The organism is Gammaproteobacteria bacterium (assembly GCA_037388465.1).
Classification (GTDB): domain Bacteria; phylum Pseudomonadota; class Gammaproteobacteria; order SpSt-1174; family SpSt-1174; genus JARRKE01.
Genome location: JARRKE010000001.1, coordinates 1 through 88,135, shown reverse-complemented (window position 1 = coordinate 88,135; position 88,135 = coordinate 1). Strand labels below are relative to the sequence as shown.

76 protein-coding genes and 3 tRNA genes are annotated in these 88,135 nt (G+C 61.8%); 28 read left to right on the top strand and 51 right to left on the bottom strand.

What is annotated here, in order from left to right; genetic code table 11:
* The 9 genes from lysS to P8Y64_00355 form a co-directional block, all read right to left on the bottom strand.
* A partial coding sequence (gene lysS, locus P8Y64_00395; GenBank protein ID MEJ2058934.1) for a lysine--tRNA ligase occupies positions 1-1,026 on the bottom strand: 1,026 nt, incomplete at its 3' end.
* A 48-nt stretch (positions 1,027-1,074) separates the two neighbouring features.
* A protein-coding gene (gene prfB / locus P8Y64_00390) for a peptide chain release factor 2 (GenBank protein MEJ2058933.1) occupies positions 1,075-2,170 on the bottom strand; the annotation gives its coding sequence in 2 pieces (ribosomal slippage) (positions 1,075-2,097 and positions 2,099-2,170; 1,095 coding nt in all).
* A 46-nt stretch (positions 2,171-2,216) separates the two neighbouring features.
* On the bottom strand, positions 2,217-3,950 hold the full coding sequence (recJ, locus tag P8Y64_00385; protein MEJ2058932.1) for a single-stranded-DNA-specific exonuclease RecJ: 1,734 nt from the start codon (positions 3,948-3,950) through the stop codon (positions 2,217-2,219).
* Positions 3,947-4,957, bottom strand: coding sequence for a hypothetical protein (locus tag P8Y64_00380; protein ID MEJ2058931.1), 1,011 nt, complete (start codon positions 4,955-4,957; stop codon positions 3,947-3,949). The genes recJ and P8Y64_00380 overlap by 4 nt, the downstream gene beginning before the upstream one ends.
* A gap of 149 nt (positions 4,958-5,106) precedes the next feature.
* Entirely contained in the window at positions 5,107-6,045 is a 939-nt protein-coding gene (locus P8Y64_00375; protein MEJ2058930.1) for an RNA polymerase sigma factor FliA, read from the bottom strand.
* An 11-nt stretch (positions 6,046-6,056) separates the two neighbouring features.
* Positions 6,057-7,136: a sigma 54-interacting transcriptional regulator gene (locus P8Y64_00370; protein MEJ2058929.1), complete on the bottom strand. Its 1,080-nt coding sequence runs from the start codon at positions 7,134-7,136 to the stop codon at positions 6,057-6,059.
* A 23-nt stretch (positions 7,137-7,159) separates the two neighbouring features.
* A complete protein-coding gene (locus tag P8Y64_00365) occupies positions 7,160-8,167 on the bottom strand; it encodes an acyl-homoserine-lactone synthase (GenBank protein ID MEJ2058928.1) in 1,008 nt (335 codons plus the stop codon).
* A gap of 152 nt (positions 8,168-8,319) precedes the next feature.
* Complete coding sequence (locus P8Y64_00360) at positions 8,320-8,985, bottom strand: acyl-homoserine-lactone synthase (GenBank protein ID MEJ2058927.1); 666 nt, start codon at positions 8,983-8,985, stop codon at positions 8,320-8,322.
* A gap of 155 nt (positions 8,986-9,140) precedes the next feature.
* Positions 9,141-9,890, bottom strand: a complete 750-nt coding sequence (locus P8Y64_00355; GenBank protein MEJ2058926.1) for a LuxR family transcriptional regulator — start codon at positions 9,888-9,890, stop codon at positions 9,141-9,143.
* Positions 9,891-10,545: 655 nt separating this feature from the next.
* Between P8Y64_00355 and folE2 the strand changes: the two genes are divergently transcribed.
* Positions 10,546-11,337 (top strand): GTP cyclohydrolase FolE2, encoded by a 792-nt coding sequence (folE2, locus tag P8Y64_00350; protein MEJ2058925.1) that lies wholly within the window; start codon positions 10,546-10,548, stop codon positions 11,335-11,337.
* A gap of 267 nt (positions 11,338-11,604) precedes the next feature.
* On the opposite strand, the gene folP is transcribed toward folE2, so the two are convergent.
* Entirely contained in the window at positions 11,605-12,447 is an 843-nt protein-coding gene (folP, locus tag P8Y64_00345; protein ID MEJ2058924.1) for a dihydropteroate synthase, read from the bottom strand.
* Positions 12,448-12,454: 7 nt separating this feature from the next.
* The gene (locus P8Y64_00340) at positions 12,455-13,960 is read right to left on the bottom strand and encodes an aminotransferase class V-fold PLP-dependent enzyme (protein MEJ2058923.1); all 1,506 of its coding nucleotides are present in this window, start codon (positions 13,958-13,960) and stop codon (positions 12,455-12,457) included.
* Between the two features lie 378 nt (positions 13,961-14,338).
* Here P8Y64_00340 and P8Y64_00335 point away from each other — a divergent pair, with 378 nt between their 5' ends.
* From P8Y64_00335 to P8Y64_00310, 6 genes are all read left to right on the top strand, one after another.
* Positions 14,339-16,294: a sigma-54-dependent Fis family transcriptional regulator gene (locus P8Y64_00335; protein ID MEJ2058922.1), complete on the top strand. Its 1,956-nt coding sequence runs from the start codon at positions 14,339-14,341 to the stop codon at positions 16,292-16,294.
* Between the two features lie 119 nt (positions 16,295-16,413).
* Positions 16,414-16,917 carry a 6-carboxytetrahydropterin synthase gene (locus P8Y64_00330; protein MEJ2058921.1) on the top strand — a complete coding sequence of 168 codons (504 nt, stop codon included), beginning with the start codon at positions 16,414-16,416 and terminating at the stop codon, positions 16,915-16,917.
* A complete protein-coding gene (locus P8Y64_00325) occupies positions 16,907-17,467 on the top strand; it encodes a flavoprotein (GenBank protein MEJ2058920.1) in 561 nt (186 codons plus the stop codon). The genes P8Y64_00330 and P8Y64_00325 overlap by 11 nt, the downstream gene beginning before the upstream one ends.
* A complete protein-coding gene (locus tag P8Y64_00320; protein ID MEJ2058919.1) occupies positions 17,443-18,846 on the top strand; it encodes a DUF6513 domain-containing protein in 1,404 nt (467 codons plus the stop codon). The genes P8Y64_00325 and P8Y64_00320 overlap by 25 nt, the downstream gene beginning before the upstream one ends.
* A complete protein-coding gene (locus tag P8Y64_00315) occupies positions 18,843-19,415 on the top strand; it encodes a DUF447 family protein (GenBank protein MEJ2058918.1) in 573 nt (190 codons plus the stop codon). The genes P8Y64_00320 and P8Y64_00315 overlap by 4 nt, the downstream gene beginning before the upstream one ends.
* The gene (locus tag P8Y64_00310) at positions 19,412-20,131 is read left to right on the top strand and encodes a (5-formylfuran-3-yl)methyl phosphate synthase (protein MEJ2058917.1); all 720 of its coding nucleotides are present in this window, start codon (positions 19,412-19,414) and stop codon (positions 20,129-20,131) included. The genes P8Y64_00315 and P8Y64_00310 overlap by 4 nt, the downstream gene beginning before the upstream one ends.
* Positions 20,132-20,175: 44 nt before the next feature.
* Here P8Y64_00310 and P8Y64_00305 read toward each other — a convergent pair whose 3' ends face one another.
* From P8Y64_00305 to P8Y64_00290, 4 genes are read right to left on the bottom strand one after another with little or no spacing between them, the layout of a single operon-like run.
* A complete protein-coding gene (locus P8Y64_00305; GenBank protein ID MEJ2058916.1) occupies positions 20,176-20,817 on the bottom strand; it encodes a hypothetical protein in 642 nt (213 codons plus the stop codon).
* Positions 20,804-22,201, bottom strand: coding sequence for an aminodeoxychorismate synthase component I (gene pabB / locus P8Y64_00300; protein MEJ2058915.1), 1,398 nt, complete (start codon positions 22,199-22,201; stop codon positions 20,804-20,806). Before pabB ends, P8Y64_00305 begins: the two co-directional genes overlap by 14 nt.
* Positions 22,198-23,250 carry a hydantoinase/oxoprolinase family protein gene (locus P8Y64_00295; protein ID MEJ2058914.1) on the bottom strand — a complete coding sequence of 351 codons (1,053 nt, stop codon included), beginning with the start codon at positions 23,248-23,250 and terminating at the stop codon, positions 22,198-22,200. Before P8Y64_00295 ends, pabB begins: the two co-directional genes overlap by 4 nt.
* Positions 23,240-24,244 (bottom strand): ATP-grasp domain-containing protein, encoded by a 1,005-nt coding sequence (locus P8Y64_00290; protein MEJ2058913.1) that lies wholly within the window; start codon positions 24,242-24,244, stop codon positions 23,240-23,242. The genes P8Y64_00295 and P8Y64_00290 overlap by 11 nt, the downstream gene beginning before the upstream one ends.
* Between P8Y64_00290 and P8Y64_00285 the strand changes: the two genes are divergently transcribed.
* Complete coding sequence (locus tag P8Y64_00285; protein ID MEJ2058912.1) at positions 24,221-24,958, top strand: HisA/HisF-related TIM barrel protein; 738 nt, start codon at positions 24,221-24,223, stop codon at positions 24,956-24,958. The genes P8Y64_00290 and P8Y64_00285 overlap by 24 nt on opposite strands.
* Here P8Y64_00285 and P8Y64_00280 read toward each other — a convergent pair.
* The 8 genes from P8Y64_00280 to P8Y64_00245 form a co-directional block, all read right to left on the bottom strand.
* A complete protein-coding gene (locus tag P8Y64_00280) occupies positions 24,949-26,181 on the bottom strand; it encodes a 6-carboxytetrahydropterin synthase (protein ID MEJ2058911.1) in 1,233 nt (410 codons plus the stop codon). The two genes, P8Y64_00285 and P8Y64_00280, sit on opposite strands and share 10 nt — an antisense overlap.
* An 82-nt stretch (positions 26,182-26,263) precedes the next feature.
* On the bottom strand, positions 26,264-26,773 hold the full coding sequence (gene fae, locus P8Y64_00275) for a formaldehyde-activating enzyme (protein ID MEJ2058910.1): 510 nt from the start codon (positions 26,771-26,773) through the stop codon (positions 26,264-26,266).
* 23 nt (positions 26,774-26,796) lie between these two features.
* Positions 26,797-27,711, bottom strand: a complete 915-nt coding sequence (locus P8Y64_00270) for a triphosphoribosyl-dephospho-CoA synthase (protein MEJ2058909.1) — start codon at positions 27,709-27,711, stop codon at positions 26,797-26,799.
* Positions 27,708-28,622 (bottom strand): RimK family alpha-L-glutamate ligase, encoded by a 915-nt coding sequence (locus P8Y64_00265; protein ID MEJ2058908.1) that lies wholly within the window; start codon positions 28,620-28,622, stop codon positions 27,708-27,710. Before P8Y64_00265 ends, P8Y64_00270 begins: the two co-directional genes overlap by 4 nt.
* A complete protein-coding gene (mch, locus tag P8Y64_00260) occupies positions 28,619-29,614 on the bottom strand; it encodes a methenyltetrahydromethanopterin cyclohydrolase (GenBank protein MEJ2058907.1) in 996 nt (331 codons plus the stop codon). The genes P8Y64_00265 and mch overlap by 4 nt, the downstream gene beginning before the upstream one ends.
* 8 nt (positions 29,615-29,622) lie before the next feature.
* Positions 29,623-30,783 carry an ATP-grasp domain-containing protein gene (locus P8Y64_00255; GenBank protein MEJ2058906.1) on the bottom strand — a complete coding sequence of 387 codons (1,161 nt, stop codon included), beginning with the start codon at positions 30,781-30,783 and terminating at the stop codon, positions 29,623-29,625.
* Positions 30,773-31,672: a methylenetetrahydromethanopterin dehydrogenase gene (locus tag P8Y64_00250; GenBank protein MEJ2058905.1), complete on the bottom strand. Its 900-nt coding sequence runs from the start codon at positions 31,670-31,672 to the stop codon at positions 30,773-30,775. Before P8Y64_00250 ends, P8Y64_00255 begins: the two co-directional genes overlap by 11 nt.
* A 28-nt stretch (positions 31,673-31,700) precedes the next feature.
* Entirely contained in the window at positions 31,701-32,723 is a 1,023-nt protein-coding gene (locus P8Y64_00245) for a GHMP kinase (protein ID MEJ2058904.1), read from the bottom strand.
* A gap of 271 nt (positions 32,724-32,994) precedes the next feature.
* Here P8Y64_00245 and P8Y64_00240 point away from each other — a divergent pair, with 271 nt between their 5' ends.
* From P8Y64_00240 to P8Y64_00220, 5 genes are all read left to right on the top strand, one after another.
* Entirely contained in the window at positions 32,995-34,302 is a 1,308-nt protein-coding gene (locus P8Y64_00240) for a formylmethanofuran dehydrogenase subunit B (GenBank protein ID MEJ2058903.1), read from the top strand.
* Complete coding sequence (locus tag P8Y64_00235; GenBank protein ID MEJ2058902.1) at positions 34,296-35,963, top strand: formylmethanofuran dehydrogenase subunit A; 1,668 nt, start codon at positions 34,296-34,298, stop codon at positions 35,961-35,963. Before P8Y64_00240 ends, P8Y64_00235 begins: the two co-directional genes overlap by 7 nt.
* On the top strand, positions 35,960-36,853 hold the full coding sequence (fhcD, locus tag P8Y64_00230; GenBank protein MEJ2058901.1) for a formylmethanofuran--tetrahydromethanopterin N-formyltransferase: 894 nt from the start codon (positions 35,960-35,962) through the stop codon (positions 36,851-36,853). Before P8Y64_00235 ends, fhcD begins: the two co-directional genes overlap by 4 nt.
* The gene (locus tag P8Y64_00225) at positions 36,850-37,665 is read left to right on the top strand and encodes a formylmethanofuran dehydrogenase subunit C (GenBank protein MEJ2058900.1); all 816 of its coding nucleotides are present in this window, start codon (positions 36,850-36,852) and stop codon (positions 37,663-37,665) included. The genes fhcD and P8Y64_00225 overlap by 4 nt, the downstream gene beginning before the upstream one ends.
* 118 nt (positions 37,666-37,783) lie before the next feature.
* A complete protein-coding gene (locus P8Y64_00220) occupies positions 37,784-39,892 on the top strand; it encodes a TonB-dependent receptor (protein ID MEJ2058899.1) in 2,109 nt (702 codons plus the stop codon).
* Between the two features lie 104 nt (positions 39,893-39,996).
* Here P8Y64_00220 and P8Y64_00215 read toward each other — a convergent pair whose 3' ends face one another.
* The 3 genes from P8Y64_00215 to P8Y64_00205 form a co-directional block, all read right to left on the bottom strand.
* Positions 39,997-40,281: a TonB family protein gene (locus tag P8Y64_00215; protein MEJ2058898.1), complete on the bottom strand. Its 285-nt coding sequence runs from the start codon at positions 40,279-40,281 to the stop codon at positions 39,997-39,999.
* A 415-nt stretch (positions 40,282-40,696) separates the two neighbouring features.
* Complete coding sequence (locus tag P8Y64_00210) at positions 40,697-41,107, bottom strand: biopolymer transporter ExbD (GenBank protein ID MEJ2058897.1); 411 nt, start codon at positions 41,105-41,107, stop codon at positions 40,697-40,699.
* Positions 41,108-41,788, bottom strand: coding sequence for a MotA/TolQ/ExbB proton channel family protein (locus P8Y64_00205; protein ID MEJ2058896.1), 681 nt, complete (start codon positions 41,786-41,788; stop codon positions 41,108-41,110). It lies immediately after the preceding gene.
* Positions 41,789-42,337: 549 nt separating this feature from the next.
* Between P8Y64_00205 and P8Y64_00200 the strand changes: the two genes are divergently transcribed.
* On the top strand, positions 42,338-42,646 hold the full coding sequence (locus tag P8Y64_00200) for an EthD family reductase (GenBank protein MEJ2058895.1): 309 nt from the start codon (positions 42,338-42,340) through the stop codon (positions 42,644-42,646).
* A 26-nt stretch (positions 42,647-42,672) separates the two neighbouring features.
* On the opposite strand, the gene P8Y64_00195 is transcribed toward P8Y64_00200, so the two are convergent.
* The 5 genes from P8Y64_00195 to P8Y64_00175 all read right to left on the bottom strand — a co-directional run bounded on the left by P8Y64_00195 (position 42,673) and on the right by P8Y64_00175 (position 50,411).
* Positions 42,673-44,907 carry a TonB-dependent receptor gene (locus P8Y64_00195; GenBank protein MEJ2058894.1) on the bottom strand — a complete coding sequence of 745 codons (2,235 nt, stop codon included), beginning with the start codon at positions 44,905-44,907 and terminating at the stop codon, positions 42,673-42,675.
* Between the two features lie 132 nt (positions 44,908-45,039).
* Positions 45,040-46,308 carry a porin gene (locus tag P8Y64_00190; GenBank protein ID MEJ2058893.1) on the bottom strand — a complete coding sequence of 423 codons (1,269 nt, stop codon included), beginning with the start codon at positions 46,306-46,308 and terminating at the stop codon, positions 45,040-45,042.
* Between the two features lie 455 nt (positions 46,309-46,763).
* Positions 46,764-47,465 carry a c-type cytochrome gene (locus P8Y64_00185; protein MEJ2058892.1) on the bottom strand — a complete coding sequence of 234 codons (702 nt, stop codon included), beginning with the start codon at positions 47,463-47,465 and terminating at the stop codon, positions 46,764-46,766.
* Positions 47,466-47,679: 214 nt separating this feature from the next.
* Positions 47,680-48,537, bottom strand: a complete 858-nt coding sequence (locus tag P8Y64_00180; protein MEJ2058891.1) for a quinoprotein dehydrogenase-associated putative ABC transporter substrate-binding protein — start codon at positions 48,535-48,537, stop codon at positions 47,680-47,682.
* Between the two features lie 80 nt (positions 48,538-48,617).
* Positions 48,618-50,411, bottom strand: coding sequence for a methanol/ethanol family PQQ-dependent dehydrogenase (locus P8Y64_00175; protein ID MEJ2058890.1), 1,794 nt, complete (start codon positions 50,409-50,411; stop codon positions 48,618-48,620).
* 1,147 nt (positions 50,412-51,558) lie between these two features.
* Between P8Y64_00175 and P8Y64_00170 the strand changes: the two genes are divergently transcribed.
* Both P8Y64_00170 and fdhF read left to right on the top strand, forming a co-directional pair.
* On the top strand, positions 51,559-53,232 hold the full coding sequence (locus P8Y64_00170) for an NAD(P)H-dependent oxidoreductase subunit E (GenBank protein ID MEJ2058889.1): 1,674 nt from the start codon (positions 51,559-51,561) through the stop codon (positions 53,230-53,232).
* Positions 53,232-56,018, top strand: coding sequence for a formate dehydrogenase subunit alpha (gene fdhF / locus P8Y64_00165; protein MEJ2058888.1), 2,787 nt, complete (start codon positions 53,232-53,234; stop codon positions 56,016-56,018). Before P8Y64_00170 ends, fdhF begins: the two co-directional genes overlap by 1 nt.
* A gap of 187 nt (positions 56,019-56,205) precedes the next feature.
* Here the strand turns inward: fdhF and P8Y64_00160 are convergent.
* The 10 genes from P8Y64_00160 to P8Y64_00115 form a co-directional block, all read right to left on the bottom strand.
* Positions 56,206-56,282: transfer RNA gene (locus tag P8Y64_00160), tRNA-Pro, on the bottom strand.
* Between the two features lie 47 nt (positions 56,283-56,329).
* Positions 56,330-56,686: a MerR family transcriptional regulator gene (locus tag P8Y64_00155; GenBank protein ID MEJ2058887.1), complete on the bottom strand. Its 357-nt coding sequence runs from the start codon at positions 56,684-56,686 to the stop codon at positions 56,330-56,332.
* On the bottom strand, positions 56,664-56,966 hold the full coding sequence (gene ihfA / locus P8Y64_00150) for an integration host factor subunit alpha (protein MEJ2058886.1): 303 nt from the start codon (positions 56,964-56,966) through the stop codon (positions 56,664-56,666). Before ihfA ends, P8Y64_00155 begins: the two co-directional genes overlap by 23 nt.
* A gap of 3 nt (positions 56,967-56,969) precedes the next feature.
* Positions 56,970-59,351, bottom strand: coding sequence for a phenylalanine--tRNA ligase subunit beta (pheT, locus tag P8Y64_00145; protein ID MEJ2058885.1), 2,382 nt, complete (start codon positions 59,349-59,351; stop codon positions 56,970-56,972).
* 54 nt (positions 59,352-59,405) lie between these two features.
* A complete protein-coding gene (gene pheS, locus P8Y64_00140) occupies positions 59,406-60,422 on the bottom strand; it encodes a phenylalanine--tRNA ligase subunit alpha (GenBank protein MEJ2058884.1) in 1,017 nt (338 codons plus the stop codon).
* A gap of 117 nt (positions 60,423-60,539) precedes the next feature.
* The gene (gene rplT, locus P8Y64_00135) at positions 60,540-60,899 is read right to left on the bottom strand and encodes a 50S ribosomal protein L20 (protein ID MEJ2058883.1); all 360 of its coding nucleotides are present in this window, start codon (positions 60,897-60,899) and stop codon (positions 60,540-60,542) included.
* Positions 60,900-60,911: 12 nt separating this feature from the next.
* Positions 60,912-61,109 (bottom strand): 50S ribosomal protein L35, encoded by a 198-nt coding sequence (rpmI, locus tag P8Y64_00130; protein MEJ2058882.1) that lies wholly within the window; start codon positions 61,107-61,109, stop codon positions 60,912-60,914.
* Between the two features lie 66 nt (positions 61,110-61,175).
* Positions 61,176-61,694, bottom strand: coding sequence for a translation initiation factor IF-3 (infC, locus tag P8Y64_00125; GenBank protein MEJ2058881.1), 519 nt, complete (start codon positions 61,692-61,694; stop codon positions 61,176-61,178).
* A gap of 3 nt (positions 61,695-61,697) precedes the next feature.
* Positions 61,698-63,629 carry a threonine--tRNA ligase gene (thrS, locus tag P8Y64_00120; GenBank protein MEJ2058880.1) on the bottom strand — a complete coding sequence of 644 codons (1,932 nt, stop codon included), beginning with the start codon at positions 63,627-63,629 and terminating at the stop codon, positions 61,698-61,700.
* A 142-nt stretch (positions 63,630-63,771) separates the two neighbouring features.
* The gene (locus P8Y64_00115) at positions 63,772-64,569 is read right to left on the bottom strand and encodes an IclR family transcriptional regulator (protein ID MEJ2058879.1); all 798 of its coding nucleotides are present in this window, start codon (positions 64,567-64,569) and stop codon (positions 63,772-63,774) included.
* A 147-nt stretch (positions 64,570-64,716) separates the two neighbouring features.
* Here P8Y64_00115 and P8Y64_00110 point away from each other — a divergent pair, with 147 nt between their 5' ends.
* The 10 genes from P8Y64_00110 to P8Y64_00065 all read left to right on the top strand — a co-directional run bounded on the left by P8Y64_00110 (position 64,717) and on the right by P8Y64_00065 (position 79,120).
* The gene (locus tag P8Y64_00110) at positions 64,717-66,945 is read left to right on the top strand and encodes a phosphoketolase (protein MEJ2058878.1); all 2,229 of its coding nucleotides are present in this window, start codon (positions 64,717-64,719) and stop codon (positions 66,943-66,945) included.
* A 66-nt stretch (positions 66,946-67,011) separates the two neighbouring features.
* Complete coding sequence (locus tag P8Y64_00105; GenBank protein MEJ2058877.1) at positions 67,012-68,358, top strand: four-carbon acid sugar kinase family protein; 1,347 nt, start codon at positions 67,012-67,014, stop codon at positions 68,356-68,358.
* Positions 68,359-68,528: 170 nt separating this feature from the next.
* Positions 68,529-70,127, top strand: a complete 1,599-nt coding sequence (gene aceB / locus P8Y64_00100; protein MEJ2058876.1) for a malate synthase A — start codon at positions 68,529-68,531, stop codon at positions 70,125-70,127.
* A 109-nt stretch (positions 70,128-70,236) separates the two neighbouring features.
* A complete protein-coding gene (locus P8Y64_00095) occupies positions 70,237-70,992 on the top strand; it encodes a (Fe-S)-binding protein (GenBank protein MEJ2058875.1) in 756 nt (251 codons plus the stop codon).
* Positions 70,989-72,419: a LutB/LldF family L-lactate oxidation iron-sulfur protein gene (locus P8Y64_00090; GenBank protein MEJ2058874.1), complete on the top strand. Its 1,431-nt coding sequence runs from the start codon at positions 70,989-70,991 to the stop codon at positions 72,417-72,419. Before P8Y64_00095 ends, P8Y64_00090 begins: the two co-directional genes overlap by 4 nt.
* Complete coding sequence (locus P8Y64_00085) at positions 72,416-73,048, top strand: LUD domain-containing protein (protein MEJ2058873.1); 633 nt, start codon at positions 72,416-72,418, stop codon at positions 73,046-73,048. Before P8Y64_00090 ends, P8Y64_00085 begins: the two co-directional genes overlap by 4 nt.
* 203 nt (positions 73,049-73,251) lie before the next feature.
* On the top strand, positions 73,252-74,409 hold the full coding sequence (gene dctP, locus P8Y64_00080) for a TRAP transporter substrate-binding protein DctP (protein MEJ2058872.1): 1,158 nt from the start codon (positions 73,252-73,254) through the stop codon (positions 74,407-74,409).
* A gap of 89 nt (positions 74,410-74,498) precedes the next feature.
* Complete coding sequence (locus P8Y64_00075; protein MEJ2058871.1) at positions 74,499-76,727, top strand: TRAP transporter large permease subunit; 2,229 nt, start codon at positions 74,499-74,501, stop codon at positions 76,725-76,727.
* A 25-nt stretch (positions 76,728-76,752) separates the two neighbouring features.
* Positions 76,753-77,649: a 2-hydroxy-3-oxopropionate reductase gene (locus tag P8Y64_00070; GenBank protein MEJ2058870.1), complete on the top strand. Its 897-nt coding sequence runs from the start codon at positions 76,753-76,755 to the stop codon at positions 77,647-77,649.
* Between the two features lie 106 nt (positions 77,650-77,755).
* The gene (locus P8Y64_00065; protein ID MEJ2058869.1) at positions 77,756-79,120 is read left to right on the top strand and encodes a Glu/Leu/Phe/Val dehydrogenase; all 1,365 of its coding nucleotides are present in this window, start codon (positions 77,756-77,758) and stop codon (positions 79,118-79,120) included.
* Between the two features lie 71 nt (positions 79,121-79,191).
* On the opposite strand, the gene P8Y64_00060 is transcribed toward P8Y64_00065, so the two are convergent.
* Both P8Y64_00060 and uvrB read right to left on the bottom strand, forming a co-directional pair.
* Positions 79,192-79,268: transfer RNA gene (locus P8Y64_00060), tRNA-Val, on the bottom strand.
* Between the two features lie 79 nt (positions 79,269-79,347).
* Positions 79,348-81,381, bottom strand: coding sequence for an excinuclease ABC subunit UvrB (uvrB, locus tag P8Y64_00055; GenBank protein MEJ2058868.1), 2,034 nt, complete (start codon positions 81,379-81,381; stop codon positions 79,348-79,350).
* 86 nt (positions 81,382-81,467) lie between these two features.
* Here uvrB and P8Y64_00050 point away from each other — a divergent pair, with 86 nt between their 5' ends.
* Positions 81,468-82,655 carry a pyridoxal phosphate-dependent aminotransferase gene (locus tag P8Y64_00050; GenBank protein MEJ2058867.1) on the top strand — a complete coding sequence of 396 codons (1,188 nt, stop codon included), beginning with the start codon at positions 81,468-81,470 and terminating at the stop codon, positions 82,653-82,655.
* A gap of 47 nt (positions 82,656-82,702) precedes the next feature.
* Positions 82,703-82,778, top strand: a tRNA-Asn gene (locus P8Y64_00045).
* Positions 82,779-82,937: 159 nt separating this feature from the next.
* Here the strand turns inward: P8Y64_00045 and P8Y64_00040 are convergent.
* The 8 genes from P8Y64_00040 to P8Y64_00005 form a co-directional block, all read right to left on the bottom strand.
* Positions 82,938-83,162, bottom strand: a complete 225-nt coding sequence (locus tag P8Y64_00040) for a hypothetical protein (protein ID MEJ2058866.1) — start codon at positions 83,160-83,162, stop codon at positions 82,938-82,940.
* A 220-nt stretch (positions 83,163-83,382) separates the two neighbouring features.
* Complete coding sequence (galU, locus tag P8Y64_00035) at positions 83,383-84,255, bottom strand: UTP--glucose-1-phosphate uridylyltransferase GalU (protein ID MEJ2058865.1); 873 nt, start codon at positions 84,253-84,255, stop codon at positions 83,383-83,385.
* A 63-nt stretch (positions 84,256-84,318) separates the two neighbouring features.
* Entirely contained in the window at positions 84,319-84,597 is a 279-nt protein-coding gene (locus P8Y64_00030; protein MEJ2058864.1) for a helix-hairpin-helix domain-containing protein, read from the bottom strand.
* Between the two features lie 90 nt (positions 84,598-84,687).
* Positions 84,688-85,392, bottom strand: a complete 705-nt coding sequence (gene pyrF / locus P8Y64_00025; protein MEJ2058863.1) for an orotidine-5'-phosphate decarboxylase — start codon at positions 85,390-85,392, stop codon at positions 84,688-84,690.
* A gap of 5 nt (positions 85,393-85,397) precedes the next feature.
* Entirely contained in the window at positions 85,398-86,621 is a 1,224-nt protein-coding gene (gene lapB, locus P8Y64_00020) for a lipopolysaccharide assembly protein LapB (GenBank protein ID MEJ2058862.1), read from the bottom strand.
* Positions 86,621-86,914 carry a lipopolysaccharide assembly protein LapA domain-containing protein gene (locus P8Y64_00015; GenBank protein ID MEJ2058861.1) on the bottom strand — a complete coding sequence of 98 codons (294 nt, stop codon included), beginning with the start codon at positions 86,912-86,914 and terminating at the stop codon, positions 86,621-86,623. Before P8Y64_00015 ends, lapB begins: the two co-directional genes overlap by 1 nt.
* A gap of 47 nt (positions 86,915-86,961) precedes the next feature.
* On the bottom strand, positions 86,962-87,267 hold the full coding sequence (locus tag P8Y64_00010; protein MEJ2058860.1) for an integration host factor subunit beta: 306 nt from the start codon (positions 87,265-87,267) through the stop codon (positions 86,962-86,964).
* A gap of 88 nt (positions 87,268-87,355) precedes the next feature.
* Positions 87,356-88,135 (bottom strand): S1 RNA-binding domain-containing protein (locus P8Y64_00005; GenBank protein ID MEJ2058859.1); only part of this gene is annotated, 780 nt, incomplete at its 5' end.

Below are 88,135 nucleotides of genomic sequence, written 5' to 3'. Positions count from 1 at the left end.
GAGCGTGTCGATATCGCTGACACTGAGGTCCGGATTGAAATGCAGGATCGAATCCCGCACGCTCATGCGCGCGAACGGCTTGCCGAAGTCGTAGGTTTCACCCTGATACGGCACCTGCGCCGCCCCGAGCAGTTCTTCCGCCAAGCCGCGCAGCATGTCTTCGGTGCGGTCCATCAGGGTCTCGTAGGTGGCGTAGGCCTCGTAGAATTCGAGCATGGTGAACTCGGGGTTGTGCCGTGTGGACAGCCCCTCGTTGCGGAAATTGCGATTGATCTCGAACACGCGCTCGAAACCGCCGACCACCAGCCGCTTGAGATACAGCTCCGGCGCGATGCGCAGAAACAGCTGCATATCCAGCGCATTGTGATGCGTGGTGAAGGGGCGCGCCGTGGCGCCGCCGGGAATGGCCTGCATCATCGGCGTCTCCACTTCCAGGAAGTCGCGCTGCTCCAGGAACCGGCGGATGTAATTGATGATGCGCGTGCGCATGCGGAAGGTGTCCCGCACCGGCTCGTTCATGATCAGGTCGAGATAACGCTGGCGATAACGGCTTTCCTGATCGGTCAGGCCGTGGAATTTCTCGGGCAGCGGCCGCACCGACTTGGTCAGCAGGCGCAGGCTGTCGACCTTCACCGACAGCTCCCCGGTCTTGGTCTTGAACAGCACGCCTTCGGCACCGAGGATGTCGCCCAGGTCCCAGGTCTTGAAATCGGTATAGGCACCTTCCGGCAAGGCGTCGCGCTGGATGAACAGCTGGATGCGCCCGGACATGTCCAGGATCTGCGCAAAGCTCGCCTTGCCCATGATGCGCTTGGCCATCATGCGGCCGGCTACCGACACCCGCAGCCCGCGCGCCTCCAGGGTCTCGTTGTCCAGCTCCCCGTATTCGGCGTGCAGCTCGCCGGCCATGCAATCGCGGCGAAAATCATTGGGGAACGCCACGCCGGCCTCGCGCAGGCGCTTCAGCTTGTCGCGCCGCTGGGCGATGAGTTTGTGCTCGTCTAGCTGCTGTTCGGTGTCGCTCATTATTCAGTGATATCAGATGCGTTGCGGTGAATGAAGCACCAAGCCGGCTCAGAGGCCGGCCTTGAGGCTGGCCTCGATGAACATGTCCAGATCGCCGTCCAGCACGGCCTGGGGATTGCCGGTCTCGACATTGGTGCGCAGATCCTTGATGCGCGACTGGTCCAGCACATAGGAACGGATCTGGCTGCCCCAGCCGATGTCGGATTTGCTGTCCTCCAGCGCCTGCGATTCGGCATTGCGCTTCTGGATCTCCAGCTCGTAGAGCTTGGCCTTGAGCTGTTTCATCGCCGTGGCCTTGTTCTTGTGCTGCGAGCGGTCATTCTGACACTGCACCACGATACCCGACGGCATGTGCGTGATACGCACGGCGGATTCGGTACGGTTGACGTGCTGACCGCCGGCGCCGCTGGCACGGTAGACATCGATGCGCAGGTCGGCGGGATTGATATCCACCTCGACGTCGTCATCGACCTCGGGCGATACGAACACCGCCGCAAACGAGGTGTGGCGCCGCCCGCCGGAGTCGAAGGGCGACTTGCGCACCAGGCGGTGCACCCCAATCTCGGTGCGCAGCCAGCCGAAGGCGTACTCGCCGTCCACCTTGACCGTGGCGCTCTTGATGCCGGCCACCTCGCCCGGCGAGACCTCGATCAGTTCGGTGGTGAAGCCGCGCTTCTCCGCCCAGCGCAGATACATGCGCAGCAGCATCTCGGCCCAGTCCTGGGCCTCGGTGCCGCCCGAACCGGCCTGGATGTCCAGGAAGGCGTTCTTGTCGTCCATCTCGCCGGAGAACATACGCCGGAACTCCAGCGACTCGACGCGGCGCGCAAAGTCCGCCACGTCGGATTCGACCGAGGCGATGGTGTCCGCATCCTCTTCCGCCTCCGCCATTTCCAGCAATTCGCGGGCGTCCTGCAGACCGGCGGTCAGGGTCTCCAGGCCGGTGACGACCTCTTCGAGCCGCGCGCGGTTGCGGCCCAGTTCCTGGGCCCGCTCGGGGTCGTTCCAGACGTCCGGATCTTCGAGTTCGCGGGTGATTTCTTCCAGTGCTTCGACCTTGGCGTCGAAGTCAAAGATACCCCCTCAGGGCTTGAACGCGCCCTTGAAGGTCATCGATTTCGGTGTAAACGGGATTGAGTTCCATGCTTTTGACCGCGAAAAAGCGGCAATGATACAACAACCGACGGCGGTTATTGTACGTGCTCCACGATCAGTTGCAGGCGCCGCACGCCTTGATACTCGTTCACGTCCAGGCGGTAGGCGACATGGACGGTGGCGCGATCCTCCGGCCAGTCCTCGGGATGGAAACCGAAAGCGATAGCATCGACCGTCGGCCCGCCCGCCAGGGCGCGCAGCACCAGCTTGAGATGGCGTTCGCCCACCACCCGGCGCTGCACGATCTCGAACTCGCCGTCGAACAGCGGTTCCGGGAACCCCTGCCCCCAGGGGCCCGAGGCGCGCAGGGCCTCGCCCAGCTCCAGGGTGAAATCCCCTGACGCCAGTTCGCCGTCGCTTTCGATGCGCCCTTCCAGATCATCGGGATCGACCAGCCCCGTTACCGTCTCCTCGAAGGCGGCACGAAACGCCGCCAGCCGATCGGCCGGGAGGCTCAATCCGGCCGCCATGGCATGGCCACCGAACTTGTCGATCAGGCCGGGGTGTCTGGCCGCCACCTCGTCGAGGGCGTCCCGAATATGCAGGCCGGGAATGGAACGGGCCGAACCCTTGAGCATGCCCGGTCCGGCCTCGGCGAAGGCGATGACCGGCCGGTGGACGCGCTCCTTAATGCGCGCGGCCAGAATACCGATCACCCCCTGATGCCAGTCCGAGTCGTACAGCGTCAGCGCAGCGGGTGGGTGCTCGGTATCCAGCGAGGCCATCAGCCCCTCGAGGCTCTCGAGCGCCTGCGCCTGCATCGTCGCCTCGATCTCGCGCCGCTCGCGGTTGAGTACATCGAGGCGTTCGGCCAGCCGGCGCGCCTCGCCGGCATCCTCCGTCAGCAGGCATTCGATGCCCAATGACATGTCTTCCAGTCGACCCGCCGCATTCAGACGAGGACCGACCGCAAAACCCAGGTCGCCGGCCGTGACGCGTTCCGGCCGCCTGCCCGCCACCTCGAGCAAGGCGCGAATCCCGGGCACGCAGGCACCCGCCCGGATGCGGCGCAGCCCCTGCTCGACCAGGATGCGGTTGTTGTAGTCCAGCGGCACCACGTCCGCCACGGTGCCGAGCGCCACCAGATCGAGATAGGTCGCCAGGTTCGGACATTGGATACCGCGTGATTCGAACCAGCCGCCCGCCTGCAGCCGGCTGCGCAGGGAGGACAGGACGTAAAAGATCACCCCCACGCCCGCCAGATGCTTGCTGGGAAATTCGTCACCGGGCAGGTTGGGGTTCACGATGGCGTCGGCCGCCGGCAGGCGGGCGCCCGGCAGATGGTGGTCGGTCACCAGGACGGAAATGCCGCGCTGGCGGGCCGTTTCCACGCCCTGCTCGCTCGAGATGCCGTTGTCGACCGTCACGATCAGGTCGGGCCGGCGCTCGGCGGCCACCTCGACGATTTCCGGCGTCAGACCGTAGCCGTATTCGAAACGGTTCGGCACCAGGTAATCGACGTCGGCCGCGCCCATGGCGCGCAGCGCCCGCACCGCCAGCGCCGTGCTGGTGGCACCGTCGGCGTCGAAATCCCCCACGATCAGGATGCGCCCGCCCTGGCGGACCTGCGTCTCCAGCAAGGCCGCGGCCTGGTCCAGCCCGCCCAGCCGCTCGCTGTGGGCGAGCCGCCCCAGACTGTAATCGAACTCGTCCGGGCCGGCGCCCCGACTCGCATAAAGCCGCGCCACCACCGGCAGCAGATCCGGCGACTGTACGGCCGGTTTCACTGCCGGGCGGCGCAGAATGCTGCGTTTGGCGCGTAGACTCATGCCTCGCCTCCGACCAGGCGTGCCCACGGCGGCGGGCTCCCCCATCCGCGCCAGAATGGCTGACGGCTGAGTTCCAGGTCGGGACCGTCCAGGGTATGCAACACGGCGGCAGCGAAACGCTTGGTCTTCAGGGCGTCCAGCAACGGCGCCAGCCAATCGCGTTCCAGGATCTCGGCGCCTGCCTGCCAGGCATGCAAATCGTCCTCCGCGGCGGCCGGCGCCAGCAACGGCAGCGTGACCAACGGCGTCGCTCCTGTCTCCGACTGATCCAGCAGATCGTCCAGCGTTTCCGGTTCGTCCAGACCGCGGATGCCGGCCTGTTCCGCCAACGCCTTGACCAGCACGTCGTCGCTGAACACCTCGGACACGCCCGGATCGATGCGTTCCGGCAGTCGCCCGCAACCCCATAGCCACAGGCTGTTGATCTCGGGCGCGCCTCGCATACGCCGCGCCGAGTTCACCTCCGACTGATGAAACAGCATCTGTATTTCGGTCAGGATTCCCCCCCAGTAGCGGGCGCGCGGACCGTGCGGCATCTGTGGGCGCACGTCCTCCCCCCACAGCCTCGATGGTGGCAGCGTATCCAGCTGCTCTTCATTCGGCAGACAGAGAATCCACCGGGAAGGTGCAGGAGCCTGCAGCACCAGCTTTTCATCCTGGAAATGGGCATTGAACTCGGCGACCAGTCGATCGGCCTCGTCCTGGCGGATTCCCAGGGTGTCCCCCGGGTGCAGATAAAGGCGGTCGATATCCGCCTGCAGATGAACGGGATCGGCGCACAAGGCCTGTCTCTCGCCCGGTTCGAGCCCGTAGTGTTTGCTCAACAAGGCACCCGCCGGGAGCGATTCCAGGCCGAACAGGCCTGCCGCCGCTTCTTCCAGGCTGCCTGCCAGCGGTTCACGGTGTTTTGCCAGCCAGATCGTGCGTGCGAGTACGGGAAGTGCCGGGAAATTCTCGTAATCCCGCGTCCACTCGGGCAACCGCTTCCACAAGCCCGGGATGACCATATGCAAAATCGGGATTTGTCGATTGGAACGTGTCACGGCGCCACACTATCGCGGTTGGGGCGTGGAGTGTATAGCCCGTACCTGGCGGTGTCAGCCGAGCGGCGATCGTGTCGACCCGAAGGGTATCGAATACAGGCAGGTCCGCGCCTTCAGTCGGCCAGCCAGTCAGTAAGACATGCCCGCAGGCGGCTCAGGATCTGCGCGTGAATCTGGCACACCCGTGACTCGCTCACCCCCAGGTGCTCGCCGATCTGCCGCAACGTATATTCGCGATCGTAATACCAGTGCATCAGTAGTTGTTCACGAGACGAAAGGCTGTCCAGGGCGCCCGCCAGGGCGGCCTCGAACGAGGCCTTTTGATGGACGGAAGGCGGTTGGCGCTCGAGCAGATCAGGCCGGTCGAACGCTTCAAACGCATCGTCATGTGGATTCCAGTCCAGACTGAACAGGCGTACCGACAGGATATCCCGCAAATGTCGGTGATACGCTTCGAGCGGCACGCCCAGCGAATCGGCGATCTCCGTGTCGGATGCCCGTCGTCCCTTGCGGCCCTCCACGGACTGGGTCGCTTGTGCGATCACACGCGCCTGACGGTGTACGGAGCGCGGCGTCCAGTCTCCCTGGCGCAAATCATCCAGTATGGCGCCACGAATACGGATCGCTGCATAGGTATCGAAACGCGCCCCCTGGCCGGGGTCATGCAGGCGGACCGCTTCGATCAAGCCCAACATTCCGGCCTGAATCAGATCATCGAACTGCACACAGGCAGGCAGTTTTTCCTTTACCTGTCTGGCAATCCGCAGAACCAATGGCGCATAACACAGCACAACGCCATTCAACGCCCCGCCTTCGCTTTGCGCGGTCTGCGGAGTCGGAATCGGTTTCGAGTTATCAACGACGTACGAGGAAGGAAACGCCGACACTGCACATTTGACGGCATCGGAATCCTGCTGGTGCTGTGTACCCGACGCCGGAGCGGCATAAACCCCGGATACCTCGCAAAGGCTTTGCGAGATTATCGAAGGGGCCCGCCCCGCCATCTGTCCATACATGGTGCTCACGTCCCTTGCCAAACCGGATGTATTCACGATCACTCAGGTCACACAGCCTGAGTACGTTCTCTCCTCAATCCGGCGGCCTGATCTCCATAACGGCGAAGCTTTTCAACCAGCGTGGTCCGACGCAGCTTGAGCAGGCGGGCGGCCTCGGACACGGTGCCGCCGGTTTCTTCCAGGGCCTGGGTAATCAATCGCAGCTCAACAGAAGCGAGATGACGCTTCAGGTCGATCCCCTGCATCGGAAGCGCCAAGTGGTCAACCCACTGCTCCGGAGGCAACTGCATGTCCGGGAGTTGCGACAACTTTGCAGCCTCACGGCGGGATCGCTTCTGAAATTTCACGGGAAGCAGCGGAACATCGACTTCCTCACCGGGATACAGTGTCTCGAGACGTTCGACCAGGGATATCAGCTCGGGAATGTTTCCGGGCCAGGAATAGCGTTTGAGTGCCTCCAGCGCCGCCGGTGTAAGACTGAACGGAAGCGCCGATTTGTCATGTTGGCGGGCAAGCAGATTATCAATGATCGGTTCGATATCCTCGGGACGCTCACGCAAGGGATGGAGGTGGAAGATCAGCACACTGAGTCGATAATAAAGGTCCTCGCGAAACTCGCCCGTTACAACCAGATCCTCGATTCGCATACTGGATGCACCGATGATGCGAAAATCGGGGTATTCCTCATGAGCGCTGACAATATGATGGCTATGGTAATCCCTCATCACGCGCTGCAACCGCACCTGAACATATGGCGTGGCGTTGCCGATCTCATCCAGAAACAGCGTACCTTTCTGAGCGACATGTGTACGCCCCGGAGATAACGTTGCTCCGACATAACTGGAGTCCGCACTGCCAAAGATTTCCTGCTCCAACGATTCATCCGGCATGGCCGCACAATTCAGGGGGACGAACCGATACCCCGAGCGCGCGGAATCGCGGTGGATACAGCGGGCCATAGCCTCTTTTCCAGTACCGCGCTCACCCGTAAGCAGCACGCTTGCATCCGATAATGCCGCCTGCGTGACGAAGCGCCGAGCCTGTTGGGCATGGCTGCTAACACCGACCAACTCGATAGGCAAAAAAGCCTTGTCGTGTTGGGTTATCTCTCTGACAAATTGAATCATGTCGTTCGATACTCAGAACTCGATCAGTCACGCCTGCAGGTGGCTCGATATTCGAGAATCACTTCGCCATCCGTGAGATCTGCAAGGATTTCCTGCCGGCGCTGATTGTTGGCGCCCACACCGGTTGCGGTCTCACCACTCTGTTCAAAAACCGCCATATCCATCGAACCACCCGCTTCCTGGTGGTTTTTGCCGTCATTTTTAATTCGCGACCAGTAATCGCGAAGCCGGGCAATTTCCGACTTGTCGATGAAGACCCAGTCGAAGTCCTCTGTCCTGGAAAGCAGAAAATCAGCGGCGCTGTCCGCATCACAGGTTTTGATGGAGGCAGCGGGCATATCCTTGAACATGGTCTTCTTGAGTGGATTAGCTGCCAAACGGCTGATCACCAGCAAATTCATTTTCGGGCTTGTTTGATTTATTTTTTCCATGTTGCAATCCTCCTGGATAGCCTCACTACCTTGTGCGTGCAACCAGATCCGGCAGGCATACAGCGGCTCCTGCTGTGCATCCTTCGCAACACCTTCACCCAATACCTGAACGCTCAGATTTTCCAGCCCTCTCAGGAATTCCAACGTATCGACACCCATAACGGCGACAAAGTATTCGACACGATGTCTTTGCGAAAACTCGCACAGGGACTGGATCAGGTGACTGCAGACTTCCGAAGAGGAAGCCTGGGGATGTTCCTCTGGAATATCCGGCTCAACCGCAAAGCGGCTTATCTCCCATACCGCCGAGCTGCTGGGTATCGAACAGCCCTGTAGCAGATACGAAAATTCGTTTTTAAGCATATTGGGGCCATCGGTGCGCATCAGGCGCAATGTTCCCAACACCTTGCCGTCGTTATCCCGCGCCAGCAGGTAGACGGGATTGAATTCGTCAAAGTTGTCTTTTCCCAGACTCTGGGCGGACTCCTGTTCCCAGCCTAATCGCTTGTTAAAAATGCGATGCCGGAAGGAAAAGAGATCCGAGAGCAGGTTCCTTCTGCTCCCGGAAAATGCGGGGTAGATGATATCCGTTATCATCATTGAATCCCCTGTTTGACTTCCCTGTCAGACACAGAAGCAACACGCTGATATGTATCCCTGGCAGTGAGCTGCAGCTGCGGTCCTTGGTGGGCAGAATCCTTCTGCACCGGGGGAGTGAGGGTCATGAGGTCCATCTTTCTATTTCACCCTCTTTATGCGACTTCCCTGTCAGACACAGGAGCAACACGCTGATACATTTCCCTGGCAGTGAGCTGTACCTGTGGTCCATAAACTGCGTGATAAAACTGATCGTTAATGTCAACCCAGAGCACGACGGAGAGCACGTCGCCGATGCGCTGCGCCTTGCCTGTACCAAAACGCGATACCGGCATGCCAAGCCTGCGCAGCAACCGCTCCAGCCCCACGCTGGTCACGAAGATGTAGCGTTGGATGCCACGCTCCCTGGCGACGTCGTAGGCGGTACGAAACAGGCCCATGGTGATGGGGCACAGATTCACACGTCCCCGTCCCGTTCCGACCTGTTCGGACGGCAGCACGGCCAGTCGACTGATTTCCCACACGGAAGGATCATGCGGGGCATCGACGCCGTTGAGCATGAAGCCGAAAGTGTCCGACACCATCATCGGCCCCGTGCTGGGCAGTACCCTCATGCAACCGCAGACCCCACGCGTTTCCGACTCGGCCACCAGGTAAAGCGGATCGAGCGCGTCGTAATCGTCGCGCTCCATCTCATCCTGAGTATCCACTTCCCACGAAAGCTTGTCGGCGAAGACCCGCTTGCGAAATCTGAGCATGGCGCTGACGGTGTCATTGCCGATCTCGTTCTTGGACATTTGCCCTGCATGGATCAAATTCATGCTAAGTCCCCGCGTCTCGTAAACCGTGGGTTGAGTAAACAAGATCGAGGCGGGTTCCGATAACTGTCAGAAGTTACAGGTCGGATGTTTGGGCACAAAAAAACCCGCGGATGCGGGTTCATGATTCGAACGGACGTGAAACTGCCGGCTACGGCTCAGAACTGGGGGGTAATCAACCCTTGTGAAATCGCCCGGGCAATGGCGTGTTGGCGTGAAGACACACCCAGTTTATGGGTGACGTTCTGCAAATGGAAGATGACGGTGCGTTCGCTGATCCGCAGTATCTGACTGATTTCCCAAGTGGTTTTACCCTCCGAGGCCCAAAGCAGACACTCCCGCTCCCGCATCGTCAGCATGTTATCGGGAGCGGACAGAGCCCGCGCCTCGGATACCCGCATAACCGCTTCGTGCAGGAATCCGGACATCAGGTACATCCCCGCCATATGGGTTTCGATGTCACGCAGCATCGACACGCCGCCCCGGGACGAACTGAAGCTGATGACCGCAAACTCACCCTGGCTGCTATGCACCGGGATTCCCAGTCCGCTGCGCAATCCGACATCCCAGGCCTCGGACATCATCTGCAGTGCCTTGCCTGGCATCTCCTGTGATTTTGCGGGCGGCGCACCACCCCATGGCAAGGGCGTGTTGGCGCCGGCGCAATGATTCACAATGGGATCGACGGCGATGTACTCGGCCTCGCGGTACCGGGACCACCACTCCTCGGGAAAGCCTGAAATGAAGATCAGGGCCGGCTTGACCAGGGACGTCGGAACGCGCGCACCGTATACGAAATGCTCGAAGCCCGCATCGAGCGCCAGCCGGCTGCAGATATGGTGAATATCCTCAGCGGTTTGCGCCTGTTGCAGTGCCTGGATTTCGTCCCAATACGGTTTTACGACCATCGATAGGAATTCTCATTCGGCGGTCTTCGCCCTCAGCCCCCCGGGAAGCCCTCAGTAAGACCCTGCCCCGATTACGGAAATCTGACCAGGATTCTAACGTTTATATAGAACCCTTGTTACACAACTCAAGTTACTTGAGTCACCGGGTGAAATCCACCCCTTGCCGTCACAGATTTTAATTCGTCGCCACAGTTAGGGAACAAATCCCATATAAAGCATTAAAAATGCATAGTAACATCTTATTTTTAAAGTAATTTAACCTCGATCCCTCTGGAGCATGACGGCATTACCACGACAGGGCTCTGGCGCTGCCCAGCCTCTCGAGCCCCTCACATTAAAGGGCTGAAAAAAACTTACTAAAACAACCATGGTCTATTGAGAATGACTCTTATCTGCGTCTCGCTGGATGCCGGGGGACATGCCCCCGCGTTACCGCAAGCGATCCAGCGCATAGAGCGGGCTAAAAAGAGCCATCAGATAATGCGCCGCACGAATTGTCGAAACTGGCAGGGTACTTGCTACTCGATAAAGTGAAGACGGGGATATTTGTCACCAAGCCGCAATCCCCCGCTCTCCGACGCGGCCCAGGATCCGGGGTTCAGTTTCCCGGATTCTCTACAACGCGCCGCTGCGGCCTACACAAAAGAGAGTTTTCATGACCATGATTGACGTACAGAACAGCACCGATACTCGCCGCATTCCAATCGACAAGGTAGGCATCAAAGATATTCGCTATCCGGTGCGAATCATGGACCGTGACGGCGGCGAGCAGCACACCGTCGCGCGCCTCAGCATGTACGTAAACCTGCCTCACGAGTTCAAGGGGACGCATATGTCCCGGTTCGTGGAGATCCTCAACCAGCACCATGGCGAGATGTCCGTTCCCAACTTTCGCGCCATGCTGCCTGACATGACCGGCCTGCTCGGCGCCGAAGCAGGACACATAGAGATGTCCTTCGACTATTTCATGCAAAAGGCGGCGCCGGTGACCGGCGTAACCAGTATGCTGGACTACCAGGTCACGTTCATAGGTGAACTCACCGAAAACAGCAGCGCCATCACGGTGAAGGTGATGGTCCCGGTTACCAGTTTGTGCCCCTGCTCCAAGGAAATCTCCCGCTACGGCGCCCATAATCAGCGCTCACACGTCACGGTCAGCGCCCGAATAAACGATTTTCTGTGGATAGAGGAACTGATCGAGGTAATCGAACAAGAAGCCTCCTGCGAATTGTTCGGCCTCCTCAAACGGGCTGACGAAAAATACGTAACCGAACGCGCCTACGACAATCCCAAATTCGTGGAGGACGTGGTTCGCGACGTGGCCCGACGCCTCGACGACGATCCCCGTATCGCCGCATACCTGGTGGAAGCGGAAAACTTCGAATCCATTCACAACCACTCGGCCTATGCGCTGATCGAGAAAGACAAAGAAGCCGAAGCCGCCTGATCCTGCCGGCAACCGGCAACGACCCTGTCACGCGGGCGCCACATCATGGCACCTGCATCCGAGCACTATGTTGACCAAAAAGAGCACCCGCCACGCCGCAGGCCAATAGATACGGGCCTTTGGCGGATTGGCGTGGATATTGCGGTTCATAACAACGGGTAGCGCAGGCGTCTCCACCGCCGCTCAGGCGGGTCGCGAGGCGCCCACGACACCTCCTCCGTCAAGTTTGTGCCGCCTCCGGGGCGGCACTTTTTTCACTTATAGTGCTCAGGCCTGCATGCCGGTATGGTCCTCCGCATGCTTGATCGCCCAGGCGACCTCCGCCGCCTGCCGATTCTCCGCAACGTCATGGACGCGGAACAGCGAGACGCCCGCCATGACGCCCAATGCCGTCGTCGCACAGGTAGCCGGCATCAACGCCTCAGGACGGCTTTCGGCGCTTATGGCGCCCATGAAGCGCTTCCGGCTCGCACCAAGCAAGACGGCATAACCAAGACCGGCCACCCGGTCCAGGGCCGCGAGCAGACTGAGGTTATGACGTTTACGCTTGCCGAAGCCGATACCCGGATCGATGACGATACGATCTGCCGGTACGCCCCGGGCTTCTGCCATACGGGCACGTTCGGCGAGAAAGGTCGTCACCTCGGTGACCACATCGTCATAAGCCGGCGCCTGCTGCATGGTCTCCGGCGTGCCCTGCATATGCATGAGCACCAGGAATACACCGGCCTGTGCGGCCAGATCCAGCAGGCGCGGATCGTCCCGACCCGCCGAAACATCATTGATTATCGTGGCTCCGGCCTCGACAGCTGGAGCGGCCACCCCGGCCAGCGTGGTATCGATACTGATTTCGACCTCCGCGGGAAGTTCAGCGCGCAGGGTGCGTATTACCGGCAGGACACGACGGCATTGTTCCGATGCGTCGACAGGACTTGCACCCGGACGGGTCGATTCGCCGCCCACGTCGATAATGTCCGCCCCCTCCTCCACCATGCGGTGGCCACGAGCGAGAGCGGAACCGAGGTCCATGAAGTCCCCACCGTCCGAAAAACTGTCGGGGGTCACGTTGAGGATGCCCATGATTTTAGGTTTGTCATTCAGCCGCATCATGCAAACCTCAGTCGCTGACAGTCGAACCGGCAGTAGGTATCGGCGGCAGCCCCACGCTGCCGCCGCGTACGTCCGCGAGCGTCTGTACCAAAGTCATGACATCCTGCTCCGAGGTGTCATACCCACTGATACAGGCGCGCACCACCGGCCGGCCGCGGGTCCGCACGGGGCACACCCAGGCCTGCCCCGAGGCGACAACGTCGTGCGCTATCTTCTTTATATGCTCGAGACTCGCCTGGGACGTACCGCTCACGTCATCAAAGCATACGACCGGTAGCACGGTGCGATTGCGCAGTGTCCAACCCGTCTTTTTCAATTGCCGACGCAGCAGATCGCCGTACGCCAATTGCCGGCGCATGGTCTGCTGATAGCCTTCCCTGCCGGCGACCAGCAGCGATAGAAACACCTTCAGCCCCGTAAAGCGCCTCGACCATCGCAGCGACTTGGCGTACGGCTCAGCGCCCGCATCACCATCGGGCTCCGGCAGATAGGGAGTATCAACCGAGAACAGATCTTCGAGCAGGCCGACATGGCGGGTCAGGAAGGCACCCGCCCCCAGCGGGACCGATAACCATTTATGCGGATCGAAGGTGATCGAGTCGGCGCGCGCCAGACCTTCGAACAGCGGCGCAAGCTCCGGTAGCCACGCAGCGGCCCCACCCCAGGCAGCGTCCACATGCAACCAGAGCCCTTCTCTCTCGGCCAGTTCCGCCAAGGTCGCAATAGGATCCACAACGCCGGCCGCGGTCGTACCGGCAGTCGCCACGACCATCACCGGCTCCCATCCGTCGCCCCGATCCTGCGCGATGCGCCGTTCCAGAGCCATGATGTCGATGCGACCACCCGTATCGGTGTCAATCTCGCGTATCGAACGATCCCCCAGGCCGCAGGCACGGGCGGCCTTGCGGAACGAACCGTGAGCCTCAGCAGACAAGTAGATTGCCGGACGCCTGGAAAGCGCCCATGCCCCATCCTGCACAAAAGCCGGGAAACGGTGGGCCAGCGCCGCCAGCACCGCCGTGTGATTGGCCTCGGCACCGCCGCTTGTCATGGTGCCGTCCACGGACTGCGAGTCGTAACCGAACCATGCACCCAGCGTGCGCAGCACGTGCGTCTCGACCTCCACCGCAAAGGGACTGTGGTGTCGGGAGCCTGCCTGGGGATTGAATGCCGCCACCAGCGTTTCAGCCATCACTCCCATCGTGGTGGGTCGGGGCATGAACAGCCCGAAGTGGCGCGGGTGCGCGGCATGGACCTGACAATTCAGCAAGCCATGCACGGCGAGCTCCAGCGCCTGCTGCGAATCCATCGGCTGCAGCAAGTCGCAGCCCTGCACCAGAGCGGCCACATCCGCGTCCGCGGGGATTGATGAGACCGGAGCATCGGGCAGCGAACCCAAGTAATCCTCCAGCACATCGATTACGCGCTGCCACAGAATCCTGCGTTCGCCATGATCCAATCCCAGTGACCCGGCATCGGGCGTCGCAGGCCTAAAACCTCTTGCATCGTCCACTGATTCGCTCCGTCGTTTTTGTCTACCCTCTATGCATATTCGGGACCAGATCGACGGGGAACCTTTGACACATAGCACGTTCTAAGCTAGATATGCAGTGCTAGAATAACGATCGGCAAACGATCGCCTATACATGCGTCAATTACAGCTACATGTGACACAGTGTCACGATTACGATACAGGGCGCAACGAGGAGGAGTGAGAAGAATCTCGGTTGTCTACCCGAACCGAGGTGAAAACACTTTGTTGCCCGCCGTTTTTATACCGAACACACTCCTCCCTGCTCGTCGTGCCAATGACCGGACTGATTTGGCCTGAATATTGCCAAGAATGTTCGGCGCCCTGCCGCCAATGCGCCATCCACTGCGGGGTCAGGTCATGCCTAATCCGGAACTTGTCAGCCATATTGAAAAAATACAGTCCGCGGTCTCCCAAAACGGGGGCATACACAACGTCGAACCCTATATTTCCGAATCGTGGCGTCGCTGCCTGGTCGAACACCAGCTGGACCCGAGCAAACGGCGTCAAGCGGAGATCATCGAACGCAGCCAGCTGAAGGAACGTCGCCAGCAACTCGAACGACTGCTGTCGATCGCCACCACCGAAATGACCAACCTGTATCAACAGGTGGCGGGATCCGGCTACGCCATATTGCTGACCGACGCGGACGGCGTCGTGCTCAACTATGTGGGTGATGCGGAATTCAACGATCAGGCCAGCGACAGCGGCCTGATGAACGGCGCCATATGGAGCGAACAGGCCCAGGGCACCAACGGTATGGGCACCTGCCTGATCGAAGGCAAACCGGTCATCGTCCATCAAGACGAACATTTCTTCGCCAAGAACACCACCCTCACCTGCTCCGCGGCGCCCATATGCGACCCGGACGGCAACCTGATCGCGGTACTCGATGCATCAAGCGCTTCCCGCATGGCGCAGCAACACACGATGGCGCTGGTAAACATGTCCGCGCAACTGATCGAAAACTGCGTATTCAGTTGCGCTTATCGCGATCAATACATCGCCCGTTTTCACAGCCGGGCGGAATTCGTCAACACGCTCGGAGAAGGCGCCTTGTCCTTCGACGGAGCCGGACGCATCCTGGGCGCCAACCGCAGCGCCCTTTTCCAGCTCGGACTGAACTCACGGGACGATATTACCGGTAAGCAGATCTCGGAGATCTTCGATATCCCGCTGGCCACCTTGATGGATCAGGCAATGCGTCAGCCGTTTCACCCCATGCCGTTGCATTACACACCGGACGGCAAGCGGTTCTTCGCCATGCTGCAGCGCCCCGAACGGGACAAAGGCAGTACGCGCGCCAGTAAATCGACGATATGTCACGAACCGCCCGAGGTCGAGACCGCCAATTTCCATCTGGAACAACTGGAGTTCGGCGACCCGCGCATCGCCAACGCCATCCGGCGGGCCAAGAAACTGGTCGGACGGGAAATCCCGCTGCTCCTGTCCGGCCCGACCGGAACCGGCAAGGGGCTTTTTGCCAAAGCGTTGCACATGTACAGCAATCGCGCCGACAAACCCTTCGTGCCGGTAAACTGCGCCGCCATTCCGGAAACCCTGATCGAAAGCGAGCTGTTCGGTTACAAACCTGGGGCGTTCACCGGTGCAAACCGCCAGGGCAGCCGGGGCAAGATCGTGCTGGCCAACGGCGGCACGTTGTTCCTGGACGAGATCGGCGATATGCCGCTCGCCTTGCAGGCACGCCTGCTGCGTGTTCTGGAGGACAAGGAAGTGGTCCCGCTGGGCGCCGAATCACCCATCAAGGTGGACATCAATGTCATCAGCGCCACCCACCGCGATCTCAAGGAGCTCATTCAGCTTGGCGAGTTCCGTGAAGACCTGTATTACCGGCTGCACGGCATGGCCCTGTCGCTGCCCCCGTTGCGTGACCGTGCCGACAAACAACATCTCATCGAACACATCCTGAAACGGGAGCAGAACGGCAGGCAGGACATTCAGATCGATCCCGATGCGATGCTGCTGCTGATGCAGTACAGCTGGCCGGGCAACGTGCGTGAGCTGCGCTATACCCTGCGTACCATGATCGCCCTCTGCTCCAACAACCGCATTACCGCCTCCGACCTGCCCGAAGATCTCCGCCTGCACAACTCGGTGGCCGTGGTATCCAGTGGGCAAACCGAGGCGATCAAGGAACAGTTGCGCAATCCGCTCACCACGGCCGAATACACCGTGCTGCTGCAGGAACTGGAATCCATGCGCTGGAACATCGCCAAGGTGGCGCGCAAATTCAACGTCAGTCGCAATACCCTGTATCGCAAGATGAAGCGTTTCGGAATTACACCGCCGCGTTAATACAGTCCCGAAACTGACGTTCTGCCTGCAGCGTGCCGGACTGTATCCGCACGCAGAACTGGTATGGCTCTTGCAATGTGGATTAACAAGACCGTCAGTCCACAGGAGCCGTAAAAATCATGTCCGAGCCGAAATTCGCCGTCAGCATCGACCCGGGCCGGCTGCACTTCAACGCCGCGCATTTCATCACCTTCAACAACACCTGCGAAAACCTCCACGGACACAATTTTCATGCCCGCATCGAAGCTTTCGGCAAAAACAACCAGGACGGATATGTGCTGGATTTCGTTCAGGTCACCGAACTGGCTGCGAAAATCTGCGCGTCACTGAACGACAAGGTACTGCTTCCCGGACAGAGTAATGTCGTATCGGTCAAACGCGAAGACGACCGGATCCACGTCGAGTCCTACGGACAGCGCTTTACCCTGCCGCTGGGCAATTGTGCGGTATTGCCGGTAAACAACACCACGGCGGAGCAACTCGCCGGCTACATTTGCGAACAACTTCTGAACGACCTGCAGGCCGACGGCGGCCTGGCCGGCGTTACGACCCTGAAGGTCGCCGTCGAGGAAGCCGACCGCCAGTGGGGAATCTGTCAGCGTGAGGTAGGCGATGTACGCTGATCGCAACCGTGCACGATTCGCCTGGGGCATCACCGGCTCCGGGCATTACCTGGAAGAATCGCTGGCGCTGGCCGCCGAACTGGACGCCGTGGATCTGTTCTGCAGCAAGGCGGGTGGCGAGGTTCTGCAAATGTACGGCCACAGCCTGAGCGACCTGCGCAAACGCATGCGCGTGTATACCGACAACACCGCCAGCTCGCCACCCGTCGGCGAGTTCTATCACGGCCAGTACCACACCCTGGTGGTGGCGCCGGCGACCTCCAACACGGTGGCCAAATGCGTCTGGGGCCTGTCGGACACGCTGGTCACCAACATCTTCGCGCAGGCAGGCAAGTGCCGCATCCCGATCATCGTTTTTGCCTGCGACAGCAAACCGGTCATGCGCACCGATGCGCCCGAAGGACCTGTGATGGTGTATCCGCGTCATATCGATCTGGAGAACACCGAAAGGCTGTGTGGTTTTGAACACACCCAGGTTGTCACCACGCTGGAACAGCTTCAGGCCGCACTCAAGGAACGTACCCAATGGCTGAACACCTGCTGTTCCTGACGGGCAAGCTGGCCGAACGCAATCTGCACCGGGTGCTGGAACAAATGCAGCCCACGGCGTTCAGTTATACGGTGCGGCAAATGGGTGTCAGCGTCGCCGCCCTGATGACCACCGACATGATAGGACGGAGGCTCACAGACACCGGCGGAGCGGACCGCATCGTGATTCCGGGACGCTGCCGTGGTGATCTTGCCGCCTTGACACACCAGCTTGGCGTGCCGGTAGAACGGGGACCGGACGATCTCAAGGATCTGCCGCAGTATTTCGGCCTGCAGGCGACGCCACCCGATCTCAGTCGCTACGACGTGAGGATCTTTGCCGAGATCGTCGATGCGCCGCGCATGAACGTCGACGCCATTCTGTCTCAGGCCGCCGCCTACCGCGCCGCCGGCGCGGACGTGATCGACGTGGGCGGGCTGCCCGATACGCCCTTTCCGCATCTGGAAGAGACGGTAAAACGCCTGCACGCTGACGGTTACCAGGTCAGTGTCGATTCCATGAATACGGACGAGTTGCGACGCGGTGCACGTGCCGGTGCCGACTACCTGTTCAGCCTTACCGAGGACACGCTGGATATCGCCGAGGAAAACCCGACCCTGGTCCCGATACTGGTTCCCCGCAACCATGGCGACCTGGATTCTCTCGAACGCGCCATGGCCGCTCTCGATGCAGCCGACCGACGTTATCTGGTGGATCCGATTCTCGATCCGATCAATTTCGGTTTTACCGACGCACTGACGCGGTATCACACCCTGCGCGACCGGCATCCGCATGCGGAACTGCTGATGGGCATCGGCAACGTCACCGAATTGACCGATGCGGACACCGCCGGTATCAACGCCATGCTGCTGGGCATCGCCATGGAGCTGAGGATCACCAATATACTGACCACCCAGGTCAGTCCCCACGCCCGGCGTGCCGTGGCGGAAGCCGATCTCGCCCGGCGCGTGATGTACGCCGCCCGTGAATCGCACAGCCTGCCGAAGGGCATCGACACCGGCCTGCTGGCACTGCACGAACGGTCACCGTTCCCCTATGACGAGAACGAAATCGCTGAACTGGCAGGCCAGGTCCGCGATCCCAGTTTTCGTATCCAGGTCAGCGACAGCGGCATTCATGTGTACAACCGGGACGGCCTGCGCACGGCCACCGACCCGTTCGATTTCTACCCATCTCTCGGCGTGGACAGTGACGGCAGCCACGCCTTTTACCTGGGCGTCGAACTGGCGCGCGCCGAGATCGCCTGGTCCCTGGGCAAACGTTACGTGCAGGACCAGCCGCTGGACTGGGGTTGCGCCGTCGCCGGCAATGCACCGGCAGCGGGCGACCGGTCCGATACCCCCTTCGATACCGGCATCAGCACGGAGAGCGGAACATGATCAACGAAACCATTCTTACCACGCGCTCGGCCGACGGCCGCATCCATATCGCGCCGATGGGCGTGCACGATCACCGGCAAGGTCTGGTGATCGCGCCGTTCCGGCCTTCCACCACCCTGGACAATCTATTGCAAACGGGATTTGCCGCGATCAACTGCACCGACGATGTACGCGTCTTCGCCGGTTGTCTGACCGGACGACGGGACTGGCCCACGGTAGCGACCGAACAGATACCCGGCGCCCGGCTGGCCGACGCCCTGTCGCACAGGGAGGTAGTGCTGGATCGCATCGAGGACGATGAAGTCCGTCCGCAGCTGATCTGCCGGATCGCGCACGAAGCAAACCACCGCCCCTTCCGCGGCTTCAACCGCGCCCAGTCGGCGGTCATCGAGGCGGCCATCCTGGTGAGCCGCCTGCGCATGCTGCCCTGGGAAAAAGTGCAGCAGGAACTGACCTACCTGACCATCGCGATCGACAAGACCGCCGGCGACAGGGAACGTGAAGCCTGGTCCTGGCTGATGGAACGCATCGACACCTTCCGCCGCGAGCACCGTGAGGCATGCGCGTGACCGCCTTGCTGGCCAGCGTCAACAATCTCCACGAGGCCGTCATCGCACTCGAGGCGGGCGTCGACATCATCGACCTGAAAGAACCGGCCAACGGTGCGCTCGGCGCCGTTGCCGACCCCTTGATACGCCGCATCGCCGGCAACATACGCGGTCGCGTACCGCTCAGCGCCACCACCGGCGATCTCCCCCTGGAGGCGGAACGCATCGCGCTTGCCGTCGAACAAAAGGCCGCTACGGGCGTGGACTACGTCAAGGTGGGACTGCCCGAAGGCGGCGACTTGGCCGGAACGCTGCTACGACTGCACCGGATCGCCACACAGGGCGTCAGGCTGGTGGGCGTGTTGTTCGCCGACCAGGGCATCGACATCGGGGTATTGCCGAAGCTGTCGGCCGCCGGCTTCGCCGGCGCCATGCTCGACACCGCCGGCAAGAAGGCCGGCGGCCTGCGCCGGCATGCCGATGATCAGGTGTTGAATGCATTCGTCCGACGCTGCCGCAGCCTGGGGCTGCTGAGCGGGCTGGCCGGTTCGCTGGATACGGCGGACATTGCCCCGCTGCTGAAACTGAGTCCCGACCTGCTCGGTTTTCGCGGCGCCCTGTGTCGCAGCGGTCTGCGGACCGCGGCGCTGGACCCGCAGGCCCTGGCCGCAATACGCGCCCGCATTCCCCGAGGCGAACCGGCAGCCGATCAGGCGCCCATCCAGGCGATGCGCTGACGCCAGTCCGACACGGTCAGCACGGTTCAACAGCCGGTTAGGGCTTACGAGACCGTTTCCGCCATCGGATGCGCCATATCGCCGACCAGGCGCACGCCCGGATCGCATTCGGCACGCAGGGCCCGCACCAGCCGCCCGCTATCGTCAGGGCCACACAGCCAGCTGGCAAATCGGTCGTCGTCGACAAACGCCTCAAAGGCGCCGTCCACCACGCCCAGCGTCTGCATCGCCCTGTATGAAACCGAATCGCCCGCAGGACGTACGGACTTGACCAGTACCAGACGGGTCGCACCCAGCTTGCGGGCCAGCCAGGCGGACAGGCTGTCCGAGGTAACCGCCCAGCTCGCCGGCAGGGACTGTTCGGCCAGCACCATGCGGGCCGGCAGCCATATGCAGGCCTCATCCCGACCGTCGGTCTCGAACTGGTCAAGAGAGCTTGCCGTCTTCAACTGCGGGCACATGGCCTGCAGCATGAGACCGTACTGCTCCATCGCCAGCACGGCCATGCGATGGGCCGCCAGTTCATTGAAACACCAGCGGGACTGCGCTGCGCGCACCTCGTCGGCAAACGGACCGCCGCCCGGCACGATGACCACACGGCCCGCACCGTACTGCGCGAGTGCGTCCAGCCATGCCGGCAACCGGGCGTCATGGGCCAGGCTGCCGCCCAGTTTAATAACCCACATGTCCGACTCCCCGGCGTTGCGAATCGCCGCCTCCCAACAGGGCCAGCAGCGCGGCGCCCTTGTCGAAGGTCTCCTGATATTCCGCCTCCAGCTCGGAATCGGCGACGATGCCGCCCCCCGCCCAGAAACGCGCCGTACCGGCGGAATGCACCAGGGTGCGAATGGCGATATTGGTATCCATGGCGCCGTCGAAACCGACGTAGCCGACGGCACCGCAATACACGCCGCGCCGATGCGGTTCGAGTTCCTCGATAATCTGCATGGCACGCAGCTTCGGCGCCCCGGTAATCGAACCGCCGGGGAAGCAGGCTCGCAGCAGGTCGACGGCATGCTGCCGCCCCGCCAGCCTGCCGGTGACGGTGCTGACCAGGTGATGCACGGTCGCGAAGCTTTCCAGATCGAACAGTTTGGGTACCCGTACCGAACCCGGTGTACAGCACTTGCCGATATCGTTGCGCAGCAGATCCACGATCATCAGATTCTCGGCCCGGTCCTTGGTACTGGCGCACAAGGCCTGTGCCAGGGCCCGGTCCTCCACTGGATCATCGCTGCGCCCGCGCGTGCCCTTGATGGGTTTGGTGGTCACGATGCCGTCACGGACCTGCAAAAACCGCTCCGGCGAAGCGCTCAATACCTGCGCGGCCGGCGTGTTCAGATAGGCGGCGAAAGGTGCCGGATTGGTGCGGCGCAGACGCCGGTATCCTTCCCAGGGGTCGCCCCGCACAGGTGCACAGAAACGCTGCGCGAGATTCACCTGATAGCAGTCGCCCTCGCGAATGTAATGTTTGATGCGCCGGAAGGCATGCCCGTAGTCCTCGAACGACATGTTCGAACGCACCGGGCTGACGACCTGAAACGATGCACGGCCTGTCGATGCCGTCAAGCGGGTCAGAAAGTCTTCGTACAGGCGCACCGAATGCGGATCGCGGTTCTGGGACACCACATAGCTGCGCCGTGCCTGATGATCCACCACCACGGCCCAGTCGTAGATGCCCACGGCCATCTGCGGCATGTGTTCCGCATCGATGCCTGTCTCGGGAAGACGCTCGATGCGGCGCGCCAGGTCGTAACCGAAATAGCCGATGGCGCCGCCGCAGAACGGCAGCCCGGCAACACTTGGCGCTTTCGCCCCGAGCTGCTCGCGCAACAGCGTGAAGGGGTCTTCGGGCGACAGGATGGAGCCGGCATGGGAGCGGATTTCCGTGACCGCGCCGCGTGTCGTCAATGTGGCAACCGGGTCGCAGGCCAGTATGTCGTAGCGCCCCTGGTCCGTATGCGGCCGCCCGCTGTCCAGGAAGACGGCCCAGGGGCGGTCAGCGATGGCATCGAACAGCTCACTGCTGTCCGGACGATAAGGCAATTCCAGCAGGGTGGGCAGGCTCATGCCGCCGCCTCCAGCTGGGCCAGGCAGGCCACCGCAACGGCCGGTGCGCAATCGGCGGCATCCTCGCGGCCTGCGATACGCTCGGCATCAATCAGGGTACAAAAATCCACATACGGACGCCGCAAGCGCGTGGCGAGCGTGCGCACCAAAAATCGCCCGACGCCCGCCCCCACCAGCGGCGCGCCGGCCGGCAACGCCGTGTTCGCAAGCACCTTTTCGCAGGCATCCTGAAAACGCTGCAATTGGCATTCGGCGAGATAGGCCGCCGTCGCCAGCCAGGGTTCGAGCCGGTTGCCCTCCAGGTCGCAGCCGACCATGCGCGCCAGACGCCTTGCGCTGGCCAGCGATGTCTTGTCACCGCGATCGGCGCTCGGCAGCTTGTCGGCATGCTCGGTGAGACGGCTCAACAATCTGTAAACATCGGCCGCGGTGGCGAAATGCTCCGCCATCAGCGGTACCCATGCACCGTCAACCGGCACCCGCCGGGCCATGGCCATCACCGGTGTACGTACCACGCCGGCATACACCAGCTCACCGTTGATCAGCCGTTCGTGATCGCTAAATCCCGCGGCCTGCACCTGGTTATCGTAAAACGGCACGATATCCGTCGTGGTGCTCCCCACGTCCACCAGCAGGCCCGCATCGAGACGCCGTGCAAGCAAGGACGCGGTAGCACACCAGTTGGCCGAGGCGACCTGATCGCTATGCCCGATCGCCTCCCGCGGCCCTAGGAAGCCGTGTCGGCCGGCGTACACCCGTAGGCGCTGCGCCGGTACGTGACGGCACATCACATCGACCAGCCGGCGCACGCCGTCTTCGCGCGTCGGGAACAGATCCACCAGCTCGCCGGTCATGGTAACGGCATGATCGAACGCCATGCCACGTGTGATATCCAGTGCCCGCAGCGCGGCATCATCGAAGTGCTGCATACCCATCCACAAGGGACAGCCCAGCTGACAGATCACGGTGATCCGACCCTGCCTGTCCGCCACGGCCACTTTCAGATGAGCGCCGCCCAGGTCCCATCCCAGCACCGGCTCAGGGCACATAATGGACCTCCAGATTCACCGTCACCGGCATGCGCCCCGCCGCAACCTCGGCAACCGGCCATTGCTTGTCATCCAGCAAGCCCAGCACCAGTTCGGCGGCATTCATCCCCAACGAATTGGTCAGTCCCACATAGGACAGGGTCAGGCGTGGATTGACTTCCAATACCAGCGGACCGTCATCCGTGAGCAGGAGATCCACGCCGACATAGCCCCACAGTCCCGGCATTGCAGCCGCGATATCCGCCGCGAGCGGCGCCGCGTACTCGCCCCAGGCAGAGGGATCATTGACCACGCAACCCAACAGACAAAACGCCTCGTTGATCACGGCCACCTGCTGGCGATTGCAGGCCAGCAGCAATGCCTGACCGTTGCTGCACAACATGCTTAGACTCACCGCTGGCCCCACCACATACGGCTGCGCCACGTACTGGACCGCCTGGTCCAGTTCGGCGAGTGTCGAGGGCAGTTCTTCGCTGCTGTAGACGATATGCGTCTCCACGCAACCCGCCCCGTCGTCCGGCTTGAGCACCCAACGGCTGTATCGCGCGGAGATATACTGGTTCGCGTCAAAGGTCGGCACCACAGGAACACCGTGCTCCGCCAGCCTGCTGGTGGTATTCAGCTTGCTCGATGCAATCCGTACCGCCGGCGGGCGGCTGTTCAGCAACACCCCGCCATTGCTCTGGATTTGTTCACTGATGCGTTCCAGCACACCGCAGGCTTCGGGCGCGATCGGCCACACGGCGTCGCTTTCCATCATGCACAGCTGCAGCACCTCATCCTTTTGCTGCAGGTCGCAGATGCTTGCGACGTCGGCAGGCAGATCGATCGCCGGCAGCCGTTCATCCCTGGTCGTCACCACTTCCACGCCGGCATCGACCAGATCGGTCACCAGCGCACGCAGCATGATGTCCCCTTCATGCGCCAGGGATGCCGGAATGGCTTGGCCCGCCAGTCCACCGCCAGTAATATGTTCGTATACAAAGACTCGCACATCTGCGCCTTGGAACTGATACCTGTCATCGATGTTATGAATGGGCATGCCGTACACGCCCAAGGTGGCAAGGCACGTTCAGACTACAGGCCCCTGCACACCCCCTTATGTCGCGACAGCGACCCCCTCGCGGTCGCCGACGCATTTCTTGCCCTGCATCCTTTTCGTACGATGTATGTCGCCGACCTCGATGCCATTACGGGCAACGGCGACAACTTTCGGATCATTCAAAACCTGCGCCACCGTCACCCCGCATTGCAGTTGTGGGTGGACGCGGGGATCCAAGATCGGGACGACTACCAGCGCCTGCAGGAAAACGAACTCGGCGTCGCGGTGATCGGCAGCGAGACACTGCGCGACACGTCTCTGTTGCAGCAAATCGGCACGCCGCTTCACGACGGCACCGTACTGTCCCTCGATTTCCGCGGGCAGACCTTCCTCGGTCCGGACGGCCTGGACACCACCCCCGGGCTGTGGCCCCGAAAACTGATCCTGATGACCCTCGCCCGGGTCGGGGGTCTGCAAGGACCGGCCATGTCGCGGGTAAAGCGCACAGTCGACCTTGCCCCGGAACACCGGATATACGCAGCCGGTGGCGTGCGCGACGCTGCCGATCTGCAACAACTGCAGGCCGCGGGTGCCAGCGGCGTGCTGCTCGCCAGCGCACTGCACAGCGGTCGTCTCGACAGCCCACATCTCGATGCCTACCGTTGATCGACCGCCCGCAGGGCGGGCGGCGACACGGGCCGGATCAGCCCGCGCAACGACGAGGTACCCAGCGTGCGGTCCGTAAAATGTCGCTGCAATGCGCTGGGACCCCGGCGCTGGAATTCGGCAAGGTCCGGTCCGCTGTAGATACACCATGACTGGGTGGTCTCGAACAACTGCAGTTCCTGCAGCCCCGGCAGATAGTCGATCAACTGCTCCCAGATGAACACGCACAACATCTCGGTACTCGAACGCCAGGCGAGTTCGGGTGCGGCATAGTTCAGCATGTGGTGATCGAAACGGTCGACAACACGCCGATTCACCACCCGTTTGAGATATCCGTAGTCGACGACGCAACCCGTCACCGGATCGATCCGATCGTGAACCTTGACGTGCAGAACATATCGCCCGCCATGGAGATTGGAACATTTCGCCGGGTGATCGGTAATGAAATGTGCGGCGTCGAAAACCAATTCCTTGACCACCGTCGCGCTGGGCGACTGGCTGGCAAAGCGCTCGGCCACGCCCGGCATGGCCGCCAGCCGATCAGCAAGCAGCTCCAGCAGACGACCGGTGTCCGCTGCGGTAAGGGTACGCAGCAAAACAGTTTGCCCGCCGCCGCTATCCAGCTCGACGAGCCTGATGTCATACTGACCGAGCAACTCATCGCACACCAATGTGCCATCCGATGGATTGTGAAGCTCCAGAAACAGATAATCGCGCTGCAGAATCGCCGCATGTGCCACGCACACGGCCAGCACATCCAGCAGGTCGGGCGGTGGCACCGGACAGCCCGGATACCCATCCGCCCGCCGCAAATTGGCACTGGGCGTCAGCAGGTGATTGCGCGCAACAATGCGGTGCGCCCCGTCGCCGTAGTCATAGTCCTGGCGAAAACAGAATCCGTATTCGCGCAGCCACGACAAATCCCACAGCAGTAGATCCAGGGTACGGACTTCACCTGCAACCACCGTGAGGTCGCCTTCCTCTGCGACCCGGCCGGCCATCCGCAATCCCTGCAACACGGCGCGTGCCTGATTGGAGGGATAACGTACCGGTACCGGGCACTCGGGCGCACACTGTGATGCCGCCACCTGATCCGGACTGACCAGATGGTCCAGAGGCAATCCGTAGCGAACGGCATACTCCTGCAGCGTCAAGCCACAGCAGACCAGCAGGTGAGCGGAATCAATCCTTTCCAGTTCTGCCTCGCATTCCATACATTTCATGGCGCACCTCCAGTCCTTCGTACGACAGCTAAGGGTGATTGCTCCGGATCATCCGGGGCAATCACCCAGCGGCTGCTACGCATTACGCATGCGCAGCGAACGGATGCGATTCAGTCTTGCGATTGATGACTTCGGTCGCCGACGGCGTTCCCGCAACTGCCCGTTTGATCGCCTGCTTTGTTGCTTCGTAATTGAAGTCCTGAATCTTCGCGTCATCCTTGGCCAACCAGTGGATAAACACGCCGACACAGATGAACAAATCATCGGCCTCGCCAGCCGGTATCGTTCCATCTTCCACACAATCGGTCACGGCCATGGCTACAGCACGCTGTGCGGGACCGAACATCTGCGTCGCCTGTTCGCCGTTCTTGATGGTCACCTTGTTGAACATCACGGTGTTCGGCTTAGCGGCCAGATTCGGCGCCACCACGGCAAGCAGGCTGGTAAAACCATCCTTGTTGTTGGTGAGCGCATTGCAAAACGCCGTTTCGGCGGCACTGCCGCGAGGACCCAAGATCAAATCAACATGAGCTATCTCGTTTCCTTCTCCCACCAGGGACTCTCCGACCATTACCTTGTTGATGACTGTCATTTTGCTACTCCTTACGGTGGTAGTTACGTGAATTGGTACCGTCTGGAGACGGTCCCTCTGCTAGGTGCGGAGCCGACCGTCGCTTGCCCGCCCATCAACTCTTCCAGGCGTACCGCAAGCAGGGTCGCAACCGTCAGATCCGCTGTAGTGCCCGGATTGATGCCTGCGTGTTTGAACTGCGCGTCCAGTTCTTCCAGATGTGGCAGAAACTGTTCGGGCGCGTCCGACCGACACATTGCACCTTCCAGGCGCGCGGCTTTAGCACTCACCTCCCTGGCCAATGCCTTGCCGTATTTGCGGGCGACGTGGGTATCGGGGGCGCGTTTCAGCAAACCCAGGAAGACCCCAACCGCCGCCCATGACTCGTCGTACCCGCGGAGACGCAAAGCGCGCATCCGCGGCACCGAATATTCGAAGATGTCCTTAAACAGACTGACGTACTGAAAAGCGATCCGGTCGCGCCTGGCTGCCGGCCACATCGCCTCCACCAGACTGCAATGCGGTTCGGCGTAAACATCGTGGCGTGCCGCCGCCCCCAGTCCCGCCGGGGACGCGAGCCGGATGGCGCGGTAAACCCATTGCGTATCGGATTCGCCCGCCTGATCGAGCACGCGCCCGAGATTCCGACGCAGATCGTTTCCGGCATCCGCCAGCATCGCCTGCATCAGCGGCGCACAAAGCAGCACGATGCCCAGGTTCGTGTTGCAGCCCACCGTTTGATGGGTATCCGCGATCGCACGGTAGATACGCAGGCCGAGCCCTGCCTCGCGGCTTGCCAGGGCGTCAGCGCTCGCCTGCGCACTCGAACGGAAATCGCTTACTGTCATGCCGTGCCCGGCGCTGAAAATGCTGACGTTGCCGGGCTTGAACGCCTGCAGTTCGACAGCGCAGGCCTCCAGATAGGCCTCGCGCACGGCTGCGCCGGAGACCGCGTTCATCCCACCACCTCCAGCGGTTTGCCACCGGCCATCTGCGCCAGGAAATCATCCGCCAATGCCTGGGCGATATCCGGGCGGCAGACGCCTTGCAGCGCCTTCCAGGCGGGAATGCTGTTGAGCTCGATCAGCCACCACCGCCCTTCGACGTCCTGCAGCAGATCCACACCGGCGTACTGCATATCCACCGCGGCCACCGCCGCTTCCGCCAGGGAAGACATGGTCTCGTCGAGCACGGCCGCCTGGCCGCGCGCACCCTGGGCGACGTTGCTGACCCACGTGTTCCCGTCCCGGCGCATCGCCGCCACGGCCTGCCCACCGATAACGAAGACGCGCCAGTCGTGCCAATGGCCTTCGCCGCTGTCGATATAACGCTGCAGGTAATACACGCCGTTGTAGTCGTCACTCCCGGGCAGGTTATCGCCCGGTTCGATGCGTGCGATGCCTTTGCCCTGGGAACCGAACAGGGGCTTGCAGATCAGCGCATGACCCGCCATATGCTCTTTACGTATGACCGCCCCGGCGGATTCTGGATCGCGCATCACCCAGGTGGGGGGTACCGGCAGGCCGGCTCGGGCGAGCAGCAGGTTGGTCACGGCCTTGTCGACACTGCGTTCGATAGCCCGGCCATCGTTGTATACGGGTACGCCGACGGCCTGCAGCGCATGAAGCACGTTCAAATGGAATATCACCTCCTCCAACGTGCCGCCGGGCACGCCGCGCACGAACACACCGTCCGGCAATCCCGATTCAAAACCGGGGATATGCACCATCGGCGACTCGGTACCCGTTTCCAGCCGGCACGCAGACAAAGAGACGAAGCGGGTGTCGCAGCCACGTGCCGCGAACGCCTTGCGCAAGCGTGCGCCGTGCCAGCCCGGATTGTCGGTGAAGATGACGATCCGCCGTTTCATGCGCCGCCTCCGAACGACTGTTCCAGCAGACGTGCATCCACATTGCCGGCCCGGAAGCTCCGGCCGCTGTCCAACGCGCTCACGTTCACCGCCGCGGGACTGAACAACATGGGATCGATCTGGAAGAAATCGTAGTCGTAGGACTTGAACACCTCCGCAAAAGGCCGGCCGTAATCCTTGGACCGGCCGGACGGGAGTGCCTGCGCCAGGGAATGCGCCGCCTCGTCGTCGCCGTGCACATAGAGCTGCACACGTCCCGCGAACAGGATGGCGTCGTTGGTGCGCCCCATGGCCTGCACGAAATCCGGCGCCGGAGGCGGCAACGGTGCGCTGCCCACGCCGTCGGCGATGCGGTCCAAGGGAAAATCCAGGGCATGCACCTTGTGCAGCGCCACCTCCAGCACACGCGCCACCACCTGCACCGTGCCGGCCAGGCTGCGTGTCGGCGTGAGGATCAATGTCAGTGCCGAAGCGGCGATCCCGCAGTCGGCGGCGATCTTGTCCACCAGCGGCAAGGGCGGCCGGCGGTCAACCTCCAGTACCAGACAGCCGGCGTCGGCCCGGTCGCGGTATTGCAGTTCCTCGAACAGGGTTTCCTTGACCGACAGCGCACGCGCCGGCCCCGAGCCCAGGGCATGAAACGCCTCCTTACCCTCGCCGTGGCTCAGACTCCACCCTGCATACTGGCTGCCGAGACAGGCGAGCACGGGCGATGCGGTATGTACCGTCACGCCCACCGGCCAGCTCTCGGTTTCGCCGTTGGACAGCCTCACGCTGCCCAATCCGCCGAGGCAGATCTCCGCGATGCGCCTGCCCGCTTCCAGCCCGCCGCGCACATCGATACCGGCATCCACCAGGGTGCAGCCGTTATCCATCTGCGCCACCGACAGGCCAAGCTGCGGCGCGTCACGCACCAGCGACTCGACCAGCGGCGCAGCCAGGGCGTTCACGCTCACCGCACCGGCGAAAGATTGCAGCGCAGCGCCTTGCATACCGCCGGTCACGGCAGCACCTCCGCCAAAAGGGAATCCATGGACGTCCAGCGGGTGAGCAGGCCGATCAGCGCCGTACAGCGTGCGGCCAGCCGGTCCGTCACGGCACGCAACCGCGTGCCGGCGGCATGGACGGTGCACACCGGTTCACCGGCGCGAATGTAACGCCGGGGCTGCGGCAGATCCCGGCACCAAAGCGGCCATTGGCGGTCCGTTCCGATGCGCATGTCGCGCTGGGCGTAAATCACGCGATAGGCACGCAGACGACGCGGCAGACAGACACGGCCCGCCGGTAGGCTGCCGGCACAGGCCCGGACATGCAGCGACACCAGCCCGACATCGGTGTCCGGATCGTAAAGCTCCAGGGTCGCGCACGGCCGGGGATTGAGTTCCAGCACCTGACAGCCCGACGCCGAAGCGATGAAATCCATGCCGTTGATGCCTTTCAATCCAAACGTGCGGACCAGTGCCGCCACGTAGCCGATGACCGTCGTCCGTTCCCGATGGTCAAGCGTCGCGTGATTGATGGCTCCGCCATAACGGTACGGCATACGCGGATTGTTCTTGTCGTTCCACAGGGAATTGAAGCCGATGATCTGCGCCCGCCGTCCGTCGGCCAGAAACAGAACGGACATGGGTTGTCCGTCCACCTCGCGTTGAAACAGACATCCCGGCGGCGGTGTTTCACCTTCCAACCAGGGATGCACGTGGGTACCGCCATCGGCACGGGGATTCTTGACCAGCCAGCCCGACATACCCGGCTGCGTGAAACACACCTGCGGATGAGGAATCTTCAATTCGTCGAGCTGAGAAAAAAATGTCTCGGGATCCTTAACGTTGCGTACAACCTGCGCATCGTTGCCCGCTATCGAGAATCCACAGTCGTTCACACGCTGCAGCAGTTCCGGCTGACTTTCGAACCCGCTGCCGTACACCACGACGCCGGGACCGGAAGCCGACCTGAGCGCAATCAGATCCCGGCCCAACGCTTCACCGTCGATACCGTGACGCGATAGGCGCAACGACAGGCAGCGCCTGGCATGGGTGCGGGTTTCCCGGTCGCCGAAAAAATCGAACACGTCGGGACGTGCACCGCCACGCGCCGCCGATGCCGCCAGCGCGCGCGCCGACGTGGATATCAGGCACAATCTTTCAGAACTAGCCCGCATATTTCGCCGCCGCCTCGTATGCCTGCGCGAATCCCAGATATTGCGGCTCGTCGGCTTCACGCATCTGGCACAACATGTCGTACTGGATCTTGTACTTCACATTGCCGACCGCGAGCGCACCTACGCCTACGGCATCGCTGATCGACCCCTGTATGGGGACACCGTCGTCCTGTACGCCGACGCCTTCGATGCCTGCCGGGGGCACGGCATTCACATCTGCGGCGACCTTCAACTGCGTCGCGCCTGCAACCAGCGCCGCCGACAGAATCTGCACACCGGCCTTGGCCGTCGAGAACACCACTTGTGTATCTCTCAGCAAGGCGCGCTTGTGGTCGTCATCGGCGCTGTTGGCGGCCTCCAGCGTTACGCCGTAACGCTCGCCGCATAAAGCCACCGCATGTTGCGCCGCATCCATACCAAGGTGACTGGCCAGCTTCACACGCGCACCCTCGCGCGCCGCGAGTACGGCCACGATGGTACCGACCGGACCGGTGCCGAATACCACCGCGTTCGCACCGGCAAGGACTTGTCGGTGAATTTGCGCCAGGTGTTTCTTCACCACGGCGACCATCGCCGCCGCTGTGGTAAAAGCACCGCTCGGATCGGCGAAAACCGAGACCTCGAACGGCGGCACCATGGCCTGGCGGGCCACTTCCAGCATATCGACGGCCAGATGCACGTCGCGTCCGCCAAGATACATGCCGGTACGCCGCGCACCCTTGGGCCCGCGCGAAAAAATCGCGTCCTGCACAAGTCCGGTCACATCCTCCAGACCGACCCCTGTATAGGGTGTTACGGCATTCCAGCCCGCGTCGTAAGCCAGATTGACGTCAAACGGACTGACGTTGACGGTAGGTGTCAGCATGTGAAGCAGATAGGGCTTCTCCATATTTGATTTGGTCCCTGAGTCGTTAATATCAGGCGGTGGAGCGGGCGTGCCGCACCACCGCCGATTCGTAATGCCAAACCCGGCTGCCGGTGTTGCGCGCACTCAATGCCAGGAACTCCAATGAGTCGTTGCCCGAAAAATGTCGCCGGGCGTCATCAATCAGCGCATGCGCACGCGCTTCACCGTCCACCAGACAAAAACCGGTGGGCCCCCAGGAACTCTGCCCCAGTCCAACGGCCCCCTCTTCGCTCAACCAATGAATTGCGTCAGCCACCTCAGGACTGGTGAAACAACCACCCTGGGCCGGTGCGAAGTAATCGCCTACCCGCGCCTGGATCTCGCTTACGCCGGCACCGAAACCATCCAGATCCGCTTCTGCAAGCGCAGGCAGGACCTGCATCAGCACCACACGACTGAGATGAGCAGCCAACGCGTCCGGAAACGGCGGCAGCGCCTCGAATGCGGCGGACTCACTGTTGCCGTGCAACCCCTGACCGCGGCGGTCCAGTACCAGCAGCACCCACCAGCTGGCGGGCACATCCATGCGGGAAATCAGTGGCGGCGGCGCATGGGAATCCGGCGAACGTCCGCCGTCCACGAGAAAACCGCCATCCTGAAAAGCACCGATACCGATACCCGAACGGGCGCCTCGCTCGGTGTAACAGGCAATATCCCGTGCGTCCGTACCAACGTCATAAAGACTGGCGAGCGCAGCACCCACCGCTAAAGACAACTGCGTGCCGGACCCGAGACCGACGTGTTCCGGAATCCCCTGCTCGATATCAAGATGAACGCCGCCGGGAAGACGCCAGGCCTGTGCCAGTCGCCGCGCGCATTCGGCCGCACGCGCGCCGCCCGGTCCCGTAGCCTGAATGGAACGGGAAGTGACGGCGCAAAGCCGTATACCCATTCCCTCAAGCGTCATACCCAGACTGCCGAAGCGACGGCCCAATCCGCCGTTGAGATCGATAAATCCCATGTGCAGGCGAGCCGGTGCTTCAACCCATACATACCCGGTTGCGGAGTCCGAATTGTGAGAAATCTTCTCCATGACAGCCTCATAGCAACTAGCATGCCATTGAGATTTTCAGCGTTGTCACGGCCACTTGCGTCAATAACGCCGGTTCACTGCCCCAGTCCTGTAACAGAGTGTCACCCGCCCACCTCAAGCGGGTGACAAGGTGAACTGCAACGGTACTGCCGATCTTTCAGATCACACGTATACGCGATCAAAAACGCGTCTGAATAAGGCTTTCAACGCGCGTGGCACGATCTCTGCTTTCCATGTGACTGCCCATCCGGGACCCACCCGGCAGAGGCATTTGTATGTCACTTTGGAGCCATTGATGTCTGTCAGTGAGAAGTCACTCACCCACGAGCACGTGCCCTGTCCTTTTTGTGGATTGCTTTGCGATGATCTGCAGATACGTATCGCCAATGGCGATATAAAGATCATTGCCGGCGGCTGTACGCGCAGCGAAAACGGATTTGCAACCACGGGAGATGATTCACCACGAATCGCCGGTGAGACCGTTACGCTGGACCTGGCCATTAATCACGCTGCGGAACTTCTGGGTAACGCACGACGACCGTTGATCGGCGGCCTGGAGACGGATGTACGCGGAATGCGTGCAGCGCTGGCACTGGCCGACCGCATCGGTGCCGCACTCGATCACACGCACGGTGAAAATCTGCAGCGCAATCTACGGGTGCTTCAGGACCGTGGCTGGATCACCACGACGTTGAGTGAAGTGCGCAACCGCGCCGATCTTATCGTCGTTCTCGGCAGCGCCCTGTTTACCAGCTTCCCGCGACTCGTCGAACGGATTTTCGCCCCGCCGACCACCATGGTGGACGACGCCCTGCAGAATCGCCGGCTGATCGTACTGGGTGGTCGCTCTGACTGGCCCGTGCCTGAAACACAGATACCGCTGGAGTACATACCGGCGCCCATGGAAAGCATGGGCGAGATCGTATCCGTACTCCGCTGCCTGATCGACGAACGGCCCATACAGGCCGCCACCGTGGCCGGGATGAACATCGATTCATTGCAGCCGCTGGCCGAACGGATACGCCAGGCTTCGTATGGCGTGATGATCTGGTCGACCGGTGCTCTCAAAGGCGATCATCCCGATCTCACGGTGCAATGCATTAGCGAATTAATCACAGACCTTAATCGCGAACAACGTTTCGCCGGCCTGCCGTTGGCCGCAGGTGACGGCGACGTTTCGGCATATCAGGCCTGCACCTGGCAAACCGGTTATCCCTTGCGCGTGGACCTTGCGAGCGGTAAGCCGGTCTACGATCCGTATCATCTTTCCACTGCCCGTGCATTGGCCGACGGCGCCGATGCGTTGCTGTGGGTTTCCAGCTTCGACACGACGCACGAACCGCCCGACACGACGGTGCCGACCGTGGTGCTGGGTCGCAACGGCATGCAGATGACCAGGGAGCCGGAAGTCTTCATTCCCGTCGGCGTTCCCGGCCTGAACCACGCGGGCACCGTATTTCGCGGCGATGCAGTGGTGTCCCTGCCCCTGCGCCAGCTGGTCGATTCATCGCTACCGGCAGCCGCCGAAGTCGTGCAGGCAATCCGCACCCGGATCGAATCACAGGAGGTCCCATGCTGATCCGACTTGCGGGCGGTACCCTGTACGATCCCGCCCACCATATCAACGGCGAGATACGCGATCTTTATGTCCGCGATGGCTACATCGTGGATCCCGAACCCGACGCGCAGGTGGACCAGACTTACGACCTGCGCGGCAAGGTGGTCATGGCGGGCGCCATCGACATTCACACCCACATCGGCGGCGGCAAGGTGAACATCGCGCGCGCCATGCTTCCCGAGGATCATGCCGCGGCGCCCGTCGCACGTTCGGCATTCACCCGCAGCGGCAGCGGCCACGCGGCACCGTCAACGCTCACCACCGGTTATCGCTACGCGCAAATGGGTTACACCGCCTGCTTCGAACCGGCGGTCCTGCCCTCCAACGCCCGTCAGGCGCATCTTGAGCTGGGCGACACGCCTATGGTGGACAAGGGCGGCTACGCGATGCTGGGCAGCGACGAACTGCTGCTGCACATGATGCAGACGGGCGCCGACCAGTCGGCCATCAACGACTACGTCGCGTGGACACTACAGGCGAGCCAGTGCCTGGGAATCAAGGTCGTCAATCCGGGCGGTATCAGCGCCTTCAAGTTCAATCAGCGCGAACTGGATCTGGATGAAGAGGCCGCGCATCACGGCATTACCCCACGCGACATCGTGCGCACCCTCACCCGCGCGGTACACGACCTGGGCATAGCCCATCCCCTGCATGTGCACGCCAGCAACCTGGGCGTGCCGGGCAATTTCACCAGCACCCTGCAAACCATGGAGGCCGCCGAAGGCCTGCCCATTCATCTCACCCACATCCAGTTCCACAGTTACGGCACAGAGGGCAAGCGCAGATTCTCCTCGTCCGCCGCCGAGATCGCCGAAGCGGTCAACCGCATGCCCAACGTCAGCATGGATGTAGGGCAAATCATGTTCGGACAGACAGTCACCGCATCCGGCGACACCATGCATCAATACGCCAATCATCGCCATGCACATCCGCACAAATGGATGTGCATGGACATCGAATGCGACGCAGGCTGCGGCGTCGTGCCGTTCCGATATCGGGACAAGAACTTCGTCAATGCGCTGCAATGGGCTATCGGGCTGGAACTTTTCCTGAGCGTCGACGACCCGTGGCGCGTGTTTCTCACCACCGATCATCCCAACGGCGCACCCTTCACCAGTTATCCGCATCTCGTGCGCCTGCTCATGGACCGCAGCTTTCGAAATGACATGCTGGAACAGATACATCCCGCCGCTGCCGCTCACAGTCGCCTGGGCAGCCTGGACCGCGAATACGATCTGTACGAAATCGCGGTCATGACGCGTGCCGGTCCCGCCCGTGTGCTGGGCCTGGAAGATCATGGTCACCTGGGTGCCGGTGCGGTGGCCGACATCACCGTCTACACCCCGGACGCCGACCGCGAGCGCATGTTCGGAACGCCCGCGTATGTCTTCAAGGACGGTGAATTGATCGTGCGCGACGGCGAACTGGAAAAGGTTGTCTGGGGTCGGACCCACACCGTCCACCCCGACTACGACCCGTCCATTTCCAAACAACTGCGCCGCTACTTCGAACGCTTTCAGACGGTGCGCATGGAAAACTTCATGATCGGTGCCGACGAGTTTTCCAACGACGGGCACGGTGAGCTGGTCGTTCATCACGGCCGCGGGAGAAACGACACGTGATCCGCAACGGCGTCGCCATCGACGATACCTTCGCCGAGGCCTTCGACATGAAGGCCACGCGCGTGGTCATCACAGCACTCAACCGCAAATGGGCCGAACAGGCCGCCCGCACCATGACCGGATTTGCCACCTCCGTTATCGGCTGTGGTATCGAAGCCGGCATCGAGCAGGCCCTGGAATCCGACCAGACGCCGGACGGGCGACCGGGCGTATCCGTCCTGATCTTCGCCATGTCGGGTGATGATCTCGCAAAACACCTGGAGCGGCGCGTCGGTCAATGCGTACTCACCGCTCCCACCAGCGCAATCTACGCCGGCATGGACGGCAAGCCGGTGAATCTGGGACGCAACCTGCGTTATTTCGGCGACGGCTATCAGATCTCGAAACAGATCGAAGGGCGGCGCTACTGGCGCGTACCGGTGATGGACGGCGAATTCCTGTGCGAAGAGACCACCGGCCGCCAGGATGCCATCGGCGGCGGCAACCTGCTGGTACTGGCCGCCGACCTGGACGGCGCACTGTATGCCTGCGAGCAGGCAGTCGCCGCCATAGGCGCCGCACCGAACGTGATCATGCCCTTTCCCGGCGGCATCGTACGCTCCGGCTCGAAGGTGGGCTCCAAGTATCCGGCCGTCCCCGCATCCACCAATGACGCCTATTGTCCGACATTGCGCGGCGTCGCCGCCAGCCGGCTGGGTCCGGACATCGGTGCGGTACTGGAAATCGTCATCAACGGCCTGACCGATGCCGACCTGCGCCAGGCCATGGCCACCGGCATCGCAACCGTGTGTGAACTCGGCGAGCGCCATGGCGTGAAACGAATCTCGGCCGGCAACTACGGCGGCCAGCTGGGACGCCATCACTATCACCTGCGGGAGCTTGTCTCATGAGCAAGGTGACCTTGACCTTGCGCGAGGCGCCCGCTCAACGGATCGACGTCAGCAGCCTGAGCCTTCCCAGGCTGATCAGCCTCAGCGCGATGCAAATCAGCGCCCTTCCCCTGCATCTGGGCAATCACACCGTTGATGTCGGCGAACTCTTCGACGTGGCCGTGACCTCGTCCGACGAACCGGTGCTGGTGGTAAACAACAGCTCCAGCCGGCTGGACGGACTCGCAGCGGGGACCGTAGAGGGCAACGTGGAGGTGTTCGGCAACGCCGGCGCCTATCTCGCCAGTGACATGACCGGCGGCCGGGTTGTGGTACGCGGCGACTGCGGCGCCTATGCGGGAACTGGGATGGCTGCGGGACAGCTGCATGTGCACGGATCGGCCGGTGACTATCTGGCGGCCGCCCTGCCCGGCCGAGCGCACGGACTGCAGGGCGGCACGATCGTGATCGACGGCGACGCCGGCACACGCGCCGCCGATCGCATGCGCCGCGGCTTGCTGCTCATCGGCGGCGATGTGGGAAACCACTGCGCCTCGCGCATGATCGCCGGTTCGGTATCGGTGCTGGGCAGGGTGGGCGGTGGTGCCGGTTTCGCCATGCGCCGCGGCACCCTGCTACTGAACGAACTTCCCGAATCCCTGCCGGCGACCTTCAACCGGACGGGCACGCATGACCTGACTTTTATAAACCTCTGGCGCAAACGCATCGCCCAGGCCGGGTACACCGAACACGCCCGTATCGGACACGACATCCAACGCTGGGTCGGTGACCGGGCCGTTGGAGGCCTGGGAGAAATATTGCTATGGCGCTGAAACCAAATCCCAAAAAACGATACGGCCAAAGCAGCACGCTTAATGCCGCAACGTGATGACGCAACACCGATCCTGACACCAACATAACGAAATGACTGACAAAGGAAGGAGATGTTCCATGACGGGCCCGACCGACAGTATGCTAGCGACGCCCTGTGCGCTAACCGTGCCTTACCGCCCCCGCCTGCTCGTGGCGCTGCTGCTGGCGGCCACCGCCGGCACCGCGACCGCAGCAGACAACACCGTGCCGCTCAGCCCCATCGTGGTTACGGCGACGCGTGTCCCTCAATCCAGCTACGACCTGCCGGTGTCGATCAGCAGCGTGAACCAGACCCAGATTCAGGAAGCACAGCCGATGGTGAACCTGTCGGAAAGCCTGGCGCGCGTTCCCGGCCTTGTCGCACAGGACCGGCAGAACTATGCCCAGGGGTTGCAGATTTCATCGCGGGGTTTCGGAGCCCGTACGCCGTTTGGCATCCGTGGTGTACGCATGATCGTCGACGGCATACCCGCCACCATGCCGGACGGCCAGGGCTATTCGGCCATTTTCGATCTCGGCTCGGCACAGCGCATCGAGGTGCTGCGTGGCCCGTTCTCGGCCCTGTACGGTAATGCCTCCGGCGGTGTGATCCAGGTCTTCACGCAGGACGGACCGCCCCGTCCCACCCTTACACCCAGCTTCTGGGTGGGCAGCTTCAACTCCTATCGCGCGGGTCTTAAATTCGGCGGCCAGGTGGGAAAACTCAATTACATGACGGACCTGTCGCACTTCAGCACCGACGGCTATCGGGATCACAGCAAGGCCAGCCGCGACCAGTTCAACGGAAAATTCCGCTACCAGGCAAGCGACAAAACCAGCGTGACCCTGCTGGTGGACACCCTGGACCAGCCTAACGTCCAGGACCCGCTCGGCCTTACGCGCAGCGAATACGAGAGTGACCCGACCCAGGCCGTACCGGTCGCCTACACCTTCAACTCGCGCAAGACGTTGCGTCACTGGCAAACCGGCGTGGTCATCAAGCACAAAATCGATGCACACAATGCCATACGCCTGCTCGGATACGGCGGCAACCGCCGCGTGCAGCAGTTCTTGCCGTTTACCGGCAGCTTCGGCCTGTCTTCCGGCGGCGTCGTGGACCTGCATCGCAGCTTCGCCGGCACCGATGCGCGCTGGACGCATCAGGGCACATTGATGCAATCGCCCTTCACCTGGGTCGCCGGGGTGAACTACGGCACCATGACCGACCTTCGCAAGGGTTACGTAAACGATTACGGCAGCATCGGCGTGCTGCGACGCGATGAAAATGATGTCGCATACAACGTCGATGAATACCTGCAGGGCGAATGGCAGTTCACCAAACGCTGGTCGGCGACCGTCGGCGTGCGCCACAGCATGGTCCACTTCGACTCCAAGGATCACTTCATCACCACCACGAATCCCAACGACAGCGGCTACGTCAGCTACTCACACACCAGTCCGGTCGTAGGCATCCTCTACAAACTGCGTCCGCGCCTGCATCTCTATGCCAACTACGGGCAAGGTTTCGAAACCCCCACGTTCTCGCAGCTGGCCTACAAACCCAGCGGTGGATCCGGCCTGAACTTCGACCTCAAGCCCTCGACCAGCCGCAACTACGAAGTGGGCATCAAGAGCTTCGCCACCCTGAATACGGAATTGAAGCTGGCCGCGTTCCACATCCATACCGTGGACGAGATCGTGGTTGCCCAGTCGGTGGGCGGCAGGACCAGTTACAAGAACGACGGCGCCACCAATCGCGATGGGGCGGAACTCAGTATCGACAGCCACCTGCGCCATCATATCGACGCCTATCTGGCCTACAGCTACCTCCACGCCCGTTTCGAGGACGGCGCCATCAAGGGAAACCAGCTACCGGGCGCGCCCGCCACCAACGTGTACGCACAACTGGGCTGGCATGATCCCAACAGCGGGTTCTATACCATGCTGGACGGCCAGCTGCGCAGCAAGGTGTACGTGAACGACCAGAACTCGGATGCGGCGGACGGCTACGGCGTCATGGACTGGGCGGCCGGTCTCAAGCAATCCCCGGCGGAGCGGGTGAGCTTCAATGAATTCGTACGCGTGAACAATTTATTGGACAAAAAGTATGTCGGCGCCGTCATCATCGCCGATCATAATCATCGCTACTTCGAACCGGCGCCGGGACGCAACTACATGATTGGCGTGACCGCACAGGCCAGCTTCTGAAAAACGCGATATAAGCAAACCGGTCGATTCTTATGCATGACACTGCATCGACAACGCATCTGCAAAGCAATCCTTGATGCCAGTGTCCTGCTTCGTTTACCGCCTTAACCGTTGAAGTGAAAGCGCAGCCAGATCCTGAATTTCAGGATCTGGCCGTTCAACGCCGCAGGTGCAGCCGGCAGGCTGGCATGACGCACCGCGTTCAGTGCGGCCTGATCGAGAATCGGCGAACCGCTCGAACGGACCACCCGCACATGGCGGGCAGCACCATCCTGATATTCGAATCCCACTTCGGTCGCCCCTTCGATGGACATGACCTGTGCAGCACGTGGATAGTGCACGGCACTTTTCACTGCGGAACGGACCGCATCCTTGAACGTGACGGTCATGCGTGCCAGGGTCTGAGGCGACGGCCTGGCCGCATGGACGGCTGGCGCCGGGGGTGCAGGCGGTGCCGGTGCGGGTTTCTGCACCGCCTTCGGCACGGGTTTGGGTGCCTTGAGGTGTTTTACCGCCGGCGGCGGATTGGAATGATGGTGCGTTATCGGTTTGGGATGATGCACCCTGTGATGAACCTTGGGATGTTGCCTGGGCGGCTCGGGGGCTGGTTTGGGTATATGGGGTGCCGCCGGCTGCAAGCGTGCCAATGTCACCGTGAACGGAACCGGCGTCGGTGCTGGTATGTGCGGTTCACGTTGCGGAACGAGGCGCAACGCCGTGACGGTGAACAGGCTTTCAATCAACAGCGCAACGGCGAAGGCCTGCGGGATGGAAAGTTCACGTGGCCGACACGGATGGTACCGGTTACCCGGCATTGTTGGCTGCACCCACGGGACGCGCAGCAATCCCGATATGCGTCATGCCCGCCTCGCGGCAGGCGTCCAGAACCCGCAACATCATTTGTACGGTGGCGTTTTTCGCACCCGCGATGGTAACGGTCGTTTTGGCCGGATCGCGGCCTTTCAGCCATTGCGCCAGCTCGGGCGGCGTCATGACCTGGCCATGAACGCGCACGCTCCCGTCAGCCAGCAAGGAAACGACCACCGAGGGTCGCGGCATGATCTTCGCCGTCTCGCTGCTCGGCAGTTGAGAACCGATGCCGCTGGCCGGAATCATCCTAAAAGTGACCATCATGAACACCACCAGCAGGAACAGCATAATGTCGATCATGGGGATGATTTCCACACGCCCCTTGCGTTCGTCGAAGTAGCGCATCTAAAAAGCCCCCCCATCGGTTCCGTTACGCAGGGACAGCGAAGCCGTCTGCGGTGCGGCGATCGGTGTTTCGGCCAGCCGGTTTTCCAGCATCAGCTTCACCGTTTCCAGGTGATGAACCACCAGACGCACGCGCTTTTGCAGTCCGTTGAAACAAACCAGACCGATGATGGCGACCACCAGGCCGGCAGCCGTGGCGATCAGCGCCTCGGCGACACCACCCGTTACCTGGGTGGGTACCGCGCTCAGGTTTCCCAGCGCCTTGAAAGAAGAGAAAATGCCGATAATGGTCCCCAGCAGGCCCAGCAGGGGACCCAGCGTAACGGCGGTATCCAGCAGCCACAGGCCACGGTCCACCTTGGGAATCTGCAGCATGAGCGCTTCATCCAGGGTCACCGACAATGAGTTGCCGGACTGCTTTCCCGCCGCAGTTTTCGCAATCTCCAGCAGAGCGCCGTAAGGGGAACGCCCGTATCGCTCCAGCAACGCATCCAGAGCGGGCGCATTGAGACTGGGCACGGCGCTCAACTGCGCGCACAGGGCGTTACCTGTACGTGCCGCCCAGGTCAGTGCCCAGCTGCGCTCGACGATCACGGTCAGCGCAATAAGCGACAGCACGCCTATCACATAAAGAATGCCGCCCGACATGCTCGCCACGTATTCCACCGTCTGCAGGGTCATCCACGCCTCCTGTAATTGAACAGGCCCGGAACAGGCTGCGTCCCTGACACCTTCCGGACAGCAATGCGACATTCGCCGACACATCCTCTGCCATCAGCAACCACGGCCACAACGGATGCATCGGTGATCTACTCACTGTTATGCAGGTGTAGGGGCAATGTTCGTGCCAAAGCACTTGGTATCCATACAGTCCCGCTGCATACGCGACAGGGGATCGTTTTGAAGGACAAGACAGCGTCGACGGCGACCGGTATACGATTCCGGATACGATTTACGGCCGTTGCCTTCACGAACACACCTCCCGGGAGTAGCACAGTGTGTCAATTCCGGGACATCGCCCACGCCAGGATCTGCAGCGGCAAATGATCCCGCCCACAGTCCGGAAACCGATTCCGACGATCCACCTCTGAGCGGCACAGTACTTGCCTTACAGGAGAGTGAAGCTCTGCACGAGCCGGGAACGTCCGCCATCACCCGCGGGCACTGACAACCTGTCCAGTGCAGGCCATCTTGTTTATCTGTCCGCACTCAACCAAGGAGCATCGATCCATGGCGACATTAATGGTTCTGTATCACACGCCCGAAGACCCGGCGGCATTCGACACACACTATGACGACGTCCACATCCCGCTGGCGAAAAACATCCCCGGTTTGCGCGCTTATGAAATCAGCGATGGCACGGTCAGCACACCCGATGGTCCCGCCCCCTATCATCTGATCGCCGAGCTGTCGTTCGACTCGGTGGATGCGATCAAGGCCGGACTGGGCTCCAAGGAAGGCGGCACTGCCGTGGCCGATCTCGCCAATTTCGCCACCGGCGGTGCAACCGTGTTGATCTACGATACGAAAGACGCGTAGATGCCGCCCCGCACGGGGGGGAGCGACTAAAGCAGCTGCGAAGAGTAGCGGACTCCGAGCCAGGCCCCGAAAGGGGCCCCCACGGAACGGAATTGCGTCGACTCCCCCCCGGCCGGATCGAAACTGCCGCCGGGGCCGGTAAAATCGTTCGCCCCCAACACACCGAGCGAATAGTACTTGGTGTCGAACAGATTGCTCACCTGCAGGAAGGCCCGCCAGCGCCGCGCCACGCGATAGCTGGCATCCAGGCCGGCCACCACGTAACCGGGCACCTTGCCATGTACATCGCGGTTGTTTTCGTCGCCGCGGGCATATTGGCCTGACTGGGCCTGGATGATGGTGCTTACGCGCAGCCGGCCCGTGAATGGATAGGAAAGACGTAGTTTGAAAACATGCGGCGGAATACCCGGCACGTGATCACCGGGCTGCACCGTGATCAGCCCGCTACCGTCGGCACTGGAGTTATCCGGACTCGCCTCGGTAAACGCCGCCTGGAAGGTGGCATCGGTGTAGGTGTACTGGGCGGTCAGCCCAAGGCGGCCGATGGCGCCGTTAATGCTCAGCTCCACGCCCTGATGGCGCGTCTCCGGTACGTTCTGGAAATAGCCTTGCAAACCGTTAAGACTGATGAACTCGATGTCGTCATGCAGATCCGTGCGGTACAGCGCCGAATGCCAACGCCATCCACCATTGAGGCGGCCGCGCGCGCCCAGTTCCCAGGTCTTTGATATCACCGGCCGCAATCCGGGGTCCGAGAGGAAATTGTTCGGCAGCGTACACGGCGCATTCGGGTCGGCGCAGGTCAACTCGACCGGCGTGGGTGTGCGCATACCCTCACTGTAGCTGACATAAGTATCCAGGCCGCGTCGTGGCGTGATATTCAATCCCACGGCCGGATTGAAACGCGAGAAATCATGCTCGCCGTTGAGCGCCGTTCCGAGCTTGTCCAGCAGGCGGACATGGGCCCAGTTGTATCGCCCGGCCAACGTCAGCGTCGTACGCTTTCCCAATCCCAGTGTGTCGTAGGCATAAAGTCCGTAATAACGATTGCGGGCCGTCAGCCGCGTTTGCAACACATATGGCGCGAAACCCACGGTTTCACGCGCGGATGTTATCTGTGTGGGTTGTTCCTTCTGATTGAAATCCGTATCGGCCAGGTCGGCGGTCCCGCCCAGCACCAGCCTGCTGCGGATGGATTTTCCACCCTGGTGAATGATCAGGCGCAATGTACCCCCATAACCGTTTTCCTTAGTGTTTGAGCGGTCGTTCAGGCCCGGGCTGTTAGCGGCGCTTACAGGCTGCAAGGAATCGAATGCATCATTGACGTTACTGTCCAGCTCGCCCGAATCCAGACGCCGGAAATACACGTTTCCGGCCAAGGCCAGTGCATCGCTAAACTGATGACGTCCGGTGGTATTGAGAAACAGCAGATGATGCGTGGCATAGTCCGGCCAGGTATAGGACTGGCGGGGTTTGTCCAGCATCGCCAGGGGTAATGTCTGGGCACCACTCAGGCGGGTGTCGGCGCTCGTGATGCTCAGGTTCAATTTGGTCCGCGCACCGCGATAGCCGACCTTTGCGAACGCCTGCGCCACGTCGCTCGGATTGTGCTCCGCCCATCCGTCGCTGTGTACACCGTTGACGGTCGCGAAATAATCGTATCGGCCGCTGCTTCCGCCGCCCTCGACCTGCAGGCCGTAACGCCCGAACGAGCCGCCAAAGACCTTCGCCGCCACGCCCGGAAAATCGGCCCCGGATTTGGTCGTCACCACCACGGAACCGCCCAGGGAATTCAGACCGAACATCGGATTCGAACCCGGCACCATGCTCACGGATTCGATGGCCGATTCGGGGATCAGATCCCAGTTCACTACATCGCCGAAGGGTTCGTTCACGCGCACGCCGTCGACGTATATCGACAGCCCCTGGGGCGTTCCAAGCACAGGTGAGGCGGTAAACCCGCGAAAACTGATGTCCGGCTGATAGGGATTGTTCTGGGCGTCATTGACCGTCACGCCATTGAGGTTGTCGCTGAGGAACTTCGAGGCGTTCAACGGTTCCTGCTTGCGGATGGCGGCTGCATTCTGAGTCTGCACACCGAACGGCAGCTGGCTTGAGTCGACACCGATTCCGGGTATGCCCGGTCGCGACGTGGTCACGTCGATAGACATTACCGAGGTACCGTTGGCAGCCATGGCCGGAACCCACAATGCCGCCAAGGCGGCGAACATGAAACATTGGGGCAGGCGCCGAATCAGCATGGTATGGCAACCGGGTTTTTCGATACCGGCAGATAGATGACGGCGCCGGCCCGATGAGAATTTGAAAAAACGAGACGGCAGCGCCCGCAGGCGCCACCGTCCAAATTGTGCCCAATGGAGCACGTACCCACCCTAAAAGAACAGGATTGCACCGGCGGCGACGGCATTATCCTTGACGCTGTCTCCCGCCTGATTCTTGGCCGTGGTATGCGAATATTCCAGCACGGTATGCAGCGACTTCGTCAGCCCATAATACAAACCCGCCACCACCGAATCGTTCTTCTTGACCAGATTCGGATTGGACGCGGCGGTTTCGTTGGAGGCCAGATCGAGCGAGCTTTCGCCGTAACTCAGGCCGAACTTGGGCTTGCCGATCTTATAGGTCGCCTGCACGTACCAGCCGTCCGAATCGCGCTTTTCGAGCTGACCGTTGACATACGCCACCCCGTCGAAACCGATGGCCGTGGTGCCGATACCGTAACCCTTGTAGTAGCTTGCGACACCGCCCAGGGTACCCGGTCCGACGCTGGCGCTGGCCTTACCGCCGACATCGAATGCGTCCGCAGCGACGGTTTCGCCGTTGGGGATCGTGCCACCTGCCGTACTCGAATCGGTGCCGTTTGCCTCGTTACGCTGCCACATGAAGTCCGTCCAGACCTTGCCGCTCACCGCCCCCTTCCAGCTGTAGGTACCCTGCAGCTGGTATCCGGGCTGGCTGATACTGCTCATCTTGGCGCTGTTGTCGTTCCCGGAGAACGGATATTGCTCGAATGGCTGGAAAATACCGCCGGCGAACTGGAATCCGCCAAACTTTGGCGACTTGTAGGATATCTGCGGAATCCAGTCGGCGTAGACGTACCCGACACCGATGCGTCCGAGCGTGGTATTGCCGCCCAGGAATGCGGCGCCGGAACCGACGCCCAGCAGGGTCATGTCGCTGAGTATCGCATCGGACTGAAACAGCCCCAGATCGCGCCCCACCTTGACGGTTCCCAATTGCGGGGTACCGAAGGTCAGGAAATTCTGCCTGACGTTGATGGCCCCGCTGCCGATCCCGCGCTTGCCGGTAATCGAGGTATTCAAACCCGGATAGAATCCGATCGTACCCGCGATGTCGATTCCTTCCTGTTTGGTCTTGACCGTGAAAACGATGGCGCTCGGCAGCAGCCCGGACTCGATCGACGTCACATTGTGGCCGTCAACGCCGGTATTGCACGCCAAACCGCCTTCCACGGATGTCGCACTATGATCGCAGGAGTTGTAATCCAGAAAACCGTTCACGTTTCCGTTCACGTCCAATTGCCATTGGTCTGCCTGCAGGCTGACCGCATCCGCCGAGGTTGCCAAACCCAAAGCGATGGCGCCCGCCAAGGCGGCGGCAACATATCTACGCTTAGTCATTTACAATAACCTCCACACTGAATGGCGGCGGCTGTCAAACGTGTATGGCCGCCGGTTATGGGGTGGAGACAAGATCCCCTTGTCCGGTACCCGGTGTACGGGCGAAAATCTCGGCCATCCTGAGCCTTAAGCCCTTTGGAACCCCATTGGGCCGCAGGATAAGCGTGATAAATTACCTGCGGCCCGACCGTCAATGGCGTTACTACTGCCTTTGTTTTCGAGCCAGGGATAGCCGTTACGTGCTAATCACCTGGCTCATATTTATGAAACGGATATGCGTGACGAAATGGGGCTGTTTGACAATCAATTCCTCGTGGCGCGGTTACGATGCATGACAGCGGACGTCCGTCATTCGGGCCGGGGAACACGAACTCAAATGCATGGTACGGTTCCCCTGACATACAGCACGTCTCGGTTACGAGACACCGGTCCTGCCGGCAAGGCATCCCCTGGCATCATTCCGGGGGACGGCCCTCGGCCACCAGCTTTACGCTGCGCGCCTTGACATACTCATAAATCGCATTGATTTCCTTCGGTGAAAAGAAACCCGCCCAGCTCGGCATGCCTTTCGCCTTACGGCCGACCATGGCGGTATCTATAAACTGTTTTTCGGTCATTCCGTTGGCCAGAGATTGCCTCAGGTCTGGCGCATACTCCCCGCCCAAAGCATCCGGGCCGTGACAGCGGAAACAGTAGGAGTTGAACAGCTCATAACCGCGGAACACGGATTTGGTCACCTTCTTGGTTCCCGGTTTGAAAACCGCAAAGGAAACGTGGACCTTCTTTCCATCCACCGTATAGGTATGGGTCTTTTTGCTGTTCGTCGACACAGCCTGGCCGGCGGTATTACCCTTCAGCGACAAAACCCAATGCACCACCGTGGTGAGCTGCTTATCGCTTAATTGGGGATGAGGCGGCATCGGGATTTTTCCCCAGGTGCCGACATGACCGTTCTTGACGGCCTTGGTCAATGTAGCCACCGCATCAGGCTTTCCGGCGAAACGCTTGGCTACCGCTTCAAACGCTGGGCCGACGACGGTATGATCCACGGCGTGACAGGAAAAGCAGTCGCTGCCGTGTGCGATACGTTCACCCTCGGGCATGGCCGCGGCGGCCGCCGGGATCATATAGCCTGGCACCAGCGCCAAGAAGATCATTACTCCTCCGTAACGACGTAATTTGGCTTGCACCGTTTTTATTTGCCGTACTCTCATCCTAGGCACCTCTTAACCTACTTTTATGGATCCTGCCGATAGATTTCGGCCGCTTGGCCCACCGGCGTGATCTCTGTAAGGATCGGAAATCACACCGGTGGGAATTACGTTGAACGACACACCTGGTCCGTTCTTAAAACTTGTCCTGTTTTCGTACTTACATCGTCCCGTCAGCGAAACTGCTTTCACCGCTCGCCGTCGGATACAGCTTGACGTTGAACGAATCCAGAACCCTCTTGATCTGGGACTTGTGGGAATTGATCACGGAATCAAGTTCATTTTTCAGGCTGTGATCCTTTGCCCTCACGCCCATGGCTATAGAAAACAGGTAACGCTCGGGCGAACCCGTGGATCGGGTATTGGGTACGCGAACGACTTTCAGATCGGGGTAATCGTGAAGGTAATAGCCGATGGCCGGCTCCCACGTAATGATGACGTCTACCTTCCCATCGCGAACCGCCTGCAACATACTTTTGGGTGACAGATTTTTGTTGTCTGCCACATGGAACTGTTTAGCCTTGAACAGGAGGCCGCGCAGCTTCAATCCGGTCTGAGGCGGCGTGTCCTCTTCATAGCCGATCTTGAGGTGCCTCAGCACCGGTGAATCCATACTCGTAATGTCGTAATGCTTGTCCTTCTTGAACACGAAGACATAGGACGACTCGTAGTATGGCTTGGTATACAACTCTTCCGGATCGCCGTATGGGATACCCATGACGACGTCGCAATGACCGGCATCCAGGTTCAAGGCCAGAAAATTGGAAAATCCGCCTTGTCCACGAAGCGATGCCCAGTGATATTCGAGCTTACGGCCCATGGCTTTTGCGACAAGTTCCGCAACATGGTTCTCGAAGCCTTGACCGGCACGATTCGAATAAGGCATGTAATCAGGGTCAGCGCATACACGTAACGGTTGCTCGGATGCAACCGCCGACTGGGCCATCATTGCCAATGGCACCAGTACAAGCAGCATAAGAAAAAGATAAGACGGCAACGTCATTGTTTTGTTTGTCATGTTAAAAAAACTCCTCCGCCGGCTTTTTTAATCGGGTCCGACACCGGCACGCCGGCGCCGGACCCGTCCACGGTTTGCTCTTAGTTCACTGCGAACACCATCAGGGTTCCACCGAGATTGGTGTATTGCGGCAGGCTCGCATTCAGGCCCACGGCACCCAATCCCGCCGTCGACTTGTGGAGGTTATTGGTCATGCCAATAGCCGCCCAGCCGCCGACACCCGTCAGCACAGCGACGTATTCCTTGCCGTCATGCATATAGGCGATGGGATTGCCGATGATCCCCGAGGGGCAATGGAACTCGTACAGAACCTTGCCGGTCTTCATATCGACCGCACGGAACCAGCCCTTCAGCGTGCCGTAGAAGGCAATGCCGCCGGCAGTGGTCAAGGCACCACCCCAATCCTGGAAGGTGTCGTGAATCTGCCATTTGGTCTTGCCGGACATCGGATCGAAGGCGATGAAGCGGCCACGATAGTTGCCGGGACCAGGATGCATGTTCACGATGGCGCCCACGAACGGGAAACCAGCCTTGTATTTCACCTTGAAGGCCTGATAGTCCATGCACAGATGGTTCAACGGGGCATACACCAGACCGGTGTTCGGATCATAGGAGATCGGCTGCTGATCCTTGTCGCCCTGTGACGACGGGCAGATACCCTTGACGTTGACGCCCGCCTTGGTCATGTACTTCTGATCGAGCTCGGGACGTCCGGTCTTCATGTTGATCCGGTAGGCCCAGTTCACCGACGGGTCGTACTTGTGCGCAGCCAGCAGCTTGCCGTTCACGCGGTCGAGCACATAGGCAAAACCGTTGCGGTCGAAGTGCACCATCGCCGGCGTTTTATGCCCGTGATAATCCACGCTGATGAGAACGCTCTCGTTCACACCGTCGTAGTCCCAACCGTCGTGCGGCGTCATCTGATAAGCCCAGGCCGCCTCACCGGTATCCGGATTACGGGCGATGATGGACATGGACCACTTGTTGTCACCGGGACGCTGACTCGGGTTCCAGGTACCCGGGTTGCCGGTACCGTAGTAAACCAGGTTCAGCTTCGGATCATAGGAATACCAGCCCCAGGTGGTGCCGCCTCCGACTTTCCATTCATCCCCTTTCCATGTCTTCAGGCTGGAATCCCGGCCCACCGGCTTTTGCGTCGCGCCGTTGATGGTCTTGTTGGGATTGAACAGCATCTTGCTATCCGGGCCGGCGCTGTAGGCTCTCCACTCCTTTTTACCCGTTTTAAGGTTGTAGGAGGTCAGATAACCGAGGACGCCGTACTCGCCGCCAGACACGCCGACAAGAACATGATCACGAATAATCAGTGGCGCACCAGTCACCGTCTGACCGAGCTTCGGATCGGCATTCCTTACCTTCCAAATCACCTTGCCGTTGGTGGCGTTCAACGCGTAGATCATGCCATCCAACGCATCGGTGATGATGGTGTTGTCCGCATAGGCCACACCACGGTTGACGACGTCACAGCAGGCTACCGGCGGTGCGTTCGGATCCTTCCTCGGTTCGAACTTCCATGCGATCTTGCCGATGTCGTTCAGGTTGACGGCGTAGACGTAGTTGGGATAGGCCGACTCGAAATACATCATGTCGCCCACCACCAGCGGCTGGCCTTCATGGCCACGCAATGCACCCGTGGACATCGTCCACGCGACGTGCATCTTCTTTACGTTTCCGGTATTGATCTGGTCCAGTTTGCTGAATCGCCAAGCAGAGTAGTTTCCACTCGGCATCACCCATTGATCCGGGTTTTGCGACGCACGTTCGAGCCCTTCGTTGGCCACTGCAGATGCAGCCATCAGCGAACCGAACAAACAAAGGCTCGTCGTCGCCAATACGACTTTCAATTTCGCATACATGATCTACTCCTCCACATATTGCCCTCTCTTCGCAGTTCGGCGTTTGTGCAGATACCAGACCAACAAGGTATTGGTCCCTGGTCAGACGCATCCCCTAATGTCTGAACACGGACCCATCTCACTACACCGAACCGTACCTTTAAGCTCACGGATCGACCCGCTTGAAACTGCAATCCATATACGTCGATCCAACCACGCTTCGTTTGCTTAACGATGGACAGAAACCGTCATCGCTCTACACCGGGTGTTTCATCCCTGATCGACAAACAACGCGATATGCACCGGGCTCACAAAGTAAAAGCACTAACTATGCCAGTGAGGAATATGCGGGAACGGCACACCCATGCCGCCGTGTGGACATCTATTGAGAAAACCTTTGCTGTAACGCAGGCGTTGGCAGCCGCAGCGAAAAGCATTGCCGGACCGAAGCTCCCGACTTCAGGTATCGGGTGCGGCAGTGGTGAAACACTCTGTAACACGGGTGGGACGGCCAGACTGAACGCCTGACTCACGTATACGGGCATCAACAATACGGGATGCGCTTTTCCTTACCCTCAACGGCAATCTTCCCGAAACCGGCGACCGGAGGACTAACCTACAAATCTGAGCCGCCACATGGCAGGAACAAACGTGCGCCGCAAACGCCACACCGGCGTCCCGTCTCTGACACACGGGCAGAAATCCGAAATGGCCGGAATCACTCTGTCCGCGAGGCTGTCAAATCCTTTTGAGTGGCACCGTTCTTGCTTTTTAAGGGCTCAGGATGGATTGCATGCTCGACGCTGCCCGACCGGACGTGCCCGGTGCAGATGCCAAGACATCCCAGGAAAATCCCGCGACCGGGAGTGAATAAATGAAAATAGGGATACAAAGGGGTGGCAATTACTAGCAAACCGCCACTTCGGCTGTTTTGCACAGCCAAGCGGGAAACTTGGCACCAGGCGGGGCGTCAAAATAACGGATCAGACTTAACCCAACAGTAACCAACAGGCATTCCTGGCGCATGCCAGCATTAACGCGACGGTTCACCACGAGAAACAATGTTGCGCACAGGTGTTGTTGCAATGCGCGTTTATCACAGGCACATCGAATTCGCACCTAGAATTCACCTATAAAGTCATCGTTTCGCCGCCAACAGGAGGTGACCATGGCAAATGTCCACCCCATGCGCCGACGACTGCGCCCCCACCCCAAAGGACGCCAGGTCGATCCGCAGGTAGCTGAAGAGGCCCGCACCCTTACCGCCGGCCTCCCCCAAGAGCGGGCATGGCTCATCGAACACCTGCATTGTATTCAGGATCATTTCGGGCATCTGCCCGGCGATCATCTCGTGGCGCTTGCCCGTGAACTGCACATGGCGCCGGTTGAAGTCTACGAGGTGGCGAGCTTCTATCACCATTTCGATGTCGTCGCGCACGGCGAGGAGGCACCGCCCGCCGTTACCGTACGCGTCTGCGATTCGGTCACCTGCGCCCTGTTCGGGGCGGAAGAACTGGCGAACACCCTGCAGCAGCGACTCGGCAGCGAGGTACGTGTGCAGCGCGTTTCCTGTGTCGGCCGTTGCGACCAGGCACCGGTCGCCGTAGTCGGCCAGAATCCGGTGACGAACGCCGGCATCGACGAGGTCACCGCCACGGTGGCCCGCAGCGAAACCGATGCGCCCATGCCCGATGCATGCGACTACCGGACCTATCGCAACAACGGCGGTTACGCACTATGCAGGGCGCTGGAGCGTGGCGAACTTTCCGCGGAAAGCGTGCTTCAGGCGATCGAAGGCGCCGGCCTGCGCGGCCTGGGTGGTGCGGGTTTTCCCACAGCACGCAAGTGGCACATCCTGCTCGACCAGCCCGCGCCGCGCATCATCGCGATCAACATCGACGAGGGAGAGCCCGGCACCTTCAAGGATCTCCACTATTTAAGCCGCGATCCCCACCGCTTTCTCGAAGGCGCCCTGATCGCCGCCCAGGTGATCGGTGCCGACGACATATACATCTATCTGCGCGACGAATACGCCGGTGCACGCCGGATGCTCGAGCACGAACTCGCCGCACTGCAGGCCGACCCACCCTGCCGCCTGCCGAACCTGTATCTGCGTCGCGGTGCCGGCGCCTACATCTGTGGCGAGGAATCGGCCATGATCGAATCCATCGAAGGAAAGCGCGGCATGCCCCGGCTACGCCCCCCGTTTGTGGCGCAAAACGGCGTATTCGGCCGACCCACGCTCGAGCACAACATGGAAACCCTGCACTGGGTGCGCGACATTGTCGAAAAAGGGGCGGAATGGTTCGCGTCGCAGGGCCGGCACGGCCGCCACGGACTGCGCAGTTACTCGGTAAGCGGCCGCATCACCGAGCCGGGGGTCAAGCTCGCGCCGGCCGGCATCACCGTGCGCGAACTCATCGACGAATACTGCGGCGGCATGCTGCCCGGCCACACCTTCTACGCCTACTTCCCCGGCGGTGCCTCGGGCGGCATCCTGCCCGCCAGCCTTGGCGACATCCCGCTGGATTTCGGCACCATGGAGGAACACGGCTGCTTTATCGGTTCGGCGGCGATCATCGTGTTATCGGACCACGATCGTGCCCGCGACGCCGCGTTCAATGCCATGCGCTTTTTCGCCCACGAATCATGCGGCAAATGCACGCCCTGCCGCGTCGGCACGGCCAAGGCGGCCGACCTGATGACCGAACCGCGCTGGGACCGCGGGCGTCTCGACGATCTCGCCCAGGTCATGGCCGATGCATCGATCTGCGGCCTCGGGCAGGCCGCACCCAATCCGCTGCGCTGCATTTTCAAATACTTTCCCGAGGAGGTGGACTGATGGCTGCCAATCCGGACACGCTTACCGAAATCGCCTTCACCCTCGACGGCCGCGAATTACGCGCCCGTCCCGATGAAACCATTCTCCAGGCCGCCCGCCGGCACGGCACCGACATTCCCCACCTGTGCTACACGGACGGCTTGCGCATCGACGGCAACTGCCGGGCCTGCATGGTGGAGATCGAAGGCGAACGCACGCTGCAACCGGCCTGCTATCGCAAACCGACCGAAGGCATGACGGTGAAATCGGCTTCGCCGCGCGCCCGCCAGGCGCAAAGCCTGGTGCTGGAACTGCTCGGCGCCGACATGCCCGACGAGACCTACAACCCGTCCAGCGAGCTTGCCTACTGGCAGCGCGAACTTTCCCTCGGCGCGCCGCGGTTCGCGCGCCGCACGGAACCCACCGCCGACCTGTCCCACCCCGGCATCGCCGTGCGCCTGGACGCCTGCATCCAGTGCACGCGCTGCCTGCGCGCCTGCCGCGAAGAGCAGAACAACGACGTCATCGGCTATGCGCATCGCGGCGCCGAGTCCGCCATTGTCTTCGATCTTGCCGACCCCATGGGCGAGTCATCCTGCGTGGGCTGCGGTGAATGCGTCCAGGCGTGCCCGACCGGCGCGCTCATGCCCGCCAATGACGTCGGGCTGGAACAGCCCGAACGCGACGTGGAAACCGTCTGCCCTTACTGCGGGGTGGGCTGCCTGGTCACCGCCCACGTCAAGGACAACCGCATCCTGTGGATGGATGGGCGCGACGGCCCATCGAATCACAACCGCCTGTGCGTCAAGGGACGTTACGGCTTCGACTACGTCCACAATCCGGCCCGCCTGACCAAGCCCTTGATTCGCCGCGAGGGCGTGCCGCGCCCCGGACCGGACGACGTCCTGGAAGCCACCCCGGAACGCCTGGCCGCCACCTTCCGCGAGGTGAGCTGGGAAGAGGCCCTGGAATACGCCGCCGCGGGTCTGCGCCGCATACACGAACAGCACGGGCCTTCCGCCCTGGCCGGTTTCGGTTCCGCCAAGGGCACCAATGAAGAGGCCTATTTGTTCCAAAAGCTGGTGCGCACCGGATTCGGTACCAACAACGTCGACCACTGCACACGCCTGTGCCACGCCTCATCGGTCGCCGCGCTGCAGGAGATGGTCGGCTCGGGCGGCGTCTCCAACCAGGTCGCCGAGGTCGCCGACACCGACGTCATCCTGGTCATCGGCGCCAATGCCGCCGAAAACCATCCGGTGGCCGCCACCTACATCAAAAACGCAGCCCGTGCCGGCGCCACGCTCATCGTCGCCGATCCGCGCCGCACCCTGCTTGCGCTGAACGCCGACCACGTCCTGCAATTCAACCCCGACACCGACGTCGCCCTGCTCAATGCCCTGCTCAACGTGATTATCGAGGAAGGCATGGTGGACGAAGCGTTCGTCGCGCGCCGCACGACCGGCTTCGATGCCCTCAAGGACCACGTCGCCCACTACACGCCGGAGCGTGTGGCGCCCATTTGTGGCATTCCCGCCGAGCGCCTGCGCGAGGTCGCACGGCTTTACGGGAGTGCGCCTGACGCGATGATCTTCTGGGGCATGGGCATCGCGCAAAGCGTGCACGGCACCGACAATGCGCGCGCGCTGATCTCGCTTGCCCTGATCACCGGCCACATCGGCCGCCGCGCCAACGGCCTGCATCCGCTGCGCGGCCAGAACAACGTGCAGGGCGCCTCGGACGTCGGGCTCATTCCGATGGTACTACCCGACTACACCCCGGTCGGCAACGCGGAAAACCGCGCCCGCTTCGAGGCCGCCTGGAACGTGACCCTGGATCCGGAGCCGGGCCTGACCGTGGTGGAAATCATGCACGCCGCCAACGAACGGAAAATCCGCGGCATGTACATCATGGGCGAAAACCCGGCCATGTCCGACCCGAACCTTCATCACGCGCGTACCGGCCTGCAGCGCCTCGAACATCTGGTGGTACAGGAGATTTTCCCCACCGAAACCGCGCTCTACGCCGACGTCGTTCTGCCCGCCTCGGCCCTGTTCGAAAAAAGCGGTACGGTGACCAACACCGACCGCCGCGTGCAGTTCCTGCGTCCCGCGCTCGAACCGCCCGGCGAAGCGCGCCAGGACCTGTGGATCGTGCAGGAGTTGGCACGCCGACTGGGATTGGACTGGCAGTACGAGGGCCCGCGCGAGGTGTTTGCCGAGCTGCGTACGGTGATGCCCTCCATCGCAGGCATCACCTGGGAACGCCTGGAAGAGAGCGATTCGGTCACCTACCCCTGCCGTCACGAGGGCGACCCCGGTGACGGGGTGGTGTTCCAGAGCGACTTTCCGACCGCTGACGGTCGCGCGCAACTCTCGCCGGCGACCTACGCCCACGGTCCCGAACTGCCCGACAACGATTATCCGCTGGTGCTCATCACCGGGCGTCAGCTCGAGCACTGGCACACCGGCGCCATGACGCGTCGCGCCACGGTACTGGACGCCATCGAACCCCTGCCCACGGTGAGCCTGCACCCGGAAAGCCTGGCGCGTTTCGGGCTGAATGCGGGCGACGCCATCACCGTGGAATCGCATCACGGCACCGTCACCGCCTATGCGCGTGCCGACGATGCACTCATGCCCGGCCAGCTGTTCCTGCCATTTGCCTACCGCGAGGCCGCCGCCAACCTGCTGACCGGCGACACGCTGGACCCCTACGGCAAGATCCCGGGTTTCAAGTTCACCGCGGCCGCGGTAAGGATACGCGCCGCCGCACCCGCGGAAACGACGCATTTGACGATGAACTGAGCAAAAGCCTGCCGTTTCGCACGCCATTCGGCACGAAACTGCGAAACAGGCCCGCAGAACATAGGAAAAAGAAAAAGGAGAGGATCAGGAACGAATCAAGATGGCAGTGAACACACTGCCATCTTGATTCAAGGGAATCGATCAGCGGGCGATGCGCCCGGATCCCGTTAATTCCGGAGGGGAAATTTGGTCGGGGCGAGAGGATTTGAACCTCCGACCACCTGAACCCCATTCAGGTGCGCTACCAGGCTGCGCTACGCCCCGAAGGCTGCGAAGAATACCCGATCAGGGCGGGTATGAAAAGCGCGCGGTCAGCGCTTGAGCAGATGCAGCAGCTCTTCCATCTCCTGGCGCAGCTGACGGATGATCTGCTGGCTTTGAGAAGCGTCTTCGCGCACCTCATCGCCGGCCAGTTTCTGCCGTGCACCACCGATGGTGTAGCCCTGCTCGTACAGCAGGCTGCGAATCTGCCGAATCAGGATAACGTCGTGGCGCTGGTAGTAACGACGGTTACCACGCCGTTTGACAGGCTTTAACGAGGGGAATTCCTGCTCCCAATAACGCAGTACGTGCGGTTTGACACCGCAAAGCTCGCTAACCTCTCCAATGGTGAAATATCGTTTGCCAGGGATGGCTGGCAGTTCGTTATTGTTCCCGGCTTCCAGCATAGGCCTCGACCCGCGCTTTTAGTTTTTGTCCAGGACGGAAGGTCACGACCCGTCGCGCTGTAATCGGTATTTCTTCACCCGTCTTGGGATTCCGCCCCGGACGCTGGTTTTTGTCCCTGAGCATGAAATTCCCAAAGCCCGACAATTTGACCTGCTCTCCCGCCTGCAGAGCATTGCGGACTTCCTCGAAAAACATCTCGACCAGCTCTTTGGCCTCACGTTTATTGAGACCGAGCTCTTCGAACAACCGCTCAGCCATATCAGCCTTGGTCAATGCCATGAACTATACCCTTAATTCGGCGCCGACGTCTGCCCCCAACCGAGAGATGAGACGCGAGACGATCGTCTCCACGTCCTCGTCACTAAGGGTGCGCGATAAGTCCTGTAAAATCAAGCTAAAAGCGAAACTTTTTCGACCATTAGGTACGCCCTCCCCTCTATATACATCAAAAACATAAAAATCCTGAAGTTCGGGAATAGATTCAGCCTGAATTGCGTCGCGCAGCTGGGCGTAGGAAACCTTCTCGTCCACCACAATCGCCAGATCGCGCCGGATAGCGGGATAACGCGAAAGTGGTGCAAAAGCAGGGACTTGGCCAACGTCAAAGGTATCGAGATCGAGCTCGAACAGGTAGATCGGGCCCGCCAGATCAAGCGCAGCCTCGATTTCCGGATGCAACGCCCCGAGACAACCGGCGCACCGACCGTCGATGCGGATCTCGGCGGCCTGGCCGGGGTGCAACGCAGGATTGTCGGTCAACGGCACGTAATCGCGTGCCGACAGGCGAGCCCGCGAGAACAGGGCCTCGAGGTCGGCCTTGAGATCGTAAAAGTCGACGTCCGCCGCAGCCTCGCCCCACTGGGTAGGATAACGCGCTCCTGAAACCAGCCCAGAAAGCGTATTTATTTGTTTTAATTCATTGGCTTGCATAACAAACCTGAGACCCGACTCGAAAATACGGACACGCGCTTGCTGGCGATTCAGGTTGCGTTGCAGGGCGCGCAGCAGGCCCGACCAGAGGGAGCTGCGCATGACGGAGAGTTCGCTGGAGATCGGGTTGGCCAGGTGGAACCTGTCCGAGTCCGGCGCCAGCAGGGCTTCGATGTCCTGATCCACGAAGCTGTAGGTGATCGCCTCCTGGTAGCCCAGGGTGACCAGCTGCTCGCGCAGGATGTCCAGGGGCAGAATCCGTTCCGGACGCCCGACAATCGCCTGGGGGCCGCCGATCGGCACCGCCGCCGGAATGGCCTCATAACCGTGGACCCGCGCCAGCTCCTCGATCAGATCCACCTCGATGGACAGGTCGAAGCGCCAGCTCGGCGGGATGACCGACCAGCCGCCCTCGGCCGGCTCGATCTCGCAGCCAAGCCCGCGCAGGATCGTCTCGACCTCCTTGCCGTCCAGCACCACGCCAAGAACTCGTTCAATACCTGAACTTCTTAGCGTAAGAGTTTGTTTTTTATCGTATTTTGATTCATAAGCCTGCTTAATGGCCGGACCCGGCGTACCGCCCGCAATCTGCAGGATCAAGGCCGTGGCCCGCTCAACCGCGATGGCCTGCAGCGCCGGATCCACGCCGCGTTCGAAGCGGTGGGAGGAATCCGTATGCAGCCCGAAGCGGCGGGCACGGCCGGCAATGGCCTCCGGAGTGAAAAAGGCGCTTTCGAGAAAGATGTCGCTCGTCTGCGCGCCCACCCCGCTGTGCTGGCCGCCCATGACTCCGGCCAGCGCCAAGGGGCCGCCGGCGTCGGCGATCACCAGACAATCCGGATTGAGCTTGAGAGTCTGGCCGTCGAGCAGGACGATCTCCTCCCCCGCCTGCGCCATCCGCACGCGGATACCTTCCTTGATCTGCGCCAGATCGAAGGCGTGCATCGGCTGGCCCAACTCGAGCATGACGTAATTGGTCACATCGACGAACGGGCCCAGGGAACGGATCCCGCAGCGACGCAGGCGCTCCTGCATCCACAGCGGCGTGACCGCCTGCGGATCGACGCCCCGGATCACCCGCCCCACGTAAACGGGACAGGCCTCGGGGGCCTGGATCTCCACCGGCAGCTCGGCCTCGCAGGCCGGCTCGACCGGTTCGATCTCGGTTTCGTTCAGCGGCCGCCCGCTCAGCAGGGCCACTTCGCGTGCCACGCCGGCAAGGCTGAGACAATCGGCGCGGTTGGGGGTGAGATCCACTTCGAGCACGGCGTCATCCAGACCCATCGCCTGGCGCAGGTCCTGCCCGACTTCGAGATCGGCGGGCAGCTCCATCAGGCCGCTGGAGGTCTCGGCAAGCCCCAGTTCGCTGGCGGAGCACAGCATGCCGCTGGACTCCACGCCGCGCAGCTTGGCCTTGCGGATGGTCATGCCGCCGGGCAGGCGGGCACCCACCTGGGCAAACGGCGCCAGCATATCGGCATGGACATTGGCCGCCCCACAGACGACCTGCAGCGGACTCCCGGTACCGGCATCGACCTGACAGACCCGCAGCTTGTCGGCATCCGGATGGGGCGCGATCTCGGTCACCCGCCCGACGACGATGCCTTCGAAGGCGGGCGCGGCCGGCTCAAGGCTATCAAGCTCCAGCCCCGCCATGCTGAGACGGTCGCCCAGTGCCTGAGGCGTCAGACCGTGCTCGACCCACTCCTTCAGCCAGGAATTCGGAAATTTCATGCTCGCTCTACCCTGCTTTATTGCCGCAGACGAGGCCCTGCCCCGTCGGCGGCTTTAGAACTGTTTCAGGAATCTCAGGTCGTTCTCGAAAAAGAGACGCAGATCGTCCACGCCGTAGCGCAGCATCGCCATGCGTTCCACGCCCAGACCGAAGGCGAAACCGGTGTAGCGTTCGCTGTCGATGTCCACGTGCGAGAACACCGCCGGATGAACCATGCCGCAACCCATGATCTCCAGCCAGCCGGTGTGACTGCACACGCGGCAGCCTTCGCCACCGCACATCACGCATTGGATGTCGACCTCGGCCGAGGGCTCGGTGAACGGGAAGTAGGAAGGACGGAAGCGGGTACGCAGGTCATCCTGCTCGAAAAAGGCGCGCAGGAACTGGCTGAGCACACCTTTCAGATCGGCGAAGCTGATGCCCTCGTCGACCATCAGTCCCTCGATCTGGTGGAACATGGGGCTGTGGGTCAGGTCCGAATCGCAGCGGTACACACGCCCCGGCGCGATAACCCGCAGCGGTGGCTGGGAATGCTCCATGACGCGCACCTGTACCGGCGAGGTGTGGGTGCGCAGCAGGCGCCCGTCCGGGAAATAGAAGGTATCGTGCATCGCACGGGCAGGATGATGCGACGGGATGTTGAGCGCCTCGAAGTTGTGGAAGTCGTCCTCGACCTCCGGCCCCTCTGCAACCTGGAAACCGATATGCGTGAACAAGGCCGAGATGCGCTGGATGGTGCGCGTGACGGGATGCAGATTGCCCGCGGACTGGCCGCGGCCCGGGAGCGTGACGTCGACGGACTCGGCGCTCAGCCGGGCGGCCAGCTTCTCCGCCTCCAGGGCGCTGCGCCGCGACTCCAGGATCTCGGCGACCTGCTGTTTGACCTGGTTGATGGCCTGCCCCGCGGCGGGCCTTTCGTCGGCCGGCAGCCGCCCCAACCCCTTGAGCAACTCGGTCAGCTTGCCCTTCTTACCCAGGTAGTGGACGCGCACCTGGTCCAACGCGGCCATATCGCCGGCTGACTCCACAGCCGACACGGCCTCCGCGCGCAGTTGCTCGATCTCGTTCAAGCTCAACGACTCCCCTAGACTCAAAAAACAAAGGGGAAAGGCCTAGGCCTTTCCCCTTGTCTGCAGTTCGACTGGTTTCGATCGTCGCTCAGGGCAACGATCGGCACGTACCGTCAATCAGTTCGCCAGGGCGGCCTTGGCCTTGTCGGCAATCTGACCGAACGCGGCGATATCGTGCACGGCGAGATCCGCGAGGATCTTGCGGTCGATCTCGATACCGCTCTTGTTCATGCCGTCGATGAGCCGGCTGTAGGACAGACCGAACTGGCGCGCAGCGGCATTGATGCGCACGATCCACAGGCCGCGGAACTGGCGCTTGCGCTGACGACGGTCACGATAGGCATACTGGCCGGCCTTGGTGACCGCCTGGTTGGCAACACGGAAGACGCGCGAGCGGGCGCCGTAATAGCCTTTCGCCTTCTTCAGAACCTTCTTATGACGAGCATGCGCCGTCACACCACGTTTTACTCTGGGCATGTCCCGTACCTCTTAGTTGTAAGGCATCATCTGGCGGACCAGCGGCACGTCGGCAGCCGCCACCTGGGCGCCCGAACGCAGCTGACGCTTCCGCTTGGAGCTCTTCTTGGTCAGGATGTGGCGCAGGTGCGACTGCTTGCACTTGTAGCCGCCGGAAGCGGTACGCTTGAAGCGCTTGGCCGCGCCACGGTTCGTCTTGATCTTGGGCATCTTGACTACCTCATTACTGCCCCGGCATCGTGGCCGAGGACGCTATCATATTGAAATCGTTAAGAATTACTTCTTCTTGGGCGACATGACCATAATCATCTGCCGCCCTTCCATCTTGGGGAACTGCTCGACGACGGCGATCTCTTCCAGGTCCTTCTCGATCCGCTTGAGCAGTTCGGCGCCCAGCTCGCGGTGCGCCATCTCCCGTCCACGAAAGCGGATGGTGATCTTGGCCTTGTCGCCGTCGCCCAGAAACCGGGTCAGGTTGCGAAGCTTGATGTTGTAGTCACCGATGTCCGTACCCGGACGAAACTTCACTTCCTTGACCTGGATCTGCTTCTGCCGTTTGCGCGCGGCCTGCTGCTTCTTGCTCTCCTCGAACTTGAACTTGCCGTAGTCCATCACCCGACAGACCGGGGGCTCAGCGTTCGGGACGATCTCGACCAGATCGAGCTCGGCCTCTTCGGCCCTTTTCAGGGCGTCGTCCAGCGAGACCACACCTACGTTTTCGCCTTCGGCATCGATCAACCGGACGTTCGAGGCGGTGATCTCGTCGTTGAGCCTGTGCGATTTCGTCGCGCTAATACGTCATTCCTCCAAAACAGAGCGGCCGCGGCTCGCGATTTCCTCGGTGAGGCGCTGGCCCAGGGCTTCTAACCCGAGACTACCCAGGTCCTCGCCGGCTCGCGTGCGCACGGCCACTGTTCGATCCTCTGCCTCGCGATCCCCGACCACCAACAGGTAGGGCACGCGTTGCAGCGTATGTTCGCGAATCTTAAAGCCTATTTTCTCATTTCTCAAGTCGGAAACGGCCCTGATCCCCTGTTTTTTCAGGAATTTCTCCACCTCGAGGGCGTATTCGGCCTGGCGATCGGTGATGTTCATCATCACGGCCTGCACCGGCGCCAGCCAGAGCGGCAGCTTGCCCTCGTGATGCTCGATCAGGATACCGATGAAACGCTCCAGCGAACCCAGGATGGCGCGATGCAGCATGACGGGCACGTGCCGCTCCCCGTCCTCGCCCACATACTGGGCATCCAGCCGGCCGGGCATGGAGAAATCGACCTGGATGGTGCCGCATTGCCAGGCACGGCCCAGGCAATCCTTGAGCACGAATTCGATCTTAGGCCCGTAAAAGGCGCCTTCCCCCAACTGCAGGTTCCAGTCCAGCCCCTTGTTGTTGAGCGCCAGCTCGAGGGCGTGCTCGGCCTTGTCCCACAGGGCATCCTCGCCCACCCGCTCGTCGGGGCGGGTGGAGAGCGCGACGACCACGTCCTCGAAGCCGAAGTCGCGGTAGACCTCGAACACCAGGTCGATGAAGGCCGAGACCTCGGACTGGATCTGATCCTCGGTACAGAAGATATGCGCATCGTCCTGGACGAAGTTGCGCACCCGCATCAGGCCGTGCAGCGTGCCGGACGGTTCGTTGCGGTGACAGGAACCGAACTCGGCCAGCCGCTGCGGCAGATCGCGGTAGCTCTTGAGCCCCTGGTTGTAGATCTGCACGTGGGCCGGGCAGTTCATCGGCTTGATGGCGTATTCCCGGTTCTCGGACTGGGTGGTGAACATGTTCTCCTGGAACTTGTCCCAGTGCCCCGACTTCTCCCACAGGGTACGGTCGATCACCACGGGGGTATGCACCTCCTGGTAACCGTGGGCCCGCAGCTTGTCGCGAATGTATTCCTGCAGGATCAGGTAGATGGTCCAGCCCCGATCGTGCCAGAACACCATGCCGGGCGACTCTTCCTGGGTATGGAACAGGTCCATCTGCTTGGCGATGCGCCGGTGGTCGCGTTTTTCCGCTTCCTCCAGGCGGTGCAGATAGGCCTTGAGCTCTTTCTTGTCGCGCCAGGCCGTGCCGTAGATGCGCTGCAGCATGGGATTGCGCGAATCGCCACGCCAGTAGGCGCCGGCCACCTTCATCAGCTTGAAGCCGTTGCCCAGACGCCCCGTGCTCGGCAGGTGCGGACCGCGGCAAACGTCGAACCACTCGCCCTGGCGATAAACCGAGACCTCCTCGCCATGCGGAATGATGTCGTCGATGATCTCGACCTTGTAGGTCTCGCCCAGCTCGCCGAACACCTTGATGGCCTCGTCGCGGTCCCACACCTCGCGCTGGATGGGGAGATCGCGTTTGACGATCTCGTGCATGCGCGCCTCGATCTTTTCCAGATCGTCCGGCGTGAAGGGCTCGTCGCGGGCGAAATCGTAGTAAAAGCCGTCCTCGATGGCAGGGCCGATGGTGACCTGCGTCCCGGGAAACAGTTCCTGAACGGCCTGGGCCATGACGTGCGCCGCGTCGTGGCGCATCAGTTCCAGCGCCTCCTCGTTCTTGGAGGTGACGATGGCCAGTTCGGCGTCATTCTCGATCCGGTAACTGGTGTCGACCATATGGCCGTCGACCTTGCCGGCGAGCGCGGCCTTGGCCAGGCCGGGACCGATGTCGGCGGCGACGTCGTAAACCGTGACGGGCTGATCGAAATGGCGGACGGAACCGTCCGGGAGGGTGATGTCTGGCATGAAGGCTCCAGTGGCGACCTATACGAGGGGCCGCTTGTTTATCGATAGTGAACGGGTTTTTGTCTTGGATTAACCGGGCTGCGCGATAGTGCGCATCAGCCCGTTACCGAATTGACAATGGTGCAAAAACCGCGCGTGTTTGTCAAAGCCCAGTAGCCGCCTCGCCGCGTTTTTCCCCTTTGTAGCCGAGGCGTTCGGAGATGCGATCGGCCGCCTCGACCAGCATCGCTGCCCATTCGTCGCGCCGGCGTTCGATGGGGGCGGAGATGGACAACCCCGCCACCGGCACGCCGGCCGCGTCGCGCACCAGCGCACCGATGCATCCCACGCCAAGCTCGGCCTCCTCGTTATCGAAGGAGTAGCCCTGCGCCATCGCCTGCAGGCCGGCGCGGCCCAGGCGCTCAGGATCGTTGAGGGTGTTGGGGGTGTAGGCCGGCAGGCCCGTGCGGCGCGCATAGTCGCGGATCGCCTCCTCGCCCTCCGCCCCGAGCATGAGCTTGCCCACCGCCGTCACGTGCAGCGGGGCGCGGCTGCCAATCACCTGCTCCACCCGCATCATGCGGTTCGGCGTGGCGCGCTCCACGTAGATCACCTCGTCGCCTTCGCGAATGGTCAGGTTGACGCTCTCTCCGACCCGGTCGCGCAACGCCTCCATGATCGGCTGCGCCTCCTGCCGGATGTCGATCCCGGGATGCACGCGCGACGCGAGCCGCAGCAGGTGCCGCCCCAGACGGTAGCCGCCGCCCTCTTCCCGGTCGACGAAGCCATGCTCGACCAGGGATGCCAGAATCCGGAACGCGGTGGAGGAATGCAGTTCGGTCTCGGCGGCCAGCACCTTGAGGCTGACCGGTCCCGTATAACGGGCTATGGCCTCGAGCAGCAGAGCCATGCGATCGATGACCTGAATGGAGGATGCGGACTTTCCAGACTCATTTTTCATGATGCAAAACCGATTCTATATGACGGATGCCTAGATTCCATAATACGAAATACTTTCTATATTGTGAAATAGTACACCCTTGGCTAAGGTCATGTCATGCCCGACGGCACTGCCGTTTCCGTTTCATATGATGACGAGGACACCGACATGAGCACCGCCCCCATCAAGCTTGCCGAGGAGATCGAGTTCCCGGCTTTCTGCAAGGGCATCCAGTATTTCGCCGATCCCTGGCCCGATTTCGCGACCCACGGCGCCCAGCCCGTGATCGGTGAACAGCAGACCGCCATCGCCGATCCGAATATCCCCGACGCCGTTTATCAGACCCTGCAGATGGCCGACGCCCTGCGCTATCTGACCCTGCAGGTGACCGGCGCCAAGGGATCGGGCCATCCCGGCGGCTTCGCCTCCTCGGCCGATGCCTATGCCGCACTGGTGATGCTCGGCCATACCAACATCGTGACGGAGGTCGGCCACCATGCGCCCGGCTTCTACAGCGCCATGTTCCTGGACACCTCGCTCGAAGAGATGGGCATCAAGACCGTCGAGGACATGCGCGCCCGCTTCCGCGAGCGCGAAGGCCTGCTCGGCCACCTGTCCGGCGCCATCCCCGGCCTGCTGGCACCCGCCGGGCCGCTCGGTCAGGGCCAGCACTTCGCCATGGCCGGCGCGTTGCTGCACCCCGACAAGCTGTTCCCCGTGACCATCGGCGACGGCGGCATGGGCGAACCCTACGTGCTCAATTCCATGCTGCACTTCCATACCGCCTATCCGCAGGTGACCAACTTCCTGCCCGTGCTGATCTGGAACGGTTACAGCCAGGAACACCATTCCATGTGCTCCACCTGGAGCAATGAGCAGATGACTGCCTACTGGAAGGCGCACGGCTTTGAAGAAGTCATCCTGATCGACGCCAAGGACTTCGACGACAGCGACCAGGCCAGCGCCTACGCCGACAGCACTTATTTTTCGTTCCGGAACCGGCTCGCCTTCGCCGGCGCCGTGCTGGCGGGGGCGGACCGCGCGGCACGCTCCGCGTTCGATGGCAGGCTCACCGCTGTGATCATCAAGCAGATGAAGGGCGCGGGCGTGCACACCGTCGGCTCCAAGTCGCACAACCTGTATCCCAAGGACACCCTCGACCAGCCGCACATGATCGAGGGCCTGCAGCGCCGCGCGCTGAATCCCGAGGCCTGGGAGACCGTGCGCGCCAACTTCATCCGCGCCGGCGGCGGACCCGCCGCCAGGACGGCCGTCACCGAGCACGAGCTCGAACTGACCCCGCTCGGCAAACTGCCCATCCAGGCCTTCGATAAAGGAGGCGACAAGCAGGTGCCCGCCACGGCCATGGGCGCGCTGGTGGCCTACGTCGGCCAGCAGGACAAGCGCTTCGTGGTGACCAATGCCGACGGCAACGAGGCCTCGGCGATGAAGAACATCAACGATGCCCTGAAGATCCGCCATCCCACGGTGGACCCGCTCTACAATCAGGAGCCGAACGGTCAGGTCTACGAGCCGCTCAACGAGGACGCCTGCGCCGGCCTCAGCGCCGCGCTGGCCCTGTTCGGCGGACGTTCGCTGTGGCTGTCCTACGAGAGCTTCGCCATCAACGGCTGGCCCATCGTGCAGACCGTGTCCCAGGCCATGGCCGAACTGCGCCGCAAGACGCCGTCGGTGGTGTGCATGTTCACGGCCGGTGCGCTCGAACAGGGGCGCAACGGCTGGACCCACCAGCGCCCCGAGATCGAGAACTACTTTGCCGCCATGATGCGCAACGGCAACAGTTATCCGTTGTTCCCCTGCGACGCCAACATGATGCAGGTGGCCTACGAATGGGCAACCAACTCCTTCAACAAGAGCATGGTGATCATCGCCTCCAAGAGCCCCCTGCCCGTTCACACGACAGTCGAGCAGGCCCGCGAAGGCATCGAGAAAGGCGCGGTGACGCTGTACGAAAGCACCGAAGGCAACAAAGACATGGTGGTGTTCGCCGTCACCGGCGACATGGTCCTGTTGCCGGTGTTCGCCGCCAAGGACGAGCTCGAGGCACAGGGTCACCGCGTGCGCATCGTGGCCGTCGCCAACCCGCGCCGCGTCTACCGACCCACCGACGTGGCATGGGACTCCGTATCGCAGCCCGACAACAGCTTCATGGATGATGATCATTTCAACGCATTGTTCGACGGCGACATCCTGGTCGGCGTCACCGGCGGCGCCAGCGGTTCGCTGGAGCCCGTGATGCTGCGCACGCGCGCGCCCAGGCGGGACGTGTTCGCCTGGAAGCGCGGCGAGACCACCGTTTCGCCTGATCAGCTGTTCGAGTTCAACGGCATGACCGCCGGGGACATCGTCGCGCGCGTGAAGCAACTGGCAGACTGAAAGGTGTTTCCGTTCGGGGCGGCGATTCGCCGCCCCGTTCAGCCGCACCGAACATGAGAGATCGCCATGGCCGAAACCAAGATCATCGCCCTGGACGACGACCCGACCGGATCACAGACGGTCCATGGCTGCCTGCTGCTCACCCGTTGGGACGTCGGCACCCTGAAGCAGGCCCTCACGGACGATTCGCCGTTGTTCTTCGTACTCACCAACACCCGCGGCATGGGCGCCGACCAGGCCGAACACGTCACGCGCGAGGTCTGCCACAACCTGAAGCGGGCCCTGGATGAACTCGCGCAGACCGGACGTCCCATCAACCCGTTGATGATCAGCCGCTCGGACTCCACCCTGCGCGGCCATTACCCGGTGGAGACGGACGTCATCGCCGAGGAACTCGGACCGTTCGACGCCCATTTCATCGTGCCGGCGTTCATCGAGGCCGGGCGCATCACACGCGACAGCGTGCATTACGTGGTGATGGACGGCAGACCCGTCCCCGCACACGAAACCGAATTCGCGCGCGACTCGGTGTTCGCCTATCACCACAGCTACCTGCCTGACTATGTCGAAGAAAAAACCCGCGGTCGTATTCACGCCGGCCAGGTGGAACGCTTCACGCTGAACGACCTGCGTGGCGATCTGCGTCCCCGCCTCTCGCAGCTCAAGGACAACGTGTGCTGCGTGGTGGACGCCGAAACGCAGGACGACCTGAATCGCTTCGCCGATCAGCTCCTCGAGGTGGCCGGCGGCGGCAAACGTTTTCTGTTCCGCTCGGCGGCGAGCATCATCACCGCGCTGGCCAAGCTGCCGCCCCAGCCGGTCGCCCCCGAGGACATGGCGCGCTACGCACGCGATGGCTGGCCGGGTGCCGTCATCGTCGGCTCGCACGTCAAAAAAACCACCGAGCAGCTGGGCGAGTTGTTGAAGGAACGCGGCACGGTACCGATCGAGATCGACGTGGCGCGCATCGACACGGACCGCGAAGCCCTGCTCGAAGAGATTGTCGAGCGCACGACGCTGGCGCACGGACACGGCGATACCCCGGTGATCTTCACCAGCCGGGTGGAAAAGACCTTTGCCGACCAACAGACACGCCTCGCCTTCGGCGAACGGGTGTCCGCCTTCCTGATGGATGTGGTGCGCAATCTGCCGCCGACCATCGGCTTTCTGATCAGCAAAGGGGGAATCACCTCCAACGATGTGCTGAGCAGCGGCCTCGCGCTGCGCGCCGCGCGTGTCGTCGGTCAGATCCTCACCGGCTGCTCGGTCGTGCGCTGCCCTGTGGACCACCCGCGCTATCCCGAACTGCCGGTGGTCATTTTCCCCGGCAACGTCGGCGATGCCGGCGCCCTGGCCGAGGTCTTCCGACGGCTGCACAGGGCTCAGGACACGGCCCGGGCGATGACGCTTTGAGCACCGGGCCGCGCATCCGACCGGGAATTACCGGGGCAGTTGGACGAATAGAGGCTATAAATAATGAAAAGAAATAAAAGTCCCGCGCCATAACAAAAATCCAGGCACGGGCGGTTGGTAAACGCGGGACCGGAACACCGGCCCCGCGGCAAGCGGAGGAGGACTGGCTCATGCGCACAGCGACCACAGCTGCATCGGCCCATGAATTCACGAAATCCGTCAGGGAATTCGAGGATATCCTGACACCCGATGCCGTCGATTTCCTGGTTGAATTGCACCAGCGGTTCGCGGACGACGTCGCCGGAGTGCTCGACGCACGACGGCAACGCCAGGTCCCCCTCGATGCCGGCGCGCTACCCGACTTTCTGCCGGAAACCCGCGAAATCCGCGAATCCGAGTGGACCATCGGCAGCATACCCGCCGATCTGCAGGACCGCCGCGTCGAAATCACCGGGCCTACGGACCGCAAGATGGTCATCAACGCCCTGAACAGCGGCGCGAGCTGCTTCATGGCCTGCCTGGAGGACGCGCACTCCCCCACCTGGCGCAACACCCTGGAAGGACAGATCAACCTGCGTGATGCGGTGCGCGGCACCATCGAATTCACCTCGCCGGAAGGCAAGGCATACCGCCTGACAGACAATCCCGCGGTACTGCTGGTGCGCCCGCGCGGCTGGCATCTGCCCGAGAAACACATGCGCGTGCACAGCAAGCCGATTCCGGGTGCGCTGTTCGATTTCGGACTGTACTTCTTCCACAACGCCTACGCCCTGATCGACAAAGGCACCGGTCCCTATTTCTATCTGCCCAAGATGGAAAGTCACCGCGAAGCACGGTTGTGGAACGCCGTCTTCAACTACTCCCAGGATGCGCTCGACATCCCGCGCGGGACCATCAAGGCGACGGTGCTGATCGAGACCCTGCCCGCCGTGTTCGAGCTCGAGGAGATCCTGTGGGAGCTCCGGAACCACATCGTAGGACTCAATTGCGGGCGCTGGGACTACATCTTCAGCTACATCAAGACCCTGCGCGCGCATGCGGACCGCATCCTGCCCGACCGGGCCCAGGTCACCATGACGGTGCCTTTCATGCACGCCTACTCGCAGCTGGTCATCAAGACCTGCCACCGCCGTGGCGCCTTCGCCATGGGCGGCATGGCGGCACAGATCCCCATCAGGGGCGACGACGCGGCCAATACAGCCGCCTTCGCCAAGGTGCGCGCCGACAAGGAGCGGGAGGTGAAGGACGGTCACGACGGGACCTGGGTCGCCCATCCCGGCCTGGTCCCGCTGGCGCTCGAGGTCTTCAACGCCCACATGCCGCAGCCCAACCAGCTCGACCGCCAGCGCCCCGACGTGAACCCGACGCGCGACGACTTGCTGGCCGTACCCGAAGGACAGATCACCGAAACGGGCCTGCGTACCAACATCAACGTGGCCATCCAGTACATGGCCGCCTGGCTGGACGGACGCGGCGCCGTGCCCATCCACAACCTGATGGAGGATGCGGCCACGGCCGAGATCTCGCGTTCGCAGATCTGGCAATGGATTCACCATCCCGGTGGCATGCTGAGCGATGGACGCAAAGTGACGCTGGCGCTGTTCCGGCAGCTGCTGGAGGAAGAAATGGGCGTTATTCGCCAGGAAGTCGGCGAAGAAAACTACGAGGAAGGACACTACGCGCTGGCGGCACGGCTACTGGACGAAATCACCGACAGCGAAACGCTGCCGGACTTCCTGACCTTGAAGGCTTACGAGTATCTCGATTGAGAAATAAATAACGACGTCGCTTCATAAGCAGATAAGCAGAAGCTGCTTGATCTCAAGCGCCCACACGCTAGGATCATCCATGCGTCATTTAAATCAATAACTTCAAATCATGCGCGCCGCCCTGTTCGTCACCTGTCTTGCCGACCTGTTTCGTCCCCAGGTCGGCTTCGCCGCCCTCAAATTGCTCGAACAGGCCGGCGTCCAGGTCGACGTGCCGCAGATGCAAACCTGCTGCGGCCAACCTGCCTACAACAACGGCGACCGCGACGATGCCAAGGCCATCGCCCGGCAGGTCATCGAGACCTTCGAGGACTACCCCTACGTCGTGGTGCCCTCGGGTTCCTGTGCCGGCATGCTCAGGCTGCATTATCCCGAGCTGTTCGGCGACGAGCCGGGCTGGCAGGCCCGTGCCGAATCGTTGGCCGAACGCACTTACGAACTCATGCAGTTCTTGACCGATGTCGCCGGCCTCGCCGGCGTCGACGCGACCTACGACGGCACGGTCACCTACCACGACTCCTGTTCCTCGCTGCGCGAAATGCAGGTCCGGGCTCAACCGCGCCGCCTGTTGGGCACGGTGGACGGACTGACTCTCAAGGAAATGCGTGATACCGAGGTGTGCTGCGGTTTCGGCGGCACCTTTTGCGTCAAGTATCCGGACATCTCCGAACGCATGGTGAGCGACAAGGTGGCCGCCATCGAGGCGAGCGGCGCCGACACCCTGCTGGCGGGTGATCTCGGCTGTCTGCTCAACATCGCCGGCCGGCTCAAGCGACTCGACAGCACCGTGCGCGTGTATCACGTCGCGGAAGTCCTGGCCGGCATGACGGACGTGCCAGGCATCGGTGACGGGGAATCCGCGTGAACCCGCAATCCCATGCGTTCAAACACAATGTCGAGGCGGCGCTCGACGACGTCCAGTTGCAGCAGGCCCTGCGCAACGTCGGACGCGGTTTCGTCGTCAAACGGCGCAGCGCGCTCGACGCCCTGCCCGAGTTCGAGGCGTTGCGCGTAGCCGCCCGCGACATCAAGGACCGTACCCTCGCCCGACTTGCCGAACACCTGGAACGTTTCGAGGCGGCGGCCACGCAGGCCGGCGCACAGGTCCACTGGGCACGCGACGCGGCCGAGGCCTGCGACATCGTCGTAAACCTGTGCCGGGAAGCCGGTGCGAAACGGGTCGCCAAGGGCAAGTCGATGGTGGGCGAAGAGATCGGCATCAACCCGGCCCTGGAAGCCGCCGGTTTCGAACCCATCGAAACCGACCTGGGGGAATACATACTGCAGCTCGCCCACGAGCCGCCCTCGCACATCATCGCGCCGGCCATTCACAAGACCCGTGGGCAGATCGCCGATCTCTTCCGCGAAGCGCATCGCGTGCACGGACTCGGCGAGCATCTGGAAACCGTGCCGGACATCGTCAACGAGGCGCGCCAGGTGCTGCGCGAACAGTTTCTCAGTGCAGACGTGGGCATCACCGGTGCGAACTTTCTGATAGCCGAAACCGGCTCCACCGTGATCGTCACCAACGAGGGCAACGGTGATCTGAGCGCGACCCTGCCGCGCACCCATATCGTCACCGCGAGCATCGAAAAGGTGGTGCCCACCCTGGACGACGCCAGCGTGCTGCTGCGCCTGCTGGCGCGCAGCGCCACCGGTCAGGAAACCACCGCCTACACGACGTTCTTTACCGGCCCGCGTCGGCCCGAGGATGCCCATGGTCCGGAAGCGTTTCATATCGTGCTGATCGACAACGGGCGCTCGCAGATGCTGGGCGGCGAATTCCACGACATGCTGCGCTGCATCCGCTGCGGCGCCTGCCTGAACCATTGTCCGGTCTACAACACGGTGGGAGGACACGCCTACGGCTGGGTTTACCCCGGCCCCATGGGCTCGGTGCTTACCCCGCTCATGGTCGGACTCGCCGAAGGCGCCAACCTGCCCAACGCCTCGACCCTGTGCGGACGCTGCGAGGAAGTCTGCCCCATGTCGATACCGCTGCCGCGCATGCTGCGCGCGCATCGCATCCGGGAGTTCGAGACGCGACTCACGCCGCCCCGTTCGCGCTATGCGCTCAAGGCCTGGGCCTGGCTGGCCCGGCGTCCGCGGCTTTATCACCGGATCCTGGGTCCGGGCATGCGTCTGCTCGGCCTCCTGGGACGGCGGCAGGGGCGCTTTCGCTGGCTGCCGCTCGCCGATGCCTGGACCCGCGCGCGCGACCTGCCGGCACCGGTGGGACCGAGCTTCATGGCGCAGTATCGCCGTACCCGACGCGAAGGAACCGGATCGTGAGCAGCGCCCGCGACGACATTCTGGAACGCGTACGGCGCACCACACGCGAACCGGAGCGTGCGACGGACGTCCCCGCGAGGGAAGCGCTGCATCCTCACTGGGACGGACCGCTGCTCGACCGTTTTGCCGGCCGGTTGGAGGCCGCGGCCGGCACGCTCGCCCGCGCCACGACGGCCGCCGGGGTGGTCAAGGAGATACGCCGCTATCTGGCCGGCCGGGAAGCGGCAACCGATCCGGTACTCGCGCCGCATCCCCTGCTCGAACGGCTGCCCTGGCCGGACGACTTCAAAGTGCTGCGCCGCCCTTTCGAGGCGCATGACCGCGTCGCGATCAGCGTCGCCTTCGCGGGTATTGCCGAGACCGGCAGTCTGGTGCTGGGATCGAGCCGGCAGACCCCTACCCTGCTCAATTTTTTACCCGACATCTATCTCTGCGTCATCGACGCCGAACGCGTGGTGCCCTACATGGAGGATGCCTTCCGGCTGATGCTCGAGGAACAGGGGGCGTTTCCACGCAGCCTGAATCTCATCACCGGTCCTTCGCGTACGGCCGATGTCGAACAAACCATCCAGCTCGGTGCGCATGGACCCCGTAATGTCCATGTGATCCTGTGGGAGGAACAGCCCTGATTTTTCGCCATACGGAAACACTGTCACATGCAGCAAATCCATCCGCTGCTATGAATGGGAGGACGTGTTTCATATTTTCGCCATACGGAATCGATGTCACATTCTGCAAGCTTGTGCCCTGATATTACTTGTGGGTAATCTCGAAGGCACAAAAACCAGGGCCTTGCATGACAAGGCCTGACTACCAAAGAGAGGGGAGCGTCATGACTAACAGTGATAAACCAGAGGACAAAAGTACGCTGGGCACGGAGGGCGAGGAGACCGCATCGGGTCGCCGCAAATTTTTGAAAAACGCGGCGATCGCGGGGGGAGCCGTCATACTGGGGGCGCCATACATCCGTAGTGCGGAAGCCGCCAGCACGCAGACCTGGAAGGTCCAGACCACCTGGGATGCCGGCACCACGGGCTACAAGCTGTTCGAGGGCTGGTGCAACAGCATCAAGGAAAAATCGGGGGGCGAACTGAGCTTCAAACCCTTCCCCGCGAAATCCGTCGCGGCGGACAATAACGCCCTGTTCGACGCCGTACGCAGCGGCGTGCTGCAGGCGATGAATCCGTTCTCGCTCTACTGGTCCGGCAAGATCCCCGCCACGGTGTTCCTGTCATCCTATCCCGCCGGTCCCGATCTGCCGAGTCAGTGGGAAACGATGTTCTACGGTCTGGGCATGCTGGAAATGACCCGAGACATCTATAAGAAGTACGGGCTGTTCTACGTGGGCCCCATCCAGCACGACGCCAACATCATTCACTCCAAGACCCCGGTCGACAACCTGGAACAGCTCAAGGGCATGAAGATCCGCCTGCCCGGCGGCATGGTCGCGGAGGTGTTCGAGAAATTCGGCGTCAGCACCACCAGCATGCCCGGTTCGGACATCTACCCCGCACTGGAGAAAGGCACCATCGACGCGGCCGACTACGTGGGCCCGGCGATCAACTGGGACCTTGGCTTCGCCGAGGTGACGAAATACATCATCTGCATGGGCCCTCCCGGACACACCTCGCTGTATCAGCCGGTGGACCTGATGGACCTGACCGTGAACATGGGTGCCTGGAAGCGACTGTCGCCCAAGATGCAGAAGTTCGTCGAGGAACAGGTGCAGACCTATTCCGTGCACCATTACACCGCCATCCAGAAAGCGGACTTGGTTGCGATGGACAAGTTCCTCAAGGCCGGCACCAGCGTTTCGCGCCTGTCACCGGAAGACGTGACGCGGTTCCGGCGTGCGGCAATCCCTGTGTGGTACGAATGGGCCAAGAAGAACCCCGACGCCAAGCGGGTCTTCAAGCTCCAGCTCGACTACATGCTCAACCCCTATATGGGTTACGTGACGAAGGACGACATCAAAGGACTCAGCCTGTAACCGGGCTTGAAGACCGTCGTTGAGTGTAGCGGACGGCAGTGCGCCGTCCGCCCTTTATAAAACTTCATCACCTCCGGTAACCCACGACCATGTCCGAATCAGTCAATATCGTTCTACCCCATTGGGTGTATTGGGGATGGCTGGCGATCATGCCCGTCATCTTCATGTGGCTTACACGCAAGAGTTCGAAACTTGCCGCCACCCCCTCGCCCGACGAGGAGACCGCCCTCCAGGTTCTTGCCGAAGAAGACCCCGCACTGCATGCACCGGGCAACTGGCTTACCCGCGGCATCGACTGGGTGAGCGAACAAAGCGGCGTGTTCGTCTCGCTGTGGACCGTCAATGCGGTGTGCGCCTACTTCTACGAGGTCGTATCGCGCTACCTGTTCGACGCACCGACCATCTGGGTGCATCAGGCCTCTTATCTGATGTTCGGCATGCAATATGTGATCGCCGGGGCATTCGCTCTGCTGCACGGCGACCACGTCCGGGTCGACGTGATCTACGTCAAGCTGCCCAAGCTCGGGCAGATCGGCATGGATATCTTTACGTCGGCGTTCTTTTTCATGTTCTCGCTGGCCATGCTCGGCACGTCCTGGACCTTCTTCACGGACTCGCTCGGCATGCTGGAGACCACGGACGAAACCTGGCGCATCCAGTTCTATCCGATCAAGGCCACGATGGTGCTGGGCGCGGTTCTGCTGACCCTGGCCGGCCTGTCCAAGCTGATCAAGGATATCCAGGTGTATCGCCAGCTGCGGCGTCAGGGCATCGATACCGCACAATCCTCCGCTGAGTCGGAGACCAGCAGGCGCGGCAAGATCGGCACGTACATACTGCTCGGCGCCATGGGCATCGTGTTGCTGGTGTCGCTGATCCAGTTGGTCAACATCCTGTTCTACGACCCGTACGGCGACAAGCACTTCCTGTTCACTCTGAGCGGCGTCTTGAGCAACGTCGATGTCGCCACGCTGACCATCCTGATGTTCGTTTCACTCGCCGCCCTGCTCATGATGGGCCTGCCCATGGCCTTCGTGGTCGGCGGACTGGGGGTGGTATGGATCTATCTGGTCGGCGGGCAGACCATGCTCAACATCATCCCGAGCCGGATCTTTCCGCTCATGGCCAACTCGGACCTGGCGGCCATTCCGCTGTTCATCTTCATGGCCTCCATGCTGGAACGCGCCGGCCTGATCGAGGAGATGTTCGACGTGGTCTACAAGTGGATGGGCGGACTGCGCGGCGGACTGGCCGCGGCCACCATCCTGGCCTCCACCATTCTGGCCGCGATGGTCGGGGTGATCGGCGCCGCGGTGGTGACCATGGGCATCATCGCCCTGCCCGCCATGCTCAAACGCAAGTACGACCCGCAGATCGCCCTCGGTTCGATCATGGCCGGCGGCACGCTGGGTATTCTGATCCCACCCTCCATTCTCGCCATTCTGTACGCCGTGGTGGCGCAGCAGTCCGTCGGCCGGCTCTACCTCGGTTCCGTGCTGCCGGGTCTGATGCTGTCCGGCACATACGTCCTTTACGTGCTGATCCGCACCTGGCTCAAACCGGAAATGGGGCCATCCCTGCCCGTGGAGGAACGCGTCAATCTGAAGGAAAAGCTCATGCTGCTGTTCCGGCTTGCAGCGCCGGTCGCTCTGGTCTTCCTGGTCCTGGGCCTGCTGTTCGCGGGTATCGCCACCCCGGTCGAGGCGGCCGGTATCGGATCGTTCGGTGCCATGGTGGTCGCGGCCATGCACGGACGGTTCAGTCTCCAGGCCGTGCGCGAGGCATCCATTACCACGGCGCGCGCCTCGGCCATGGTGCTGTGGATCATTTTCGGCGCGTCGATCTTCGTCGGGTTCTTTATCCTCCAGGGTGGCCAGCAGTTCATCACGGAAAGCATTCTCGGTTCGGGCCTGTCGCCGTACGGCATCCTGCTGGTAATGATGATCATGCTCATCTTCCTGGGCATGTTCCTGGACTGGGTCGGCATCCTGCTGCTGACCGTGCCGATCTTCGTACCCATCATCAAGTCGCTGGCCTTCGGTGGGATGTTCGGGCTGCCTGCGCCTGAAGCCGATGATCTGGCGCTGTGGTTCGGCGTGCTGTTCCTGGTCAACATGCAGATGTCCTTCCTCAGTCCGCCGTTCGGCTACGCGCTGTTCTACATTCGCGGTGTCTGCCCGCCCGAAATAAGCATGGGCACGATCTTCCGCTCGTCGATCGCCTTCCTGATCATGCAGCTGACCGGTCTGATCCTCTGCGTCCTGTTCCCGGGCATCATTACCTGGCTGCCGGACGTGGTGTATGGTGCCGGTTCCTGACGCAGCCAACTGACGGGAAGAAACAATGAGCGAACGTGTCGGCTACATCGGACTGGGAATCATGGGGCGTCCCATGGCGCTCAACCTCCTCAAGGCGGGCTACCCGGTCAGGGTCTGGGCCCGCCGCGAGGCCGCCATGCAACCGCTGCTGGAGGCCGGCGCCACGGCCTGCAAATCCGCCGCGGAGGTCGCCGCCGAGGCCGACATCATCTTCACCAACGTCTCCGACACGCCCGACGTGCAACAGGTCGTATTGGGCGAGGCAGGTATCCTCGAAGGTGCGCAAGCCGGCGCCGTGGTCGTGGATAACAGCACCATCTCGCCCTCGGCCACCCGGGCAATGGCCGAACGGTTGTCCGAGAAGGGCGTTGAAATGCTCGATGCCCCTGTTTCCGGCGGCGAACAGGGTGCCATCAACGGCACGCTGTCCATCATGGTCGGTGGCAAGGATGCGGTCTTCACGCGCGTCAAACCGTTGTTCGAGGTTCTCGGCCAGAACATCGTCCACGTGGGCACCAATGGCGCCGGACAGGTCTGCAAGGCCTGCAACCAGGTCGTCATCGCCCAGACCATCGCCGGCATCGGCGAGGCCTTCGTCCTCGCCGAGACCTCCGGCGTCGACGCGGCCAAGGTGCGCGAGGCCCTGCTCGGCGGCTTCGCCGGCTCGCGCGCCCTGGAAATCCATGGCCAGCGCATGCTGGATCGCGACTTCAAACCGGGCTTCAAGGCGCGTCTGCACAGCAAGGACATGGGCATCGCCCTGCAGACCGCGGCCGAACTCGGCATCGCCCTGCCCGGCGCGGCGCTCGTCACCCAACTGATCAACGCCCTGGTCGGTCGCGGCGACGGAGAGCTGGACTCCTCCGCCATCGTCAAGCTGCAACGCCAGCTTTCCGCCACGGACCGTACGCGCGGCGACTGACCGCCGTGCGCGGCAGGCACCGCCTCCGTGCCGAGTCCCTGCATGTGATAGCCTTGCCGGGTGTTAAACGGTCGAAACAACAGTGAACACGGCGTGTTGAAGCAACATGGTCGATTCCGATAAAACAGCGGATACCCCGCAGGCCGGCGAGCCGGAGGACCTCACCCCTTCGCATATCAGTGCGCAGCGTCTGGAGCGTGCAGTCTCGCTGCTGGACGGCGGTACGCGCGAGCTGTTCATTTTTCTGAATGCCCCCCGGCGCACGATCAGCATCTGCTTCCCGGTGGAGATGGATGACGGCCGGGTACGCATATTCAAGGGCTACCGTGTCGTTCACAATCACGTTCTGGGCCCCGGCAAAGGCGGCATGCGCTATCACCCGGATGTGACTGCGGATGAAGTGCGTTTTCTGGCCGCGCTGATGACATGGAAGTGCGCCTTGATCGACGTGCCGTTTGGCGGCGCCAAAGGCGGAGTCGCCTGCGATACCAAAGAATTGAGCCGGAAAGAGGTACAGCGCATCACGCGGCGTTTCATCACCGATCTCGGCGATGACATTGGGCCGCACACCGATATTCCCGCGCCGGATCTGTATACGGACGAGCAGACCATGGCGTGGATCTACGATACCTACGACACGCTGCATCCCGGTCTCAACAACCTGCCCGTCGTTACCGGCAAGCCACTGGACATAGGTGGTTCAGAGGGCCGCCTGGAGGCGACCGGGCACGGGGTCTTTTACGCCGCCCAAAGATTTCTGGCCAAGGAACTGGTGCCCGACCTGCATTCCATCAAAGGCGCCAGGGTGGCGATCCAGGGATTCGGCAATGTCGGCTCCGTGGCGGCCTATGCGTTCAGAAAGGCCGGTGCCATCATCGTCGGCATCAGCGATTCACAGGGTGCCGTTTACTCGGAACAGGGAATCGACCTGGAAGCTGCTACCGCCCACAAGCAGGAACACGGCACGGTCGTCGGTCTGCCTGAAACGCAGACCCTCACCAACGCGTCTTTACTGGAATCCGACTGCGACATCCTCATCCCTGCCGCGCTGAGCAACACGATTCATCGCGACAACGCCGACAGAATCAAAGCCAGGCTGATCGTCGAAGGCGCCAACGGCCCGGTTACACCCGCGGCCGACCAAATACTCAACGCCAAAGGCATTCACGTGCTGCCCGACATACTGGCCAACGCCGGCGGCGTGGTCGTCAGCTACTTCGAGTGGGTACAGAACACGCAAAACGAACAGTGGGAGCTGCCGGAAGTCACCGGCAAGCTAAGATCCAAGATGCATCACGCCATCGATATAGTGGTGAGCCGATGGCGGACGCTTTCCAGCGATATCGGTGGCAACCCCGGCGAGACTCCAGAAGACCAGGAGGCCGTGGCCATAGACCTGCGCACCGCCGCATTGATGATCGCCGTCGAGCGACTGAGCAAAATCACTATGGAGCGCGGGGTCTGGCCGTGAGGAGCCCACGCAGCCCTGGAAACGAAAAGGCCCCGCTATGCGGGGCCTTTTCGTTTTGATCGGGAAATTGTTGGTAGGCGCGATTGGACTCGAACCAACGACCCCCACCATGTCAAGGTGGTGCTCTAACCAACTGAGCTACGCGCCTGTAGAGGCGGGGAAATCTATCACAACGAACCCGCCCTGACTAGTGCCAAATACCGCCCCATGCGGCGGCGCCCCGGAGCTCAGGAGGCGGACTGGCGCTCTTCCGGAATGCCGAAAACGTGTGCCCGGATGTCTTCGATCTCGTCGCGCAGCCGGGCGGCATCCTCGAACTCAAGGTCCCGCGCGTGCTTGTACATCTGCTGTTCCAGCTTCTTGATGCGCTTCATGGCCTGCTCGGGACTCAGGCTGTGGTAGCGCGCTTCGTCCTCCGCCACCTTGGCGTAGCGCCGCGGTGAGGCGGCGGGACTGCCGGCATAGGCGCCTTCCATGATGTCGGCGATCTTTTTCCTGATGCCCTGCGGGGTGATCCCGTTGGCCTCGTTGTAGGCTATCTGCTTGTGCCGGCGGCGCCCGGTTTCCTCCATGGCCCTTTTCATGGAACCGGTCACCCTATCGGCGTACAGGATGGCCTTGCCGCTGAGATTGCGCGCGGCGCGACCGATGGTCTGGATCAGCGAACGGTCGGAACGCAGGAAGCCCTCCTTGTCGGCGTCCATGATGGCCACCAGCGAGACCTCTGGCATGTCCAGCCCTTCGCGCAGCAGGTTGATGCCGACCAGCACGTCGAATTCGCCCAGGCGCAGGTCGCGGATGATCTCGACACGCTCGACGGTCTCGATATCCGAATGCAGGTAACGGACCCGGACGCCGTGTTCCTGCAGATAGTCCGTCAGATCCTCGGCCATGCGCTTGGTGAGGGTGGTGATCAGCACACGCTCGTCCTGCGCGACGCGCAGATTGATTTCGGACAGCACGTCGTCCACCTGGCTGATCGCCGGGCGTACCTCGACCTCCGGATCGATCAGGCCGGTGGGGCGCACCACCTGCTCCACGATCGCGCCGGAATGTTCGAGCTCGTAAGGACCGGGGGTGGCCGACACGAAGATCGTCTGCGGCTGCAGGCGTTCGAACTCGTCGAAGCGCAGCGGCCGGTTGTCCAGCGCGGACGGCAGCCTGAATCCGTAATTGACCAGATTCTCCTTACGGGAACGGTCGCCGCGGTACATACCGCCGAGCTGCGGCACGGTGACGTGGCTCTCATCGACCACCATCAGGGCATCCTGCGGCAGGTAATCCAGGAAACAGGGCGGCGGTTCGCCCGGACCGCGCCCGGACAGATAACGCGAGTAGTTCTCGATGCCCGAGCAGTAGCCCAGTTCGAGCAGCATCTCCACATCGAAGCGGGTGCGCTCTTCCAGGCGCTGGGCCTCGACCAGCTTGTTCGCCTCGCGCAGCTCCTTGAGCCGGTCCGCAAGCTCCACCTTGATCTGCTCCACCGCCTCCAGGATGGTCTGGCGCGGGGTGACATAGTGAGTCTTGGGGTAGATCGTCAGGCGCGGCACGCGCCGCAGGACCTCGCCGGTGAGCGGGTCGAAGTAGCTCAGCGACTCGATCTCGTCGTCGAACAGCTCGATGCGCACCGCCTCGCGTTCGGAATCGGCCGGATGCACGTCGATCACCTCGCCGCGTACCCGGTAGGTGCCGCGGCGCAGCTCCACGTCGTTGCGGGTGTACTGCAGCTCGGCCAGGCGGCGCAGGACGTCGCGCTGGTCGATTTTATCGCCCCGGTCCAGGTGCAGCATCATCTGCATGTACTGGCGGGGATCGCCCAGACCGTAGATGGCGGACACGGTGGCCACGATCACCGTATCGCGACGTTCCAGCAGGGCCTTGGTGGCCGACAGGCGCATCTGCTCGATGTGCTCGTTGATCGAGGCGTCCTTCTCGATATAGGTGTCGGAGGCCGGCACGTAGGCCTCGGGCTGGTAGTAATCGTAGTAGGAGACGAAGTACTCCACCGCGTTATGCGGGAAAAACTCCTTCATCTCGCCATAGAGCTGGGCGGCCAGGGTCTTGTTGGGCGCCAGGATGATGGTCGGCCGCTGCATGCGCTGGACCACGTTGGCAACCGTGAAGGTCTTGCCTGACCCGGTCACGCCCAGCAGGGTCTGATGCAGGAGACCGGCCTCGATGCCCTCGATCAGCTGCGCGATCGCCGCCGGCTGATCACCGGCCGGCTCGTACTCCGCCACCAGTTGGAATTTATCGTTCATACCAGGAATCGAGGCTTATCCAAGCCAGAAACTTACAGTATCATTCATTCACATTTCCCTTGCCACCCGCACCAGGAATCGCCCCGTTGGATATCAAGCTCAGTTCCCGCGTACAACGTATCAAACCCTCCCCCACGCTCGCCGTCTCGGCGCTCGCCAACCAGCTCAAGGCGGAAGGCAAAGACATTGTCGGCCTCGGTGCCGGCGAACCGGATTTCGACACCCCGGAACACATCTGCGAAGCCGCCATTCAGGCCATTCACGCCGGCCAGACCCATTACACCGCGGTCGACGGCACCGCGAGCCTGAAGCAGGCCATCATCGACAAGTTCGAGCGCGAGAACGGCCTGAGCTACGCCCCCGACCAGATCCTGGTGTCCTGCGGCGGCAAGCAGAGCTACTACAACCTCTGCCAGGCGCTGCTCGATGCCGGCGACGAGGTCATCATCCCCGCACCCTACTGGGTGTCGTACCCGGACATGGTGCTGCTGGCCGACGGCGAGCCCGTCATCGTTTACGCGGGCCAGGACCAGGGGTTCAAGCTGCTGCCGGAACAGCTCGAGGCGGCGATCACCCCGCGCACCCGGCTGCTGACCCTGAACAGCCCCTCCAACCCGACCGGCGTCGCCTACAGCGAGGCCGAGCTGGCCGCGCTGGCCGAGGTTTTGCGCCGCCACCCGCAGGTGCTGATCGCCACCGATGACATGTACGAGCACATCCTGTTCGCGGGTCGCAAGTTCGTGAACATCCTGAACGTCGCGCCCGACCTCACCCCGCGCACCATCGTCCTGAACGGCGTTTCCAAGGCCTACGCGATGACGGGCTGGCGGATAGGTTATGCCGGCGGCCCCAAGCCGCTGATCGCCGCCATGAAGAAGATCCAGTCCCAGAGCACCTCCAACCCCACCTCGGTCTCCCAGGCCGCAGCTGAGGCGGCGCTGAACAGCGATCAGAGCTGCATCGAGACCATGCGCCAGGCGTTCGAGAAACGGCATGCCTTCGTGGTCGAGGCCCTGAACGGTATCGACGGCATCAGCTGCCTGCCCGCCGACGGCACGTTTTACAGCTTTCCCCAGGTCAGCGAGCTCATCGACCGCCTGCCGGGTATCGAGAACGACACCCAGTTCGCCGAATACCTGCTGGAGCAGGTCGGCGTGGCGCTGGTCCCCGGGACGGCCTTTGGCGCACCGGGCCACGTGCGGATTTCCTTTGCCACCAGCATGGAAAACCTGGAAAAAGCCATGGAGCGTATTCGCCGGGCCGCTGGGGGCTGATTCGTATTGACCGGCCCTGAGGCTTTCGCTACCATGCGCGGCTCAATTCCCCGGTAGCTCAGTCGGTAGAGCAAGTGACTGTTAATCACTGGGTCGGCGGTTCGAGCCCGTCCCGGGGAGCCAATATCCATGACAAAAAAGCCGCCTGAGGGCGGCTTTTTTGTGGCCGGCCGGAATTTCAGGCCAGACCTGACCCTCAGATTTCCCGGCACCGGAATCGCGCCCGTGTCGGCACCCAATCAACGGCAGCCTTCACCCGGGCTGCAAACGTTCGGTCGGTGCTCAGCGCATCCAGGATGCGATCAGTCGTTGGCATTCCCTGGTCAGGGCGCAGTTCCGTTCCTGACAGGTGTAACGGTCGTCCGAACGGAAACAGGGCTCCCCGCCCTCCTCGACCTGCAAGCGGCGAATTTGGGATGCGGTGTACCCGCGTACTTCCTCGGCGGTAACGGGCAGACGGCGGCGACGGTTGCGACGCGAGGCGTCTCGAAGGGTCTGTGGCTGCATTAGGCTTCTTCTTGTTGGGCGGATTGGCAAGGCTATTAATAGAAACCATCCCGCCTTAAAGCAAGGAACGCCGTCACATATCGGCCGGAAACCGGCGCCAAATTGACATCCGTCAAATATTTTCAGCCGTCATGCGCTCCACCGCCGGCCGTGATTGACACCGATACAAAAAAGCCCGGCCATCAGGCCGAGCTTTTCGAACAGCTTTGTAGTGATCCGGTTAGACCTTGAGCTGGCGCAAATACGCCGCAAAGCTGTCCTGCAGCTCCGGATGCTTGAGGGCGTACTCGACGGTTGCCTGTAGATAGCCCAGTTTGCTGCCGCAATCGTAGCGCTGGCCTTCGAACTCGTAGGCGTGGACCTTTTCCCGGCCCAGGAGTTTGACGATGGCGTCGGTCAACTGGTACTCGCCGCCTGCTCCGGGGGTCAGGTTCTGGATCGCCTCGAAGATCGCCGGGGTCAGAATGTAACGCCCGACCACCGCCACGTTGGATGGCGCGTCTTCCGGCTTGGGCTTTTCCACCATGGCCTGGACGTCCCAGAGACGCTCGCTGACCAGATCGCCCTTGATCACGCCGTACTTGTGGGTTTCTTCCGGCGGTACCCGCTCCACGCCCAGCACGCTGGCGCCGTGCTCTTCGTAGACGTCGATCATCTGCTTCAGGCTGCAGCAGCCGTTACCGTCGATCAGGTCGTCGGCCAGAATCACGGCGAACGGCTCGTCACCCACCACCGGCTGCGCAAGCCCGACGGCATGGCCAAGACCCAGCGCCTCGCTTTGACGGATGTATATGCAGGATACGCTGGGTGGCACGATATCCTGCACCACCTTGAGCAGGTTGGTCTTCCCGCGCGCCTCGAGCTCGGCTTCCAGTTCGTAAGCCTTGTCGAAATGATCGGGAATCGAACGCTTGTTGCGTCCGTTGATGAAAATCAAATGCTCGATACCCGCCGCCACGGCCTCCTCGGCCGCATACTGGATCAGCGGCTTGTCGACAATGGGCAGCATCTCCTTTGGATTGGCCTTGGTCGCCGGCAGAAAGCGCGTACCCATGCCCGCTACCGGAAAAACAGCCTTGCGAATCTTCTTCATTAACCTGTTTCCTAATGCACCGGGGGCGGAAAATCCGCCCCCGGGTTGTCACTGGTTTGTTTATTAATTTTTACTCATCGAATCGAGACGAATATTGTCCTTGTTCATCTCGATCGTCTTGCTGCCGATTCCCTTGACGTAACTCAGATCTTCGGCGCTCTTGAACGGACCGTGCTGTTTCCTATAAGCCACGATCGCCTCGGCCTTGCTCGTCCCCACGCCTTTCAACTCCTTGGCCAAAGTGCCGGCGTCCGCGTGGTTGATGTCGACCGGACCGGCAAAAACGGCGGTCGCAACGCCCAGCATCAATGCAGCCAGTGTTCCCTGGATATACTTTCTCATTATCGCTCTCCTTAGTTTTTGTTGAATACCGGGATCCTCCCGGTGCTCGTCCCCCAGTCTCCCCGAGGGTACGGCCATGTTAACAGGGCACTAAGGAGCGTCAACCTCAGCCAGTTGTCTGTTCAATTCATCGAGCACCGCCGTCGGATCGGCGGCCTGGGTCACGGGACGCCCGATGACCAGATAATCGCTGCCGGCGTTTACGGCATCCACAGGCGTCACGACACGCTTCTGATCGTCCTGGCGCCCGCCCGCAGGGCGGATACCCGGCGTCACCAGCGTGAAATCATCACCGAACGTCGTGCGCAAGTTCCCGGCCTCCATGGCAGAACAGACCACGCCGTCAAGCCCGGACTCGGCCGTCATGCCGGCGAGGTGCAGCACCTGCTCAGGTACGGGACGGTCGATGCCCACCGCCTGCAGGTCCCCCGCGTCCTGCGACGTGAGCACCGTGACGGCGATCAGCAACGGCCGCACGGGCGCCGATTCGAGCGCCTCGCGCGCCGCCTGCATCATGTGACGACCGCCACCGGCGTGGACATTCATCATCCATACGCCCAGCCCCGCCGCGGCGCGACAGGCACCGGCAACCGTATTGGGTATATCGTGGAATTTGAGATCGAGAAAGACGTCGAATCCGCGTTCGACCAGGCCGGCCACGAACGCCGGCCCTGCGGCGGTAAAGAGTTCCAGGCCGACCTTGAGACGGCACTGCGACGGCGACACGCGTTCCACGAAGTCCAACGCCGCCTGTGCGTCGGGATAATCCAGCGCAACGATAATCTTGGATGACATGGCAACTACTCTTGGGTGTTCAGGATACCGGACACGCTCGGCGCCGTGACATCCAGCCACTCGCTGGGCTTGATGGTGCCCCAGCCGTGGCAGCTCGGGCATTGCCAGCTGAGCGTATGGGCCTCGTAGCCGCAACGCTCGCAACGATAAGCGAACTCGCGGTTGCTGAGTTCGTCCAGGGCCTCCATGACCCGTTCGTTGACGACGGTATCACGGGTGCGTTCCCCGATCAGTTTGGCATGCAGGTAGGACTTCAGCACCGACAGGGTCATGCGGTGCTTGTCCAGCAGGGAACTGAAGCGCCAGTCGAGACGTTCCGGCTCGCCATGTGACGAGTAATAGTCGAACAGGGATTCCGTCAGTGCAGGTGAGAGGTTTTCGGTGGACAGCTTCTGCAGCAGACGGTCGAAACCGGCCATATCGTCCTGGGCCTGGAAAGACCGGTACAAACGTTCGAGCGCCAGGGTGGTGAAGGCCTGGTCCTGGCGCAGGATCTGCTGGTATTTCTTGATCGCCCGCTTGGCCTCGCCCATTTTCAGGTCGAGATCGCCGCTGAGCACGGATGCACGCACGCAATGGCGGTCGCTCTGCTGGGCGCGCTTGATCTCCGCCAGGGCCTGCTGTGTATCGCCCTGGCCAAGCGCCTGCTCGGCGAGTTCGCAGTAATAGTGGGCGATGACGCTCCCCTGCTCTCCACCGCCGGCATTTTGTAGGGCCCGCGAGGCCTCGATGGCCTTGTCCCATTCCTTTTCCTGCTCGTAGAGGCCGCGCAGCAGATCGAAGGCCTCGAGCGGCGGGTAGCGTTCCTGGGTCAACTCCTGAAACAGCGTCTCGGCGCGATCCAGCACGCCGGCCCTGAGGTAATCCTTGCCGAGTTCCAGCAGCACCTGGCTGCGCTGCTGGGCGGACAGATTCGGACGGGCGAGCAGATTCTGGTGAATGCGGGTGGCGCGGTCGACCTCGCCGCGGCGGCGGAACAGATTACCGAGCACCAGATGCGTTTCGACGGTCTCGGGATCGATTTCCAGGGCCTCGAGAAACACCTCGAGCGCTTCGTCGGTCTGATCGTTGAGAAGATAATTCAGGCCCCGGATGTATTCCGAGCTACAGGCAAGCGTGTCACCGCTGCGGTTGGCGGTGTGGTGGTGGCCCCTGCGATAGGTGCGCCGGGCAGCGTACCAACCAGAGGCAGCTGCCAGAGGAAGCAGCAGCCACAGCAGGTCCAACATCAACGCGCGTCCTTAAGTGGGCTCGTCCGAAGGTTGTTGAGTTCCTGCTCGGCCAGCTTGAGGCGCTTTTCCAGATTGCGAACCTCACGCTGTTTGCGAACGGCCAGGAGCATCGCCGTCACCATTCCCAGCAATGCTCCGATGAGCAGGGCTAAAGCCAGCAACGTCGCCAGCGGCAGGGAAAACTGCACAAAATAAAGATCCAGCCTTGCCGGCTGGTAGTTGAAGACCGTGAAAACGACGCCCAATCCCACGATGAGGAGCAGGATCACGAAGAGGATCAGCTTGCGCATGATGATACCGTGATAGGCATAAACCCGACCGCTGCCACGGCCCGGGCTCAACCCTCCTTGATCGGAGTGCCGAGGGAGTCGTTGACGCGTTCGCGCAATTCTTTGCCGGGCTTGAAGTGAGGAACGTGTTTGCCGGGCAACGAGACGGCATCACCCGTCTTCGGGTTACGACCGATACGCGGCGGCCGGAAATGAAGGGAAAAACTGCCAAAACCGCGGATCTCGATTCGCTCGCCGTCCGCAAGGGATTCGCTCATCAATTCGAGGAGGGATTTGACTGACAGCTCGATGTCTTTGTACGCCAGGTGGCTTTGCCTTCTGGCAAGGGCCTCAATCAGCTCGGACTTGGTCATGAAACCGTTTTCTCCCCGTGAAGTGAGCGCAGACATCAAGTAAAGGAAATCGGCCGTCCCTGGCCGATGGAGGTTGGGAGAGACGTGATCAGTCTTCCCGATCCTCTCCTCCCATCTGTTCCTTCAGGATATCGCCCAGCGAGGTGGTCGCAGAACCGCCGCTGGTGTAATCCTGCATCAGTTCCTTCTCTTCTTCGGTGTCCTTGGCCTTGATGGACAGGTTGAGCGCGCGCATCTTGCGATCCACGCCGATCAGCTTGGCCTCGACCTCGTCACCGACGTTGAGCATGCTGCGGACATCTTCCACACGGTCGCGGGACAGTTCGGAGGCGCGCAAGACGCCGTCCACGCTGTCGGCCAGCTCAAGGATCGCCATCTTGGCGTCCACTTCCTTGACCTTACCCGTGACGATGGTGCCCTTCGGATGTTCCGCCACGTAGGTGGAGAACGGATCCTTGTCGAGCTGCTTCAAGCCGAGCGAAATACGCTCGCGCTCGGGATCGACGGAGAGGACCACGGCCTCGACCTCGTCACCCTTCTTGAAGTTGCGGATCGCATCCTCGCCCGTCGTGGACCAAGAGATGTCGGACAGGTGAACCAGGCCGTCGATACCGCCGTCCAGACCGATGAAGATACCGAAATCGGTGATGGACTTGATGGAACCGACCACCTTGTCGCCCTTGTTGTTGTTCTCGGCGAAATCCTGCCAGGGGTTGGGCTGGCACTGCTTCATGCCGAGGGAGATACGGCGACGCTCCTCGTCGATTTCGAGGATCATCACCTCGACCTCGTCACCGAGGTGCACCACCTTCTCGGGGTTGACGTTCTTGTTGGTCCAATCCATTTCGGAAACGTGGACCAGACCTTC

Bases quoted from the DNA above. Each gene is read 5' to 3' on its own strand.
- recJ (MEJ2058932.1), bottom strand. From the start codon at position 3,950: ATGAGTCTACGCGCCAAACGCAGCATTCTGCGCCGCCCGGCAGTGAAA.
- P8Y64_00380 (MEJ2058931.1), bottom strand. From the start codon at position 4,957: ATGGTCATCCCGGGCTTGTGGAAGCGGTTGCCCGAGTGGACGCGGGAT.
- P8Y64_00370 (MEJ2058929.1), bottom strand. From the start codon at position 7,136: ATGATTCAATTTGTCAGAGAGATAACCCAACACGACAAGGCTTTTTTG.
- P8Y64_00365 (MEJ2058928.1), bottom strand. From the start codon at position 8,167: ATGATGATAACGGATATCATCTACCCCGCATTTTCCGGGAGCAGAAGG.
- P8Y64_00360 (MEJ2058927.1), bottom strand. From the start codon at position 8,985: ATGAATTTGATCCATGCAGGGCAAATGTCCAAGAACGAGATCGGCAAT.
- P8Y64_00355 (MEJ2058926.1), bottom strand. From the start codon at position 9,890: ATGGTCGTAAAACCGTATTGGGACGAAATCCAGGCACTGCAACAGGCG.
- folE2 (MEJ2058925.1), top strand. From the start codon at position 10,546: ATGACCATGATTGACGTACAGAACAGCACCGATACTCGCCGCATTCCA.
- folP (MEJ2058924.1), bottom strand. From the start codon at position 12,447: ATGATGCGGCTGAATGACAAACCTAAAATCATGGGCATCCTCAACGTG.
- P8Y64_00335 (MEJ2058922.1), top strand. From the start codon at position 14,339: ATGCCTAATCCGGAACTTGTCAGCCATATTGAAAAAATACAGTCCGCG.
- P8Y64_00330 (MEJ2058921.1), top strand. From the start codon at position 16,414: ATGTCCGAGCCGAAATTCGCCGTCAGCATCGACCCGGGCCGGCTGCAC.
- P8Y64_00325 (MEJ2058920.1), top strand. From the start codon at position 16,907: ATGTACGCTGATCGCAACCGTGCACGATTCGCCTGGGGCATCACCGGC.
- P8Y64_00320 (MEJ2058919.1), top strand. From the start codon at position 17,443: ATGGCTGAACACCTGCTGTTCCTGACGGGCAAGCTGGCCGAACGCAAT.
- P8Y64_00315 (MEJ2058918.1), top strand. From the start codon at position 18,843: ATGATCAACGAAACCATTCTTACCACGCGCTCGGCCGACGGCCGCATC.
- P8Y64_00305 (MEJ2058916.1), bottom strand. From the start codon at position 20,817: ATGTGGGTTATTAAACTGGGCGGCAGCCTGGCCCATGACGCCCGGTTG.
- pabB (MEJ2058915.1), bottom strand. From the start codon at position 22,201: ATGAGCCTGCCCACCCTGCTGGAATTGCCTTATCGTCCGGACAGCAGT.
- P8Y64_00295 (MEJ2058914.1), bottom strand. From the start codon at position 23,250: ATGTGCCCTGAGCCGGTGCTGGGATGGGACCTGGGCGGCGCTCATCTG.
- P8Y64_00285 (MEJ2058912.1), top strand. From the start codon at position 24,221: ATGTTCGTATACAAAGACTCGCACATCTGCGCCTTGGAACTGATACCT.
- P8Y64_00280 (MEJ2058911.1), bottom strand. From the start codon at position 26,181: ATGAAATGTATGGAATGCGAGGCAGAACTGGAAAGGATTGATTCCGCT.
- fae (MEJ2058910.1), bottom strand. From the start codon at position 26,773: ATGACAGTCATCAACAAGGTAATGGTCGGAGAGTCCCTGGTGGGAGAA.
- P8Y64_00270 (MEJ2058909.1), bottom strand. From the start codon at position 27,711: ATGAACGCGGTCTCCGGCGCAGCCGTGCGCGAGGCCTATCTGGAGGCC.
- P8Y64_00265 (MEJ2058908.1), bottom strand. From the start codon at position 28,622: ATGAAACGGCGGATCGTCATCTTCACCGACAATCCGGGCTGGCACGGC.
- mch (MEJ2058907.1), bottom strand. From the start codon at position 29,614: ATGCAAGGCGCTGCGCTGCAATCTTTCGCCGGTGCGGTGAGCGTGAAC.
- P8Y64_00255 (MEJ2058906.1), bottom strand. From the start codon at position 30,783: ATGCGGGCTAGTTCTGAAAGATTGTGCCTGATATCCACGTCGGCGCGC.
- P8Y64_00250 (MEJ2058905.1), bottom strand. From the start codon at position 31,672: ATGGAGAAGCCCTATCTGCTTCACATGCTGACACCTACCGTCAACGTC.
- P8Y64_00245 (MEJ2058904.1), bottom strand. From the start codon at position 32,723: ATGGAGAAGATTTCTCACAATTCGGACTCCGCAACCGGGTATGTATGG.
- P8Y64_00235 (MEJ2058902.1), top strand. From the start codon at position 34,296: ATGCTGATCCGACTTGCGGGCGGTACCCTGTACGATCCCGCCCACCAT.
- P8Y64_00225 (MEJ2058900.1), top strand. From the start codon at position 36,850: ATGAGCAAGGTGACCTTGACCTTGCGCGAGGCGCCCGCTCAACGGATC.
- P8Y64_00220 (MEJ2058899.1), top strand. From the start codon at position 37,784: ATGACGGGCCCGACCGACAGTATGCTAGCGACGCCCTGTGCGCTAACC.
- P8Y64_00215 (MEJ2058898.1), bottom strand. From the start codon at position 40,281: ATGACCGTCACGTTCAAGGATGCGGTCCGTTCCGCAGTGAAAAGTGCC.
- P8Y64_00210 (MEJ2058897.1), bottom strand. From the start codon at position 41,107: ATGCGCTACTTCGACGAACGCAAGGGGCGTGTGGAAATCATCCCCATG.
- P8Y64_00205 (MEJ2058896.1), bottom strand. From the start codon at position 41,788: ATGACCCTGCAGACGGTGGAATACGTGGCGAGCATGTCGGGCGGCATT.
- P8Y64_00200 (MEJ2058895.1), top strand. From the start codon at position 42,338: ATGGCGACATTAATGGTTCTGTATCACACGCCCGAAGACCCGGCGGCA.
- P8Y64_00195 (MEJ2058894.1), bottom strand. From the start codon at position 44,907: ATGCTGATTCGGCGCCTGCCCCAATGTTTCATGTTCGCCGCCTTGGCG.
- P8Y64_00190 (MEJ2058893.1), bottom strand. From the start codon at position 46,308: ATGACTAAGCGTAGATATGTTGCCGCCGCCTTGGCGGGCGCCATCGCT.
- P8Y64_00185 (MEJ2058892.1), bottom strand. From the start codon at position 47,465: ATGATCTTCTTGGCGCTGGTGCCAGGCTATATGATCCCGGCGGCCGCC.
- P8Y64_00180 (MEJ2058891.1), bottom strand. From the start codon at position 48,537: ATGACAAACAAAACAATGACGTTGCCGTCTTATCTTTTTCTTATGCTG.
- P8Y64_00175 (MEJ2058890.1), bottom strand. From the start codon at position 50,411: ATGTATGCGAAATTGAAAGTCGTATTGGCGACGACGAGCCTTTGTTTG.
- P8Y64_00170 (MEJ2058889.1), top strand. From the start codon at position 51,559: ATGGCAAATGTCCACCCCATGCGCCGACGACTGCGCCCCCACCCCAAA.
- fdhF (MEJ2058888.1), top strand. From the start codon at position 53,232: ATGGCTGCCAATCCGGACACGCTTACCGAAATCGCCTTCACCCTCGAC.
- P8Y64_00155 (MEJ2058887.1), bottom strand. From the start codon at position 56,686: ATGCTGGAAGCCGGGAACAATAACGAACTGCCAGCCATCCCTGGCAAA.
- ihfA (MEJ2058886.1), bottom strand. From the start codon at position 56,966: ATGGCATTGACCAAGGCTGATATGGCTGAGCGGTTGTTCGAAGAGCTC.
- pheT (MEJ2058885.1), bottom strand. From the start codon at position 59,351: ATGAAATTTCCGAATTCCTGGCTGAAGGAGTGGGTCGAGCACGGTCTG.
- rplT (MEJ2058883.1), bottom strand. From the start codon at position 60,899: ATGCCCAGAGTAAAACGTGGTGTGACGGCGCATGCTCGTCATAAGAAG.
- rpmI (MEJ2058882.1), bottom strand. From the start codon at position 61,109: ATGCCCAAGATCAAGACGAACCGTGGCGCGGCCAAGCGCTTCAAGCGT.
- thrS (MEJ2058880.1), bottom strand. From the start codon at position 63,629: ATGCCAGACATCACCCTCCCGGACGGTTCCGTCCGCCATTTCGATCAG.
- P8Y64_00115 (MEJ2058879.1), bottom strand. From the start codon at position 64,569: ATGAAAAATGAGTCTGGAAAGTCCGCATCCTCCATTCAGGTCATCGAT.
- P8Y64_00110 (MEJ2058878.1), top strand. From the start codon at position 64,717: ATGAGCACCGCCCCCATCAAGCTTGCCGAGGAGATCGAGTTCCCGGCT.
- P8Y64_00105 (MEJ2058877.1), top strand. From the start codon at position 67,012: ATGGCCGAAACCAAGATCATCGCCCTGGACGACGACCCGACCGGATCA.
- aceB (MEJ2058876.1), top strand. From the start codon at position 68,529: ATGCGCACAGCGACCACAGCTGCATCGGCCCATGAATTCACGAAATCC.
- P8Y64_00095 (MEJ2058875.1), top strand. From the start codon at position 70,237: ATGCGCGCCGCCCTGTTCGTCACCTGTCTTGCCGACCTGTTTCGTCCC.
- dctP (MEJ2058872.1), top strand. From the start codon at position 73,252: ATGACTAACAGTGATAAACCAGAGGACAAAAGTACGCTGGGCACGGAG.
- P8Y64_00075 (MEJ2058871.1), top strand. From the start codon at position 74,499: ATGTCCGAATCAGTCAATATCGTTCTACCCCATTGGGTGTATTGGGGA.
- P8Y64_00070 (MEJ2058870.1), top strand. From the start codon at position 76,753: ATGAGCGAACGTGTCGGCTACATCGGACTGGGAATCATGGGGCGTCCC.
- P8Y64_00065 (MEJ2058869.1), top strand. From the start codon at position 77,756: ATGGTCGATTCCGATAAAACAGCGGATACCCCGCAGGCCGGCGAGCCG.
- uvrB (MEJ2058868.1), bottom strand. From the start codon at position 81,381: ATGAACGATAAATTCCAACTGGTGGCGGAGTACGAGCCGGCCGGTGAT.
- P8Y64_00040 (MEJ2058866.1), bottom strand. From the start codon at position 83,162: ATGCAGCCACAGACCCTTCGAGACGCCTCGCGTCGCAACCGTCGCCGC.
- galU (MEJ2058865.1), bottom strand. From the start codon at position 84,255: ATGAAGAAGATTCGCAAGGCTGTTTTTCCGGTAGCGGGCATGGGTACG.
- P8Y64_00030 (MEJ2058864.1), bottom strand. From the start codon at position 84,597: ATGAGAAAGTATATCCAGGGAACACTGGCTGCATTGATGCTGGGCGTT.
- pyrF (MEJ2058863.1), bottom strand. From the start codon at position 85,392: ATGTCATCCAAGATTATCGTTGCGCTGGATTATCCCGACGCACAGGCG.
- lapB (MEJ2058862.1), bottom strand. From the start codon at position 86,621: ATGTTGGACCTGCTGTGGCTGCTGCTTCCTCTGGCAGCTGCCTCTGGT.
- P8Y64_00015 (MEJ2058861.1), bottom strand. From the start codon at position 86,914: ATGCGCAAGCTGATCCTCTTCGTGATCCTGCTCCTCATCGTGGGATTG.
- P8Y64_00010 (MEJ2058860.1), bottom strand. From the start codon at position 87,267: ATGACCAAGTCCGAGCTGATTGAGGCCCTTGCCAGAAGGCAAAGCCAC.